Consider the following 115,343-nt stretch of genomic DNA (forward strand, 5'->3'; position numbering starts at 1 on the left):
GGCAAAGCCTTCGCCGCCCTCGTTCGGCATGCCGGTCAGGGGCACCTCAATGGACGCGTTGCCTCCGACTGACCAACCCGCCTCGCGCAACAGCACGTCAATGAAGAACCGGCGCGTGTCGGCCTCGTCGTAGTCGTGCCCATCGGGCACCTCGATGTTCGCCGCCTTTGCTTGGGCGATTTCGGCGCGAACGGCCGCTAGCTCTGCATTGACGAGAGCGAGGGTGGCCTCACGCTCGGCCAAAGTCGCTGAATGGGCCGCGATGGCGGCTTCGCGGTCTTCCAAAATGGCGTGCTGTGCGTCGATCTTTTCTTGAAACTTGGCCTCTTGCTTCTTCAGCTCGTCCTTCGTGAGGCCAATCGCCTCGTCCTCGCGCACGAGCTTCGGAACACGACGCTCTTCGAAATCGGCTGTGATGCTCTTCGGGTCGCTGGCCCGCGTGTAGGTGCGCGCCACCCAGAAGAGGACATGGAACAGTTCCCGAACCAGCTTCAGCGCATCCAAGTGCCCAATCGGCTGACTCGTGTGCACGGCTTGATTGCCGAACCGCTGGATCAACCTCATCTTTTGCAAAACTGCTGGAGGCGGTAGTGCTTCGAAATCGCGGTCTGTCAGAAGCGCATTGAGATTGCGGTCATACGGCATGCGCAGGTCGCGATCGTGCTCATAGAGCCAGTGCACGGCCTGTTCAAGCGCGTGACGCGTGCGCATGCAGCACGCACGTGGATCGGCATACACCAGTTGCTCCGCACCCTTGGCCGGGTCGAAGAGCGGCTTGAATTCGGAGTGGAGGAACTGGAAGTTGGTCATGGCCAAAGCGTTCCTGCGAAGGCTTTTGATTGCACTGCGGCGGCCATGCGATCCATACCTCTCTGGGCTGCGTACAGGTCCTGTTTCATCTCCTCCACTCGGGTCGCAAATCTCGCCCATTTATCTTGAAGCGATTTCGGTGGAATAGGAATCGGAAGGTCTCGGAGGATCGCCAGGTTAATATTCTTCTGCGCAACTTGTGGCGCAGTTTCCTCGATGATTTTTTTTAAGAAACCGAGTATGCCCTGGACAAACTCTACGTTACTTCCATCATTCGGCGTGAACCCTACTACACTGTCCGGGAAACAGGCGGGAAAAGTCAGAATCCCGGTATCCGCGATATTTGCGGCTATCGTTATACAAAGCGTCCCACGCGGCCATTTTTTGCTCTGAGATAATCCCGCGTCCGAGTACGTAGACGAGAATTGTCTGATGTAGCCGCAAGATCGGGCTACATCGCCTGTTTGAATTAGTGGGTGGTCTCCGCCAAGGAGTTCAGGCGCGCCACGAGGCCTGTGCCTTGAAATTCCCCGTTCCAGATCGCCGAGATCAGCAAGCCGCCCGATAGGCCAAGCTTTTGGGTTAGTCGCCACATCGCCGAACATTTCGAGAAACGACGAACGTAGGAGGCGGTTTAGCACGGCGACCGATTCACGACGCTTGCGTCTGAGGTCTTCGACTTTGTCGAGGATTTCGGCGACGCGACGCTGGGTTCGGAGTGATGGCAGCGATACCCTTAGCGAGGCGATGTCAGCCTTTGAGACCTGGAGGAATGTCGCACCCCGGCCCTTCGCTTTTAGTGCGGGCGACGCGTGCCCTAACCAATGCCAAAGGAAGCGTTGATCAAGCCGGCTGCTCTCAGCACGCAAGCTAGCGACGCCACGTCCTAGGCAGTATTGCTGATCCGCCCAATTTCGATCTCCTATCGTTGCACGAATGCAAAGGATGATGTCGTCTACCTTCGCTCGTTTAGTTGGAGCAGTGGTGAACTTTGAGGGCTCAGGAGTTATCACGCCAAAATCTCCGGCGCCCGCAATCAATGGAATTCCAATTTGTTCGGTGTTGTATGATTCGCCGTCGGGAGCTTGGCCCATCGTGATTTCACAAATCTCCCCGAGTGAGACTTCCTTCGTCGTCACGCGAGCAACCCCTCTAATTCCACCATTCCTTGCGCTATCTCGGCTTCTAAAGCCTTAAGCTCAGCCAGGATGACGAGAGGCGCGGCGTGATGCACTTCCTCGTGAGCTACCTGCTTGTAGCGGTTGATCGACAGGTCGTAGTTCTTATCCGCAATTTCAGCTTTTGATACGAGGAAGCTTTGCTGCATGCGGCTACGAGAGGCTTCCGTGCTGCGGGCGTTCCATCGAGCAAGGATGTCAGGCAGGTTGTTTTTAAGGTGGTTCTTTTCGTCAAGGGGATTTCGCTTGTCATCTAGCGAATAGCCGTCCGCTTGCATATCGTAAAACCAGACATGGTCTGTGCCGCCTGAGTTAGTTTTTGTAAACAACAGGATGGCTGTGGATACTCCAGCGTAAGGCCGGAATACGCCGGACGGCATCGAAACGATTCCGTCTAGCTTATGGTCCTCGACGAGGGTCCGCCGGAGCGCTTTATGCGCCTTGGATGAGCCGAACAGCACGCCATCCGGCACGATTACTGCAGCACGGCCACCGGGCTTGAGCAAGCGAAGAAATAGAGCCACAAAAAGCAACTCGGTCTTCTTGGTTTTGACGATGGCCTGAAGGTCCTTGGCCGTGCTCTCGTAGTCCAGGCTGCCGGCGAACGGTGGATTGGCCAAGATCAGGCTGAACTGCCCCTCGACACCGGCGTGGCCTTCGCTCAACGAGTCTCGATTCTCAATGGCCGGGTTTTCTACTCCGTGCAGCAGCATGTTCATCGAGCCGACACGGAGCATGGTGCTGTCAAAATCGAACCCATGGAACGTGTCGGCGTTAAAGCGCTTCGCGGAATTCTTATCGGCGTAGATCTCGTCGGCGTGATGTGTGCGGAGGTATTCGCTCGCAGCCACCAGGAAGCCGGCGGTGCCACAGGCCGGGTCGCATATCGTGTCTGATGGCTTGGGCGCCATCATATCCACCATCAGTTTGATGATGTGACGCGGTGTTCTGAACTGGCCATTTTGGCCCGCGCTCGCGATCTTTCCGAGCATGTATTCGTAGAGATCGCCCTTGGTGTCGCGATCGTCCATCGGGATCGCGTCCAGCATGTCCACGACCTTCGTGAGCAGGGCCGGGGTAGGGATGGTGAACCGGGCGTCCTTCATGTGCGCGGAATAGGTGGAGGTGCCGCCTTCGCCGCCCAGGGTCTTGATGAAGGGGAAGACCTTCTCGGACACCGTCTGGTAGAGGGCGGTTGGGTCACCCATCTGGCGGAAGACCGACCAACGGAGATTCTGTTGCTTCGGTCCGAAAATAGGCCTTTCGACCGGCTGTTTGAGCCGACTCGCCTTCTTCTCTTGCACCGTTTGCAGCTCGTCCAGCCTTTTGATAAAGAGCAGGTAGGTCATCTGCTCGATGACCTCCATCGGGTTCGAAATGCCACCGCTCCAGAAGGCGTTCCAGATTTGATCAATCTGGGACTTGAGTGTGCCGGTCATCACAGGGTAGGGCGTCCTTAATTGCTAAATGCGTCCGCCGCGGCGAGTTTCTCTCCGATGGCGGTTAGGTTAAATGCTAGATCATTCGAGGCCTGCTGGGTTGCCTCGGTCGGCTCTTGGCCCGGGTGCGCAGCGAATCGGACGCGCCGTCGCGACGGGAGCGGCCCACTCGTCGCTTCCAGCGCCTCTGGCGTGTCCCGTTGGCGCATCGAGCCCGTAAGGCGTGGAGGGTGTCGTGCCACTAGTACCCCAAGGTAGTGGCGATCACCGTGGGCCCCATGCGCGTGGCGGCCCCTTTTCCGTCATGTCGCAGTTGCCCACGCAGCTTCGAGGCGGGTTCGATCACAGATCGTGAGACCGTAGAGCGATCTTCAGCGCCGATATCGTTATAGGCGGTCTCCATCGCGAGTAGGGACTTCGCGACCGCTGAAGACCTTCTCAATGCCTTTGACGGACCGCTCTGCCTTTTCGTGGAGGAGGGCTCGACTGACCTGGCTGGCAAACGCCTCTAGGCTCAACCACACCGAGGCGTCCTCGTCGGTCACGTCGAACGTTAGGGCGCTGATGAAGTCGATGGGCCGCCCGTAGGGGCCCTTCAGCACGAACGGCCACTCATCCGCCGCCTGGGCGAGCGCGATGAACCGGCCGAAGGTGTCGGTGGGCAGCTTCTTCCGGCGCCCGCCGCGCAAGATGGGCTCATTGAAGCCCAAGGTTTCGTCGGCGGCCCGCTTGCGTTGTTCGGAGGGGGAGGTGGGCGCCTGGTCGATGGTGCGGTTGAGCCACTCGCGCAGCGGACCCACGGCGTAGCGCACCATGCGATCGCCCAGTTGCACATACGGAGGCGGCGCGCCCCGCGAGCGCTGCTCTTCCAACCAGCGAGGGGTGCACTCGAGTAGCAAGCAGACTTGAGCTTGCGTGAGCAACTTGCTTGCAGGCAAGGCCTCGATCGCCATCAACAGCGGATCGTCAAGAAACGCGGAAGTCGAAGAGGTCGGGGTCATGTGCACATGCTAGCGCGTGCCAACCGTGCGTGGGCACGTGTGGCTACACAGTGGCTACACAAAAGAAAAAGCCCGCTTGAGGGCGGGCTAAGTCACTGAATAAATGGTGGCTCGGGACGGAATCGAACCGCCGACACGGGGATTTCAATGACAAGTTTGGCGTCGCATGACGTGGGTCGCACGAGCGTGCTCCAACGACACGTTGCTATTTCTAGCCGTTTTTGAGATTCCGTTGCCTTCGGGTCTCCTTTGCCACTTCAATCTTTATCCGTCGCTGCGTAACAGCGAAGAACGGTGCAAACTGGCCGGTATGGTAAGACGCAATCGTCGGCAGCCCCTCGAATTGTACCTTCGCGATATCTGCTGCGCGCTCGGCCAAAGTGGGTGGATCAATGTAGTGCCTGCGCAGCACGGACCCGCCCGCGCTGTGGCCCGTCAGCCGACCTAGCCGGGCATCGGACAGGCCACAGCGCTCCGCGCGGCTGGCGAAGGTATGCCGGAACCCGTGGAAGACACCATCGACCTTCACCACCTTACGATAGGTTCTGTTGAACCAGTCGCCGAGTGTGTCGCCGGGCTTGTTCTTGGAAAGCCCTGGCAACAGTCGGGACGTACCAAAGGTCGCGACGACTTCGTCCCTGTACGCTAGCAGTCCGGCCTCGAGGAGTGCCGGATGCGCGGGGACAAAACGCTTTGACACCGCATTCTTGATGCGCTGGCCGCGCTCGGTCCGCGGTGCAAAATGAAAGCCCCAGATGCCGTCGATCTCTTCGAGATCGTCCGTCCATAGCTGAGCGATTTCCGTGACCCGCGCGCCGGTGAACAGCGCCAGGAGCGGGCCCCACCAGCGATGCGGTTGGTCGCACTCCGCGGCGCGCGTGGTTGGGTCGAAGATGCGCGCCAGCTCGGCGGGCGTGAAGGCCTCGCGGGTCGATGCGTCCTCCTGAGCCCGGGTCATGACGTGCAACGTCTTCGCCGGGTTCCGTGCGATGTCGCCGCGCTCGAAGGCCCAGCCAAAGAAGACCCTCAAGCGATCGAGGTGCTTTTCCTGCGTGCGATGGCTCAAGCCTGCCAAGCCTTCGGCCTTGGCTTTGATGATCACCTCGGTCACTGTCAGCTGCGGCCAGTGCTTGGTCGCGTTCGGGGGCAGGTGTCCGATGGCATCGAAAAACGCGTCCATGTCCTGGGCATCGACTTCCGCAAGCGGTTTATCCCCGACCACGCCGACCAGCACCTTCAGGGTGTGCCCGGTGTCGAGCACGTTGCTCTCCGCGCGCTGCTTTTGCCCGAATTGCTTCAAGAACAGCTCAACCGCCGCGCTCAACAGCAGCGTCGGCTTCGCCGGCGCCATGGGCGGGGCAGGGGCGACCAGCACAGACGGCGGGGCCGACGCCAAGCGCTGCATGGCCGCCAACGCCTCCATCGCTCGGGCGTGGTCCTCCGCGCCGTCGGCCGAAATGGACAGGCCGCCACCCGGTGTGTGCGCCACGATGTAATGGCGCAAGCTGCCGGCTTCGTGCGCGTCGAGCACATCCTTGATGAGTTTCTTCGTGTCCATCGGCTGCCCCCTGGCTGCAGCGAACGCTCGGCCCAAAGCATACCCGAGCTGAGCGGCCGCTAGGCGCGCTGCATCCCCGCGCTGCCGCAGGGCTCGGACGATGTATTGCGCACCCCACTGGGCTTGCAGAACGCCTGGAACCAGATAGCGTGCATAGACCCCGCTCGACCGGGTTTGCAGGAACGCCTTGGGCATACCAGTACCTCAAACAGTACCTTTGAAGGGACCGATCAGCGAGGTTTCAAGCACCCAGAAAGCAAAACGGATCAACACTTTAGCGTTGACCCGTTGCTTGATTGGTGGAGGTGGCGGGAGTCGAACCCGCGTCCGAAGGCGTTTAATCCCCGGCTCTACATGCTTAGCTCACCGTTGGATCTCGTCCGCCGACAGCACGGCGTGCTAAGCGCATCGTCGGACATGCCTGATTGATCTAGCGTCAGACCCACAGACGGAGGGTCTTTCGGCGGTCTCATGATAGTGACCCTACACCGGCGAGCATGAGCACAAGACCGGTTCGGGGGTTTGGCCTTTTTTAGGGGCCGGACAGCTTAGGCGGCGAGAGCCACCGAGTTGTCACCGTAGTAGTTGTCATTGGCAACTATGAGTTTTGCCGCTGGTTTAACGAGGAAAGCTGCCCCCTCGGCATGCACCAGTAGATCGCACTACCCCCGTCGAAACCAAAACACCCCCGGGGAAAACGTAATGTGACTACCTGTCACAGTATATGGGCCGGGGAGGGCACTCACAATGGGCGCCGCCCGGCCGTTCAGGTCAGCCCAGGCGGTTGTGCGAGCGCATGACGCGCTGTTTGTCGATGGCCCACTCGCGTTCCTTGTCGGTATTTCGCTTGTCGTGTTCCTGCTTGCCCTTGGCCACGCCGATTTCGCACTTCACCTTGTTGTTCTTCCAGTAGAGGGCGGTGGGCACCAGGGTGTAGCCCTTGCGCTCCACGGCGCCGATCAGCCGGTCGATCTCCTCGCGGTGGAGAAGCAGCTTGCGGGTGCGCCGCTCGTTGGCCACCACGTGCGTGGAGGCGCTCATGAGCGGAGGAATCTGCGCGCCGACGAGGAAGACCTCGCCATGCTCGATGATGGCATAGCAGCCCTCGCCGAAATTGATCCGGCCGGCGCGCAGCGCCTTCAGCTCCCAACCCTGCAGGGCCATGCCGGCCTCGTAGCGCTGGTCGATGTGGTATTCGTGGCGGGCGCGCTTGTTCAGCGCGATCGTGCCGCCACGTTCCTTTTCGGTGTCCTTTGCTTTCGCTTTTGCCATGTCCGTTAAAATCGGTCGATCGGATCCCTGATACAAGGCCGGCGGGTCCGTTGGCCGGCTAAGAAGACGAGGTATATCGTGATTGAAATCCGCCGCAGTGCGATCGTGCCTTTCACGCCCGCGCAGATGTTCGACCTCGTGAATGACGTTGAAGCATACCCAAAGCGCTTCGGCTGGTGTGCGGCCGCGACCGTTACCGAACGGAACGAGGATGTGCTGGTGGCCCGGCTCGATCTCAAGTTCGCCGGCATGACCCAGCACTTCACCACCCGCAACACCATGCAGCGTCCCGAACGCCTCACCATGAAGTTCGTGGAGGGGCCGCTCCGCTCGCTCGATGGGGTGTTTACCTTCCAGGCCCTGGGCGACGTCGGTTGCAAGATCGCGCTGGAACTGGATTTCGACTACGCCGGCCTTGGCGGTTCGGTGCTGAAGATGGGTTTTCAGCAGCTGGCCAATCGCATGGTCGACGACTTCTGCGACGAGGCGCGACGCCAGTATGGCTGAGTTGGGCGTCGAGGTGGCTTATGCCGGGCCGGAAGGGCAGGCGGTGGTGGCCTTGCGCGTGCCTGCCGGATGTACCGCGTGGGCCGCCGTTGAACGGGCCTTGCCCCACCTGCCTGCCGGCGTCGTGCCCGAGCCGGGGCGGTTGGGCATCTTCGCGAAGAAGGTGTCGGCCGACCGGGTGCTGGAGGAGGGCGATCGGGTTGAGGTTTACCGGAGCCTCACCCTGGATCCGATGGAGGCGCGGAGGCGACGGGCCATCGGCGGCTGACCGGAGCGGTGGGGGCGCTCGTCTCGCCGAGGCGAGCGACTCCCGCACCCTTCGGTGGCGCGGTGACTTACTTCTTGTCGTCTGGCGAATTCTTGTCGGACGAGCCGCTCACACCGATGTTGATGCCGCCGTCGTCCTTCTTGTCGTCGGCGCTGGTGTTCTTGTCGCCCTTGGAGTCGCCGTTGAGCTGGTCGGAGTCGTTCTTGTACTTCTTCGAATCCTTCAGCAGCTGCTGGGCGTCCTGCGCGAAGAAATCGCCGTCGCTGCGTACCAGCACGTCGTTGTTGAACGTGAGGGTGAGCGTGCGGGTGGTCATGGGCTTGCCACGGTGGGAGAACGTGGAGACGTAGTCCCAGCGGTCGCCGTCGAAGGGCGAGATCACCGAGGGGGTGCCCAGGAGCACGAGGACCTGACGCTTGGTCATGCCGGGCTGGAGCTGGTCGACGTTTTTCTTGTCGAGCAGGTTGCCCTGCTGCACGTCGGGGGTATAGACGATGCCGCAGCCTGCGATGGCGGTCGCCATCAGGGCCATACCCAGCGTGCGGATGAGCTTTTGCATGCGTAGTAACGTCCGGTTCGTGAAGCCTGCGATGATACACTAAGCGCCCGATGGCACCGCGATAGGGGTCTATACAGACATGGACCAGGAAACCAAAGAGCTCCGCAAGGCGGGCCTCAAAGTCACGCATCCGCGCATGCGGATCCTGCAGGTCTTCGAGGAGGCGGACGAGCGCCACCTCACGGCCGAAGACATCTACAAGCGCCTGCTTGCGCACCAGGAGGACATCGGGCTCGCCACGGTGTATCGGGTGCTCACCCAGTTCGAAGCTGCCGGCATCGTGATGAAGCACAACTTCGAGGGTGGTCAGGCCGTCTACGAGCTCGACCGCGGCAAGCACCACGACCACATGATCGACATCGACAGCGGAAAGGTCATCGAGTTCATCAGCGAGGAGATCGAGCGCCTCCAGCATGAGATCGCCGAGCGGCATGGGTATGTCATTGAGGACCACAGCCTGGTCCTTTATGTGCGACCCAAGAAGAAAGGTCGCTAATTGATTGAGATGGAAAGAGAAAAGGCCCTTCGGGGCCTTTTTTTCGTGGCGAGGGACGGGGGCGGACGCGATCGTCGGATTTTCCTTTCCCCATAAAAAAACGCCGCCGGCGGACTCCTGTCCACCAGCGGCTTGTCCGGCGAATCCGTGGTTCGTGAATCGCGAGTTGCTCGCTGGAATCACGGCGTTCCACGTCCCGTCGGCGAGGCGACATCCTGTCACCTCATCAGGTCGATCGTCCCCACGACCGACCCGGGCTCGCCGTCTCTCGACGGCGGCTCCCCCACATCGATAATGGGATCGTAACGAACCGTTCACTGTCCCGGTATTGGAAAATTTCCTATGTGGGATCCGACACTTGTGCTGCGCAGCAACACGCGCAGGTGAAGCCCCACGGGCTCCGGGCGGATTCTGAACAGGCCGCCGAGGGCGGTAATCCGGTCGCTCATGCCCTGCAGGCCGCGCCCGCCACCGTCGGTGCGCACGGGGCGGGGCGTTGACGGCAAGCCTGCGCCGTCGTCACGAATGTCTAGGATGGCCACGGGGCCGCTGTCGCGCAGTCCGATGCGCAGCCGCAATCTGAGTTCGTGAGCGCCGGAATGGCGCACCACGTTGGTAGCGCTTTCCTGCACGACACGGTAGATCGCGGTCAGGGTGTCGTCATCGAGCAGCCGGGGCTCGCCGCGCAGGTCGGTGACGTAGCGGATGCCCGCGGCCGTGAGCATGTCGCGGATGGGGCCCTCGTCCAGTGCGCGAAGCAGGCCGAATTCGTCGAGCACGGACGGACGCAGGCTGTCGAGCATGCGGTGCAGCGCCCGGCGCATGTGGCCGAGGATGCCGTTGATCGAGCGGCCGATGTCCTCCAGGCCGGCGTCGCCCAGGCGGTTCTGGGCCAGCTTCAGGTGGGTCTGGATGGCCGTGAGATTCTGGCCCAACTCGTCGTGAAGCTCGGCGGCCATGTGCCGGCGCAGGTTTTCCTCGGCTTGCAGGTTGCCTCGGGCCGCGTCGCGAAGCTGGCGGGCGAGCTGGTCCAGCCGCTGGTTGGCGGCGGCGAGGTGAGTGTTCTGCTGGGCCACGCGCTCGCTGCTGCGTCGCAAGGCGTCGGTGGCGGCGCCGAGCATCAGCGTGCCGGTGCCGGCCACGGCGAGGAACAGGTGGGCGGCCGCCGAGGCGGTACCGCGACCGATCATGTCCTCGGTCACGTTGAGGCCTACGCTGGTGATGAGCAGCACCAGCCCCGCGCCGCGCCAGCCGTGGCGAAACGCGAAGAAGAGAACGGGGGCCAGCGAAAGCACGCGGGCGAACTGCGGCTGCGGCGAGTACTCGGCCAGAGTGACGAGGATGGCGAGCGAGGGCAGCATCACCAGCAGGCCGTCGAGCATCAGCTCGGCGAGGGCGCCACGGGTGGGGCGTTCGCGGAAGACCAGGATCAGGGTCGGCACCACGAGCAGCACGCCCAGGTAGTTGCCGAGCAGGTCGCTGCCGAAGGTGGTGCCGAGCATCTCCACCGGCGCGGCGGGGTGCAGCGAGGCCATCATCGCCGCGTTGCCGGCGGTGGCCACGGTGGCGGTGACCATGGCCGACAGCAGCAGTCGGGCCACGTCCTCGGGGGTGTTGAGACTCGCGTGCAGGTGCGCTCGCCGCAGCAGCCAGAGGCAGGCGGCGACCATCAAGGGCTCGGGCGTGTCGCCCAGCACGAAGCCCGCGCCGCCGATGGGCAAGCCGCTGCGCCATTCGCAGAACGCGCTGGCCGCGATCTCGGCGCCGAGCACCCAGGTCCAGTCGCGCGTGCGCAACAGCAGCAGCGCGCCGAAGCGCAGGCCGAAGGGAAGAACCCAGTAGGGTTGTTCCGTCGGCCACAACATGATCCAGGCCAGTGCATAGCCGATGGCGATCAAGGGGCCGGCGAAGCGGGAAAGTGCGCGTAGTCGCATGCCGGGATGTTACACGCGAGGCACCCCTTTCCGGCCCCTGGCTTTTGTCCATGCGCACGCGTGCGGTTTGCCTGTTACATTCTCGTCATGCCTAGAATCGTCTTAGTAGATGACCACGCCATCGTGCGCGAAGGGTTCAAGCGACTCATCGAGTTGGAGCCCGATCTCGACGTGGTGGCCGAAGCGCGCAACGCCGACGAGGCCGTCGACGCGGTGACCCAGCAACGGCCCGACCTGGTGGCCGTGGATCTCTCGTTGCCGGACGGCAGTGGCCTGCCGCTGATCGAGCACCTGGCGAGCATCGCGCCCGACATGCGCATCGTGGTGCTGAGCATGCACGACGGCGAGCCTTACGTGTCGGAGGCCCTGCGCAGGGGCGCGCGGGGGTACGTCACCAAGGGCGTGGCGCCCGAGGAGCTGGTGGCTGCCGTGCGCGCGGTGCTTTCGGGTGAGCAATATCTGAGTTCGGACCTGCGTGAACGCCGCTCGTCGCGGCCGTCCACCGAACTCGACCCGATCAGCCGCCTGACGGCGCGGGAGCGGGAGGTGTTCCTTCTGCTGGCCGCAGGGCGTGCGCCCAAACAGGTGGCGGCCGAGCTGGGCATCGGGCAGAAGACGATCTACATCCACCGCGCGGCGGTGATGAACAAGCTCAACGCGGGGTCGGAACTCGATCTCTATCGGATGGCGCAGGAGCGCGGCCTGATTCGCGCCTGAGGTGACTGGATTCGCCGATACGATCGGCTCCCACCCCTCCGGTAGCAGCGTTACAACCGAAGGGATGGGAGCCGATCGTATCGGCGATTCAACCTTGTGCCCGGTCCAGCATCTTCTTCGCGTGCGCGCGGGTTTCCTTGGTGATCTCCACCCCGCCCAGCATGCGCGACAGCTCGTCGCGGCGGCCATGGGCATCCAGCGCCTGGATACGCGTGCGGGTCGCCTCGCCATCGCTTTCCTTGGACACGCGAAGATGGGCGTGGCCCTGGGCCGCCACCTGGGGGAGGTGGGTGACGCACATCACCTGCACCTTGTCGCCTAGAGCGCGCAACTTCTGGCCCACCACTTCGGCCACGGCGCCGCCGATGCCGGTGTCGACCTCGTCGAAGATCATGCAGCCGATGTTGTCGTTGCCCAGCGTCGCCACTTCGATGGCGAGGCTGATGCGCGCCAGTTCGCCACCGGAGGCCACCTTGCGCAGGGGGCGGGGCGGTTGGCCGGGATTGGCGCTCACCAGCAATTCGCAACGCTCGCGGCCCTGCGGATCGGGTTCGTCGCCGTCGGCCGGTTCGAGCGATACCTCCAGGCGTCCCCCGGCCATGCCGAGTTCGCCCATGAGGCCGGCCACGGTGGCACCGAGGCGCTGGGCGGCTTCGATGCGGGCTGTCGAAAGCTCGGCGGCGGCGGCGTCGTAGTCGACTCGCAGGCGGTCGCGCTCGCGCCCCAGGCGCTCCAGTGCGTCGCCTGCGCCTTCGAGTTCGGTCAGGCGCTCGCGAACCTCGTCGGCCTTGGCCGAAAGCTCCTCGATGGGCAGGCGGTAGCGTCGGGAAAGGTCGTGCAGATGAGTGAGATGGGTGTCCACCTCGGCCAGGCGCTCGGGGTCGAGCTCGACATCCTGCGCGTAGCGGCCCAGGCCGTCCACGGCCTCGCCCACCTGGATCTGCGCGCTGTCGAGCAGCTCGAGGGTGGGCGCCAGCGTGGCGTCCAGTTCGGCCAGCCGCGACAACTCGGCATGCGCGCGAAGCAGGGCGCGGCCGATGGCGAATTCGCTTTCGCCGTCGAGGAGTTCCACCACGCCGTTGGCGCCTTCGGCGAGGCGGCCGGCGTTGGCGAGGCGGCGATGCTGGGTTTCCAGTTCTTCCAGCGCCGCGGGCGCGAGCGCCCAACGATCGAGTTCGTCCAGCTCGTGGCGTAGGAGGTCGATCTGGTGGTCGCGGTCGTCGCCGCCGGACAGCGTACGGATGCGATTGACCGCCTCGCGCCAGGCGCGGGCGAGGTCGCGCACGCGGGCGACGCGGTCCTCGTTGCCGGCATAGGCGTCGAGCAGGGTCATCTGGTGCTGGCGCGAGAGCAGGGCCTGGTGCTCGTGCTGGCCGTGGATCTCGACGATGAGCGCCGCCAGCGCCGACATCTGCGCCACGCTGGCCGGCCGGCCGTTGATCCATCCGCGCGTGCCGCCCTCGGCGCGGATCACCCGGCGCAGCTGGCAGGTGTCGCCGTCGTCGAGCTCTTCCTGGCGCAACCAGCCGGCCGCCTCGGGCAGGCCGGTGAGGTCGAATTCGGCGGCCAGCTCGGCGCGGTCGCTGCCGGCGCGCACCATGCCGCTGTCGGCGCGCGCACCGGCCAGCAGCATCAGCGCATCGACCAGGAGGGACTTGCCCGCGCCGGTTTCGCCACTGACCACGGTCAGCCCTGGACCGAAGGCGATCTCGGCTTCTTCGACGACGGCGAACTGACGGACGTAGAGCGAGGTGAGCATGGGCACCGGGCGGGGGATGGAATCGCGCCGATTGTAGCCGGAGGCGCGTCGCAGAAGCCGAGACTTGCAAGCTGACGGTCGAGACCTTATTGATAGCGCGACGTTCAGACCCCTTCCGGCCCCTTCCAACGCGCATGAATCCGTTTTCCGGTCACGACATCGATGCTCGCGCGCGACGGCTGCTGCGGACCCTGATTTCCCAATACCTCTCCGACGGCGAGCCGGTCGGCTCGCGCACGCTGGCGAAGTCGTCGGGCCTGGAAGTGAGCCCGGCCACCATCCGCAATATCATGGCCGACCTCGAAGAGGCCGGCCTGGTGGCGTCGCCGCATACCTCGGCCGGCCGGATCCCCACGCCGCGGGGCCTGCGCCTCTTCGTCGACAGCCTGCTCGAGCTCAAGCCCCTGCCGCGCGACGACATGGCCCGGTTGCAGGGCGGCCTGCCGCCCCACCAGACCACCACCCGCGACCTGCTGGGCAACGTGTCGAACCTGCTCTCGGCCATGACCCGCTTCGCCGGCGTGGTCACCGTCCCGCGCCAGGGCGATTTTCCCCTGCGTCACATCGATTTCGTGAGCCTGCCCGATGCCCGTGTGCTCGTGGTGCTGGTGTTTTCCGACAACCAGGTGCAGAACCGGGTGGTCCAACTGGCCCGGCCCGTCGAGGCGGGCGAGCTGGAGCGCACCGCCAACTACCTCAATGCCCATTTCACGGGGTTTCGCCTGGCCGACATCCGCGCCCACCTGGCGGCGGAGTTGCGCGCGGCGGGCGGTGAGCTGAACCGCCAGCTCTCCGGCGTGGTGGAGTTGGCCACGGCCTCGTTCGGTGCCGACGACGCCGACGACGTGCTGGTGAGCGGGCAGACCAATCTCATGGGGTATTCGGAGCTGGCCGACATCGACCGTCTCCGCGACCTCTTCGACGCCTTCCAGCAGAAGCGAGAGCTGCTGCAACTGATGGAAATGTGCGTCAAGGCGCCCGGCGTGCGCCTGTTCATCGGCGAGGAATCGGGCTTTTCGGCCCTCGACGGTTGCAGCATCGTGACCGCCACCTACGGCACCAACGGCCGCATGCTGGGCGCCATCGGCGTCATCGGACCCACCCGGATGGCCTACGAGCGCGTGATCCCGGTGGTACAGGCCACCGCCGGACTGCTCAGCGACGCCTTGAATCGCGCCGCGGCGACCTCATAAACCGCCCCGGGAGGCGGGTTTACTATTTCCCGCGAATGTTCGGCCCTCCTCGGGAGGGCCGGTGAGCTGACATTTGGAGTAGACATGCAAAACAACGATCCCCACGCGCCGGGCCAGGCCGCTGAGAGCCCGGACGACGGCGTGAATGCCGACCTCGAGGCCTTGACCGCCCGCCTGGGCGCCCTCGAGACCGAGTTGTCCCAGGCGCGCGAGACCGTGCTGCGCGAACGGGCGGAGATCGAAAACCAGCGCCGCCGCCTTCAGCGCGACCTCGACCAGGCCCGCCGTTTCGCCAACGAAAAGCTCCTGGGCGAGTTGCTGCCGGTCTACGACGGCATCGCACTGGGCCTGGCCAACGAGAACGCCGACGCGAAGACGTTGCGCGAGGGCCTGGAGCTCACGCTCAAGCAGTTGGAGAAGGTCACCCAGGCCAACGGCCTCACCGTGGTCGATCCGCTGCACCAGCCGTTCAACCCCGATCACCACCAGGCGATCAGCGCGGTCGAGTCGAACGAGCATGCACCCAACACCGTCGTGGCCGTGGTCCAGAAGGGCTTCGTGCTGAACGACCGTCTGCTGCGTCCGGCGCTCGTCGCCGTGGTGCGCGACAACTGATCGAACGAGGCGCCCGAAGCCGCCCCAGGCGCTTCGAAGCGATCTCACAAGGCATTGAATCGATGGGGCGAAGCCCCACTTTCATCACAGCAGCGGCCGCGGGGGCCGCATTGATATTCGGAGCAACTTGAGCATGGCCAAGATCATCGGCATCGACCTCGGTACCACCAACAGCTGCGTGGCAGTGATGGAAGGTACGACCGCTCGCGTCATCGAGAACGCCGAGGGCGATCGCACCACGCCGTCCATCGTCGCGTTCACCAAGGACAACGAAGTCCTCGTCGGTGCGCCGGCCAAGCGCCAGGCCGTCACCAACGCCAAGAACACCTTCTACGCGGTGAAGCGCCTCATCGGCCGCAAGTTCACCGACGCCGAGGTGCAGAAGGACATCAAGCTCGTTCCCTACGGCATCGTCGCGCATGACAACGGCGACGCCTGGGTGCAGACGGCCGACGGCAAGAAGATGGCGCCGCAGGAGATCTCCTCCAAGGTGCTGATGAAGATGAAGAAGACCGCCGAAGACTTCCTCGGCGAGTCGGTGACCGAAGCGGTCATCACCGTGCCGGCCTACTTCAACGACAGCCAGCGCCAGGCCACCAAGGACGCCGGCAAGATCGCCGGCCTCGACGTCAAGCGCATCATCAACGAGCCCACCGCGGCCGCGCTGGCCTATGGCCTCGACAAGAGCTCCACGGCGGACCGCAAGATCGCCGTGTACGACCTCGGCGGCGGCACGTTCGACGTGTCCATCATCGAGATCGCCAACGTCGACGGCGAGAAGCAGTTCGAAGTGCTCGCCACCAACGGCAACACCTTCCTGGGTGGCGAAGACTTCGACAACCGCGTCATCGATTACCTCGTGGACGAGTTCAAGAAGGAGCAGGGCATCGACCTGCGCCAGGATCAGCTCGCCCTGCAGCGCCTGAAGGACGCCGCCGAGCGCGCGAAGATCGAGCTCTCCTCGTCGCACCAGACCGACGTCAACTTGCCATACGTCACCGCCGACGCCTCGGGCCCGAAGCACCTGAACATCAAGCTGACCCGCGCCAAGCTCGAGTCGCTGGTGGAAGACCTGGTCAAGGGCACCATCGAGCCGTGCCGTACCGCGCTCAACGACGCCGGCCTGCGCGTGTCCGACATCCACGAGGTCATCCTCGTCGGTGGTCAGACCCGCATGCCCAAAGTGCAGGAAGCGGTGAAGGACTTCTTCGGCAAGGAAGCGCGCAAGGACGTCAACCCGGATGAAGCCGTGGCCGTCGGTGCCGCCATCCAGGGCGGCGTGCTGGGCGGTTCGGTGAAGGACGTCCTCCTGCTCGACGTCACCCCGCTGTCGCTCGGCATCGAGACGATGGGCGGCGTGATGACCAAGCTCATCGAGAAGAACACCACGGTGCCGACCAAGGCGTCGCAGGTGTTCTCCACCGCCGACGACAACCAGACGGCCGTCACCGTGCACGTGCTGCAGGGCGAGCGCGAGCGCGCCAACGCCAACAAGTCGCTGGGCAAGTTCGACCTGCAGGGTATCCGCCCGGCGCCGCGCGGCACGCCGCAGATCGAGGTCACCTTCGATATCGACGCCAACGGCATCCTCCACGTCTCGGCGAAGGACAAGGACACCGGCAAGGAACAGAAGATCGAGATCAAGGCCGGTTCGGGCCTGTCCGATGAAGAAATCCAGCGCATGGTGGCCGATGCCGAAGCCAATCGCGAGGAAGACAAGAAGTTCCACGAGCTCGTGCAGGTGCGCAACAAGGCCGACCAGCTCGTCCACGGCACCCGCAGCCAGCTGAAGGAGCACGGCGGCAAGATCCCGGCCGAGCAGCTGGCCAACATCGACGCCGCGGTGTCGGAGCTGGAAAAGGTCAAGGACGGCGACGACAAGATGGCCATCGAGTCGAAGATCGCCAACCTCGAGCAGGTCGCCCAGGCGCTCTACGCGGCCGCGCAGAACGGTGGCGCTTCGGATACCGCGCAGCAGTCGGCGCCGGGCGGCGGCTCGGCGCAGCCGGACGACGTGGTCGATGCGGAGTTCACCGAAGTCAAGGACGACAAGAAGTAATCGTCCTAGCGAGTGCGGATAGCGTGGATGGATGTCCACGCTATCTGCAGCACGGTCAACCGGAGCGGACGCGCCGAGGCGAAAGCCGTCGGCGCGTTCTTCCGTCCAGGGAAGCAAGCGTGACATGAGCAGCAAACGCGACTACTACGAAATTCTCGGCGTCGAACGCACCGTGACCGAGGGCGACCTCAAGAAGACCTTTCGCCGCGTCGCGATGAAGTACCACCCCGACCGCAATCCGGACGACCCCGAGGCGATCGACAAATTCAAGGAGGCCAAGGAGGCCTACGACGTACTCTCCGACGCCCAGAAGCGCGCGGCATACGACCAGTACGGTCACGCGGCTTTCGAGGGCGGCGGGTTCGGCCGTGGTGGCGGCGCCGGTTTCGGCGACGTGGGCGACATCTTCGGCGATATTTTCGGCGACATCTTCGGCGGCGGTGGCGGGCGTCAGCGCGCGCGCCGCGGTGCCGACCTGCGCTACATGATGGACCTCGACCTCGAAGAGGCCGTCTTCGGCGTCGAGAAGAAGATCGACATCCCCACCCAGGTCAACTGCCATCACTGCAACGGTTCTGGCTCGGAAGACGGCAAGGTCTCCACCTGTTCCACCTGCGCCGGCCACGGCCGCGTGCGCATGCAGAACGGCATCTTCTCCATCCAGCAGGCCTGCCCGACCTGCCATGGCTCGGGCCAGAAGATCGACAAGCCCTGCAAGAAATGCCACGGCGAAGGCCGCATCGAAGAGGAGCGTACGCTTTCGGTGCGCATCCCGGCCGGCGTGGACAACGGCGATCGCATCCGCCTCACCGGGCAGGGCGAAGCCGGCCCGGCCGGCTCGCCGGCGGGCGATCTCTACGTGGAAGTGCGCGTGCGCGAACACGCGATCTTCCAGCGCGACGGCAGCGACCTCTATTGCGAAATGCCCATCCGATTCGCGCAAGCCGCGCTCGGAACCGACCTGATGGTGCCGACGCTCGAAGGCGAAATCGCCGTGAGCGTGCCGCCGGAAACGCAGACCGGCCATCAATTTCGCCTGCGAGGACGCGGCGTGAAGTCGGTGCGTGGCGGTCGCACGGGCGATCTCATCTGCACGGTGGTGGTCGAGACGCCGGTGCGGTTGACCAAGGAGCAGCGCGATTTGCTGCAGCAGCTGGAAGCGACCTTCGTCGGCGACGAGGCATCGAAGCACACGCCGCGTTCGAACAGCTTCATGGATGGCGTCAAGGACTTCTGGTCGCGCGTGACCTCCTGACGAAAGCATCGCCGATGAATCGGCTCCTACCGAGCAGGGCGAGGCTGGCTTGGTAGGAGCCGATTCATCGGCGATCCCGCGGTAGCGGGCACTGCTACGATAGCCATCCGTTTTCAAATGGAAGGCTCCCATGACCCGCCCCATCCGCCTCGCCATCAGCGGCGCCTCCGGCCGCATGGGCCGTGCCTTGCTCGACCTCGTGCGCGACGACGGACGCTTCGAACTCGTGGGCGCTGTCGTTTCTTCGCACTCCGCTCATCTGGGCAAGTCCGCCTACGGCGACGTCTCGCCCGTGCGCTTCAGTGAATGGAATGATGTCGAAGGCATCGACGTGCTGGTCGACTTCAGTGGTCCCGAAGGCCTCGCCCTGGCGCTCGATCGGTGCGAAGCGAGCGGCGCGGCGCTGGTCACCGGTACCACGGGGCTGTCCGCGGAACTGGAACAGCGGCTTTCGCGCGCCGCCGAGCGCATCGCCGTGCTGCGCGCCGCCAACTTCAGCCTCGGCGTGGCCGTGCTCACGCGACTGCTCCGTGAAGCCGCCGCGGCGCTGCCGGGCTGGGATCTCGACATCGTCGAAGCCCATCACAACCGGAAAGAAGATGCGCCCTCCGGTACGGCGCTGGCGCTCGGCCACGCGGCGGCCGCCGGTCGTAGCACGACCCTCGATGAACTTGCGGTCTACGCCCGCGAAGGGCGGCCGGGAGCACGCAAGGCGGGCACCATCGGCTTCGCCGTGGTGCGTGGGGGCGACATCGTCGGCGAACACCAGGCGTTGCTGATGGGGCAGGGCGAGCGAATCGAGCTGGGGCACCGGGCCACCGATCGGTCGATCTTCGCCCGCGGCGCCATCGAGGCCGCCGCATGGATCGCCGGTCGCGCCCCCGGATCGTGGACCATCGAAGACGTCATCGCCGCGAAGGTGTGAAAGCTGTTCGCCGATGCGATCGGAGCCGATCGCATCGGCGAACAGGATGGCGAAGCAATCCCGCCCGATCCTCGAAACCATGTTAGGATTCGCGCCGATGTCATTGGGGAGTAGCCATCCTCGTTCCCCCTGAGGAGTTCGCGTCAACAGACTTGGCGGCCTTGTGCCCCATGGCGCGAACGGCAGCGACGCATGGAGAGTGCGTTGCCGGCCCGGCGAGACCTTTGGCCATCGACATGCTCACCCGGCCGGGCGAGCGGTGTCGTTGCGCCATCGGTTTATCGCGCTCGCCCGGCCTATTGCGAAACCATGCTGCTGACATGCTTTCTTTTCCTGGTATCCGCCGGGGCCATCTATTTCGCCTGCGAGTATTTCGTTAACGGGGTGGAGTGGTTCGGGCGCAAGCTCAACCTCGGGGCCACCGCCACGGGTACGGTGCTGGCCGCGTTCGGCACCGCCTTGCCCGAAAGCGCGGTGACCTTCGTGGCCGTGATGTTCGGCAAGACGGCCGAGGCGCGGGACATCGGCGTCGGCGCCGCCCTGGGTGGGCCGCTGGTGCTGGCGACCATCGCCTATGCCGTGGTCGGATTCGCTTTATATGCAGGTCGCAAGCGCTTGAAACGTCCCGATTTGCGCGTTCGCGTGGACAACCAGCGCCTCGCCCGCGACCAGTCGTGGTTTCTCGCCATCTTCGTGGTGAAAGTGGGCCTGGGGCTCGTGGCCTTTGCCTTGAAGCCCTGGCTGGGCGTGCTTTTCCTCCTGGCTTACGCGCTCTACGTCTGGCGCGAGATGCGCGACGACACCAGCGCGCCGGAAGACGAGGAACTGGAGCCGCTGAGCTTTCGCCCGCGTGACGAGAATCCCCCGATGGGCTGGGTGATGCTGCAGACCGGCCTGGCCCTGCTGGTGATCGCCGTGGCCTCGCGCACCTTCGTCTGGCAGCTGGAAGCCTTCGGGGATTTCTTCCACCTCTCGCCCCATATCGTGGCGCTGGTGCTGAGCCCGGTGGCGACGGAATTGCCGGAAACGGTCAATGCGCTGATCTGGGTACGCCAGGGCAAGGAGCGATTGGCCCTGGCGAACATTTCCGGCGCCATGATGATCCAGGCCACCATTCCCAGTTCGATGGCGCTGTTCGCCACGCCGTGGTTGTTCGATACGCCGCTGATCGTGGCGGGCGTCGTCACCATGGTGGCCGTGATCGCGCTGTGGGCGATGTTCCGGCGCGGGGCGGTGGAGGCGCGCTGGCTGATGCCGATCGGGTTGCTGTACGGCGTGTTCGCCGTGTTCGTGGGGTGGTACTTCGGCTCGCGATAAGCCCTTCGCGCGCCGATTCGCCGATACGATCGGCTCCCACCCCTTCGGTAGCGACGTCGTTTCCTACCGAAGGGGTGGGAGCCGACCGTGTCGGCGAACCCTGCGGAGCGATGACTTCAATCGCGGTGCGAGGCGTTGCGATCCCGGTCCGCCCCCACCTTGCGATCCAGCTTGCCGAAGATCTTCTTGAACGCCCGGGAGAACTTGCCCCGCTTGGTCTTGCGGTTCTTCTCTTCCTCGGAGGTGAGCCACGCCACCTGGATCACCCGGCGCTCGCCCTCGTAGGGCAGGTGGCCGTGGAAGGAATTGTCGGCGCGCTTGAACACCGCGAACTCGCCATAGAGCGGCTTCAGCTCGGGGATCACCGTGTCGTCGATGTTGTCGATGGCGTTGAGGAAGCGCAGGCAGCCGTCGCTGGTGTCCGGCCACATCGGATTGAGGTAGATGAGCGCCGTGGCGATCTTCGACTTGCTGTCCGTGTGGATGGTGCCGTGGCGCCGATTGAGCAGGCGGCAGAGGGTAACCAGGGTGGGGTAGTTTTCCAGCCCGGGAATGCCCAGGTGGCGGCCGATGGCCGAGGAAAACGCCCGGGAGGTCATCTGTTCGACCAGTTCGTTCACCGATGGGCCGCAGTCGCCGGCGTCGTAGGGGAAGAACCCGGCGCTGGAATACTGGGGAAAGTCGCGGTCCAGGTCGGCCCGGGCTTCGTCGGGCAACTGGCCGTGGGCGATCATGAACGAGAACGGCTCGTGCCGGATGTCGGTGTCGGGACGATCCAGGCGGGCGGGGTCGAGCAGCATGGCGGACGGTTCTCGGCAGGTACCTCGGCCGACATTGTATCGTGTCAGGCCGGTATGACAGTGGCGATTTGTCCCCGTCCGTTCATGCTTTTTCCGGTGGACAGAAGGGGCCTTGAGGCCTATCATTCTTACCCGCCCAACGATTCCTCATCCCCAAGGCCCACGAGCCGCTTTTACGCTGGCTTGCGGGCTTTGCTGCACCTGAAGGCGGCCATCCCATGCGTACTCCTGCTCTGCTTGCTCTCGAAGACGGCAGCGTTTTTTACGGCCACGCGGTCGGTGCCCGGGGCGAAACGGTCGGCGAGGTGGTGTTCAACACCGCCATGACCGGCTATCAGGAAATCCTGACCGACCCCTCGTACAACCAGCAGATCGTCACCCTGACGTATCCGCACATCGGCAACACCGGCACCAACCAGATCGATGTCGAAGCACCGCGCGTGCATGCGGCCGGTCTGATCGTGCGCGACGTGCCGCGCCTGGCGAGCAACTGGCGCAGCCAGGAACCCCTGCCGCACTACCTCGAGCGCCATAACGTCGTCGCCATCGCCGGCATCGATACCCGCCGCCTCACCCGCATCCTGCGTGAGAAGGGCGCGCTCAACGGCTGCATCGTGGCCGGCGACGCCATCGACGCCGAGGCGGCCGTGGCCAAGGCGAAAGCCTTCCCGGGCCTCAACGGCATGGACCTGGCCAAGGTCGTGAGCACCTCCACCACCTACCAGTGGACCGAGGGCGTCTACGACCTCGACAAGCAGGCCTTCTTCAACCCGCCGAAGAAATTCCGCGTGGTGGCCTACGACTACGGCGTGAAGCAGAACATCCTGCGCCTGCTGGCCGGCCGCGGCGTCGACATCACCGTGGTGCCCGCGCAGACGCCGGCCGCCGACGTGCTGGCGATGAATCCCGACGGCATCTTCCTCGCCAACGGCCCGGGCGACCCGGCCGCGTGCGATTACGCCATCGAATCCACCAAGACCATCCTCGATACGAAGATCCCCGTCTTCGGTATCTGCCTGGGCCACCAGATCATGGCCCTGGCCATCGGCGCGAAGACGCTCAAGATGAAGTTCGGCCACCACGGTGCCAACCACCCGGTGAAAGACCACGACACCGGCCGCGTGCTGATCAGCTCGCAGAACCACGGCTTCGCCGTGGATCCGGCCACGCTGCCGGCCAACGTGCGCATCACCCACACCTCGCTGTTCGACGGCTCGCTGCAGGGCTTCGCCCTGACCGACCGCCCGGCGTTCTGCTTCCAGGGTCATCCCGAAGCGAGCCCGGGCCCGGAAGACGTCGGCTACCTGTTCGACACGTTCATTGCCGCGATGGAAGCGCACAAGGCGAAGCAGGCGTCCTGACGCCCGCACGCCACCTTCCATCCGACTTCGATTAGCGAGAGAAACCATGCCAAAGCGCACCGACCTCAAGACCATCCTCATCATCGGCGCCGGCCCGATCGTCATCGGCCAGGCCTGCGAGTTCGACTACTCCGGCGCCCAGGCCTGCAAGGCGCTGAAGGAAGAAGGTTACCGCGTCGTCCTGGTCAATTCGAACCCGGCGACGATCATGACCGATCCCGGCACGGCCGACGCCGTGTACATCGAGCCGATCAACTGGCAGACCGTCGAGCGCATCATCGCCAAGGAGCGTCCGGATGCCGTGCTGCCCACGATGGGTGGCCAGACCGGCCTCAACTGCGCGCTCGACCTCGCCGACAACGGCGTGCTCGAGAAGTACGGCGTCGAGCTGATCGGCGCCTCGCGCGAAGCCATCCGCATGGCCGAAGACCGCGACCTGTTCCGCAAGGCCATGGCCGACATCGGCCTGGAGTGCCCCAAGGCCGCGGTGGCCCGCTCGATGGAGCAGGCGCTGGAAATCCAGACCACCGTGGGCTTCCCGACGATCATCCGTCCCAGCTTCACCCTGGGCGGATCGGGCGGCGGCATCGCCTACAACAAGGAAGAATTCGTCGAGATCGTCGGCCGTGGCCTCGAACTCTCGCCCGTGCACGAAGTGCTGGTCGAGGAGTCGGTGCTGGGCTGGAAGGAATTCGAGATGGAAGTGGTCCGCGACAAGGCGGACAACTGCATCATCGTCTGCTCGATCGAAAACTTCGACCCGATGGGCGTGCACACCGGCGACTCGATCACCGTCGCCCCGGCGCAGACGCTCACCGACAAGGAATACCAGCGCCTGCGCAACGCCTCCATCGCGGTGCTGCGTAAGATCGGCGTCGACACCGGCGGTTCCAACGTGCAGTTCGGCATCAACGCCGAAGACGGCCGTGTCGTGGTCATCGAGATGAACCCGCGCGTGTCGCGTTCCTCGGCGTTGGCCTCCAAGGCCACCGGCTTCCCGATCGCCAAGGTCGCCGCCAAGCTCGCCGTGGGCTACACGCTCGACGAACTCAAGAACGACATCACCGGCGGCCTCACGCCGGCCTCGTTCGAGCCGTCGATCGACTACGTCGTCACCAAGATCCCACGCTTCGCTTTCGAGAAGTTCCCGGCGGCCGACGCGCGCCTCACCACGCAGATGAAGTCGGTGGGCGAGGTGATGGCCATGGGCCGCACGTTCCACGAGTCGATGCAGAAAGCCTTGCGCGGCCTGGAAATCGGCAAGACGGGCCTCAACCCCACCGGCCTCGACATCGGCAGCGAAGACGGCTTCCAGATGCTCAAGCGCGAGTTGCGCGAACCGCGTCCCGACCGCGTGTTCCACGTGGCCGACGCTTTCCGCGCGGGCCTTTCGCTGGAAGAAGTGCACGACCTCACCCGCATCGATCCGTGGTTCCTCGCCGCGTTCGAAGACATCGTGATGACCGAAGGCGAAGTGCAGCGCCAGGGCCTCACCGCGCTCGACGAGCCGCGCATGCGCGAGTTGAAGCGCATGGGCTTCTCCGACGCGCGCCTGGCCGAACTGGTGGGCACCGACGAAGCCGCCGTGCGCCACGTGCGTCGCACGCTGGGCGTGCGCCCGGTCTACAAGCGCGTCGACTCGTGCGCCGCCGAGTTCGCCACCACTACCGCGTACATGTATTCCACGTACGAGGAAGAGTGTGAGGCGAACCCGACGAACAAGGACAAGATCATCGTGCTGGGCGGCGGTCCGAACCGCATCGGCCAGGGCATCGAGTTCGACTACTGCTGCGTGCACGCGGCGCTCGCCCTGCGCGAGGATGGTTTCGAAACCATCATGGTCAACTGCAACCCGGAAACCGTGTCCACCGACTACGACACCTCCGACCGCCTGTATTTCGAGCCGCTCACGCTCGAAGACGTGCTGGAGATCGTCGACCTCGAGAAGCCCAAGGGCGTGATCGTGCAGTACGGCGGCCAGACGCCGCTCAAGCTCGCCCGCGCGCTCGAGGCCGCCGGCGTGCCGGTGATCGGCACCAGCGCCGACTCCATCGACCTGGCCGAAGACCGCGAGCGCTTCCAGAGGATGATCCAGAAACTGGGTCTCAAGCAGCCGCCGAACCGCACGGCGCGCAACGCCGACGAGGCGCTGGCCCTGGCCCGCGAGATCGGCTATCCGCTGGTGGTGCGCCCGAGCTACGTGCTGGGCGGCCGCGCCATGGAAATCGTCTACGCCGACGCCGACCTCTCGCGGTACATCCGCGAGGCCGTGCAGGTGTCCAACGAGTCGCCGGTGCTGCTCGACCGCTTCCTCGACCATGCGGTGGAAGTCGACGTCGACATCGTGGCCGATGCCGAGGGCAACGTGCTGGTGGGCGGCATCATGGAGCACATCGAGGAGGCCGGCGTGCACTCGGGCGATTCCTCGTGCTCGCTGCCGCCGTACTCGCTTTCTCAGGAAGTGCAGGACGAAATGCGCCGCCAGGTGAAGCTGATGGCGCAGGAACTGAAAGTGGTGGGCCTCATGAACACCCAGTTCGCCATCCAGGGCGACGAGGTGTTCATCCTCGAGGTGAACCCTCGCGCCTCGCGTACCGTGCCCTTCGTGTGCAAGGCCACCGGCATGTCGCTGGCGAAGATCGCCGCGCGCGCCATGGCCGGCCGCACGCTGGCCGAGCAGGGCGCCACGAAGGAAATCATCCCTTCGTACTACTCGGTGAAGGAAGCCATCTTCCCGTTCCTGAAGTTCCAGAACGTCGACCCGATCCTCGGCCCCGAGATGCGTTCCACCGGCGAGGTGATGGGCGTGGGCCGCACCTTCGGCGCCGCGTTCGCGCGCGGCCATGAAGCCGCCGGCATCAAGGCGCCGCCGAAGGGCAAGGTGTTCATGTCGGTGCGCGACGCCGACAAGGATCGCCTGCTGCCGATCGCGAAGGACGTGGCCGAGCGCGGCTACGTCATCGTGGCCACGTCGGGCACGGCGAAGTTCCTCCAGGACAACGGCGTCGCCTGCGAGCGCATCAACAAGGTGCTCGAGGGCCGTCCGCACATCGTCGACCTGATCAAGAACGGCGAGGTCGTCTACATCGTCAACACGACGGAAGGCAAGCAGGCCATTTCGGACTCCTTCTCGATCCGCCGCGAGGCCTTGCAACAGCGCGTCACGTATTCCACGACCGTCGCGGGCGCGCGTGCCCTGGTGCACTCGCTCGACTTCCACACCGATCCGGAAGTGAACAGCCTGCAGGACCTGCACAAGGAGCTTCACGCATGAGCAGCACACGTCCTCCCATGACCCAGAAAGGCGCCGACCGCCTGCGCGACGAGCTCGAGTACCTCAAGCGCGTCAAACGTCCGGAGATCGTTGCCGCCGTTGCCGAAGCCCGCGCGCATGGCGACCTGAAGGAAAATGCGGAATACCACGCGGCTCGCGAAATGCACGGTTTCAACGAGGGTCGTATTTCGGAACTCGAAGCCGCGTTGTCGAACGCCGAGGTGATCGACACCGAGCGACTCACCGTGGGCAAGCGCATCGTCTTCGGCGCCATCGTCGACCTGGTTGACCAGGACACCGATGCGACGGTGACCTATCAGATCGTCGGCGACCTGGAAGCGGACATCAAGCAGAACCTCATCGCCGTATCCTCGCCGATCGCGCGTGCGCTGATCGGCAAGAGCGAAGGCGACGAGTTCGACTTCACGGCGCCGAACGGAGTGAAGAGCTACGAGATCACCGGGGTTCGGTACAGCTGATCCGTCGGTTTGACGGTGTCATCGAAAACGCCCCTCGTCGAGGGGCGTTTTCGTTCGTGGGTGTCGCGACAACCGTGCTCGAGGCGCTAGGCTCCTGCCTGCGCAGGAGCGACGTGTGGTTGTTTGATACGCGGCGGCGAATCTCGTAGCTCGTCGTTCCTGCGCAGGCAGTAACCCAGCGCCTTGCGCTCAGGCAGGCGACACTTCCCCATCGGCCCTGAATCCACCCGTTCCGTGGACGAAACGCTCGAGCTTGTCCGGATTCCTCTGCACATGCACCGCGACGATCTTTTTCCCGTCGGTCTCGTACGACTGCACCGACTCCAGCACGTCGTCGAAATAGCGCAGCACGGCCCATTGCCCGTTGACCATCGCCAGCTCGGTGCGGACGTTGTCGCTTCGGCGAAGGTGCGGCGCGTAGAAGAGCTGCGCGATGCGCATGCCGCCCACCATCGGTTCGGGAAACGAATTGACCTTGCCGCCACCGTCGCTCATCAGCACCGCGTCGCTGGCGAGCATCTCGCGCATGGCGTGGATATCGCCGTCGGCCAGCGCGCTGGCGAAGCGACGCATCAGGGCAGGGTGCCGCTCGCGGGCCGTCGGTGTGGAGGGAGAGCGGCCGTCCTGCAGTTGCGCCTTGGCACGATGCACCAATTGGCGGCACGCGGCCTCGCTCTTGTCGAGCATGCCGGCGATGTCCGCGTAGTCGGTGTCGAATACTTCGCGTAGCAGGAATGCGGCGCGGGCCTCGGGCGCCAGCCGCTCGAGCAGCAGCAGGAAGGCCACGGACACGTCGCTGGCGAGTTCTTCGAGGTCTTCCGGCGTGGTGCTTTGGTCGGTGAGTACCGGTTCGGGCAGCCAGATGCCCACGTAATGCTCGCGCCGGGCGCGCGCGGACCGCAGGCGGTCGATGGCGCGGCGGGTGGTGGCGGCCACCAGCCAGGCCTCGGCGTTGTCGATCGAGGACGGGTCGGTGCCGTGCCAGCTGAGCCAGATGTCCTGGACCAGGTCTTCGGATTCGGCGACCGATCCCAGCATGCGATAGGCGATGCCATGCAAGCGGGGCCGGAGCGCGGTGAAGGTGGCGGTAGCGTCGTTCATGAGAAACCCGGACGAGGAACCCGCTCGCTTTTTGACACGAAGCGGGCGCCCCGTCGAGGTCTTTCAGTTCACCGGCATGAGAATCGGCTTCTTCGCATCCTTGAGCAGGAATACCAGAAACTTGGCCGGCTTCGTCTTGCTGGCGTTGTGGCCCACCGTGTGAACGTCGCTCGGCCCCTCGTAGAAGGTATCGCCGGGGTTGAGCGTCCGTTCGGGCTGTCCTTTCACGCCCATCACTATCGAGCCCTCCAGCACGTACACGATGGCGTGGGCATCGTGGCGGTGCACGGGGTCCACCGCACCGGGCGGGTAATCGACGGTGATCAGCGTGATGTCCTTGCCTGGGTAGTCGGCGAGGGCCTTGGTCATCAGCTCGCCGACCTTGGCGTCGGGTGCACCCTCGGCGGCGTGCGCGAGGTCGACGCCGCCCAGCGGCAGCAGGCAAAGGCAAAGCGACGCAACGAGCTTTTTCATGGCGTTCTCCAGCGGGAAGGGCCGATCAAGCCAGGTTGGCCTTGTCGAGGCCGTAGGCCTCGTCCTGGGAGCCCGGCACGACGTGGAAAGCCACGTTCACCCGGTTCCAGGCGTTGATGGTCATGATCGCGAAGGTGAGGTCGGACAGCTCCTTCTCCGAATACTCGCTACGCACACGCTCGTAGAGGTCGTCGCCCACGCCTTGCGCGGGAAGGCTCGTGAGCGCCTCGGTCCACGCCAGGGCCGCGCGCTCGCGGGACGTGAACAGGTTGGATTCCCGCCACGTCGCCACGTGATGAAGGCGCAACGGGCGCTCGCCGTGGAGGGTGGCTTCCTTCACGTGCATGTCCACGCAGAAGGCGCAGCCGTTGATCTGCGAGGCACGGAGGTCCACCAGGTCCAGGATGGACTGCTCGATGCCCGCCTTGCGGTTGGCGATGCTCAGTTCCACGAGCTTCTTCACCAGATCGGGGGATTGCCGCGTGTAGTCGAGACGCTGGGTCATGTCGGTTCCTCGGTGGGTGGAAAGGTCCCGATCAGGCTAGGCGTGCCACGGCGGGCGCGGTAGCCATGGCGACGTGACCACGGTGTTGCATCGGACACACCAATCCCGTGTCACAAACGGCAACGCCGCCTCGTCTTCGGTCTATGGGATGGAGGCTATCGACATGAACAACCCGGGCGACGCCCTTGCGTCCACTTTCTCGGCCAGCTACGCAGGCGTGGTGGCCTTCATCGCCGTGGTGGCGGAGGGCAGCTTCGCCCGGGCCGCCGACCGGTTGGGCATCGGGCGCTCGGCGGTGAGCCGGAGCGTGCAGAAGCTGGAGGGGCAGGTGGGCGCGCGCTTGTTCGCGCGCACCACGCGGAGCACCACCCTCACGCGCGAAGGCGAGTTGTTCTATGAGAACTGCCGACCGGGCGTCGACCGCATCGCGCAGGCCCTGGAAGACATGCGCGAACTGCGCGATGGGCCGCCACGCGGCCAACTGCGGGTGAGCGCCCCGGTAGGTTTCGGCCGCCACGTGGTGGCCCCGCTGCTGTATGGCTTTCGCGCGCTGTACCCGGAGATCGCGGTCGAGTTGTTGCTGGACGATCGTCCCGCCGATTTCACCGGCGATCGTGTCGATGTGGCCTTTCGCGACGGGCGCATGGAGGACAGCGACGTGGTCGCCCGCCGGATCGTGCCGATGCGCTTGTTCCTTTGCGCTTCGCCGGATTACCTCAGGCGCCACGGCACGCCGGTGTCGGTCGATGACCTTCCCCTGGGCGACTGCCTGAGTCTTCGTCTCCCCAACGGACGCGCGATGGAATGGGAATTCCGCGAGGATGGCAAGGCCAGGCGGCTTACGCCGGGCGCGATGCTGTCGTTCAACGACGCGGACCTCGTGTCGAGGGCCGCGCTCGGCGGTCAGGGATTTGCCCAATTGCCGGGTTACCAGGTGCGTGAATACCTGGATGACGGCCGCCTCGTGGCCTGCCTGCCGCAATACGCACCCGACGACCGGGGACACTATCTCTGTTACCTGAGCCGTCGCCAGATGCCTTCGCGCATCCGGGTGTTCATCGACCACATGATCGCGTCGATCCGTGCGCTCGACCTCGATGGCGGCCACGAAACGGAGATTGGTGCGCTGGCGGCAACAGCATGAGTACCGTCACGACGCTACCGGGGTGGTAAGCGGGCGCTTAGCCTCATCCGTACGTCATTCGAGGACCTGTTCATGAATATCCTGGTGATCGGCGGTACCGGCCTGATCGGCTCCAAGGTGGTGAGGCGGCTGCGCGACAAAGGCCATGGGGTCGCCGTGGGATCCCCTTCATCCGGGGTGAACACCGTGACCGGCGAGGGCCTCGATGCCGCGATGGACGGGGTGGACATCGTGGTCGATCTGGCGAATTCGCCTTCGTTCGCCGACGACGCGGTGCTGGACTTCTTCACACGGGCGTCGGCGAACATCGCCGCGGCGGAACGGCGTGCCGGTGTGAAACATCACCTGGCTTTGTCCGTGGTGAACTGCGACACGTTGACCGACAGCGGTTACATGCGAGGCAAGGCCGCGCAGGAAAAGGGCATTCGCGATGGCGGCATACCGTACACCATCGTGCGCTCCACGCAGTTTTTCGAGTTCCTCGATGGGATCGTGCGTAACGCGGGCGGCGGCGACACGATCACGATACCCACCGGTTGGATGCAGCCCATCGCATCCGACGACGTAGCCGACGCCGTGGTCCGCCATGCGTCAGGGGAGCCGCGCATGGGCGTGGTGGAGATCGGCGGTCCCGAGCGGTGGGCGATGGACGAATTGGTAAGACGTTTCCTGGGCGTCCTGGGCGATCGTCGGTCGGTCAAGGGGGATGCCATGGAACCGTACTTCGGTGCACGCCTGGAACCGGCGTCGTTATTGCCGGGAGACGACTTCGAACAGGCTCCCGTCGGCTTCGAGGCCTGGCTGGAACAACTCGACCGGTCCCGCTATGCGAGGCCCGCGTCGGCCTGACGGAACCGCTCCCTTGAGCTCGCACACACTTCCTCCGTCGTTCCTCGACCGCTACGACGGTACGTCGTTCTCCCCGTTGTACACGGCCACCGTCACCGTTACCGGAGGCGATGACCGGCACGGGCGCGTATCCGGAGAAGCACGGTCGTCGGACGGTGCGCTGGCCGTCTCCTTGCGGCTGCCATCGGAGATGGGCGGCCCCGGGGGCGGCACCAATCCGGAACAGCTCTTCGCGGCGGGGTTCGCCGCCTGCTTCCACGGTGCGTTGAGCCTGCTCGCCGTGCGCGAAGGAGTGCACATTCCCGATGCATCGGTCACGGCATCGATCCACTTCGGTCGCGATCCCGAGGATGGGCTGTTCACCCTGGCGGCCGAGGTGCGCATCGCCTTGCCCGGCATCGACAGGAACGTGGCAAAAACGTTGGTCAGGCACACCGAGCGCATCTGTCCCTACGCGAAGATGGCACGGCAAGGTATCGAGTGCGTGGTCCGGCTCGAGTGATCAACGCGGCTTGACGGGAAGGTAATCCCCATAGCGTTTATCCGAACGATCCACGCGGGCGCAGAGCCGGGTATCGCAGAGGCGAAGGTCGGCCTGGTTGTAGGCTCGCAGCAGATCGGCCTCGATCCGCTGCTGCGCGATGACCTGTGCGTAATGCCAACCTAGGTAGCTTCCGGTCGCGATGACGGGAAGGATGACGGCCAGTAAACCCACCACCAACCAGAGGGCCTTGTGCGTGAAACGGATCAGTTTGCGTTGGGTGCCGGCCATCGCGTCGGTGCTGGCCTGCATGATCCGTCGATGCTCATCCGCTCGCTTGGCGACATCCGCCAGGGGTTCGTTCAATCCGGCTCGTACGCATTGCGTGGCGTCCTCGGCTATGCCGCTCAGGGTCTGATTCGCCGCCTGGCGCAATACGTCGGGCAGGGCCCGCACTGTCCGCTCCTGCTGCTCCATGGCCTGCCGTTGCCGCTCATCCATCGACTGGCTCATGCGCGACAGTCGCTCCAACAGCATCGCCACCTGCGAGGCGAGCTTCTTGGTTCCTTCCTCGTACATCCTCGCTCCTTAGTGACGCATGACAGGCCCGCTGATCTGCTGGACCTGCGCCATCTGCTGCTGTTCGTTGAGCTGCTGGATCTGGGCTTCCAGCGCGTTCGCGCGGTCTTCCTGATCCACTTGCCGCGCCGTCTCCGCGTGGAATTCCTGTGCGAGCTGGGTTTGGCCGACCTGTCGAAGCGCTTTCATGAAGCCGTCGTCGTCGTGTTCGAGGGCCTTGCAGAGATGGTCGAAGATGTCGTCCGTACTGGCGGTCGAGGCGAGGGGTGCCATCGGAGGGCGCTCTTGTTGGCTCGGCTCCTGCACCGAAGCTGACCGATCGGGCGAAAGGCCTCGTAGCACATTGTCGAATGGGCGTTGATGCAGGTTGTGTATGTAGTTGTGCGTGAAAACCGCTCCCGGCCTGTTGTTATGGCCATCCCAAAAGTTCGATATACCGTGTGCCTTCGCAACCGACTTGAAATCACCCAAGAGCGCGAGTCCTCCTTTGTCATGCCGTCGGTAGTCTTCCTGATCCATATAGTCGATGGTGCGGCCGATCGAATCAGCGGCTTTCGATACGGGATCGTGATACATGCGATGGTTCGTCACACGTTCCTGAGCTGATGCCGGATCGACATTCATGTACGGGCCTTTTGCCATGGATAGCGAGCCGTAGGTATTGAATGTTTCGGCATGCACGCCGGCAGACTGGGGCATGGCGGCCTGCAATTGAGCAAGGGCCCCTCCCAGGGAGTGACCAGTGATACTGACGTCCTTGATTGGAATGTTGTGCTCTTTGGCATGATTCAACGCCCAAAGCATGGTATTTGCCGCTTCGGGCCACTGAGTGGGTTTGCCCATCATGCCCATTCCTAGGTCGGCCATGATGTCGTGAATGATGAGAGGATCCGTGCCTTTGTTTACGACGATTATCTGTCCCGTTGCTTTCTCACGTACCACTGCGCCGCGATAGTGAGTGACGGACGGAGGGGATGCGTAGATAACGGTATACTCTCTCGTATCGCTTTTCAGGGTCTCATTGACGGTAAGCGGCCTGTAAATCGTATGAGAAAGGAATGCGTATTGATCGGAAGGAAGTGGCATATCCGTCTCCTTGGATGATATCTTTTTCGATTGTCTGTTTGGAATGAATTGCGTAGATATCTATCTGCTATGGGTCTGTCGAGATTGCCGGAACTAAAGGAACTCCTTGGCGGCGGCGTACAGGCGCCGAGCTCTCTGCGACATGAATGGTGATCGGGACTCGGCTGTAATGGGGAAGATCTTTCAATTGCAACAAGCCATAGCATTGCTGTGAATAATCGTTTACTTGGTACTGGCAAACGGTGTGATACGTTCTGCCGGGAGTCAGGTCATTAGACCCCCAGTCAGGCACCGCTACCCTGTGGGTATAGGTGTCGATGATATGGAGATAAGGGAAATCTAGCTCCCAGTTACAAGCTTCTTTGTTGTATCGGTCAAGGTATATGTCGAATTTGGGCTGTTGTGAATATTGGCCTACATTAGGTATGTCGAAAGTTCCCTCGGGAATCACATATATGCCACCGACGGCTCTGAAATAATCCATATAGCCGCACCCCGGTTCCATCGTCCGATAGTGCGCTTTCATCACGACGCTGTAGCGCTTCGCGTCTTCCGGGTTGTCGAACGTCACCGTGACGTGCAGCGCCTCCTTGGGATGCGGATTGAGAGGCGGTGGGCTGAGATCTTTTTTGTTGCAAGCGAGCAGCGAAAGAGTCACGAGCGACACGAGCAGCATCCCTGTTCGAAGCTTCACGAGCATCCCAAGTTCCGTGGTGGGCCCAGTTGACGGGTGTTTGATATGGCATTCCAAAGTTGCCATGAAACTATCGTATAGGTTGGCAAACAGGTCAACCGTCATCGCACGTCAGGCATGCCTTTCGTCGGCACGACACACGGATGGCTCGGGACACAACCCGGTGGCGAAGCCGAGGCACCCACCCGTTATACGAAGGTAGGGTGGCACCACCCCCAAACTCGCCTAAGATGCGACGCGGGGATAACCGACAACGATGGGGTGAAGGATGGCTACTGCTGAGGTGACCGGCCGGGGTGCCGGATGGCTGGCTCGCGAGCGGACGATCGCGGGGCCGTCCTTCAACCGCTGGCTGGTGCCGACCGCGGCCCTGGCCATCCATCTGTGCATCGGCATGGCCTACGGGTTTTCCGTGTTCTGGCTGCCGATGACCAAGCTGGTGCCGGGGGCCGACGCCGCCCTGTGCGCGAACCAGGGCTTCCTCGACCAGCTCACCACCACGACCTGCAACTGGACGGTGCCGTCGGTCAACCACGTCTTCGAGACCTTCATCGCCATGCTCGGCCTCGCCGCCGCGATCTGGGGCGGGTGGCTGGAACACGCCGGCCCGCGCAAGGCCGGTTTCATCGCCGCCTGCTGCTGGGGTGGCGGCCTCATCCTGGGCGGCATCGGCGTCGCCATCCACCAGCTGTGGCTGGTGTACCTCGGCTGCGGATTGCTGGGCGGCGTGGGGCAGGGGTTGGGCTACATTACGCCGGTATCGACGCTCATCAAGTGGTTCCCCGACCGTCGCGGCCTCGCCACCGGCTTCGCGATCATGGGGTACGGCGGCGGCGCGATGATTGGCGCCCCCATCGCCGTGAAGCTCATGGATACCTTCACCAAGGGCGATGTCCCCGGTGTCGCCACGACCCTGATGGTGATGGGGGCGCTGTATTTCGTGGTGATGTCGCTGGGTGCCTTCGGTTTTCGCGTGCCTCCAGTGGGCTGGAAGCCGCTGGGCTGGCAGCCCGGCAACGTGTCGGCCAAACATGCGCCGCTCATCACCCATGGGCACGTGCACCTGAACCGCGCGTGGAAAACGCCGCAGTTCTGGCTCATCTGGGGCGTGCTCTGCATGAACGTCACGGCCGGCATCGGCGTGATCTCGATGGCCAGCCCGATGTTGCAGGACGTGTTCGGCGGCGGTCTGCTGGGCGTCGCCCCCGGCACCGAGCTGAGCGCCGCGCAAAAGGCCGCCATCGCGGCGTCCGCGGCGGGCCTGGTGGGCCTCATCAGCTTGTTCAATAGCGTGGGACGCCTGTTCTGGGCGTCCACCTCGGACTTCCTCGGCCGCAAATTCACCTACTGCATCTTCTTCATTCTCGGCATCGTGCTGTACTGCCTGCTTCCCTCGATGGGGCATCAGGCCATGGCCGGTCTGTTCGTCATCACCGTGTGCGTGATCATCTCGATGTACGGCGGCGGTTTCGCGACCGTGCCGGCTTACCTGGCCGATATCTTCGGCACGCAGATGGTCGGCGCGATCCACGGACGGCTGCTCACGGCCTGGTCGGTGGCGGGCGTGGTGGGTCCCGTGCTCATCGCCGGCATCCGCGAAGCGCAACTGGCGGCGGGCGTCGCGAAGAACCTCGTCTACGACCGGACCCTCTACATCCTCGCCGGACTGCTGCTCGTCGGACTGATCTGCAACCTCCTCGTGAGGCCGGTGGATCCGAAGCACCACATGAGCGACGAACAGCTTCGCCATGAACGCTCGCTGCAGCACGAGACGCAGGCTTCCGAGGCGAGCCTGGCCTCCGCGGCGCGGGGCTCGTTCGGTATCGTCGGCGTGCTCGCATGGCTCGCGGTCGGCATCCCGTTCCTGATCGGCGTGTGGATCGCCCTGCAAAAAGCGGCGGCCCTGCTCTGACCATCCGGTCTATGACCTCTTATCGATGCCCGTTTCCTGGGAGGCCTTTCCCAGGCCTCTGACGGGCTTCACGTTCCTTTGGCCGATGGCGCCCGGCCTACTACTCGGCCGGGCGCTCCAGGCGATATCATCCATGGCAAGGCGCCCTCGAGGGGAGGTGCGCCGTCTGAGCCGGGGTCGGGGGGCCTGGAGCTCAAGGGGTGAGGGATGGGGAACGTCATCGATTTTCTGGAACGCGCGGGGCGTGATGCGTCGCTGCGCCATGGCGACGGCTTTGGCGATGCGCTTCGCGACTACGAGCTCGACGATCCGCAACGCGCCGCGCTCGCCGGGCGCGATGCGGACGCTTTGCGCGCGTCGCTGAAGCAGGGCGTCTACCTGTCCACGCAGATGGGTGAGCCGTTCGGTCCCGACCACGAGCGTGCGCCCGAGCTGCCGCCCGACGACGACGGCGACGCCGAGCCGGACGATCCGCCGGAATCGGACGCGTGAAGCCGTGAGGCGGGCTCCGGCATATCGCCGCCTCATGGGCGCCGTCGCCGTTGCCGTCGCGATGGCGGGCTTCACCTTGCCGGTGTCCGCGGAAGACGAACCGACGTCCGCAGCGTCGGCGCTGCTTGCCGAAGCGGACAAGGCCAAGGGCGCGGACGACGGCCGCTTCGAGCGCCTGCTGCAGGATGCGGGCGACATGAAGCTCTCGCCCCACGACCGTGCGTTGTACGACTTCCTGCGTGGTTGGCAGGCGACGTGGGTGGGCGATTACGAATCGGGCAAGCGCCTGCTCGAAGGCGTGGCCGACGGATCGTCGGACGTCGTGTTGCGCTTTCGCGCCACGGCGACGCTGATCAACCTCCTCGGGGTGGGGCACCGCTACGAGGAAGCCTACCTCAGGCTGGCCCGACTCCAGGAGATGATGCCGTCGATCCGCGACAAGCGGGCCCGTTTCATGGGCCTGGGCGAGGCATCGCAACTGCTGAGTTCGGCGGGGCAGTTCGACCAGGCCGAGAGCTACGCGCGCGAGATGATCGTCGATCCTCCTCCGGGAGAAACGATCTGCAAGGGTGTGCAGCACCTGCTTCGTGCGCGCCGCGAAGGCGGCCGCCTGGATACGCTGGATCCGTTGTACGACGAGGCCATCGCCGCCTGCACGCGTCCAGGCGATGCGGTGTTCGCGCAGACCATGCGCGCCGACATCGCCGCGTTCTACCTCGCGCACGACCGCCCCTCGGAAGCGGTGAAGATACTCACGATCCATCGCGACGAATTGCGGGGGTTGAACTATCCGGTGCTGATGGCCGAGTTCGATGCGCTGCTCGGCCAGGCCTACCTGCGCCTGGGCGACATGGCGAACGCACGACGTTCGGCGTTGTCCGCCATCGCGGTAGCCATTCGCGACGAATTCACCGATTCGCGGCGCTCGGCCTACGAAGTGCTTTACAAGGTGGAACAGCGACTGGGCAACCTCGATGCCGCGCTCGGTTATCACGAGCGATTCATGGCGGCGGACAAGGCTTACCTCAACGACATCAGCGCGCGCAGCCTCGCGTTCCAGATGGTCGACCAGCAATTGCAGGCACGCAAGAACGAAGTCGAGGCGCTGAACAAGCAGAACGAGATCCTGCGCCTCACCGGCACCCTTGCGCGCAAGGAAGTGGAAACCGGCAGGCTCTACATCTTCGTGTTGTTGATATGCCTGGCCGTCATCGCCTGGATCGTGCTTTGGCTGCGCCGATCGCAATTGCGTTTCATGAAGCTCGCGCGACGCGACGGGCTCACCGGCATATGCAACCGGGAGCATTTCGTCGACCAGTCCGACCGCGTGCTGGCCTATGGCGCCCGATCGGACCGCGGCGCCTGCCTCATCCTCTTCGACCTGGATCACTTCAAGTCCGTCAACGACACCTACGGACACGCGGTGGGCGACGAGACGCTCAAGCGTGCCGTGGACGTCTGTCGTCGCGCGCTGCACGCCTGCGACGTTTTCGGTCGGCTGGGCGGCGAAGAATTCGCGGTGCTCCTGCCGGACTGCAACCCGGCGCAGGCGAGGTCGCGTGCGGAACAGCTGCGCCTGTCGATCGCCGCCACCTCGGCCACGCAATCCATGCCGCATTTGCACGTCACCGCCAGCTTCGGCGTGGCGTCGACGATGCAATGCGGATTCGAACTGCACCGCCTGCTCGTGGTAGCGGATGCCGCGCTCTATCGCGCGAAGCGCGCCGGGCGCAACTGCGTGACCCTCGGCGACACGGCCGACATTCCCGATTCGCCTTATCTCGCCAGCGAAGCCAGAGGCTAGGATCTTTCTAGCGAAACGCGCGAAACCATGCTTTCGCTTCGCGTGCCGACGGATGCGATCCACCGCACGTTTTCCCTCGATACCCGACGACATCATGAGGAATGATGCTGCTCATCCAATGGGGCCGGGCGGCATCGGCTCGCGGATCAACTTGGATTCGATCGACTAACGGATGGGGAGGGAGTCGCATGAAAGGCATGGGTGGATATCGTCGTCTCGCGGCCGCGGTCGCGTGTGTCCTGGGATGTTCGATGGCGCAAGCGTCGGAGCAGGCCATATCGGCACGCTTTCTCAGTCAGAACCGTGTGCCGATGTACGCGGCCGACGGGGATACGTTCGTTGCCACCGATACCATCGGCGATGCCGACGGCACGCAGCACGTGCGCATGAAGCGTCTGTACAAAGGGATGGAAGTGATCGGCGGCGATGTCGTCGTGCACAGCCGCCAGGGCGTGGCCGTGGGCGATCCGAGCCTCACCTTGCGCAGCACGTTTCGACCGTCGATCACGCCGTCGGTGTCCGCCGGACAGGTGACGGCCGCCGTCACCTCGGATTTCCTGAAGATCACCGATTTCACCGCGCGCCCGGGCAGGGTGGATTCGGTGGGCGTGCCGCACCTGGTGATCTATGCCCGCGGCGGGCGGCCGATGCTGGCGTATGAATCCCTCGTGGTCGGGCAACCCAACGGCGACGGCGCCTCGGTCATGCGTTACTTCACCGACGCGCGGACGGGAGAGGTATTGACCCGTTGGAACCTCATCCAGTCGCTTGCCGCCGAAGGCACGGGGAAATCGATCCTCTTCGGCGACGTGCCGCTGAACACCACGGCCGTGGACGGCTCGAACGGTGCCACCTACCAGCTCATCGATTCGGTGCGCGGCAACGGCAGCGTACTGGATGGCACGGGTCTGGACGTGATCCTGCTCGCCTTCATCCCGCACGCTTTCGATAGCGCCACCGTCTTCACCAGCCCGGACAACATCTGGGGCGACGGCACGGCCGCCAACCGTGAGAGCGCCGCGGCGGACATCGCCCATGGCGTATCGGCCGCATGGGACTACTACCACGACGTGCATCATCGCGAAGGCATCCTCGGCGACGGTACTGGCGTGAAGAGCTATGCCCACGTCAGCTTCATCGGCTCATCCCTCAATGCCGTATGGGCCGACCTGAACGATCCGGCCCTTCCCGAGGGCAACGATATCCGGGGCATGCTCTACGGCGACGGCGGACAGAACGGCGATACCACGTTCAATCCGTTCGTCGCCATGGATGTCGCCGGGCACGAGATGACCCACGGCGTGACCGGTGCGACGGCGAAGCTGGCACCCGAACAGACGGGCGAGCCTGGCGCGCTCAACGAGTCCACCTCCGACATCTTCGGAACGATGGTGGAGTTCCATGCCAACGATCCGCACGAGCCGCCGAACTACCTGATCGGCGAGAAGCTGTTCGCGTCCAATCCCGACGGCACCCTGGCGTTGCGGTACATGTTCAAGCCGAGCCTCGGCGTCGACACGGTCAATGGCGAACCGGTGGCCTCGGCCGATTGCTGGGATGCCACGGTCGGGCAGCTCAATGCCCATTACGCCTCCGGCGTGGGCAATCACTTCTTCTACCTGCTGGCGGAGGGGGACGTCGTGCCCGAAGGGTTCGGCATCGGCACGACGTGGAACCTGGGGCCGGACGACCTGGTCTGCAACGCCAGGCCGGGCCCGGGGCAGCGCCTGAACCACGGGGCGCGTCCGAGCCTGCATGGCGTAGGCCGCGACGTGGCCCAGAAGATCTGGTATCGCGCGCTCACGGTCTACATGACGTCCGACACCGATTATGCCGATGCGAGAATCGCGACGCTGAATGCCACGAGGGATCTCTATCCGGGTCTGGTCAAGGTGGTCGACGCGGCCTGGGCCGCGGTGAACGTGCACTGACGCCCTCTGGGCGGAGGCAATAAAAAAGGCCGCGTCAGCGGCCTTTTTCGTTACCCGTCGCGGCTTGGATCAGCGCTGACGAGCCTTGAAACGCGGGTTGCTCTTGCAGATCACGAACACCTTGCCGCGACGGCGCACGACTTTGCAGTCACGGTGACGCGACTTCGCGGACTTCAAAGAGGAAAGCACCTTCACGGCCAGCTCCTGAGATATTGCAGACGAGGAAAAACGGAATTGTAGCGATCTGGCGGGGTGCACGCAAGCCCCGGTAATGATTCGGCTTTCATGCCAGGCCCAGGCTTTGCCGGGCCTCGCGCACCGTACGCAGGAAACTCTCGAGCACCGGTGAGGTATTGTCCACGCGGCTGGCCACGGCCAGGAGCAGGTGCGCCTCGGGATCGTCCAGCGGAACGAAGGTGACGCCCTTCAGGTGCACGGCCCGCAGGGAGGCCGGTACCAGCGCGATGCCCAGGCCGGCGGCCACCAGTGGCAGCAGGGACGGGATCTGCTGGGCTTCCTGCCGCACGTTCGGACGAAAGCGGGCTTTGTCCGCCAGCAAGGTGAGGCGGTCGATCAGCGTGGCGGCCTCGCTGCGCGGCGGGGCCACGAAGCGCTCCTTCGCCAGTTCTTCCATGCGCACGGCCTCGCGTCCGGCCAGCCGGTGTCGGGCAGGCAGGGCGAGCACGAGCGGTTCGTGGTCGATGACCTCGACGTTGAGCTGCCGGGCGTTGGCGACGCCTTCAGGCTGGGCGCGCAGGAGGCCCAGGTCGATCTGTCCGCTGAGGATGGCGTCGTATTGGGCCTTGGTGGGCATCTCACCCAGGTGCAGGCTGACGCCTACCGCCGCATGGCTGAAGCGGAGCAGGGTTTCGGGCAGGGCGGGGTGGAACGATACCGAGGCGGCATAGGCCAGTTTCAGCTGGCCGGTGAAACCGGCGGCCGCTTCGGCCACCACCGTGCGGGCGCTTTCCGCGCGGGCCAGGATGGCCTTCGCTTCGATCAGGAAGATGCGACCCGGTTCGGTCAGGGCTACGCGGCGGCGATTGCGATCGAGCAGGCGCACGCCCAGGTCGCCCTCCAGCGCGAGGATCTGCTGGGATAGCGGCGGCTGGGAGATGTGCAGGCGCTGGGCGGCCTGGGTGAAGCTCAGGGTTTCGGCCACCTCGACGAAGTAGCGCAGTTGGCGCAGATCGAACATAGTCGAATTTTATATAAGTGGTCGCTGAAAGATATATTGGCGAACATTTCCTAGGAAATCTATGATTCACCTCGACCTACCACCAACCCCTCCCCCTGGGTCGGTAGGTCCCTCGCCCCGCGGCGACGCTATCATCCGGTGTCTTGGCCTACCTCCCCCCCGAGGCCCACACCGAGGCGTCTTCCCGCGGGGCGACTTCTTTTCCGGGCCCCGGTCGCGAATCGCTACGAAGCTCGCTCGGTAGGAGCCGATTCATCGGCGATCCTAACCGTGTCGCGGCCTTGGATCGCCGATGAATCGGCTCCTACCGAGCGGGTCTTATCAGACCTTCGAAACGAAATCGCATTCCGTGCCGGCGCGGACCTGGTCCACGGTCACCTCGGGGGCCAGCTCGATCAGTTCCAATCCCTTGGGGGTCACGTCGAACACCGCCAGGTCGGTGATGATGCGGTCGACCACGCCCTTGCCGGTCAGCGGCAGGTTGCACTGGTTCAGGATCTTGGGCGAGCCGTCCTTCGCCGTGTGCTCCATCAGCACCACGACACGTTTGACGCCGGCCACCAGGTCCATGGCACCGCCCATGCCCTTGACCATCTTGCCGGGCACCATCCAGTTGGCGATGTCGCCTTCGTGGGTGACCTGCATGGCGCCGAGGATGGAAATGTCGACGTGGCCACCGCGGATCATCGCGAAGGAGTCGGCGCTGGAGAAGTACGAAGCGCCCTGGCGGGCGGTGATCGTCTGCTTGCCGGCGTTGATCAGGTCGGCGTCGACTTCGTCTTCGGTGGGGAAGGGGCCGATGCCGAGCAGGCCGTTTTCGGATTGCAGCCAGACGTCGACGCCCTCGGGCAGGTGGTTGGCCACCAGCGTGGGCAGGCCGATGCCGAGGTTCACGTAATCGCCGTCGGAGAGTTCCTTGGCGGCGCGCTGCGCCATCTGTTCACGGGTCCAGGCCATGGAGGTCTCCTTCAGGCGCGCACGGTGCGCTGTTCGATGCGCTTGGACGGCGCGGGGTTGTGCACGATACGGTCGACGTAGATGCCCGGGGTATGGATCTGATCGGGATCCAGTTCGCCCACCTCGACCATGATCTCGACTTCGGCCACGCAGACCTTGCCCGCCGTGGCGGCCATGGGATTGAAGTTGCGCGCGGTCTTGCGATAGACGAGGTTGCCGGAGGGGTCGGCCTTCCAGGCCTTCACCAGGGCCACGTCGGCCACGATGGAGCGCTCCATCACGTACATGTTGCCGTCGAATTCGCGGGTTTCCTTGCCTTCGGCCACCTGCGTGCCGTACCCGGTACGGGTGAAGAACGCCGGGATGCCGGCGCCGCCGGCGCGCAGCTTCTCGGCGAGCGTGCCCTGCGGGGTGAACTCCACCTCGAGCTCGCCGGCCAGGAACTGGCGCTCGAATTCCTTGTTTTCGCCGACGTACGACGACACCATCTTGCGGATCTGGCGGGTCGCCAGCAGCATGCCGAGGCCCACGCCGTCGATGCCGGCGTTGTTCGAAACGGCGGTGAGGTTTTTCACCCCGGAGTCGCGAAGGGCTTCGATCAGCAGCTCGGGGATGCCACAGAGGCCGAAACCACCCACCGCGATCGTCTGCCCATCGGCCACGAGGTCGGCAAGGGCCTCCCGGGCGGTGGCGACACGCTTGTCGCGCTTGTGCGACTTCACCTGGTTCATGCGTTCTTCCAGTCCCATCCGGACGGTCGGTCCGCCGGTTCGCCCCCCATCATAGCCGACCGCCGCCGTCACGTTTCGTGGCTGTGGGATGGTGCAGATTGAATGACGGGCGGTATTCACCTGACACCGGAGACCAACTCGTGAGCAAGCAGAAGATCGGCGTGATCGGCATGGCCGTCATGGGCCGCAACCTCGCCTGGAACATCGAAAGCCGTGGCCACTCGGTATCCATCTTCAACCGCACGAAAGAGCGGACCGACGAAGTGATGGGCCAGAGCAAGGGGCGCAAGCTGGTGCCCACCGACACCCTCGAGGAGTTCGTCGAATCGCTGGAAAAGCCGCGCCGCATCCTGTTGATGGTGCAGGCGGGCAAGGGCACCGACGCGGTGATCGAGCAGCTGGTGCCGCTGCTGGACAAGGGCGACATCCTGATCGACGGCGGCAACACCTATTACAAGGACACCATCCGTCGAGCCGAGGAGTTGGCCAAGCACGGCCTGCATTTCATCGGCACCGGCGTGTCCGGCGGCGAGGAAGGGGCGCTCAAGGGCCCGTCGATCATGCCCGGCGGCCCGCGCGAGGCCTACGACCTGGTGTCGCCGATCCTTATCGAGATTGCTGCGCGCGCACCTGACGACAACGAGCCTTGCGTGACCTATATCGGCCCCGACGGCGCGGGCCACTACGTGAAAATGGTGCACAACGGCATCGAATACGGCGACATGCAGCTGATCGCCGAGAGCTACGCGGTGCTCAAGCACGTGCTGGGCCTGTCCAACGACGAGCTGGCGGCCACGTATCGTGAATGGAACGAGGGCGAGCTGGACAGCTTCCTCATCGAGATCACGGCGAAGATCCTCGAGCACAAGGACAAGGACACCGGCGAGGCCATGGTCGACGTGATCCTCGATCGCGCCGCCCAGAAAGGCACCGGCAAATGGACCAGCCAGAGCGCCCTCGACCTCGGCGTACCGCTCACGCTGATCACCGAAGCGGTGTTCGCGCGCGCGTTGTCTTCGATGAAGGACGAGCGCGTGGAGGCCAGCAAGCAGCTGGCCGGGCCGGCCGCCACCGCCTTCGACGGCGACCGCAAGGCGTTCGCGGAGGCCGTGCGCAAGGCGCTCTACATGAGCAAGATCATTTCCTATGCGCAAGGTTTTGCGCAATTGCAGGCGGCTTCCGCGGAGAACCACTGGGACCTTCGCTATGGCGATATCGCTAAGATTTTTCGTGCGGGCTGCATCATCCGGGCGCGTTTCCTTCAAAAGATCACGGATGCCTACCAGCACGACGGCCAGCTGAAGAATCTCCTGCTCGCGCCCCACTTCCGCGACATCGCCAGGGACTACCAGGGCGCCCTGCGTGAGGTGGTGGCCCAGGCCGTGCGTCAGGGCGTGCCGGTGCCGGGGTTTTCGGCCGCCATCGCCTACTACGACAGCTATCGTTCGGAGGTCCTGCCCGCCAATCTCATCCAGGCGCAACGCGACTTCTTCGGCGCCCATACCTTCGAACGGCGGGACCGGGAGGGGCACTTCCACGAGGCCTGGAGCGAAGGGGAAAGCTGACACCCCTGTCGGCGGGGGCTTCGTGCCGCCCGCCGTCTCCCTCAGGCGGACCTGCGTCGCGACTCCAGCAGCATGGTGCTAGCGCCGGTAGCGAACCTCCCTATAGAGTTGGGGGATTCGGCGCTTCGCCGGGAGGAGCGGCGTGAGCCGCATAACGAGGGAGTACGTCGTTTCATGTTCAGAAGTACGCTGATCGCCACGGCGCTCGCGGTTGCGCTTGCCGGATGCTCGACCCTGCCGCAGCCCAACGATGATGGCGCATTGCAGCGGGAAGCGCTGGCCGGCACCGAAAAGCCGGCCCCGCGTCCGAAGATCGTCAGCCCCACGGGCCTGCCGCCCGCGGCCGTCGTCGCGCCGCCGCAGGTCACCTCCGGCACCGGCGAGTTCGTCAAGCCGGTGGGCCTGGCCGAACCCAAGCCCGTCGCCGAAGGCGCGGGCACGGTCACGTTCAATTTCGAAAACCAGCCGGTCGAGTCGGTGGTCAAGGCCATCCTGGGCGACCTGCTGCACGAGAACTACTCCATCGTGCCGGGCGTGCAGGGCAACGTGTCGTTCTCCACCTCGCAGCCGGTCACGGCCGAACAGGCCCTGCCGATCCTCGAAACGCTGCTGTCGTGGACCAACAACGCCCTGGTGCGCACCAACGGCCGCTACGTGGTGATGCCGTCCAAGGAGGCCGTGCCGGGCAACGTGGTGCCGAGCATCGGCGCGAACGCGCCGGCCGGTGGCCTGCAGGCGCGGTTGTATCCGCTGCATTACATCTCGGCCACCGAGATGCAGAAGCTGATCAAGCCGTTCGCGCGGCCGGACGCCACGTTGCTGGCCGATCCCACGCGCAACGTGCTGGTGATGGCGGGCACGTCCACGGAGCTGGACAACTACGACCGCACGGTGAAGACGTTCGACGTCGACTGGCTCAAGGGCATGTCGGTGGGCGTGTTCAGCCTCCAGCGCGCGGAAGTGAAAGACCTCACGCCGATGCTCGACAAGCTGTTCGGCGACAAGGGCAATACGCCCATGGCTGGGCTGCTGCGCTTCATTCCCATCGAGCGCACGAACTCGCTGGTGGTGATCAGCCCACAGGCGGATTACCTCGACGAAGTGCGCAGCTGGATCGATCGCATCGACCGGGGCGGCGGCAACGAGCCGCAGCTCTACGTCTACGACGTGCGCAACGTGCAGGCGGCGGACCTGGCCGATTACCTTTCGGACATCTACGGCGGTGGTTCGGGCGGCGGCCGTTCGGGCGACAGCGGCGGCCGGGTTGGTCCCGGTCTCACCTCGGGGACGCTCGGCGGTGATAGCGACCTGGGCAACCGCGGCGGTTCGGGGTTGGGCAGCACCACGGGCGGCTTCGGCAACAGCTCGTCCTCGAATTCGGGCATCCTGGGCAGCACGAGCAACACCAACGGACTCGGCAGCGGCATGTCGAGCGGCGGCCTCGGCGGCGGCTCGTACAGCAGCAGCGGTGGCGGTTTCGCCGGCAGCGGCTTCAGCGACCTGGACTCCCCACGCCGCCAGCGCAGCGGCCCCATCACCACCGAAGACGGCGTGCGCATCACGTCGGTCGACAACAACAACCAGCTGATGGTGCGTTGCCGTCCGTCGCAGTGGTCGGAGATCGAGCAGGCCATCAAGCGCCTGGACGCCGTGCCGCTGCAGGTGCAGATCGAGACGCGCATCCTCGAGGTCTCGCTTACCGGCGACCTCCAGTTCGGCGTGCAGTGGTACCTCGAAGGCCTGGTCGGCGGCACCAACGGCTCGGTCGGCCAGCCGGGCAACAAGCAGCAGTGGGCGCTGGGCAACGCGGGCAACGTCTATAACCCGGCCAACGATTCCTTCTTCTATTCCTTCGTGAACAACAACCTCTCGGTCGCGCTGCACGCGATGGAGACCAACGGAAACACCAAGGTGCTGTCGGCGCCGTCGCTGGTGGTGATGAACAACCAGAAGGCGCACATCCAGGTCGGTCAGCAGCTGCCGATCACGCAGACCTTCGTCAACACCAATTCGAACACCGACAACACGTTCGGCGAGGTGGAATACAAGGACACCGGCGTGATCCTCAACGTACGCCCGCGCGTAAACCCGGGCGGCCTGGTCTACATGAACGTGAGCCAGGTGGTGAGCTCGCCGGGCAACAGGGATGCCTCGGGCAACTTCCCGATCAACCAGCGCGAGGTCGCCACGCAGGTGGCGGTGCAGAGCGGGCAGACGGTGTTGCTGGGCGGCATGATCCAGCAGAACGACGCCGTCAACGACACGGGCATTCCCGGGCTGAACCGGATTCCGATCTTCGGTCGGCTGTTCGGCTCGACGGGCCGTAGCCGCAACCGCACGGAGCTGCTGGTGCTGATCACGCCCAAGGTGATCACCGACGGCAACGACGCCAAGCAGGTCACCGACGAATACCAGCGCAAGTTCGAGTCGCTGCGTCCTTACACGGGCACGGGTGCGGCCAAGCCGACGGCGGCCACCACGACCCGGCTGGGTAACGGTGACACCACGGTGACCATTCCGGCGCATCGCTGAAGACCGTCGCCCCGGCGCAGGCCGGGGCCCACGGCGGCCACGGTAGGTTGTCGCGAAAACCGTTGCGTCGCCGGTGCCACGTTTATCGTCCCGGCAAGAGCGACGGATAGGCCGGCTTCGGTCGATAAGGCTGTACGGATATGCCCAGGTTGGGCCCCATGCGGTTGCGCAGGCCGCTGGCGTTGTAGAGGCCGAGGGAGTTCGTCGGTCGCTTCGTTACGTCCGCTCCCGGGATGACGGGAGCCCCGGATGCCTGCGTGGCCACCATCGTATTGAGGCAGGCGTAGGAGAGGGCACCCGCGCTGCTGCCGTCGCCAGGCTCGACGCATCCGCGTTCCGCCGAGGCATGCACGCCCGGCAGTTCGATCACCTGCTGGGCTGCGGCGGGGCTACCCGAAAGGGTCAGCAGGACGCCCATGCACATTTGCCGATTAAGCATGCTGCCGCTCCCTGCGCGACCGAGGGGCGGATTATGGCGCACGCCAAGGGTCGGCGACGTGACACGTGACATGTCATGTGGCGGTCACGAACGTTGTCACGAAACGTGCGCCATTGCGTCATTTGGCGACCCTAGCCTTGCCTCAAGACGAGTCCCGTTACCGCTCCCGCGCGAGGTACGACCGTGGCACGCAGCGTCATCGCGTTCGTCGCGTGCGTCGTCCTGCTCGGCGCGGCCACCTGTCGTGCACAGGACGGGGCTTCGACGGCAACGCCACGGGGGGTGGAAGTAACGCATGCGCCAACGCGTTTCGACATCGATGCACAACCGCTTGCCGGTGCCTTGCGCGCCTTCAGCGAGGCGACCGGCATCGCCGTACTCTTCGATGACGCTCTCGTGGCGCCGCGCGAGACGCCTGGCCTCCACGACACGACCGAACCTCGCGACGCGCTACGTATCCTGCTTATCGGGACCGGCCTCGAGGCGCGGTTTTCCTCGATGAACGCCTTCACCGTCACGGCCGTCGATACGCCGGATGCCGCAGGGGGCGTGCCTTCGTCCGACGACGTTCGTCCCGAACTCGACGAACGCACGGCCACCGAGGTCCAGCGCGCCATCGAACGGGCACTCTGCGCGCATCGGGCAACGCGGCCGGGACGCTACCGTCTGGCCATGCAGCTATGGACGGACGGGCAGGGCGTGGTGTCCGACGTGTCACCGCTGGGGGTTTCCGATGATCCCAGTCGCGACGGCGACGTGGTCGCCGCGCTGCGTGGCAAGCGGCTTCCGGGGGTGACATCCCGTTTCAGTCCCGTGACCGTGCTGATCCGACCGACGTCCTCGACGCCTTGCGGAGACGAAGGATGACCTCCATGGATACGACCCTTCTCGGGGTGTTCGTCGACAACTACGAGGACTTCCGTCGGCGCTTGCGCCGCCGGCTCCGCTCGGACGACCTGGCCGACGACGTGATGCAGGAGACCTTCCTTCGCGTGGAAAAGCTCGATCGCTCCGAAGAGCGCGCCGAGCATCCCACGGGCTACCTGTTCCGCATGGCGCTGAACATGGCCGTGGACCACCATCGCTCGCAGGGGCGCCTGCTTACCGGGCAAGAGGTCGACGATCTGATCCATGGCATCGACGACACGCTCGATCCGCCGACCGTGCTCGCTTCGCGCCAGGACCTCGTCGCCCTCGCCGATGCGATGGATTCGCTCACCCGTCGCCAGCGTGACATTCTCATGGCGGCGCGCGTCGACGAGCAGCCGCAGGCCGCTATCGCCGATCGCTTCGGCATCTCCGTACGCATGGTCGGCAAGGAGCTGAAGAAGGCGCTGGACATCTGTGCCGAAAAAGTGGGACGTAAGTCCGTTCAACGGTTCGGTCCGGGCGCCGGTGAATCGTCATGACCGATATGGACACCACGACGACCCACGAGAGCGAGCGCCAGGCACGGGCATGGCTCGTGCACCTGACTTCCGGCACGGCTACGCGCGAGGATGGCGAGGCCTTCCGCCGCTGGTGCCTGGCCAGCCCACAGCATGCGCAGGCGTTCGCGCGCACACGGCAGCTGTGGGACGACATCGGGCCCGCCCTCGAACACCGGCGGAGCGTTCGTGAGCGCGGCGAGCGTGCGCCACCGCGCCACGAGGTACGCATGGGGCGCCGTACTTTTCTCGCCACGGCGGTCGCGGCGTCGGTCGCTGCCGTCGTTCTCGCGCGCCACGGCTTCCCGCTGGGCGATGCGTCCGGCGACCAGGGATTGCACACGGCGATCGGTGAGCAGAAGCACGTGGAAGTCAGCCGGGGCGTGGCCCTGGAGATGAATACGGATACCGACATCGGCCTGCGTTCGAGCGCGGGCGAGATCACCGGCATGCGCCTGCGCGAGGGCGAGGCGGTGGTGCGGATCGATGCGTCGCGCATCGATCCCTTCATGGTCGAGCTGGACGACGCGCGCGTGGTGTCCGCGCCGGGTGCATCGTTCGCCGTGCGCTGCGTGGACGGCCGTTCGACGGTCACCTGCCTCGATGGGCAGGCCGTACTCGTGCGTGGCGGGGAAAAGACGTTGGTAAAGCCTTCACAGCAGGTCGCATTCGACGAGGCCGGCATCGCCGCGCCCGTGGCGGTCAACGCCGGGACGGCGCTGGCGTGGCGTAGCCGCGTGCTCATCTACGACAACCTGCCCCTGTCCGACGTGGTCGCCGACATCAACCGGTATCGTCCGGGTCGCATCCTGATCACCGACCCCAGACTCGGCGAGCGGCGCGTGCATGCGCGTTTCACCCTCGACCAGATGGCCGACGTCGCCACCCTCATCAAGGACGCCTACGGCGCGCATCTCACGCGTCTTCCGGGCGGCTGGGTCCTGCTGAGCTAGTCCTCGTGCCGGCAAGGCCCGCCGGCACGATGAATTTTTCGTGACAACGGTTCAGTGCCACCCGGGCCCGCGCGTCTTGTGGGCAACGGTTCGACAGGGGAAGGTCTCAAGTGGCTACACGAGCAGTACGGGTGCACGCATGATGCGTGTCACGACCTCGCGGCGCGTGCGCGCTCTCGCGCTAGCCGTCGCATTCGCCCTCGGATCGGAGGTGTCGGCCCAGGACGCGCCGCCGTCGTTCGACGTGAACGAATACGTCGTCGACGGCAACACCACGCTGCAGGCGCTCGACATCGAAACGGCCGTCTACCCGTTCCTCGGGCCGGGCAAGTCGATGAGCGACGTGAGCGGCGCGCGGGATGCGCTGCAGAAGGCGTACCAGGCGAAGGGCTACCAGAGCGTGGTGGTCGACATTCCCCAGCAGCAGGTGAAGGGCGGGGTGATTCGCCTCCAGGTGACGGAAAACGTCGTGGGCCACGTGAAGGTCGAAGGCGCCACGTACCGTTCTCCCAAGGCCATCCGGGACGCGGTGCCCGCGCTCGCCGAAGGCCAGGTGCCCAACTTCGGGAAGGCCCAGCAGCAGCTTACCGAGGTGAACAGGCGGGGTGGCGCGCAGGTGATTCCGGTGCTCGCACCGGGCAGCCTGCCGCAGACGATGGACGTGACGCTGAAAGTCACCGATAGCTCGCCCTGGCATGCCAGCCTCGAAGCGAACAACGACCACAGCGTGAACACGCCGGAATTGCGCACGGTGGCCAGCGTGCGCAACGACAACCTCTTCCAGAAGGGGCAGGCCGCCTCGCTCACCTACATCGTCGCACCGCAGGATCGCGATGCGGCCGAAGTCTGGGCCGGGTCGTACCTGATCCCACTCGACGACGACTGGAGCGTGCTCGCTTCGGCGTATACGTCCAACAGCAACGCCAACGCGGTCGGCGGCACCACGGTGCTGGGCAAGGGCAACGCCTTCGGCTTCAGTTTCCTCCGCAACCTGCCGGCGCACGGCGAGTATTCGCAGTCGCTGTCGCTGGGGCTTACGCGCAAGCACTTCGACCAGAACATCAGCCTCGGCGGCCAGACCTCCAAGGCACCCATCACCTACATCCCGCTGTCGGTCACGTACACGGGCCAGTCGATCGGCGAGACCTCGGCGAGCACGGTGTCGGTGGCCGCCGTGGCCGGTTTCCGCGCGGGAGGAAGCACCTCGGCTGAATTCGACAATCAACGCTACAAGGCGCGGCAGAACTTTTTCTACGTGAAGTTCGACGGCGGGCACACGCATACCTTCGACGGCGGCTTCAGCCTGGCCGGTCGGCTCGGCCTTCAATTGTCCACGTCCTCGCTCGTGTCGAGCGAGCAGTACGCGGCCGGTGGCGACAGCACGGTGCGCGGTTACCTCGAAGCGGAAGAAACCGCCGACCACGGCGTGATCGGTTCGGTGGAATTCCGGTCGCCGTCGATCGCCTCGCGCATCGGCGGTTGGGTGAACGATTGGCGATTCCATGCCTTCGTCGACGCGGCGCACCTGGCGCTCATGAACGCGCTGCCCCAGCTGATCGATCCGAAGAATCCCGACGCGGGCAGCACGCGCGTCACCCGTTACGACCTTTCCAGCGTGGGTCTCGGCACGCGCTTCCAGATCTTCAACATCGCGACCGGCGCGTTCGAGGTGGCCTATCCGTTCAACGACGGCCAGGCCACCAAGGCGCACGACACCCGCATCCATTTTTCACTCAAGGCCGATTTCTGACCGGCAGGTCGGACCACCGATATCCAGGGGTTAACACCGTGAAACGACTCTTGTTCCTGACCTGCTTGCTGCTCATCGGTGTCGTGCCGGTGGCGCATGCCGCCGACGCGTCCTGGTGGAACCAGGATTTCGCCTTCCGCAAGGCCATCACCCTCGATACCACCGCGAAGGGCGCGAACGTGAATGCGGCCGTAGGCCGTACGCCGGTGCTGATTCGCCTGCATTCGGGCAACTTCAGCTTCGACGGCGTGTCCGAAACCGGCGCCGACGTGCGCTTCGTCGCCTCGGACGACAAGACGCCGCTCAACTACCAGATCGAGAGCTTCGATCCCGTGCTGGGCGTCGCCCTGATCTGGGTGGACGTGCCGCGACTGGGTGCCGATGCGCAACAACAGATATGGATGTATTACGGCAACCCGAAGGCACAGGGCGGGGACACGGGGGCCGCGGTGTTCGATGCCGACTACGCCGCCGTCTACCACTTCGAGGATGCCGCCGGCACGCCGCCGCACGATGCGACGGCCTATGGCAATAACGCGGTGGGCAACGACATCGCCACCGTCGATGGCGTGATCGGCAAGGTCGCCCGCTTCGACGGCACCAAGGTCGTGAACCTGCCGGGCAGCGTCGCCATGAACGTCGCCGAGGGCGGCCCCTTCACCTTCAGCGCCTGGGTGAAGCTCGACGCACTTCCAGCAGGCTCTGCGATCGTCTATTCGCGCCGCCAGGCCGATGCGAAGTTCCTGGTCGGCTTCAACGGCGGCGTGCCCTTCGTACAGGTGGGTGGCGCGATCAGCGCCCCCGCGGAGCCGGTCGCCGCCGCTACATGGGTACACCTCGCGGTGACCGCGACGGCGACCGAAGTGCAGCTCTACGTCAACGGCCGTCCCTACGCCAAGCTCGAGAACACCCGGCTCCCCGCGCTGACCACCCAGGCCACGCTGGGCGGCGACGCGCCGGGCCAGGCCGATGCCTTCGTGCCGTTCCGGGGCCAGATCGACGAAGTACGCCTGTCGCGCATCGCCCGCCCGGCCGCCCTGGTCGCGCTCGACGCCCAGTCGCAGGGCGCCGAGTCGAAGCTGCTCGCCTACGGTACCGACGAGAAGCAATCGGGCGTGGGCTTCGGTTACTTCGGCATCATCGTCAAGTCGGTCACCATGGATGCCTGGGTGGTGATCGGCATCCTGCTGATCATGGCGGCGATCTCCTGGATCGTGATGTGGCAGCGCGCCTCGTACGTGAACCGGGTGAGCGACGCCAACGACGATTTCCTCGAGGCCTTCCGCCAGCAGGGCCGCAATATCCTCGCGCTGTCGAAGGACCCGACCGCCTCGCGCCTGACGGATTCGTCGCTCTACCGTCTCTATAAAGTGGGCGCCGCCGAGGTGTGGAGCCGTCGCGACGGCGACGGCCACGATCACATCGCGTCGGAGTCGATCGAAGCCATCCGCGCCACGATGGATGCCACCCTGGTGCGCGAGAACCAGAGCCTCGCCAAGTCGATGGTGATGCTGACCATCGCGATCTCCGGCGGCCCCTTCCTCGGCCTGCTCGGTACGGTGGTCGGCGTGATGATCACCTTCGCGGCCATCGCCGCCGCGGGCGACGTCAACGTCAACGCCATCGCCCCGGGCATCGCGGCCGCGTTGCTGGCCACCGTCGCCGGCCTGTTCGTCGCGATCCCCGCGCTGTTCGGCTACAACTACCTGCTGATCCGCAACAAGAACGTCACCGCGAACATGCAGGTGTTCGTCGATGAGTTCGTGACCCGCCTGGCGGAACAGCAGCGCGTCACCGCCCACCCGTCGGCCGTCGCGGCCTGAGGTCCGGATCATGCGCGCCCAGGACGACGACAAGCCGTACGACGACATCAACATCACGCCGATGCTCGACCTGGCGTACGTGTTGCTCGTGATCTTCATCATCATGACCACCGCGTCGGTGCAAGGCATCAAGGTCAACCTGCCCAAGGCATCGGCCGCGGTAAGCATGGCCAAGCCGCAGACCAAGGCCATCACCGTATCGGACACCGGACAGATCTTCCTCGATGCCTATCCGGTGACGTTGTCGGAACTGGAAAACCGCCTGCGCTCGCTGAAGGCGCTCAACCCGGATTTTCCGGTGGTGGTGAAGGGCGATTCGACGGTCCAGTACCAGAAGGTGATGGACATCCTCGACCTGCTGCGCCGCGTCGACCTGCCGCAGGTCGGCCTGGTGACCGGCAAGGCGCCGAAGGAATAAGCGCGTGAGGCCCAAACACTCCCGTCGCTGGCTCGGCAAGGCGATCGGCGTCGCGGTGCTCGTCGCGATCGCCGCGCTGGTCTGGAACCTCGCGACCCACCGCGTCGGCGTGCGCCGAGAGGCACCGCGCGTGGCGACGATCACGCCGTTGCCGCCGCCCCCGCCGCCGCCGAAGGAAAAGCCGCCGGAACCGAAGAAGAGCGAAGAGCCCAAGCCGGTCGACGAAAAGCCCATGGATCAGCCCCAGAAGCCGGTCGATGCGCCCAAGCCCACGAACGACGTGGCCAGGCAGGTCACGATGAACGCCGACGCCCAGGCGGGCGGCGACGCATTCAACATCGGCGCCGGTTCCGGTGGCGGCATGGTCGGCTCTGGCGGCGGCACCGGCACGGGCACGGGCAGCTACGGCCAGTACCTCGGTTATGCGATCCAGCAGGCGTTGCAGCGCGACGACCGCACCAGCCACCTGGTGTTCGACGTGCATGCCGATATCTGGCTCGACACCGACGGCAAGCTCAGCCGTGCCGAACTCACCGAATCCAGCGGCAATCCCCGAACCGACGAAGCCGTGCTCGACGTGCTGCGCGCGATGCCCCGCATCGACGTGACGCCGCCGCCGTCGCTCGGCTTCCCCGTGCGCGTCTCCATCCGTGGCAAGCGCCCCGCATGACGACCGCCATGACACATCTTTCGCATACCCGGAGAGCTTGCATGACCCTCGGAAAGGCCCGCCCTCGTCCCGCGCGCGCCCTGCTGGCCCTGACCATCGGCCTCGCGCTCTGCGCCGGCACGGCGAGCGCGCAGTCCGCGCCGTCGGACAACGCCACCATCAACCTCGTGCGCCTGCTGGTCAAACGCGGCGTGCTCACCCAGGCCGATGCCGACGGGCTCATCGCCCAGGCCAATGCCGAGGCGGCACAGGCCCGGAAATTGGCGGGCACCGCCAACGCCGCCCCGGCCAAGCCGGGTGAAGTGCGCGTTACCTACGTGCCCGAGGTGGTACGCAACCAGATCAAGGACGAGCTGCGCCAGGAAGTGGTGGCCCAGGCCAAGGAAGAGCACTGGGCCGAGCCGGGCAAATTGCCCGAGTGGCTCGACCGCATCCAGTGGACCGGCGACATGCGCTTCCGCGACGAATTCCACTACTACGACAAGGGCAACCTGCCGGCCATCAACTTCGCGCAGCTCAACCGCACGGGGCCGTACGACATCAGCGGCAACAACGTCAACCTGCCGCCGTTGCTCAACACGAACGAAAACCGGACCAACTCGCTGCGCATTCGCGCGCGCCTGGGCGTGAACGTCAATCTCGGCGACACGGTGACGGCGGGCATCCGCATCGGCACGGGCGACGACAACAACCCGGTTTCCACCACGCAGACGCTCGGCGGCGGCCTGGTGAAGAAAAACGTCTGGCTCGACCAGGCGTGGTTGGCATGGAAGCCGACCGACTGGGTGGAAGTCATCGGCGGCCGCATGCCGAACCCGTTCATGAGTACCGACCTCCTTTATGCCAACGAGCTGAATTTCGATGGCCTCGCCGGCAAGTTCAACGTGCCGGTGAACGACTCGGTGGGCACCTTCGCCACGGTCGGCATGTTCCCGATCGAATACCAGGCCGACGACTTTCCGTCGAACATCCCTACCAAGCAGGCCAGCCGCGACAAGTGGATGACCGGCGCCCAGGTCGGCGGAAGCTGGAAGTTCGACGAGGACATCGTCTGGAGACTGGCCTTGGCGTACTACCGGTTCGACCACATGCAGGGCAAGCTTTCTTCGCCGTGCTCGATCTACCTGGGCCAGACCCTCTGCGATACCGATGCCACGCGCTCGGCGTACATGCAGAAGGGCAATACGGTGTTCCTGCTCCGCGACATCGTGCCGGACCCGAACAATCCCACCAACTATGCGCAGCCGCAATTCGTGGGCCTGGTGTACGACTACCACGTGGCCAACGCGACCACCCAGCTCGACATGAAGGTGGCCGATACGCCGCTTCGCCTGGAAGGCGACTACGTCCGCAACATGGCCTATCACAGCCGTGACGTGTATTCGCCCGAACACCTGGGGCGGGTGGCGAACAATTTCGATGCGGGCGACGCCGCCACTGCGCCGTACAAGAGCGGACCGGTGGGCTGGATGTTCCGCGCCACGCTGGGTGACGTGAACCCCCATGCCTCCGGCGACTGGAACGTGATGCTGGCCTACAAGTACCTCCAGCCGGACGCCACGCTCGACGGTCTGGCCGATCCCGACTTCCACCTTGGGGGCACCAACGCCAAGGGTTTCATCCTCGGCGGCAGCTACGGCATCACGAAGTACGCGTGGCTGAGCGCGCGTTACTTCAACGCCCGGGAAGTGTTCGGTCCGCCGCTGTCGATCGACGTGTTCCAGCTCGAAATGAATGCCCGGTTCTAAGGAGGCGCCATGAAACGCACCGTCATCGTTCTCGCGCTGCTATCCATCGCCCCGGCCGCGCTCGCACAGACCGCCAGCCTCGAGAGCCGTCTGCGCGACCAGTTGCGCGATACCCGCCAGCAGTTGCAGGACCTGCAGTCGCAACAGGCGCAATGGGCGGCCGAAAAGGCGGCCCTGGAGAAGGATCGGGACGCGGCCAGGCAGGCGGCGGAAGCGGCGCAGGCGTCGGCGAGAAAAGCGTCCGGCCTATCCCCCGAGACGAGCCGGGCCCTGGCGGCGGAACGCCAACGCCGCGAAGCGGCGGAAGCCAGCCTGCAGCGCGACAGGTCGGATGCCGAATCGTCGGCGACGGCGTTGCGTACGGCGCAGGCCGAGCGGGACCGCCTCGCCAAGGCGCTGGACACCGCGAAAGGGCAGGTCGATGCCTGTACCGCGCGCAACGTGCGGATGTATCGGGTGGGCCAGGAGGTGATCGCCGCCTACGAAACCATCGACGCCGGCGATGTCTTCGCGTCGCGCCAGCCCTTCGCCGCCAAGGCGAGGGTGAAGCTGGAGAACGCGGCGCAGTCGTTCGGCGATCGACTCTATGAACAGCGTTTCGACCCCCGTTCGGGCCAGGCGTCCGCTTCGCCATGAGCGCGGATCTTTCAGCCCAGTGGTTGGGCGCAACGGACTGTAGAGGAAACCGCCTTGGACAGGGATGTCTTTGTCCGTCGTCAGCGTGGAGCAACGGGACCTGTCGTGTTTTCGGACCATGACATCGACTGCACGCCCGAAGGCCGCGCGCAGAAGCCGCGTCGGCCCCGGGCTCGCGCGGACACCGATGCGAAGGGGCGCGGCATGACCTGCCTGCATGCCTTGGCCGAGATGCTGCGGCAGTTGTACGCCGCGCGGCAGGGCAGGCAGGCCGACCTGTTGATGGACCGCTGCTCGAGGGCGGCACTGGAAACGCTGCTCGGCGAGTCCTCTGCCTTCCTCGGCTCGCGCGTGAATTACGCGGTGAGGGAACGACTGCGCTACCGCAAACCTGCACTGGATGAAACGGCGCTGCCCACGATCCGCGCGATCGCGAGCGTGCTCAACGCGTGGCTCCACGACGGACGCCGATCGGCGATTCGCGCGGTGTTGCGTGAACTGCGCGACGACGAGCTCAGGGAACTCGCTTCGCTCCCCGAATTGAACGATGAAGTGGCGACGATGACGGGTGACTTCGCGGGCGGGAACGCCCCGTGATCGCCGCCACACGACATAGCGGCGCGTGAAGCCGCATCCTGTTTTTCGAGGCCTGTCATGATCGCACCTATCCACGCTTCCGCTTCCCGCCGCTTCGACGCCGCCAGGTCGCGTCCCACGCTTCGTCGGCGCGCCATGTGCCAGTTCATCGCGCTGGCCCTCTTCGGCGGTGTCGCGCATGCGGGCACGCCACCGACATTCAGCCAGGCATGGATCGCCGGCAAGCAGGCCGGCGTCGCGCAGACGCCACCGGCACCGGGCACGGGGCAGGGCGGTAACGGCGGTAATGTCTTCACGCCCGCCAACGTGATGATGCAGCAGCGCGTGCAGCAGTCCATCGCCAACCTCAATGCCGCGGCTCAGGCGGTGGCTGCGCAGATGAGCGCGCAGAAGGCGGCACAGGCCTCCGCGCAGCAGCTGCCGTCGAACATACCCGACGGCCTGGGCGATGGCGGCCTCAAGGTCGCCGGAGGCGTGGGCGCCGATCCCTCGCTATGGCAGAACGCCAGTGCACCGACCCAGTCGGTGGCGGGTGGCCGTACCGACGTCGAGATCAAACAGACGGCGCCCAAGGCGATCCTGACCTGGGAGTCGTTCAACGTGGGGCGGCATACCACGGTGCATTTCGACCAGACGGCCGGTACGCAGAGCGACGGCGGCAACCAGTGGGTGGCGTTGAACCGCATCAACGATCCGTCGGGCGATCCGAGCCGCATACTCGGCCAGATAAAGGCCGAGGGCACCGTCTACCTGCTGAACCGCAACGGCATGGTGTTCGGTGGCGGGGCACAGGTGAATACGCACTCGCTGATCGCGAGTTCCCTCGATCTCTTCACCAACGACGTGTCAAAAAGCAACGCGTTCTTCCTGAAATACGGTATCGGAAGCACCACCGATCCCGAGCAGATCCTGGGCAACGGCGGAACCGTCACCGGGTTTCTCACCGATAACGGCGATTCGCGCAGCGCGGTCACCGCCCGAGGCGCCGTGACCGTTGAACAGGGTGCCTCCATCACCACGTCGAAGGATGGGTTCGCCTTGATCGCGGCGCCTTCCATCACGCAGGCCGGCCAGATCGTCGCCGACGACGGCCAGGCGATCATGGCGGCGGCACAGATCGTGGCGATGGCGCCGACTTCCACGGGTAGCCAGCTGAACGTGCAGGCGGTCAGGGGTGCCGGGACGACCGATGGGATCATCGAAAACACCGGCCTCGTCCAGGCTCGCCGCGGCAGGATCCAATGGCTGGGCGAAGGGATGCACCAGGACGGCGTACTCGTGTCGTCCACCAGCCTCAGCCATCCGGGCAGCATTGCCATGGATGCAGGCAGCAGCGGCAGCCTGAAACCGTCGGTCACGTTCGGCGGCGGCTCGGTCACGACGATCCTGCCTGAGAAGGACGGCGAAACCACCACCTCGACGCCGGAAGCCGACGCGGCCTTCGTGACCAGCCGGGTCGACGTGAACGTCTATGCCCGGTTGAACCCGGGCTCGTTGATGGAAGTGCCGGCGGGCAACGTGACGTTCGCCCACGATACGTACGTCGACGGCGGTGCCACGATCGACGTGTCCGGCCTGGCGAACGTCACGCTGCCCCTGTCCGCCCTGTTGGTGACCATCCCGCGTATCGGCCTCAACGAGTTGGCGAACTCGCCGTTGCTGCGCGACAGTTTCCTGTTCTCGGCCAAGGACGTGGTCATCGATAGCACCGTGTCGGGCACCCGGGCGGACGGACTGGATTGGGTCGGCAGCCCGATCCTCAACGCGGCGGGTTACGTGAACAACGTGCCGCGAACGGTCGACGAGCTGATGATACGGTCGGGCAACATCGCGTTCAGGAACGGCGCGATCATCCGGACCGGCGCGCAACTGCGCCTGGAGGGTGGCTTCCTCGATTATCTGCCCGGCTATATCTCCACGCCGCGGCTGCAGGCGGCCAACGGCCTGATATACGACATCGCTTCGGCGGATCCCGACGTCCCGTACGCCGGCTTCGCCGGTGTCTACAGCCAGGACCACGCGCGGTGGGGCGTCACCGAAACCTACGCGAGTCCGTTGCTCGCCAACATGAAACGCTGGGACCCCGGATTCATCCGCGGGGGCGACGCGGGCACGCTGTCGTTCGGCCAGGACGGCAACGTCGACCGGACGTTCGACCTGATCCTGGATGGCGATGTCAGCGCCCATGCTTATGCCGGGCGCGAGCAGGTGCGTGGAGGCACCGAACCGCTGGCCGGTTCCCTGGATATCGACGTCATCGATGTCGCATCGTTCAACACGTTCCAGGGCGTGAGCCGGGCCAACTCCGTCCACGTCGTGATCCAGTCCGAGAGGGTGCCGCTGGAGAGTTACAAGCCCGATTTCGACGCCGACGATCCCTTGCCGGAGCGGGGAGGTGACCCTTCCGATCCGGACAATCCCCTGTGGTGGCGTAGCCTGTCGACCGCGATGATCGACAACGCGGGCTTCCGCAAGGTTCGCGTATCCACGGCGGGAACGGTGCTGGTGAAGGACGGCGCGGATCTCCACGTCGCCGATGGCGGCGAGGTCGATATCACGGCGACCTCGGTGGAAGTGGACGGCACCATTACCTCGCATGGTGGTGCCATCAACCTCTCGGCACGCGCGAGCAACGCGAACCAGCAGGAATCCGTTCCGTCCTTCCTGTCGGTGGGCGAAAACGGTCGGCTGGACGCCAGCGGTCTGTGGGTGAACGACGCTGGACGCGCGGCCGACGCGCTGCAGGGAGACCATTGGATCGACGGCGGTAGCGTGTCGCTTACCGGCCTGACGAGCCGGGGTAGCGAATCGGTCGACATCACGCCGGACATCACCCTGGCGCCGGGCTCGATCATCGACGTATCGGGTGGCGGTTACGTCGGGGCGGATGGATCGCTGTCGATGGACGGCAACCTGCCGCGGGGACGTGGCGGCGACGTGGCCATCCAGACCCATGTCGACGGCCCGATCCTGTCGTATCGAAGCGCGGGCATGCCCGACGATCTCCTGGGCGGGCGAATCGACCTCGGCGGGACGCTGATCGCCGAAGGATTCGACGGTGGCGGCACGCTCACCTTGCACGCACCGCGGATCCAGATCGGTGGCACGGCCGAGGCGACTCCCGACGTGGCGCTGCTCTATCTCGATCCGTCGATGTTCTCCTCACTGGGTTTCGCCAGGTACAACCTCATCGCCGACACCGACGCCACGGTCGCACCGGGTGCGCAAGTCGTCGTGAAGCCGCGGGCGATGCTCGCGGACCTCTCGGCCTTGCGCGGCGTGGGCAGTCGCGAACACCTGCTTGGCACGGAAGGGACGGGGGATGCGGCGACGACAGGCTACGTGGACGCGTACTTCCGCTACGTGCACCGAGGCGCCGACGACGGCCTGTCCTTACAGGCGGGCACGTACCTGGACTGGATCGGCCAGGGACTGAAGGGCGTCACCGGCAGCGTGACCGTCGGCGACGGTGCCCGCATCGGCGTGGATGCGGGCGACACGATCGCCCTGACGGGAAGCGGCAACGTGGTCGTCGACGGTGCCCTCGTCGCGCCCGGCGGCAAGATAGCCCTGCATAACCTCGATGCGTTGGCCCGATTCAATCTTCCGGTCAACAGCAGCGTCTGGCTGGGTGCCCACAGCGAACTGGATGCCGGCGGGATATCCCTGCGCAATCCCGCGGCGGGCGCGATTCCCCGCAGCGGAACCGCCGATGTCCCGGCACGCAACGGCACCGTGCTGGACGGTGGCACCGTCGAACTCTATTCCCGGCAGGATGTCGTCGCGGAGCGCGGGGCACGGGTGGCGTTGTCCGGTGCGAGCGACACCTACGACCTTCCCGCCGATGCGGATGGCCACGCCGTGGCCGACACGTCGCTGGTGGCGACACCGGTGTGGAGCGACGCGGGCTCGCTGGACATCCAGTCCGGCACGGGACTCTACTTCGACGGGAGCATCGATGCGCACGGCGGTGCGGCCCAGGCCCGTGGCGGAAGCCTGGCGATTTCGTCCCAGGTGGATCCGTTGCGACCGGTTCGCGACGGGGAATTGATCCTCGCCCAGAGCGGGTGGCGCTTGCCGCAGGACAGCGATCCCTTCGCCGTCGACAGCCTCGACGAGCGCGATGGCGGCGACCTGCGTTTCGCGGTCGATCGTCTCGCCGGCTCCGGCATCGACGACCTTTATCTGGGCCAGGCGCTTCCCGGTAGCGATGCGCCCGAAGCTGGCTACCGCAACCTGCTCGTGACCTTCGCCGGTGACGTGTCGATCGACACGGCGAGAAGCATCCAGCTACGTACGACGGGATTGGCCTCGATCGACGCCGGTTCGCGCACGTCGTCGGCCGACGGCACGGCGTCGCAAGGGGGTGCGGTCCGCCTTGAGGCACCTTACGTCGCGCTGTTGGGTGCGCCGGCCGATACGCGGCCTGGGGCGACGGCAGGCCAGGCCATGCTCGAGGTCGATGCCGACTTCATCGATATCGGCGGCCGACTCAACCTGCTCGGGTTCGAGCAGGCCTCGTTCGACTCGCGAGGCGACGTGCGCTTCACGTTGCCCACGGACGATCCCGGCGTGAACCAGACGGGCTGGCTGAACGGCGCGGGCGACCTGGCGTTCACCGCCAGCCGCCTGTACCCGATGACGCATTACGCCTTCCTCATCAACGCGGCCGGTCCGTCGTCCGACACCACGGTCACGTTCCACCAGGCCGATAGGCACGACGCCTCCACGCCCCTGTCCGCCGGCGGCACGTTGGCAGTGGTGGCCGATCATATCGATCAGGAAGGCACGCTCTGGGTGCCGTCGGGGTCCATCGTTCTCGGTACCGACGATCCGGAGGCGACGAGAACGTCGCTGGGCCTGGATGCCTCGATGCCGCTCGCCACCACCAAGGAGGTCCATCTCGCGCCGGGGAGCCTGACCTCGGTGTCGCTGGCCGGCGCGGTATTGCCTTACGGCACGACGCAGGACGGCAAGGACTGGCACTACGAGAACCAGGACGGACAACGGCAGCCGCTCGTCGATCGTCCGCCCGAGAAGTCGGTGTCGATCGTGGGCGATGCCGTGGCCGTCGACGCGGGAGCCACCGTCGACCTTTCCGGCAGCGGCGACCTCCAGGCCGTGGAATGGATTCCGGGAACGGGAGGCACCCGCGACGTGCTGGCGCAGACCTATACGGACTATTCGACATCGCAGCAGGGTGAGCCGACATCCCTGTATGCGGACGGCAGGCCGGTCTACGCGATCCTGCCGGGCTACGACGCTCCGGTGTCCGCCCACGACGTGGCCCTGGAACTCGGTGCGGGAGCCGGTCCGCAGATAGGGCAGGCGGTGTACCTGGCCGGCCTGCCGGGGCTGCCCGACGGTGTTTATACGTTGCTTCCGGCGCGTTACGCCACGCTTCCGGGCGCGTACCGCGTGGTACAGAACACGGCGGTGAGCGATCCGGTCATGGGCACGTCCGTCACGGCCCCGGATGGAAGCCACATCGTCAGCGGTTATTTCACCGACACCCTGACCGGCGCGCGCGATGCGCGGAACCGCTCCTTCATCGTGCAGTCGGCCCCGACATGGAATCAGTACTCGGAGTATTCGCTGACGTCCGCGGCGACCTTCTTCACGGCCAAGGCCGGCAAGGACGGCAGCACCACGCCCCGACTCGGTGCGGACGCCGGCCGGCTCACCATCGCCGCCACGGCGGCGCTGTCGCTCGGCGCGACGCTCGACGCGGCGCCGGCGAAGGGCGGGCGCGCTTCGCAGGTGGACATCTCGGGTGACGCGATCCAGGTCACGGGCGGCGATGCGTCCGGGCTCGACGGATACCTGCATGTATCGGCGGACGAACTGTCGTCGCTGGGCGCCGGCAGCCTGCTTATCGGCGGCAAGCGTGGGAGCACCGACGAGGGCGACCGGATCGACGTGCTGGCCAGCGACGTCGTGCTTTCCAACGACGCGTCCCATCCGCTCCAGGGCAGCGAAATCATCCTCGTCGCGAACGGCGATGGCGGGGTGACGCTGGGGGACGGCAGTGTCGTCAAGGCGACCATGGCGGACGATGCGCCTTCGGCGCCCTTGCTCATCGGGCGCAAGCCCGGCGACGCGTCGGCCGGCGTGGGCGGCGATGGTGCGCTGTTGCGCGTCTCCGGCCAGGCCGCGACGCCGATCGTCCGCGCCGACGTGACCGGTCTGGACGGCCCCGCCGGCACGCCGGGTGGGCATCTCTGGATCGGATCGGGAGCGCGGATCGAATCCTCCGGGGGAATCACGCTCGACGCGACCGGAACGACCTCGCTATCGGCGGACGCCGTGTTCGATGCGCACGCCATCGACGTCACCGCCGGTCGCATCGGCCTGACCGCCACGGACCCGTCGCTGCAGGATCAGGCGGGTAGCCTCCTGATCGGTCCCCGTATCCTCGCGCAGCTTTCCCATAGCGACGAAACGACCTTGCGTGGGCGCCAGGGAATCGACTTCATCGGCGATGTCGCGCTTTCGGCGTCGAACGCCATCACCCTCAGCGCACCCACGATCGGCAGCGAGGGAGGGCACGCCACGCTCTCCGCCGACTCGTTGACGATCTCGAACGACACCGGGGCCACGCGCTCCACCGCCCAGTCGGGCGATGGCGTGCTGCAGATCGACGCAAGACAGGTGCACCTGGGGTCGGGAGACAGCACGTTCTCGGGCTTCTCCGGTTTCTCGGCCCATGCCTCCGATGGCGTCTATGCCTCGGGCGTCGGCTCGATCGACCTGGGGACGGCCGCGATCGACATCGCCACGCCTCGCATCGTGGCCGAATCCGGATCCGATAACGCGCTCGACACGACGGGCGCGATGCATCTGCTCACCGACGGCGGCACGGCGGCACCGTCCGCGGACGTCGCCGGCAAGATCGCCCTGCAAGGCGGATCGATCGACGTCTCCACTGCGCTCATGGCCCCCGGGGGCAGGATTGCGTTGCATGCGACGCGGGGCGACGTTCGCCTCGACGGGGGAGCGAACGTCGACGTCGGCGGTGCATCGTTGCCCTTCCATGACGTGAACGTGTCCGTGCCGGGCGGCACGATCGCATTGGAGGCCGATGCGGGAAGCGTCATCGCTTCGGCGGGATCGGTGCTCGATGTCAGCGGCTCGATGGGCGGCGGCAGGGCCGGCACGCTGGACGTGCTTGCGCAACACGGCAACGTCACGTTGGACGGCACGCTCATCGGCCGCGCCGCGGAAGGTTACCTGGGTGGGGTGCTCTCGGTGGATGCGATGGGAGCCGTCGACCTGGGCTCCGTCGCGGCACTCGCCGGAGACGGCGGCCTGAACGGATCGGTGTCCATCCACACCGGTACGGGCGATCTCGCCCTGGCGGAAGGGCAGACCTTGCGTTCGCACCTGGTGCGCCTCACGGCGGATGGCGGCGACGTCGATATCGCGGGCGATATCGACGCGTCCGGTACGTTCGGCGGCAAGATCACGCTGTTCGGCGCCACGGGCGTCGACATCGACGGTGGACTGAACACCCGCGCGTCCGATCCGAACCACGACGGCGGCGATATCGCCATCGGAACGAGCGGCATCGGCGATGGCCGTGTCGTGGCGTCCTACGGTTATCAGGAAGTCCGGCGAGCCGACGCCGGACACATCCGCATCGGAAGCGGCGCGCGCATCCGGCAGGACGGAACCGCCGCCGACGGAAAGCTGTACCTGCGCGCACCGTTGCTCGTCGACGGCGACGTGCCCGTGGATATCGCCGCCGGCACCGACCTGTCGCATTCGCGCGAACCGTCGCTCGAAGCGTATGCGGTGTGGGATACGCGCGATGCGTCGAGCGATTCCGCGAAGCATTTCGACGGCCTGGTCGATGCCGCGGGATGGTTTACGTCCGATCCGGTGACGGGCCGGCCCGTGCTCGTGGCGGGCACGTTCAAGGACGACGCAGGTAACGCCGTCGCCGGGCCGGACCCGGCGGACCCGGCACAGGTCGCCGACTATCTCGCCCGATATCGTTTCACGCCGGACGGCCTCGATCAGGCGCACGCGTCGTTCTACGGTTACGCCGCCGGCGATGCGGGTAACGGTCCCGGCACGTTGATGGGCTACATCGAGCATCCGGGTTTCGCGTTCGAATCCCGCCTGCATGGCGTGGCACCCACGCTCGACGTGCAGCCGGGCATCGAACTGCGCAACGGCGATCCCGGCACGAACGGCGGCGATATCACCGTGCTCACTCCCTGGAACCTGGGCGCGGGAACGCGGGATGCCGAGGGGGCACTCCATCTCGCCTATCGTTACGGCGACCAGGCTCCGGTTCTTAGCCTTCGGGCGGAAGGCAACCTGGATATCCGGGCGAGCATCACCGACGGTTTCTATCAGGACGCCAGCGCGGGCGGCGTGGGAGGTCTTCCGCCGCTGGCGAGCTTGATCGAGGCGCAGGCGAGTTTCCAGGCGGCGATGGATGCGGGTGGGAATATCGCGCCGGAACTCTTCAGCGAGCCGGTCGTCCTCACTGGCGGTGATCCGCTCGCCGTTGCCGAGTACTACGGGCAGTACGTCATGTATGGTGATTATCTGGCTGAGGTCATTCCTGAGATTAGCAACAACATCAATCCGGTAACGCCCGCCAACGTGATCGCCTTCGGCCTGGGATTTTCGCTTGTCGAGCACGTGGACGGTGCGCCGGTGCCTCTGACGAAACCCACCACATTGGCCGACTATCCGGCGTACTTGGCCGCATATAAGCCATACTTGATCGAGTCGGCGTCCCTGACGGACTTTGCAGATACACTTTTTGTGCCCGATATCTTCGAGGCGCTGATCGCACCGCCCGCGTCACTGGATATTATCCCTGCGACGCCCGCGCCCATCGACAACAGTCCGTCGCCGCGTGCGGTGACGAACAACCCTCTGCCGATCCTGAGCGCCAACGTGTCCGGTGGACGTAGCGCCTCGTATCGCCTCGTCGCCGGTGCGGACGTGACCTCGTCGGATCCCACGGCGACCGTAAACGGTGCGGCCGGTTCCGTCCTGCTCGGTGGCCATACGGACTACGCCGACCCCGACAGCCGTCGCGTGCTCGCGGCGCCCACGGTGATCCGCACCGGCACCGGTGACATCGACATCGTGGCGGCGGCGGATGTCCGCTGGTCGGACGATCGCGCGCCCGCCGCCGTCTACACGGCGGGTGCGCCAGCGGCGGGAACGACGGCCGACGGTACGGCCTCGATCCTCAAGCCCTCCGAGGTCGACGGCTTGAGCGCGTCGGCGGCGACCGAGCTGGTGGTGACCGGCGCCGTCAACCCGGACGGTGCCGGCCATCTCGACGTATCCGCCGGTCGCGACATCGTGGGACGGCAGGACATGCTCGACACGACGGGCGACCTGACGGGCACGCCGGGTACGCCCACGGCGCAGTACTGGTGGCAGTGGATGCAGACGAACAACAGCGAAACGCGTTCGTCCATCGACTTTGGCGCGTTCGACCAGGGATTGATGAGCGCGGGCGGCGACGTCAGCGTGCAGGCCGGTGGCGATATCCGTCAGTTGTCCGTGTCGCTGCCGACCACCTGGGCGATCTCCACCGACGCCAGCGGCGCGCGGAACCTCCAGACCTACGGTGGCGGCGACCTCGACGTAAAGGCCGGTGGCGACATCCTCAGCGGCAGCTACTTCGTGGCCCGCGGCCAGGGCCATGTCCAGGCCGGCGGCCGGATCGGAAGCGATTTTTCGGTGAGCTACACGACGCCGTCCGGCCAACCCGCGACGATGCCCGTATCCACCCTGATCGCCATGCAGGACAGTCAGTTCTCCATCGAAGCGGGGGAATCGGTGTCACTGGGCGGGATATTCGATCCGTCGTGGCTGGATTCCCGTGGCGTATCGGAATTGCTTCCCGCGCACCACGCGGACGGCCAGGGGTATTCGGCGAATTCGCGCATCGACGTGAGCGCGCTATCCGGCGACTTGACCTACGGCGACCTCACGGCGCCCATCGCCCTGTTCGCCCCGGGGCTCGTCCCCAGTTCGGGAAACGCCGCCACCGATACGGCGGGCGACATCCTTCCGGCCACGGTCCACTTCGTCGCCGCGCAGGGCGATCTGTCCCTGCTGACCAGCGGCGAGCTGTTTCCCTCGGACCACGGCAATCTCAGCCTCCTCGCCCAGGGCAACGTCACGTTCGACATCGCCGGCCGAGGGCAGGCCACGCGGCGTTCATGGGGCATCATCGATGCCCCGCTGGGTTCCATGGCGTCGCCGCTGAGCCTGTCGCCGTTGATCGACGATTCCAACGGCGTGGCGACACAGGCACGCATCGGCGGCTATCTGTTCGGCAACGCGACGTCGGTCGATCCCGCGTTCCAGGCGTATTTCCACGCGGCCGAGCCGTGGCATGCCGACGATACCGACCCGGTGCGCGTCTATGCGTTGCAAGGGGACATCACCAACGGCACGGGCGGCGGCGTCGCGGCGGGATACCTCATGCCCAACAAGGCCGCTCGCATCGAAGCGGGGCGCGACATCGTCGACCTCGCCTACGTCGGTCAGCAGATCCGGGGTTCGGACATGTCCGTGATCAAGGCCGGGCGCGACATCGTCGACACGCCCCTCGGTGCGCTCGTGGCGGCCGACCAGCCGAACAACGTTCTGCCCCTGATCGTCCAGGCGGGGCCGGGCTATCTCTCCGTGCAAGCGGGCCGCGACCTGGGCCGATTGGCGTCGCAGACCGACTTCTACGGCAACCAGGGACAGATCCCTTTCAGCGTGCTTCTCGCGCCGGCCGGCGCGGGTGTCTACACGGGTATCGATACGGTCGGAAATATCTTCAATCCGCATCTTTCGGGGCAGGGCGCATCCATCGTGGCGTCGTACGGCGTGGCACCGGGCATCGACAGCGCCGCGTTCATCGCGCGCTACATCGACCCGGCGGCCCGGAAACCCGCGGGCCTCGACGACGGTTCGACGGGCCTGGTGACCTTCGTCGAAAACTACGACGCCGGCCTCGGGGTGGATACCGGACTGCTCGCCGATCGTCACGTACCGGACTACACCGTCGACGAGGCATGGACGCGATTCCAGTCGTTGCCCGACGAGGCGAAGGCCGTGTTCGTCCAGCAAACGCTGTTCCGCGTGCTGTCCCAGGTGGGCCAGGACTATGGCGACGCGAGCAGCCCGTTCGCGGGGCAGTACCTGCGCGGTTACGACGCGTTGAACACCCTGTTTCCCGCGTCGCTCGGGTATACCGCCAATGGGCTCGACGGCGGCAGCAACGGCGCCCGGCAGCTCGTGCACACGGGCGATCTCGATATCCGCGGCAGCACGATCCAGACCCAGAGAGGCGGCGACGTCTCCGTCCTCGCTCCGGGAGGCGAGGCCTTGTTGGGCAGCAGTTCGGCGCCACCGGTCATCGTCGATCCGCGGGGCAACATGCTTGCCGGGCCGAATACGCAGGGCATCCTGACGCTGCAGCGAGGCAACGTATCGATGTTCGGCGACGGCAGCACGCTGCTGGCGCAGAGCCGCATCTTCACCGAGCAGGGCGGTGACGTGACGATCTGGAGTTCCAACGGCGACATCAATGCGGGCAAGGGGGCCAAGACCAGCAGCGAGATACCGCCCGTGCGCTATCTTTGCACGATCGATGCCTGGTGCCTGCAGGATGCGGCGGGACAGGTGTCCGGCGCGGGTATCGCGACGTTGCAGACGGTCGCCGGCGCACCGGAAGGCTCGGTGTACCTGATGGCGCCTCGCGGTACCGTGGACGCCGGCGATGCGGGCATTCGCGTCTCCGGCAACCTCGTGGTGGCGGCAGCGCACGTCGCCAACGCGGACAACGTGCAGGTCAAGGGTGAATCGGTCGGCCTGCCCGTGGTGCAATCGGTCAACGTCGGCGCGCTCAATGCCGCCAGCTCGGCGGCGAGCGCGGCGACGAAAGCCGCCGAGGACGTCGCGCGCCAGCAGCAGAGCGACGCACGCGACCGCATGCCGTCGATCATCTCCGTACAGGTGCTGGGCGGCGATCCGAACGCGAGCATCGATGGAGCTGGGCGGAACACGAGTTACAGCGTGAACGGTCCCGTACAAGTGGTGCGCCGCAAAGCGGTTGACGCACTGACATCCGAAGAACGCTCGCACATGAGGTAGCCGATCGTCAGAAATAAGAGTACGCCGATGTAGTTCGCAATGTCGGCGTGCCCTTGTGCGAAAAGGTTGCTTGGCAATGCTGCACCAGATGGTTTGCGGCTGTCATCGTCATGGCATCTTCGGCGAAACGTTTGTGTCGTCACGATGAAAATACGCCGTCGCACGATCCCTAAGTCTCCAGTTTGGAGGCTATTGAATAAGGAATCGTTCGATGTGCAAATGCCATGCTATTCGCGCCAAGCTCGTTGCTGGTGCCGTCCTGCTGAGCCTCGGCCTGTCGGCCATCGGTGCCGCGATGGCCACCAACGTGTACGGCGGCGGCGCCACGCTGCCGGCCGGTGGCTACGTGGGTTGGAGCTTCGTATCTTCTAGGCCGGTAAGATTTTTCTCGAGCAACGTGTCCTCGACGTCTTCCGGTGCCGCGACGGTCGCTACCGATTCGCTGATCGGTCATTGGGCCTCCACCACCGGCAACAGCGTGTCGTATTGCCAGACCGGCAGCGGCAACGGCAAGAAGATCTTCGACCACTTCGACGGCTCCGTGGTGCTCATCGGTGCCACCGGTGCGTGCACGGGCACCACGAGCGGCTTCGGCGCCGCGTCGGGCGCTCCGGTCGACCCGCACTTCGCCGGCAGCGACGCGCCGATGTCGCAGCAGGAATTCAACTGGTTTACCAGCGGCGGCAAGAACACCGCCAACACCCAGCCGGTGCAGTTCCCGGCCATCGTGGGCTCAGTCGCCATCGCCTACAACAACCCGGATGCCAGCAGCCTGAACCTGACCGATGCCGCCGTGTGCCGCATCTTCGCCGGCCAGGTGACGAACTGGAACCAGCTTACCGCCGCCGACCGCAACCTGCCGTCGGGTTCCGCCGCGCTGCCGTCGCGTGCCCTCAAGCTCGCCTTCCGTAGCGACGGCAGCGGCACGACGTTCTCGCTCGCCAACCACCTCAGCACCGTGTGCGGCAGCGCCGTCACCACCGGCCACTTCGTGACCGACCAGTCGTTCGCCGTGGTCGCCGCCGCGTTTACGCAGCCGACCGGTTCGATCGGCGCTAGTGGCGATACTGGGGTGGTGTTGGCGATTGACGAGAGCCTGGGTGCGATTGGCTACGCCGAAGCGGGCAACCTGAAGAACACGTCGGGCCTGACCGCCACGAAGGTTGCGCAGGTGAATGGCTTCGACCCGTACGCCGATTTGCCTGCGATCATTCCCTTTATCACCTCCGTAATGCAAGATCACGTAATCTCAGGTGTGAGAGCAGACGGGGCACCGATTGTCACCTCTCTCACCGGAGGAAGCCCCACAGCAGGGGGCTGCATGCTGATTGTTGATCCAGCGCTTTATGCAAATCCTTCGTCTACTTACCCAATCCTCGCAGTTTCGTATTTAATGGCCAACAACACTGGCAACGGCGCGGATGCCAGTGCCATGCAAAGCCTATTCTCGTCGCTTTACGGCTCTAGTCCGCATCCTGGCGTTAATACTGTAGGGTCAGGCGTGGACGGAAAGGGAACGGGCTATGCATTTATCAACGCACCCGTCGCGGCGAACAGGGTAACTAGCTGCATCCGAGCGTGAACACAATACGCGTTTATCCTATTGAAGCCAGAGGAATGGAGCACCGATTTGGATTCTCATTTTGCGCCGACATGACTTGTCATGTCGGCATCATCTTTCATGTCATCGCCGCATCACCCGGGGTTAACGCGAAACGGTCGATCCCACGTTAACGCTGTCATCGTTCTGGCATGTCGAGAGACACGCCTGCGTCACTGCCGGGACAACTGCCCCACGAATAATCGACAGGCCTCCAGATGGAGGTCTATCGACTAGGGGTAATACCATGTTCAAGCGTAACGCTACCCGCGCCAAGCTCGTTGCTGGTGCAGTCCTGCTGAGCCTCGGCCTGTCGGCCACCGGTGCCGCGATGGCCACCAACGTGTACGGCGGCGGTGCCACGCTGCCGGCCGGTGGTTACATGGGTTGGAACTTCGTCGCTTCTTCGCCGGCGAAGATCTTCTCCAGCAACGTGTCCTCGACGTCTTCCGGTGCCGCGACGGTCGCTACCGATTCGCTGATCGGTCATTGGGCCTCCACCACCGGCAACAGCGTGTCGTATTGCCAGACCGGCAGCGGCAACGGCAAGAAGATCTTCGACCACTTCGACGGCTCCGTGGTGCTCATCGGTGCCACCGGTGCGTGCACGGGCACCACGAGCGGCTTCGGCGCCGCGTCGGGCGCTCCGGTCGACCCGCACTTCGCCGGCAGCGACGCGCCGATGTCGCAGCAGGAATTCAACTGGTTTACCAGCGGCGGCAAGAACACCGCCAACACCCAGCCGGTGCAGTTCCCGGCCATCGTGGGCTCAGTCGCCATCGCCTACAACAACCCGGATGCCAGCAGCCTGAACCTGACCGATGCCGCCGTGTGCCGCATCTTCGCCGGCCAGGTGACGAACTGGAACCAGCTTACCGCCGCCGACCGCAACCTGCCGTCGGGTTCCGCCGCGCTGCCGTCGCGTGCCCTCAAGCTCGCCTTCCGTAGCGACGGCAGCGGCACGACGTTCTCGCTCGCCAACCACCTCAGCACCGTGTGCGGCAGCGCCGTCACCACCGGCCACTTCGTGACCGACCAGTCGTTCGCCGTGGTCGCCGCCGCGTTCACGCAGCCGACCGGTTCGATCGGCGCCAGCGGCAACACGGGCGTCGTGTCGGCCATCGAAGCCAACGCCGGTGCGATCGGCTACGCCGAAGCGGGCAACCTGAAGAACACGTCGGGCCTGACCGCCACGAAGGTCGCGCAGGTGAATGGCTTCGACCCGTACGCGAACCTGCCGGCCGTCGTCAGCTTTACCACCACCGTGCTGCCGGATCGCGTCATCTCCGGCGTGAACGCCAACGGTACGCCGGCCCTGGCCACGCTGACCGGCGGTGCGTCGTCGGCCGCCGGTTGCATGCTGATCGTCAACCCGGCGTCGTACGCGAACATCGCGAACCAGTACCCGATCATCGCCGTGTCGAACCTCATCGCCAACAACACGGGCAACGGTGCCGACGTCGGCGCCGTGCAGAGCCTGTTCTCCTCGCTCTACGGTTCCACGGCGCACGCCGGCGTCAACACCGTGGGCGCGGGTGCCGATGGCAAGGGCACGGGTTACGCCTTCGTCAATGCGCCGACCGCCGCCGCCAAGGTCACGTCCTGCATCAAGGCCTGATCGCCGCGTGTGCTCTCAAGGATGAGGAAGAAGGGCCCCACGGGGCCCTTCCTTTTTCGCCGACGGTGCTCCGTCATGGGATCGACATCCCTGCCGCCGTATGCTGCGCTGGAAGGAGGGCGACGCGATGCGACCAGGCCGGGCGAAGGGGTTCAGTCTGCTGGAAACGCTGGCGGCGATGTTCCTGCTGGCCTTGTGCTTTGGCGCCTTGATGCAGGCGGCGGGCGCGTCCATGGCGCTCAACGCCCGGGCGGCCGATTACACGCAAGCCTCGCTGTGGGCGAGCGGTCTCCTCGATAGGGTGTACGTCACGGAGTTTCCCGCGGTGGGTGTGCACCAGGGGCGGTTCAACGAGACGTACCGATGGACGATGGTTGTGTCGGAGTCTGCGGCGGAAAAGAACATCGAAACGACGATGCCGATACGACTCTACCGGATCGAACTCGTCGTCGAATGGAACGAGAAGGGAAAGCCCGCATCGGCGCGATTCTCGACGGAACGCACGGTGTCCGGAATCCCTGCGCGAAACGGCGGGGCGACATCGCCGGGAGACGGTTGATGAAGCGATACGCGGGCTTCAGCCTGATCGAGACACTGGCCGCCCTGGCCTTGCTCGCGCTTCTTTTGCTGGGTGTCATGGCATCCCTCGATACCATCGCCCGGACCACGCGAACGAGCCTCGCGGCGACACAACGACTCGACGAAGTGCGTGCCGCGCAGAACTACCTCAGGACGGCGCTGTCCGGTGCGCTCGCCTATCCATGGGCGCTGGATGCCGACAAGCGGCCCCTGGTCTTCAGCGGCGATGTCCATTCGGCGATCTTCGTGTCGCCTGGCCCCGGCTACCTGGCGAGCGAGGGCCTGCAACTGCAGAAACTATCGATCGTGGGAAAGCCCGGAGACCAGCGTCTTGAAGTCGCCTTTGCGCCCATGGCCACGCGGCAGTCGGCCCAGGTGGTTCCCTCGGCGCCTGAAACGCTCGTCGATCACCTGGCATCGGGCCGTTTCACCTATAGCGGTGTCGACGACCAGGGGCAGCAGGTGACCTGGAGCACGACGTGGCCGTACCGGCGGCGCATGCCCACGGCGATCGGCGTGGAACTCCAACTGCGTGGCGGCGTTCGCTGGCCCACGTTTACCGTGCCGTTGCGGATGGACCCGGTGGCGACGAACGTGCGTGAAGCGCTTGCGCGCCTCATGGCACCGGAGAAGCCACCGTGAACAGGTCTTTCCCGGTGGGAAGAGACAAGGGCGTGGCCCTGCTTATCGTGCTTTGGGGGTGCACCCTGGCGGCGATCACGCTGGGTGCGCTATCGACCAGTGCGCATGTCGAAGGTGTGCAGGCGCTGGGGCAGTACAAGCGAACGAAAGCCTTCTATGCGGCGCAATCCGGCATCGAGCGGGCGATATACCGACTTCGGGCGAGGCAGCCTGCGCAGCGATGGATGATCGATGGCAGGACATACCGCTTTCGCGAAGATTCCGTCGGGGTCGCCGTCAGCGTCGCGGACGAGGACGGAAAGATCGACCTGAATCGGTCGTCACCCGAAAGGATGGCAGCCCTGCTGAAAGCGGCGGGCGTGGCGGAGGGCGACGTGATGCGGTTCCGCGATGCGATCGTGGGTTGGGGAAAGCGCGGCAAGGCCTTCTCCGATTCGCTGCTCGCCGAAGGGGGCTTCACCAGCCTGGAAGAACTCAGGCGCGTGCCGGGACTGCCCGCCGATGTCGTCGATCGGCTGGATCCGGCGTTGACGTTGTGGTCTTCGTCCGAGCCGAACCTCGCGCACGCGCCACCCATGGTCGTCGCCGCGGTGACGGGCGCCGGCATGGAGGCTTCGACGGCTTACGTCGACAGCGTTCGCGACATGCGGCCGGGTAGTGACGTGTTGCCTCCGACGCCGGGGAACGAAGGTGCCTATAGCGCCTCCGCATCGTCGTCCAGTGGCACCGTGACCATCGTTTCGACGGCGACGGTACAGGACGACCTGGCGGTGAGCATCCAGGCCACCGTCATGCTCAAGGGCGATCCGGGCGATCCGCGCGCCTACCGTGTGGTTCGGTGGCGGGAATCGGGCTCGTCATATCGGTCGGACTCGCCGGCGAGCGCAGCCATCGGGCATTGAGATACCGGTCGGACACCGCGTGAACTCGGCCCCGCCGCGACGGTCCCTTGTTCCTGTCATCTACCGCTGCGACACTCCGGCGTATGCGCCCATCCCGCCTGTCCGCTTCGATTGCCCTGGCCGTCTTCCTCGCCGGATGTTCCACGTTGCCGCAGCCGAGCGACGATGGTGCGTTGCAGCGGGAGGCGCTCGCGGGTACGGAAAAGCCCGCTCCCAGGCCCATGGCCGTCGGAAGCGACCATGCGCCGCCGCCGGCCGTGGTGGCCCGGCCGGAGATCGACAAGGGCACCGGCCAGTTCGTCAAGCCGGTGGGTCTGGCCAAGCCGCGACCGGTGGCCGAAGGCGCGGGCACGGTCACGTTCAATTTCGAGAACCAGCCGGTCGAGTCGGTGGTCAAGGCCATCCTGGGCGACCTGCTGCACGAGAACTACTCCATCGTGCCGGGCGTGCAGGGCAACGTGTCGTTCTCCACCTCGCAGCCGGTCACGGCCGAACAGGCCCTGCCGATCCTCGAAACGCTGCTGTCGTGGACCAACAACGCCCTGGTGCGCACCAACGGCCGCTACGTGGTGATGCCGTCCAAGGAGGCCGTGCCGGGCAACGTGGTGCCGAGCATCGGCGCGAACGCGCCGGCCGGTGGCCTGCAGGCGCGGTTGTATCCGCTGCATTACATCTCGGCCACCGAGATGCAGAAGCTGATCAAGCCGTTCGCGCGGCCGGACGCCACGTTGCTGGCCGATCCCACGCGCAACGTGCTGGTGATGGCGGGCACGCCCACGGAACTGGACAACTACGACCGCACGGTGAAGACGTTCGACGTCGACTGGCTCAAGGGCATGTCGGTGGGCGTGTTCAGTCTCCAGCGCGCGGAAGTGAAAGACCTCACGCCCAAGCTCGACTCCCTCTTCGGCGACAAGGGCAATACGCCCATGGCGGGCATGCTGCGTTTCATTCCCATCGAGCGCACGAACTCGCTGGTGGTGATCAGCCCGCAGGCGGACTACCTCGACGAAGTGCGTAGCTGGATCGACCGCATCGACCGGGGCGGCGGCAACGAGCCGCAACTCTACGTCTACGACGTGCGCAACGTGCAGGCGGCGGACCTGGCCGATTACCTTTCGGACATCTACGGCGGTGGCTCGGGCGGCGGCCGTTCGGGCGACAGCGGCGGCCGGGTCGGTCCCGGTCTCACCTCGGGGACGCTCGGCGGCGATAGCGACCTGGGCAACCGCGGCGGTTCGGGGTTGGGCAGCACCACCGGGGCATTCGGCAATACGCCGTCGTCGACGTCGTCGGGCCTGTCGTCCGGGTCGTCCACATCGACGGGGTTCAACGGCGCCAGTGGCACGGGCACGTCCGGCGGCATGCTCACCGGGGGACTCGGCGACGGCGGCTCCGGCGACACGGGCGGCACCGGCAACCGGCACGCCAGCGTCACCACGGATGAAGGCGTGCGCATCACGTCGGTCGACAACAACAACCAGCTGATGGTGCGTTGCCGTCCGTCGCAATGGTCGGAGATCGAGCAGGCCATCAAGCGCCTGGACGCCGTGCCGCTGCAGGTGCAGATCGAGACGCGCATCCTCGAGGTCTCGCTTACCGGCGACCTCCAGTTCGGCGTGCAGTGGTACCTCGAAGGCCTGGTCGGCGGCACCAACGGCTCGGTCGGCCAGCCGGGCAACAAGCAGCAGTGGGCATTGGGCAACGCGGGCAACGTCTACAACCCGGCCAACGATGCCTTCTTCTATTCCTTCGTCAACAACAACATCGCCGTCGCGCTTCACGCGATGGAAACCAACGGAAACACCAAGGTGCTGTCGGCACCGTCGCTGGTGGTGATGAACAACCAGAAGGCGCACATACAGGTCGGCCAGCAGTTGCCGATCACGCAGACCTTCGTCAACACCAATGCGAACACCGACAACACCTTCGGCCAGGTCGAATACAAGGACACCGGCGTGATCCTCAACGTGCGTCCGCGCGTGAACCCGGGCGGCCTGGTGTACATGAACGTGAGCCAGGTGGTGAGCTCGCCGGGCAACAGGGATGCCTCGGGCAATTTCCCCATCACCCAGCGCGAGGTCGCCACCCAGGTGGCGGTGCAGAGCGGGCAGACGGTGCTGCTGGGCGGAATGATCCAACAGAACGACGTGCTTTCGGATACGGGCATCCCGGGCCTCAACCGCATACCCATTTTCGGCAGGTTGTTCGGTTCCACCTCCCGCAGCCGCGACCGCACGGAGCTGCTGGTGCTGATCACGCCCAAGGTGATCACCGACGGCAGCGACGCCAAGCAGGTCACCGACGAATACCAGCGCAAGTTCGAGTCCCTGCGGCCGCTGCTCCACCCGCCGGCGGGCTGATCACGCATACACTGGCGTCACGGGGACCGCCGCAGATTGGTCCGGTCCGTTCGTGGGGGGCAATACGTGATCCAAGATCTGGCCGGCTGGTCGAAACTGCTGGAGTTGATGCCGACGGCGATGTTCGTCCGCGATGCGGACCATCGCTGGGTATTCGTCAATCGCATCGGATGCGAATACCTGGGGCTTTCGCCGACCGACGTGCTGGGCAGGCGCGACGAAGAGGTGTTTCCCATCGACCAGGCCGAGCGCTTCAGTCGGGGCGACGACGCCGCGTTGCGGGGCCACGAGGTGGTGGAAAGCGAGGAGGTGGTGGCCGACGCCCAGGGCCGCTTGCGCACCCTGCTTACCCGCAAGACCTGCATCGAACTCGAGGGCGCGCCGCACGTGCTGGCCTCCATCACCGACATCACCGAGTTGCGTGAGTCCGAGGCGCACGTGCGCTGGCTGGCATGCCACGACGCCCTGACGGGCCTGGCGAATCGCACGGCGCTCTTCGGCAAGCTCGATGCCGCGGTGGCGCGGGCGGCCTCCGGCGGTGGCCATTCGGTGCTGTTCTACCTCGACCTGGATGGCTTCAAGAAGGTCAACGATACCTACGGCCACCACGCCGGCGACGAGTTGCTGGTGGCTTTCGGCACCCGGTTGCGCGGGGCCGTTCGCTCGAGTGACACGGTGGCCCGGATCGGCGGCGACGAATTCGCCATGCTCATGGAAGACGACGGTACGCTCGATGTCGACGAACTGGCCCGCCGGGTGCTCACGTTGGCGGCCAGGCCGTTCGAGGTGCTGTCGTCCACGACGTCGGTCGGCGCATCCCTGGGCGTGGTCCACCTCGGTGCCGACGCGGTGGCTGCGGGCGAGATGATCCGCAAGGCGGGCAGCGCGCTCCATGAGGCGAAGAAGCGCCCCCATCGCCATGTCGTCTATACCGACCAGCTCGACGAGGCATTGAAGCGTCGCCATGAGATCGAACGCGCCTTGAGCGCGGCGTTGTCCACCGGCGAGGGCCTGGGCTGCCACTACCAGCCGATGGTGCGCGCCAGCGACGGCAAGGTGGTGGGCATGGAAGCCCTGGCACGCTGGTGGCATCCGCAGCTCGGCGTGGTGCCGCCGGCGCAGTTCGTTCCCCTGGCCGAGGAAACCGGCCTCATCGTCCGCCTCGGCGACTGGGTGCTCCGCACCGCGTGCGCGCGGCTGGCCAGGGTGCCCGATCTGTTTTTGGCGGTGAACGTCAGCGCCGTGCAGCTTCGCGACGAGCGGTTCGGCGCACGCGTGTTGGAGGTACTCGAACAGACGGGCTTGCCGCCGGACCGTCTCGAACTCGAAATCACGGAGACCGCCATCGTCAACGCCGATGGAGCCGCCGCGCAGGCCTTGCGCGGCCTGCGCGCGAAGGGTGTACGCATTTCGCTGGACGACTTCGGCACCGGCTATTCCAGTCTCGCCCTGCTGAAGGATCTGGAGGTCGATAAGGTGAAGATCGACCGCTCCTTCGTGCAACAGGCCACGCTGGCCGACGACTCGGCGGCGATCGTCCGGGCCGTGTCCAACCTGGGCGCGGCGCTCGGCCTGTCCGTGGTGGCCGAAGGCGTGGAAGACGAAGCGCAGCACCGCTTCGTGCGCGAAGCGGGTTGCGACGAATTGCAGGGTTTCCTGTTCTCCCGGCCGGTGCCGGAAGACCGCATCGAGTGCGTGAGCCGCGGCTACTCGTCGGAGTAGCCGCCCGAGGGCATGGGCCAGGTGCGGCGCAGGTCCGGCATGCCCGGCATCGACGTGGGTTGCGGCAGGGGCAGCGGCAAGCGGGTGCCCTGGTCGCCGGTGGCGTCACCGACGATGGCGATCACGCAGCCGCCGCTCTCCTGCGAGGTGCCGAAGGACAATCGTCCCCATGGCATCTGCATCACCGTGTAGCGATTGGGCAGCATCGAGGGGGCCCGGGGCAGGTTGGTTTCCGAGGCGCCCATCGGATGGAACAGGTCGGCGAGCTCGGCCCGCGAGAAGCAGGGGCGCTGCTCGAGCTGGATGGAGGTGAAGCGCACGATGGGCACGTCGCCGCCTTCGTCGAACCCGCGCGCTTCGAAGGCGCTCACGCGGTAGCCGTCGCGGGTGACGAACGGTTGGCTGCGCACGATCTGCGGCGGGGCGTCCGCCGTGGGGTGCAACCCGCCGGGCAGCTTGTTCGAGAGCAGGTCCATGGCGTTGGGCAGGGTGCCCATGGTGCCGTTGATCAGCTCCACCAGCGTCTTGCCGCTGCGCGGCACGCCGGCCACGGGCTCGGCACCGGAGACCGGGGCGAGCAGGGCGAGCAGGGCGGCGAGGGCGTGCGGGCGCATGCGTAACAGGCTGGTCGAGGGTGCGCTAGTTTGCACGAGTTATCGCGGTTCGGGAGGGAAAGATGTCCTGGAGGCCTTGCATGGCGAGCCGCCGCCCGGATATTCCCCGTAACGTTCCAGCGTGCCGCCCGATGACCGACCTCCGCTTCGACAACGCCTTCGTCCGGGATCTTCCCGCCGATCCCGACACGGGCAACGCGCCCCGCCAGGTGGTCGGTGCGGCGTTTTCCTGGGTGGAACCCACGCCCGTGGCGGCGCCCCGGCTCATCGCCGTGTCCGAGGAGGTCGCGGGCATGCTCGGGCTGGATGCGTCGCGAAGCGATTTCGCGAGCGTCTTCGCGGGCAATGCCTCGTGGCCGGGCATGAGCGGCTACGCCATGGCCTACGGCGGCCACCAGTTCGGGCATTGGGCCGGGCAGCTCGGCGATGGCCGGGCGATCGGCCTGGGCGAGGTGCTCACCGCCGGCCACGGCCGGCAGGAGATCCAGTTGAAGGGCGCCGGCCGCACGCCGTATTCGCGCGGGGGCGACGGCCGGGCGGTGCTGCGCTCGTCGATCCGCGAATTCCTGTGCAGCGAGGCCATGCACCACCTGGGCGTGCCGACCACCCGCGCGTTGTCGCTGGTGGCCACCGGCGACGAGGTGATCCGCGACGTGCTCTACGACGGCCACCCGGCGCCCGAGCCGGGCGCCATCGTCTGTCGCGTGGCGCCGAGCTTCCTGCGTTTCGGCTCCTACGAGCTGCCGTCGGTGCGTAACGACATCGGCCTGTTGCGCCGCTTGGTGGATTTCACCATCGCCACGCATTTCCCGCAGGTCCACGCGCTGTCCGAGGATGAACGTCTTGCGGCGTTCTTCATGGAGGTCTCCGAGCGCACCGCGCGGCTCATCGCCCACTGGATGCGCGTGGGTTTCGTGCATGGCGTGATGAACACCGACAACATGTCCATCCTCGGCCTTACCATCGACTACGGCCCCTATGGCTGGGTCGACGATGTCGATCCGGACTGGACACCCAACACCACCGATCGTGCGCATCGCCGCTACCGCTTCGGCCACCAGCCGGCGGTGGGCTGGTGGAACCTGCAACGGCTGGCCCAGGCGTTGTCGCCACTGTTCGCCGATGCCACGCCGTTGCAGACGGGGCTGGATCGCTACGTGGCCGTGTTCGAGGCGTGCGACCTCGCGTTCTCGGCGGCCAAGCTCGGCCTGCTGCGCTCGCGCGAGGGCGACCAGGCCCTGGTGGACGACCTGCGCGGGCTGCTCGCCGAGGGGGGCGTGGACATGACGCTGTTCTACCGAAACCTGGCGGCGCTGGATCTCTCCGCGCCCAGGCTGGATACCTTTGCGGAGGCCTTCTACGAAGCAAACCGCCGCGCGGCGGTGGAAGACGGCTTCCGTGGGTGGTTGTCCCGCTATGCGACGCGCGTGCACGAGGACGAGGCGACCGGGGCCGAGCGCCTTGCGCTCATGCACTCGGCCAATCCGCGCTTCGTGCTGCGCAATTACCTGGCCCAGCAGGCCATCGATCGCGCGGAACGGGGCGACGAGGAGGGCATCCACGAGCTGCTCGACACCCTGCGGCGCCCCTACGACGAGCAGCCGGGCCGCGAGCACCTGGCCGCGCGCCGACCGGAGTGGGCGCGCGACCGCGTGGGCTGCTCCACGCTTTCGTGCAGCAGTTGATTACTTCGCGATCTTCTTCGCGAAGGCGAGCAGGTCGTCGTTGAAGCGATCCTGGTGGGTCACCACCAGTCCGTGCGGGGCGCCCTCGTATTCCTTCAGTTCCTTGTCGCCGCTCTTGACCATGTGGATGCCGGTGCGCGCGGCGGCGTCGATCGGCACGATCTGGTCGTCGGTACCGTGGATCCACAGGAACGGCACGTCGATCTTCTCGAGGTCCGGACCGTAATCCACCTCGGAGAACTCGTGGATGCAGTCGAGCTGGCCCTTCAGGCCGCCGAGCATGCCCTGGCGCCAGAAATCCTTGCGGGCGCCCACGGAGACCTTCGCGCCTTCGCGGTTGTAACCGAAGAAGGGCAGGGAGAGGTCTTCATAGAACTGCGCGCGGTCGTCGAACACCCCCTTGCGGATGCCATCCATCGCCGAGAGGTCCAGTCCCTTCGGGTACTTCTCGCTCTTGACCATGCGCGGCGGCACGGCGCCCACCAGCACGACACCGGCCACGCGCCCGCTGCCGTGGCGGCCGACATAGTGCGCCGCTTCGCCGCCGCCGGTGGAGTGGCCGACGAGGATGATGTCCCGCAGATCGAGGTGCTCGATCAGCGTGTTGAGGTCATCGGCGTAGGTGTCCATGTCGTTGCCGTCCCAGGTCTGCGACGAGCGGCCATGGCTGCGGCGGTCGTGGGCGACGGCGCGGAAGCCATGCCTGGCCATGTGCACGATCGACGGCTCCCACGCGTCGCCGCTCAGCGGCCAGCCGTGGCAGAACAGCACGGGCTGGCCCTTGCCCTGATCCTTGTAGAAAATCTCGGCACCGTCTTTGACTTTGACGAAGGGCATGGCGGGTCTCCAGTGAAGGTGGTTTGAGTCGCAATGATTGCGCGAGGCACGATCGGGCTTCTTGCATGAAAGTCGCCAGGCGTCCGGTAGAAGCTAGAATGGCGATTCGCCTTTCGCCGCCATGAGCCTTCGCTTCCGTGTCAGCCGGTTCCGCCTCCGATGCCGCCCTCGACGCCCTGTTCGTCCCGTTCGCCACGGGCGAACTCGCCTTGCCCGTCGAGGGTGGCGTGTCGATGTTGCGCGCGCGAGACGGTTTCGCCCTGCGTGAGAACCGGCGGGCGGGATGGCTGTTGCAGCAATCGTTCAAGCCGGCGGCCGATGCCCTCGCGCGCTCCGGATTCGAGGTGGCGCCCGTACCGCCCGACGGCCGCTACCCGTTGGTGATGGTGTTGCCCACGCGCCAGCGCGAAGAGACCCGGGCCCTGTTCGCGCAGGCCATGGCGCTCAGGGCCGAAGGCGGCATCGTGGTGGCCAGCGTGGCGAACGCGGAGGGCGCGAAGACGGCCGAGGCCGATCTCGCGCAGTTGGCCGGTGGCGTGGCGATGCTTTCCAAGCATAAGTGCCGGGTTTTCTGGACGCGTCCGGATGCCGAGGCCGATCCCGCGCTCGCCCAGGCGTGGCTGGCGCTCGACGCGCCGCTGGTCGTCGCCGACGGCCGTTACGTGAGCCGTCGCGGCCTGTTCGCCTGGGATCGCGTCGACGTCGCGTCGGCCTTGCTGGCGAGCGTGTTGCCGGACGATCTCTCCGGAAAGCTCGCCGACCTCGGCGCGGGCTTCGGTTACCTGGCGTGCGAAGCCTTGGTGCGTTGCCCGGGCGTGATCTCCGTCGATCTGTACGAAGCGGAAGCCCGCGCGCTCGAACCGGCACGCCGCAACGTGGCCTCCGCCATCGAACGCAGCGGGCGCGACGTGGTCGCCGCCGTCCATTGGCACGACGTGACGCACGGCGTGGCGCGGGATTTCGACGTCGTGGTCTCCAATCCGCCGTTCCACCAGGGCAGGGCCGGCGAGCCCGACCTCGGCCGCGCGTTCATCGCCGCGGCCGCCGGGGCGCTCCGTCCCGGTGGCCGTTTCTGGATGGTGGCCAATCGCCACCTGGCCTATGAGGCGACGCTGGAGGCCCATTTCGGCGCGGTGCGTACCGTCGTCGAACGGGATGGATTCAAGGTGATCGAAGCGAAGGAGCCCCGTCGATGAAACTCGTGCGCCTGTTGGCGAACCTCGGCTACGGCAGCCGCAAGCAGGTGGCCATGATGTTTCGCGAGGGTCTGGTCACCGATGCGTCCGGCGAGGTGCTCTATGCCGACGACAAGGTCGAGCACGCCGACGTGCGCTTCGACGGCGAGCCGCTCGATCCGCCGCAGGGCCTGGTGCTGATGCTGCACAAGCCCACGGGCTACACCTGCTCACGGAAAGACGTCGGCCGGCTCGTCTACGAGCTGCTGCCGCCGCGCTTCGCGCTGCGCAACCCCGTGCTGTCCACCGTGGGACGCCTGGACCGCGAGACCTCGGGCCTGTTGCTGTTCACCGACGACGGCGGCCTGCTGCACCGGATCATCTCGCCGCGCGCGTCGGTGGCGAAGGTCTACGAGGCCGAGCTGGCAGAGGACCTGCGCGGCGACGAAGGCGGCATCTTCGCTTCCGGCACGTTGATGCTCGACGGCGAGGACGATCCGCTGGAGCCCGCGACGCTCGAGGTCCTGGGCCCGCGCCATGCGCGGCTCACCCTCACCGAAGGTCGCTACCACCAGGTGCGACGCATGTTCGCCGCCGTGGGCAATCACGTGGAGGCCTTGCGGCGCACGGCGCTGGGCGACCTGTCGCTCGACGGACTGCCGCCCGGCGAGTGGCGGCCGCTGTCCCCGGACGACATCGAGAGCATCTTTCGCCAAGGCGCGTGACGGGTGGCGTGGACGCGACGTCCACACGGGGTGCAGTATCCCCCGACGACCTGAACCATTTGAGGAGTGCACGATGAAGAAGATCGCGATCGTCGCGGCGGGCCTGTTCGCCTGCGCGGCGGCCCAGGCGGCCGAAAAGAGCGTGGTGGTGCCGATGACCATGGTGTCGGCCGACGGCAGCGGCGCGTCGGTGGGCAAGATCACCATCACCGAGAGCGCGGGCGGCCTGGTGTTCACTCCCGACCTCAAGGGCCTGCCGGCAGGCGAGCATGGGTTCCATCTGCACGAGAAGGCCAGTTGCGCCCCGGGCGAGAAGGACGGCAAGAAGGGCGCCGCCCTGGCGGCCGGCGGCCACTACGATCCCCAGCATACGGGCAAGCACGAGGGGCCCGAGGCGATGGGCCACGAGGGTGACCTTCCCAAGCTCACCATCGGTGCCGACGGCACCGATACCACGGCCGTCACCGCGCCTCGCCTGAAGACGCTGGCGACGGTGAAGGGGCATTCGCTGATGATCCACGCCGGTGGCGACAACTACTCCGACCAGCCCGAAGCGCTCGGCGGTGGCGGGGCCCGGATCGCGTGCGGTGTCGTGAAGTAACCGGCACCCTCGATTCGCCGATGCGATCGGCTCCCACCCCTTCGGTAGGCGGGTAGGGATGGGAGCCGGTCGTGTTAGAAGAGGTCGATGCTGCCCAGCGCCACCGGCGCCAGTTCGCCGGTACGCGACAGGTTCTCGTAGCCGTGCACGCTGTCGCGGCCGGTCTGCTTGGCGTAGTACAGCGCCTTGTCCGCCCGATCCAGCACGATCTCGGAGTAATCGTTCTCGGTGATGCGGGCATAGCCGATGCTCACCGTGACGTGGCCCACCTGCGGATACGCGTGCTCGGCCACGTAACGGCGGAAGCGGTCGAGCGCGCTGTGCGCCGTTTGCTCGTCCTGCGCGGCCAGAAGCATCACGAACTCCTCGCCGCCGAAGCGGAAAAGCACGTCGCCCTGGCGAAAATTCGTGCGCATCTGCTGGGCGAGCATCAGGATCACCTCGTCGCCGTAGACGTGGCCGTAGGTGTCGTTGATTCGCTTGAAATGATCGATGTCGAGGATGGCGAGGTACACCTGGGGGCCGTCGCCGGATATCTGGCGACGCTCTTCCCGGCCGTCGGCGAGCGCGCGGGCCCGCTGGCGGCGCTGCTTGAGCATGCGCTGCAGTCGGCGGTCGAAGCTGCGCCGGTTATAGAGGCCGGTGAGCTTGTCGCGTTCGCTTTCGTTGAGCAGGGCGATGTAGTTGCAATAGATGCGCGCAAAGCCCTCGACGAGCGCGCGGACACCGTTGAGGCCTTCGTCCGATTCGAGCGTCAGCGCGCCGATGGCGGTCTGTTCGCGCTTGATGGGGATCACCAGCCGGTGCAACCCGGCCGGGGTCACGTCGCTGACGGTCTTGAGGGTTTCCATCGCGCGCGCGATCGTCTGCACCGATTCGTCGTCGTGCGAGGGATCCACGGCCTCCACCACGAACGCACCGTCGGCACCGTGGGTGCAGGCGACGACGGCATCCACGGGAAACTGCACGCTCTCGCCACGCTTGCACAGCATGACCGTCCTGACCTTCACCAGTTCGGCCAGCGACAGCACGAGGCTGTGATCCAGCGCATCGATGTCGCGATGGTGGGTGAACTCGGCCACGGAGGCGAGCAATCGGGAGTCGGGTACGTGACCCGGCGGAACGGGCCTGGATGACCTCATGGACGCGGCTTCCCTGCGACGTGGAACAGGCTAGAAACGGACACCGAGCACTTCCTCCCAGAATGGGCCCGCACCAAGGCCCGAACCTCGCGTCAATGGATAGCCCGCCTGGCGGGGCTTGCAGGGGCTAGCGGCCGGGGGAGCGCGAACTTTAGGGCAAAAGGGGTTGGATTGTAAAAAATGTGATGCACTTGGGGTTTACAGGTCTTCACGGAATGGGTCCGAATGGGGTAGGCGATCAGTCGCCCGACCACCAACCCCGCCATTTGAAGAAGAGCACCGGCAGGATCATGCTGATGACGATCACGCCCAGGGCCATGGGATAGCCCATCGGCCAGTCCAGCTCGGGCATGTGCTTGAAATTCATGCCCCAAATGCCCGCGAGGATCACCGGCGGAATGGTCGCCACCGAGGTGACGGTGAGCACCTTCATCACGTGGTTCTGGTCGGTGCTGATGAAGCCGAGGGTGGCGTCCAGCACGAACTGGAGCTTGTTGGTGAGCTGGTCGTCGAACTCGTCGAGGGTCTTCAGGTCGTGGTCGACCACGCGCAGGCGCACCTCCACCGGGTCGGACATCCAGGTGGGCTTCTTGGTCTTCACGAAGGAGACCACCCGCTGCACGCCGAGCATGGATGAGCGGTTGCGTGCCTGTATGCCTTCGAGCCGGCCGACCTCGAGCATGCATTCGCGCAACACCGGCGTGCCCAGGCGAGTCGGCGTGAACACGCGGTCGGAGAGTTTCTTCAGCTCGGCCGAAACGTCTTCCATGTTCTGCGCGGCCAGGTTCACGATCGCTTCCACGAGGGTGGCAAAGACGTCGCCGCTGGTTTCCCAGTGATGCTCATGGCAACCCTCCGCGGCCAGCTCGAAGGCGCGCGAATCGGAGAAGCGCAGCGTCATCATGACGTGGGCGGTGATCACCAGCCCGATCGGCCCGGGCTTGTGCCCATTGCTGGTATCCGCGAAATACGGGATCGACAGGTACATCGTGTCGTCGTCGTCGGTGCGGATGCGACTGGACAGGGCGAGTGTGGTGACATCGGAGCGCTCGGGCACGCGAAGGCCGCTCACCTCCGCGGCCCAGCGCCGTTCCTCCTCGGTGGGGTCGAACAGGTCGATCCATGCCGGGGTGGCGGGCTTGTCCATGCCGGCTTTCCATGCGATCGCGCGCTGGCCGTAAGCGTGAATGGTTAGCACGTGCGGTGTCGTCCTCGAATGAGCCGCGCCAGTCTACGCTTCCAGGGTGGCATCCATGCTGATGTCGGCATTCAGTACCTTGGACACGGGGCAGCCTTCCTTTGCCTGCCTGGCGATCTTCTCGAAACCGGCCTGGTCGGTGCCGGGAACCTGCGCCGTCACGCTCAGGTGCACCTTGGTGATCGAAAAGCCGTCGCCATCCTTTTCGAGGGTGACGTGGGCCTTGGTTTCGATCTTGTCCGCGGTGAAGCCCGCGTCGCCCAGCATCAACGAGAGGGCCATGGTGAAGCAGGCGGCATGCGCGGCGCCGAGCAGTTCCTCGGGATTGCTGCCCGGGCCGTCCTCGAAGCGGGAAGCGAACCCGTAGGGCGCCTCCTTGAGCACGCCGGTCTGCGTCGAGATCACGCCCTGGCCGTCCTTGATGCCGCCTTTCCAGATCGCCGAACCCCATTTCTTCATGGCACCCGCTCCCGTCGTCGAAAGATTCGCTTGACGCTACCCCCCGATACATCCAGAGAATGCGAAGACACCCACGGAGACTTCCCATGAACGACTCGCCCAAGCCCCTGGAAATCGTCCACGACGAAAAGCAGCACACCTTCTCGACGGTGGTCGACGGATATACCTGCGAAATCGATTACCAACTCGACGGCACCACGATGGTGATCACCCACACCGGCGTACCCGATCCGGTGGGCGGCAGGGGTATCGCCAACCTGCTGACGCGTTTCGCGGTACAGGTGGCGGAGGCGAAGGGCTGGAAGATCCGGCCGGCGTGCTCGTACGCGGCCACCTGGTTCAAGCGCAATGCGGAATACGGTCACTTGCTGGCCTGAGCGCGCGGGGATTCGCCGATACGATCGGCTCCCACCCCTTCGGTAGCCAGATTTCCTCGAACGCCCGACGGAGGGGTGAGCGCGGGTCGTACCGGCAAGTGTCGGCTTCGGTAGCAGGTTTCCTCGAACGCCCTACCGAAGGGGTGGGAGCCGATCGTATCGGCGAATGTCGGAGCGAGCGGGCCGGGTAAGCTATCGCGTCAGAACTTACACACGTGTTAGGTTTCACGCATCCTACACACCCCGAGGGGCTCGAACGATGCGTACCACGTGGATAGCCGCCGCCATGGCCCTCGCCCTCGCGGGCACCGCGCAAGCCGGGAAGGCACCCGCCGCGGACAAGACGGACCCGGCTCCCACCGACCCGCGCATCGCCGCCATCCTCGAATCGCTCGGCAAGGTGCGCATGGTGCAGTCGGTGGCGCTCTCACCCGACGGCAACCACCTCGCCTGGGCCGTGAAGACCGGCAAGGGCACCGCCATCGAGATCGCCGACGCGGACGGCCAGAAGGCCCATCGCCTCACCGCCACCAAGGATTGCCGCGAGGGCTCGGTGGCCTGGGCGGCCGACTCCCGTCACCTGGCCTTCCTCTCCGACTGCGCCGGCAAGAAGCCGGGCATCGAGGAAGGCAAGCAAAACGACATCTACGTGGCCGACACGGCCGGCAAGGCGGCGCCCAAGCGGCTCACCCAGTTGAAGGGTTGCGTTTCCGGTCTGTCCTGGCGTCCCGACGGCAAGGCCCTCGGCATCCTCTACGTACCCAACGCCACCCGCCGCGCCAGCGCCACGGCCGCGGCCGGTCCCCAGGTGGGCGAGATAGGCGTGGACAACATGGAGGTGCAGCAGGTGGCCATGGTCGACGCCAACGGTGGCGCGACGCGGGCGATCACGCCCGAGGGCATGCACGTCTACGAATACAGCTTCTCCGCCGACGGCGGCCGCATCGCCTACGTGGCCGCGCCGCCGCCGGGCGACAACAACTGGTGGGTGGCCAAGCTCTACGCCACGTCGGTGAACGGCGGCGGCAAGCCCGTCACCCTGGTGGACACCCACGCCGTGTCCGGCCCGCTGAAGGATCTGCAGATCGCCGTGCCGCGCTTTTCGCCCGACGGTTCGCGCATCGCCTTCATCGGCGGCCTGATGAGTGACCAGGGCTCCACCGGCGGTGACATCTGGACGGTGCCCAGCACCGGCGGCGCCGAACCGGTCGACGTGACCCCTGGCATCCAGACCACTCCGGCGTGGTTCGCCTGGACCGGCCCGCAGAACCTCGTCGTGTCCGAGGCGGTGGCGGGCACCAGTCGCGTCTCGAACTACGAACTGGCCGCCCAAGGGGCGGCCAAGGCCACCACGCTTTTCGACCTCCCCATGTCGCTGGGCGATGGCCGCCTCTCGATGTCGATCTCGCTCGACGACAAGGCCGACAAGGCCGCCTTCGCCGCGAGTTCGTTCGAGCAGGGCTATGAAGTGCACGTGGCCGACCTGGGCGCGCATGCCGCGCCCAAGGCCGTCACCCGCTTCAACGCCGGGCTGAAGCCGATGTGGGGCAAGGCCGAGTCGATCACCTGGACCAACGAGGGCCACGAGGTGCAGGGCTGGTTGCTGTATCCGGCCGATTACGACGCCAAGAAGCGCTACGGCATGATCGTGTCGATCCACGGCGGTCCGGCGGCTTCCGTGCTGCCGCGCTGGCCCGGCGTGGGCTACGGCGCGGCACCGCTGTCGGCGCTGGGTTATTTCGTGTTCATGCCCAACCCGCGGGGCAGCTTCGGCCAGGGCGAGGCCTTCGTGCAGGCCAATCGCAAGGACTTCGGCTACGGCGACCTGCGCGACGTACTCGCCGGCGTCGACGCGATCGAGAAGAACCATCCGGTGGACGACAACCGCCTGGGCCTCACCGGGTGGAGCTACGGCGGCTTCATGACCATGTTCGGCGTGACCCAGACCCAGCGGTTCCACGCGGCGGTGGCGGGCGCGGGCATCTCCAACTGGCAGAGCTACTACGGCCAGAACCTCATCGACCAGTGGATGAAGCCCTTCTTCGGCGCCTCGGTCTATGACGACCCCAACGTGTACGCCAAGAGCTCGGCCATCAACTTCATCAAGGACGTGAAGACGCCGACCCTGGTCGTCGTGGGCGAGCGTGACGCCGAATGCCCGGCACCGCAGTCCTTCGAGTTCTGGCATGCGCTGCGCGCCCAGGGCGTGCCCACCTCGCTGGTCGTCTATCCCGGCGAAGGGCATGGCTTCGCCCAGGAAGCCCACCGGCGCGACGTGCTGGCGCGCGCCCTGGCCTGGTTCGACCGCTACCTGCCCGCTGGCGAAGGGCACTGAAACGGCGTCGTGCCGGACGTGAAGCTCGGCACGATTGCGTTTTTTCGCCGACCCATCATCATTCGAGGGTGGGTCGGTCGCGCCATCCAAGGAAAGCGTTCCGGCAGGGCTGGTCAGGAAAAGCTAAAGTCGGAGGCGGGGATGGCCGATACTCCCAGGGAATCCGTGTTCCGCGACCGGCCTGCCGCCGGGTATCGCGGCGCGGTCGTTTTGACATCGGGTGATTTGGGGGACCGGGCCGACGTGCCTCGGTCCCGTGACGTGTCCCCCAGGCAGGGCCGGAGCGTGGCGTGCTGACACAACTTAGCGTCGAACCGGCCTGGTTGATCGCCCTGGCCGTGGTTTGCGCCGCGGCCGCGGTGACGATCTTCTGGCTCATCGGGCAGCATCGCCATCTTTCCCGGCGGCTGAAAGATCCCCGTCAGCATGCGGGGCACGCGCTGGCCTTCCACGCCTACCACGACACCCTCACCGGGTTGCCGAACCGCGCCTACGTCATGGAGGCGCTCGAACAGGCGCTGGCCGGCCCCGGGGCCGAATCGCTGGCGGTGATGTTCATCGACCTCGACGGCTTCAAGTCCATCAACGACACCCTCGGCCACGAAGCCGGCGACGCCTTCCTGCGCGCCGTGGCCAGTTCGTTGCGAAGCAGCGTGCGCGATCGCGACACCGTCTCGCGTTTCGGCGGTGACGAGTTCGTGGTGGTGGTGCAGTCGTACGGCGGCATGGAAAACCTCGTCCGCGTCTGCCGCAAGGTGCTCGACCTCGTCTCCCAGCCGGTGAACGTATCGGGCCAGTTCGTGGCCGTGAGCCCGAGCATCGGCGTGGCCGTGGCACCGAAGGACGGCACCGTCGCGCAGACCCTCATCCGCAACGCCGACGCGGCCATGTACGCCGTGAAGGAAACCGGCAAGGCCGACTTCCGCTTCTACGAGGAAGGCATGCTTGAGCAGGCGCGGGAGCGGCTGGCGCTCACCGTCGAATTGCGCGAGGCGTTGCAGCGCGGCCTGCTCGACGTCGAATACCAGCCCAAGCGGAACCTCCAGGACGGCAGCCTCGCCGGCGTGGAAGCGCTGGCCCGCTGGCACCATCCCACGCGCGGCGACGTGCCGCCCACCGTCTTCGTGGCGATCGCCGAGCGCTCGGGCCTGATCCACGCGCTGGGCGAGTACGTGCTGCGCTCGGTGCTCAACCAGATCCTGGCCTGGGACGCGGCCGGGCAGCGCATCGACTACATCGCCATCAACCTGTCCATGCACGAGCTCAGCCGGCCGGCCTTCGTCGAAACGCTGCATCGCGCGGTGCGCTCGTATGGCATCGATCCCACGCGCATCCGCTTCGAGCTGACCGAATCCACCGCCATGCGGCAGCCGGAGGAAACCCTGCGCCAGCTGGTGAAGCTTCGCTCGCACGGCTTCGACCTTCTCATCGACGACTTCGGCGCGGGTTACTGGAACCTCGGCCACCTGCGCGAACTGCCGGTAGGCACGATCAAGATCGACCAGTCCTTCGTGCGCGGCAGCGATTCCAACCTGGCCGACCGCGAGATCACCGAGGCCATCGTCGGCCTGGCGAAGAAACTCAACATGCGCACCATCGCCGAAGGCGTGGAAACCGAGGCCCAGGCCGACTGGCTGCGCAGCCTGGGGTGCGATGTCGGACAGGGGTATTTCTTCGCCCGCCCCATGACCGCCGCCGCGTTCAGCCGTTATCTCGATCCGACGGTCGCCTATGCCGGTTGACCGCGTGCAGAGGCGCGCCCGCTTACCCCGTTTTCGCGCACCGCTGTCGTTCGCGGTCGCGCTGCTGTGCGTGCTGCTGGCCCGAGCCGCGTCGGCGCAGGTGGCGGCGCACGTCGACCCCTGGGCCGTGTTCGAAACCGCCTGGTTCGACACCGTGGGCGTGGCCGACGGATTGCCGCATTCCACGACCACGGCGATCGTGCAGGACCGCCGCGGCTTGATCTGGATCGGCACCTTCGGCGGCCTGGCGCGGTTCGACGGCTACCGCATGCAGGTGTTCGGACAGGAGCCCGATTCCTACGGCGGTGCGGTACTGCCCGATTCCTACGTGCGTGCCCTGATGCCGCTGGACGACGGCGGCCTGCTGATCGGTACCAACGCCGGCGGACTGGTCCGTTTCGATCCCTCCACCACGCGCTTCCACGTGTATCCCATCGGCAAGGGCGGCACGTCGAACGGCAAGATCTTCTCCATCGCCAGGTCGCGCGAGCCCAACGTCTATTGGGTGGCCACCGAAAGCGGCATCGACCGCATCGACGTCGCCAGCGGCGAGATCGCCCGGGTATCCGGCAAGCCGGGCGACGCCCACGACATGCTGGCGCGCACCTTCGTGGTGGCGGAAAGCAAGGACGGCAGCCTCTGGGCAGGCGCCGACAATGGCCTGTTCGTGCGCAGGCCCGGTGGACGTTTCACGCGCGTCACGTCGGCCGACCCCGTGCTCGACGGCATCCTTCACGACCAGGTCTGGGCGCTGCGCGAGGATGATCGCGGCCGGATGTGGGTGGGCACGGGGCAATCCGGCGCCATCTATCTCGACGGCCAGGGGCAGGCCCACGCCATCAACGGTTTGTCGGGCAAGGCCAGCCTCGCCAAGCGGCGCACCGTCCGCGCCTTCTACGAGACGCCGCAAGGCGTGCTCTGGGCGGCGACCGACGGTGCCGGCGTCATCACCTACGACTTCAACACCGGGCGGCTGCGCACCCTGAGCCACGATGCGGCGATGCCTTCGTCGTTGCCGGGCGACATCACGCGCGACATCTACCAGGACACCACGGGCAACGTCTGGGTGGCGACGGAGCTTGGCGCCGCGCGTTACGACCCCAATGGACGCAAGGTGTTTTCGGTGCTGCCCTCGCCGCTGGAGACCCACACGCTATCCAACGCCAACGTGCACGGCGTGTTCGTCGACCCGCGAGGACGCGTGTGGCTGGGCCTGGGCATGGGCCGCATCGATGTGCTGGACCTCGGCACCGGCAGCATGCGCCACCTGCAACTGGGCGGCGAACAGGCCGAGCGCGACGTGCAGGCCTTCGTGGTGGCCCCCGACGGCTCGATCTGGGCCGGCGCGCAGGGCATATCGCGCATCGATCCGGACACGTTCTCGATGCGCAGTTCGCTGATCCCCGCGCTCGACGGCCGCCTCATCCTCTCGATGCAACGCGACGGCGACAGCATCCTCATCGGCACCTACGACGGCCTGTTCAGGTACGACACGGTCACCGGCGTGCTCACCCAGATGCGCCACGACGATGCCGACCCGAAGAGCCTCGTGGGCGACCAGGTGCGGCACATCGTGCGCATGCCCGATGCGTGGTGGTTCGCCACCATCAGCGGCATCAGCATCGCCTACGACGGCGAGCAAGGCTTCGTGAACCTCCGTCACGACCTCGCGGATCCGACCAGCCTGCCGCAGGACTACACCGGCTCGATGGCCTTCGATTCCAAGCACAGGCTGTGGCTGGGCACCTTCGGCGGCATCGCCTACCTGGACCGGTTCAACCCGCGCGGCCCGTTCCGCTTCGGCCTGATCGGCGCGCGCGAAGGCCTGGCCAACACCAAGATCAACGCGTTGCTGATCGACCACGACGATCGCATCTGGGCTTCGATGGCCAACGGCGTGGCGATGGTGGAGGCCGACAGCCACCGCGTGTTCAACCTCGGCGTGCGCGACGGCCTGCGTATTCCCAGCTATATCCATCGCTCGGCGGCCGAGGCGCCCGGCGGCGAACTGATGTTCGGCGGCCTCGGCGGCCTGACCGTCGTGCGTCCCTACTGGCAGGCGCCGAAGGTGGCGCCGGCGCGGCTGGCCGTCACCCATGTCGCCATCAACGACAAGCCGGTGACGCTCAGCGGGGTGCCGGACGGCGGCGGCCGCATCAAGCTCGACGGCGACGGGCGCAATATCCGGGTCGACTTCGCGTTGCTGGACTATCGTGCACCGTACGAAACGCGGTACGCCTATCGCCTGGACGGTGCCGACGACAACTGGAACGAGGTCGCCCATGGCATTCCGCCCAGTGCCATCTACACCAACCTCCCCAGCGGCACCTACACGTTGCACCTGCGTGCGGTCACCCGTGGCCTCGATGCGCGCACCGTGGAGTCCGAGGTGCGCCTCGTGGTCACGCCGCGCTGGTACGAGAGCGTGTGGACGCTGCTCGCCGCCGTACTGGTCGGCGTGGGTGCGTTCTTCGGGCTGGTTTACCTGCGCACCCTTTACCTGCGCCGTCGCGCCGAACTGCTGCAGGCCCAGGTCGACGCGCGCACGCGCGACCTCAAGGCGGCCAACGAGCGCCTCGCGCACCTGGCGGGCACCGACGAACTCACCGGGTCGCTCAATCGTCGCCGCTTCCTCGAGCAGGCCGAGCGCGTGCGCCAGGGCGCGGCGAGCGATGGCATTCCGTTCAGCCTCGTGCTGCTGGACATCGACGACTTCAAGGCGGTCAACGACACGTTCGGCCACTTGGCCGGCGATACGGTGATCCGCGAGACGATGCGGGTGATTTCCTCGATGTGCCGGGCCGACGACCTGGCCGGCCGCTTCGGCGGCGAGGAATTCATCCTCTGCCTGCCGGGTGCGCTCGGCGAGCATGCGATGGACATCACCGAGCGGGTGCGCCATGCGTTGGGCGCGCTGCTGATCGTGCACGGCGACTACCGCATCCGCATCACGGTGAGCGCGGGCGTGGCCGTGTGGCGCTCGCCCGAATCGCTCAATTCGCTGCTGGGGCGCGCGGACGAGGCGCTTTACCAGGCGAAGAACGACGGACGCAATTGCAGCCGGTTCGCGGGGCTGTGAACGTAGGTGGCGTCGTGCCGAAAACCGGCCTCGCCGCGCTGGGCTCCTGCGTGCGCAGGAGCGACGAGCCGAAATCGTGAAGCAAGTCGTTCCTGCGCACGCAGGAACCCAGGGCGATGAATCCGGTTTTCGCCTCAGTCCCTGAAGTTCTCGAACTGCAACGGCACCTCGACGTCCGCCTTGCGCAGCAGCGCGATGGCGTCCTGGAGATCGTCGCGCTTCTTGCCCGTCACGCGCACCTTCTCACCGTTGATCTGCGCCTCGACCTTCAGCTTGGCTTCCTTGATCTTCGCGATGATCTTCTTCGCCGCGGGCTGGTCGAGGCCCTGCTTGACCGTGATCTTCTGCCGCGCCTCGGCCAGGTTGGTTTCGATCTTGCCCTCGTCGAGCGCGCGCAGGTCGATCTGGCGGGCCGCCAGGCGGGCGCGCAGGATCGGCAGCATCTGGGTGAGGTGGAATTCGGTTTCGCCCTTGAGGGTGATGACGCTGTCTTCCAGCTCGAACTTCGCCCCGGTGCCCTTGAGGTCGAAGCGGTTGGAGACCTCGCGATTGGCCTGGTCCACCGCGTTGGTCAGTTCGTGCTTGTCGACTTCCGAAACGATGTCGAAGGAGGGCATGGCAAGGGTTCCTCGTAGAACGGTACGGCCGACAAGTCTACGCGACGGCGGTACCATGTGCGTTTGCAAGGCGAATGGCACCCCATGGAATACGACGTCCTGGTCATCGGCGCGGGCGCGGCGGGCCTGATGACGGCCATCGTCGCGGGCAGGCGCGGGCGTCGGGTGCTGGTGGTCGACCACGCCAACAAGGCCGGCAAGAAGATCCTGATGTCCGGCGGCGGCCGCTGCAACTTCACGAACACGAACACCACCCCGGCCAACTTTCTGTCCGCCAACCCGCACTTCTGCAAGTCGGCGCTGGCGCGGTACACGCCATGGGATTTCATCGCCATGGTCGACCGCCACCGCATCGCCTGGCACGAGAAATCGCCGGGGCAGCTCTTCTGCGACGAATCCTCCAAGCTCATCGTGCGCATGCTGCTGGCCGAGTGCGCCGAGGCCGGGGTGAGGGTGGAAACGGGCTGCGCGGTGACCCGGCTGAAGGCCACCGAGGGCGGTTTCGGCGTCGACACGCCGCTGGGCCATGTCCGCGTCGCATCACTGGTGGTGGCCACCGGCGGTCTGTCGATTCCCAGCCTCGGCGCCACCGGGTTCGGTTACGAGATCGCCCGGCAGTTCGGCCACGGCGTGCTGCCGTTACGCGCCGGCCTGGTGCCGTTGACCTTGAGCGGCAAGCATCAGGAGCGGTTCGAGGGCCTGTCGGGCGTGGCGTTGCCCGTGGAGGCACGGGCCAACGGGGCGGCGTTCCGCGACGCCATGCTGTTCACCCATCGCGGGCTGAGCGGGCCGGCCATCCTGCAGGTCTCGTCGTACTGGGAGCCCGGTGCCGACCTTCGCGTCGACCTGCTGCCGGGCATCGACGCCGCCGAGGCCTTGCGCCAGGGGCGCGCCGAACGGCCCGCCGCGGAATTGAAGACGGTGCTTTCCGGCCTGCTGCCGCGCCGCCTGGCCGAGCGGATGTGCGAGGTGTGGCTACCCAATCGCCCCATGCGCCAGTACCGTGACGCCGAATTGAACGACATCGGCGCACAGTTGGCCGACTGGCCGGTGACGGCGAGCGGTACCGAGGGCTATCGCACGGCCGAGGTGACCCTCGGCGGCGTGGACACCGACGAGGTGTCATCCTCGACCATGATGTCCCGGCGCCAGCCGGGACTGTATTTCGTCGGTGAGGTGCTCGATGTCACCGGGCACCTCGGCGGCTACAACTTCCAATGGGCCTGGGCATCCGGCAACGCCGCCGGCCTGGCCGTCTGACTTCGGAGCAGAACATGCGTATCGGTTTCATCGGTCTGGGCAGCATGGGCGCGGGCATGGCCGCGAATCTCGTCAAGGCGGGGCACGAGGTGACGGTGTGGAACCGCTCGCCGGAGGCCGCCGCGCCGCTGGCCGGGCAGGGCGCCACGGTGGCGGCGAAGGCGGCCGACGCGGCGAACGGCGTCCAGGTGCTGCACAGCATGCTCGCCAACGACGCGGCGGTGCGCGAGGTGCTGGTCGATAGCGGCGTGCTCGACGCGTTGCCGAAAGGTGCCGTCCACGTCAACCACGCCACGATCTCCGTGGCCCTGGCGCAGGAGCTCGTCCAGGCGCACGAGGCACGCGGCATCGGCTATGTGGCCGCACCGGTCTTCGGGCGCCCCGACGTGGCCGCGGCGGGCAACCTGCAAATGGTGGCCGCCGGCAAGCCGGACGCGGTCGACACGGTGCAGCCGTTGCTCGAATGCCTCGCGGCCAAGGTCTGGCCCATGGGCGACGACCCGGTCCGCGCGTCCATCGTGAAGATCGCCGGCAATTTCATGATCGGCGCCGCCATCGAGGCCATGGCCGAGGCCACCACGCTCACGCGCGCCCATGGCGTGTCGGCGAAGGAGTTCCTCGACGTGATGTCCAACACCTTGTTCGCGGCGCCGGTCTACAAGACCTACGGCGGCATGATCGCCGAGGAGCGCTATACCCCGGTGGGCTTCAAGCTGGCCCTGGGATTCAAGGACGTCGGCCTGGCCCGTGCCGCCGCGGAAGCACGGCGGGTGCCCATGCCCTTCGCCAGCGTGCTGCACGACACGCTGCTGGAATCCCTGTCACGCGGCGACGCCGACATCGACTGGTCGGGCATGGCCCGTGTGGCGGCGGCACGGGCCAACCTCGAGGACTGAAGATGTCTTCACGGGGATGGGTTCACAATGCGAACCGCACGATGTCGTGCGGCTTTGACGGGTGAAACCATGTCGGTGAGCTGGAAGACGGTTTACGAGGGCGACCACGACGGCCGTTCGGTGAAAGTGGAAGAATCCAACGACGGTACGTTCAAGGTGCTGACGACGCAGAACTTCTACGAAGACGGCGGCGCCTACCAGGACGGCAAGACCTTCGTGCACGTATCGCCGAGCAGCGTCGGCGAGCAGGTGGAAAGCGAGGCGACCTCGAAGGCATCGCTGGAGGAAGCGCTGAGGAAGCTGCATTTTTCCGCCGACTCGGTCTCCACGATCGTCGCTGGCCTGCACTGATCCGTCGCTCCTGCGCACGCAGGAGCCCAGTGCGGTGCGATCGGTGGTCGCGAGGCATCGGTTCAGCTCGTGAGGCCTGAACGCGAAAACCCAACTCCCGGCCCTGGGCTCCTGCGTGCGCAGGAGCGGCGGTGAGGGCTCAGGCGTCGCGCCAATCCACCGTGCCGTCGACGATGGTGTTGGTACGTCCACCCACCCACACGTCGTCGCCATCGATCCGGATGATGATCCGCGCGTCGTGACCGACCTCGCGCCCCTGGCTCACCACGTAACCGCGCGACAGCGTGCCGCTGGTGTCGTGCGTGGCCACGTAAGCCGCGATGAGGCCGTTGGCCGCGCCCGAGGCGGGGTCTTCGACGATGCCCACGCCCGCCGGGAACGCACGCACGGCCAGGCCTTCCGGAGAACGGGCGAAGACGCACAGGCCGAGCGTATCGGTGGCCAGGGCGAGGGCCCGGATGGCCGCATGGTCCGGATGCCAGGCACGCAATTCGGCCTCGTCGGCGAACTCGGCCACCCACCAGCGGCGACCGCCTTCCACGCAGACCGGGGGCAGGGCACCCGGGCGGATACCGTAGAGCACCGACGACAGCGTTTCGCCGCCGCAGCCGGCATCGCGTACCACCCGCGCCTTCGGCGCCTGCACGAAGAGCTCGCGTGCCGTGCCTTCCCCTTCGACGAGGATCGGCAGCACGCCCGCACCGCATTCCTGCCACACGATGCCGTCGGCACCGGGTCGGACCAGCCCGGCGTCCAGCGCGGCGTGCGCGCTACCGATGGTGGGATGTCCGGCGAAGGGGATTTCCTTGCTGGGCGTGAAAATGCGTGCGCGGTAATCGGCCTTGTCGGCCGTGGGAGGAAGCAGGAACGTGGTTTCGACCAGGTTGGTCCAGTGGGCGAAGCGCTGCATTCGCGCATCGGACCAGCCATCGGCGTCGATCACGACGCCCAGGGGGTTGCCACCGCCGTGACGGGCGGCGAAAACGTCGAGCTGCTTGTAACGGATGGACATCGTAGGGACATGCCGGGGACGGGGAATGGCCCGTCATGATACCCCCTGGCGTCGCCGCGAGACTTGTCCGGAAGGGTTCCAACCCCCAAGATGCCTGCTGGCTCGACCCGCAAAGGACGCCGTTTCAGCGCATGACCACCTTGCTCATCATCCTCGTGACCTGCGTGGTCTCGATCGTCGCCTTCCGCAACCAGCGCCTGCTGGACGACCTCATCCTCTGGCCCCCCGCGCTCTCCCGCAGCCGCGAGTACTACCGCCTCGTGAGCTACGGCCTCGTGCACGCCGACGGCGGCCACCTGTTCTTCAACATGTTCTCGCTGTATTTCGCCGGGCGCATCATGGAGGGTTTCTTCACCGAAGCCATGGGGCCGCTGGGTTTCGTCACCTTCTACATCGGCGCCCTGGTGTTCTCGATCCTGCCCTCGTACATGGCCAATCGCCGCAACGCGGGGTATCGCAGCCTGGGCGCCTCGGGCGCGGTGTCGGCGATCCTGTTTTCCTTCATTCTCATCGCGCCCTGGGCGAAGATCTACCTCATCATCCTGCCCATGCCGGCGATCCTCTACGCGATCTTGTTCGTGGTGTATTCGATATACATGGACAAGCGCGGCGGCGACAACGTCAATCACAGCGCGCATCTGTGGGGCGCCGCCTACGGCGTGATCTTCACCATCGCGGTGCACCCGGGACTGCTTCCCCGTTTCCTCGCGCAGATTTCCCAGCCGCGGCTTTTCTGAATCTTTCCGACAGTTTTATGTGACTTCGGGCGGCGGCTGTTACATGATTGCGTCGACCGGCATGTGTCCGGATGCACGCGGGTTTCCCCGGTGGGGTAGTTCGCGTCGGCAACTACCGCAGGAGGTAAGAGCGCATGGCAACCACCCGAAAGTCCGCCGCGAAGAAGACGTCCGCGGCTCGCAAGGCGGCATCGAAGAAGACCGCCGCGAAGAAAGCTTCAGCGAAGAAAGCGCCGGCCAAGAAAGTCACCGCCAAAAAGGCGGCCGCGAAAAAGGCTCCCGCGCGAAAGTCGGCCGCCAAGGCCGTGAAGAAGACCGCGGCCCGCAAGGCGGTGAAGAAGACCACCGCACGCAAGGCCGCCGCGAAAAAGGCCCCGGCGCGCAAGGTCGCCACCAAGAAGGCGGCGACGAAGGCCGCTGTGCGCAAGGTCGCGAAGAAGGCTTCGGCACGCAAGGCCGTCGCGAAGAAAACCGTGGCGCGCAGCGCGCCGGCGGCGAAGAAGGCCCCGGCGAAGAAAACCGTGACCAAGGCGTCTCCCGTCCGCAAGACCGCGGCGACGAAGGCCGCGCCGCGCAAGGCTCCGGCCAAGGCCGCGCGCAAACCCGCGCCGCGCCCGCGCACGAAGACGCCGCCGGTCGCCCAGCCCGAGCCGGTGCAGCACATCACCCAGGAAGAAGCCGTCGCGCATATCCAGGCCTTGCTCGACGCCAAGCGCGATCGCGATCGCCAGCAGCCGAATTGGCCCGGTAGCGAGCCGCATGGCAACCCGGGTACGCCGCCGGTCAACGACAACGGCTCGAAGGTTCCGTCGCCGGAAGCAACGTTCGCGAACATGGCGCACGAGCGCGGCGACCAGCAGAAAAACAAGGGCTGAACCGACGTGCCGACGTGAAGGCGGAGGCGCGTGAGCGCCTCCGCTTTTTTAGCGTAGGTTCAATCTGACGGGTGCAGCGTAGTATCCACCCCCTCTTCGCGGTATCGCCCATGCAACGGATGCGTACCCTGCTGCTGGCCCTCGGCGTGACCCTTCCGCTCGCGGGCTGCTACTACGATCCCGACTACGGCTACGTCCGCAACGGTTCGGGCGGTGATGCGTATTACGGCACGGAAACCACGACCACCGTCGTGGAACCCGGCTACTACGATCCGGGCTTCGGTTACTACGGCGGTTATGGCTACGGCTTCGGTCCGGGGTGCTGTTATTCCACGATCGGCGTCGGAGGGGTGTGGTATCGCGACCGGTACTATCGCCGCGATCGCGACTGGCACGGCCATCCGCCGCCGGGCGGTTGGCGCGGCGATCGTGACCACCGGCCGCCGCCGGGCGGATGGCGGGGTGGCGATCACCGTCCACCGCCGGGTGGATGGAGCCGAGGCGAAGGCGATCATCGACCGCCGGGCGGATGGAACCGCGGCGGCGGCGACCATCGTCCGCCGTCAGGCGGCTGGCGTGGTGGTGGCGATCGGCCTTCCAGCCGACCGACGGGCGGTCGTCCGTCCGGTGGTTGGCACGGTGGGGGGCATCGGGACGGTCACTGATACCGCACCCTCGAGCACCTCGCCGTAGGTACGGCCTGCGCGGATCTTTCCTACCGCCGAAGGCGGGCACGACCCGATCCGGACAGCGATAGCCTGGACGGCCGTGTTCCGTCTTCCTTCGCTTCCTTTCTCGCTCCCGTCCGCCGCCGTGGCTGCCGTACTCGGCTGCGTCGCCGTGCAACGTCTCAGCGTCTTGCCGCCGTGGCCGCTGTCGTTCCTGCTGGCCGCGTGCGCGTTGCCGGTGGTGATCGTCGCCCGGCGCCCCTGGCTTCGCCATGCGGCAATTGTCGGGCTTTTCGCCGCCTGGGCCGCGGGTCACGGCGATCGGGGGATGCAGGCACGCCTCCCCGCCGATCTGGAAGGCAAGGACCTCATCCTCGTTGGCCGCATCGTCGAGCTACCGCGCCGCCGCGACGCCGATGCGCTGTTCGTCTTCCTGCCCGACGCGGTGCAGGCGTCGGGCGTGCGGTTGCGCGGCAAGGTGAGGGTCACGTGGTACCGCACCCACGAATCGCCCGGCCCGTGCGAACGATGGACGCTGTCGCTGCGCATGCGACGCCCGCGAGGCACCGTGAACCCCGGCGGCGGCGACACCGAGCGCACGGCGCTGCTGCGCGACGTGATCGCCACGGGCCATGTGCGCGAATCCCCGGCGAACCGGCGCGTGGAATCCCTCCGTTGCGCCGACGGTTGGCGCGACGCCATCGCGCGCACGTTCGACGACGTGCTGGGAGCCCGTGATGCGCGCGTCCTGAAAGCGCTGACCGTGGGCGACACGCGAGGACTGGATGCGAAAGACTGGGACACCGCCCGCGCCACGGGCACGTCGCACCTCATCGCGATTTCGGGGTTCCACGTCGGTGTCGCCGCGGGCGGCGGCGTGCTGGCGCTGCGGTTGCTCTATCTGGCGTGTCCGTGGCTCGCGGTGCGCGTGCCGCGGCAGCTCGCGCAGTCGGTGGCGGGGCTTGCCGTCGCTACGGCTTACGGCGTGCTCGCGGGCCTGGGGCTGCCCACGGTGCGCAGCCTGCTGATGGCCGCGGCGCTCGTGCTCGCCGGCATGGCGCGTCGCCGGGGGCGTGGTGCGCATCTGCTCGCGTTGGCGGCCATGGCGATGCTTGCCGCCGATCCGCTGGCCGTGCTGTCGGCGGGCTTCTGGCTTTCGTTCGCCGGGGTGGGCTTCCTGATGCTCTGCGTGTCGGGAGGTGCGGTGGGATGGCGCGCGCGCGTGGTGATCGCCCTGCGCGCGCAGGCGGCAATGAGTGTCGCCCTGCTGCCGCTGTCGTTCTATCTCTTCGGCAGCGCGTCCCTGGTGGCGTTCGCGGCGAACCTCATGGCCGCGCCGTGGGTGAGCGTGGCCGTGGTGCCGCTGGCGCTGCTCGGTTGCCTGTGCGTCGCCTGGCCATCGCTGGCGGCCGTGCCGTGGAAGGTCGCCGCCTGGGCGATGGACTGGCAGTGGCGGTGGCTGGACATCATGGCGGAGTGGCCTGGCTCGCGCGTGTCCCCGCCCGTGTCGTCGGCGTGGCCCGTCGTGGCCGCCACGCTGGGCGCGGCGTGGCTGTTCGTGCCTCGTGGCGTCCCCTTGCGGGCGTATGGCGCCTTGCTTTTCCTGCCCTTGGTCTGGCCGTCGCGCGATGACCCGCGACCGGGCGGCTTTCGCGCATGGGTGCTCGACGTGGGGCAGGGGCTGGCCGTGCTGGTCCGCACGCAATCGCACACGCTCATTTACGACGCGGGTCCGGGTTACGCGGGAGGCGATGCCGGGACGGGCATCGTGTTGCCGTCACTGAACGCGCTGGGCTTGGGGCCGGTCGACGCGCTCGTGGTGAGCCACGGCGACAACGACCACGCCGGCGGCGCGGCCGCCGTGGTCGCGCGGTATCCGAAGGCCCAGCGTTGGGCCGGCGAACCGGAGCGGATGCCGTTTCCTTCGCAGGCCTGCGGTCGCGGGCGGGAGTGGCATTGGGACGGCGTGGTCTTCCGTTTCGAGACGGTGGAGGCCAGGCGCGGGCGCAAAGCCAACGAACGCTCGTGCGTGTTGGTCGTCGAAGGATCGGGTGGTCGGCTCGTGCTGACGGGCGACATCGGTCAGGCGAGCGAGCGGCGCATGGCGGTCGATTCGCTGGCGTCCGTGCTTCCGACGGTGACCACGATGGCTCATCACGGCAGCCGTTATTCGTCCGATTCGCGGTGGCTCGAGGCCGTGCGGCCCTCGCTGTCCATCGCCTCGGCGGGATGGCGCAACCGTTTCGGCCATCCGCATCCCGACGTACTCGCGCGGCATCGAAGGGCGGGTGCCGACGTGCGGATCACCGCGGACAGCGGCGCGATCGCGGTGGATTTTCCGGCCGAAGGCGGGCCCTCGGTGATGCGCGAATGGCGTCGGCCACGGGACCGATATTGGCGCGAATGAGGCTTTCGTGTTGCGGCGCGGTTTGACAATCCAAATTTAGAACGATTTAAATCCCCCTTCCATCCATCGAAGGGGCATCGCGTGACGGCATCGAAGCAGGGTTGGGGAAGGACGGCGCTCGTCCTGGCGGTGATGTCCGCGCTGGCGCCGGGAGCCGCGTTCGCGGCCGGCCAGCGCTTTGCCTCCTCGTTCGAGACCAACGATCCGAAGCCGTTGGCGGCCAAGGTCGACGGGCTCGAACTGGGCGTGGTGGGCGGGCCGCCAGCGAATGTCGTGCTGACGGCCAAGGCGGACGTCGGTTTCACCGGTATGCATTCGCTGCGCTATGCCGGCACCTCATCGGGCAACGCGGTTCAGGCGAAAGTCTTCGATGTCGACGTCAAGGTGGCCGACGGCATGCAGCTCTCGTGGCTGGTCTTCCCCCGCTCCAACAAGGATGACCTGAGCAATCCCGCCAACTACGTGACCGTCGATCTCGTCTTCGACGACGGTTCGCGCCTGTCGTCGCTGGGCGTACGCGACCAGCACGGCGTACCCGTCACCGCAAAGGGGCAGGGCGAGGGCCGGGTGCTGTATCCCGACCAGTGGAACTACGTGAGCGTGGATCTTTCCGCCGCCAAGGGCCGCCGCGTGCGCGCCATCGAGGTGAGCGCGGCCGCGCCCGCGGGCAAGGCCTTCGAAGGCTGGCTCGACGACGTGCGCATCGACAAGGCCCCCGCGTCGCCCGGTAATCGACCCACCGACCACGTGGACACACGCCGCGGTTCGAATGCCAACGCGTCGTACTCGCGCGGCAACAACTTCCCCGCCGTGGCGATGCCGCACGGCTTCAACTTCTGGACGCCGACCACCAACGCCGGCTCGAACTGGATCTACCAGTACCAGGCCCGCAACGGCGACGACAACCGTCCGCGCATCGAGGCGTTCGCGCTGTCGCACGAGCCCAGCCCGTGGATGGGCGATCGCCAGACCTTCCAGGTGATGCCTGCCCAGGTCGACGCCGGCGCACCGCCGCTCAAGCGTGAGACGCGGGCGTTGTCGTTCATCCATGACAACGAGATCGCGCACCCGGATTACTACCGCGTGCGTTTCGACAACGGCATCGTCACCGAGATGACGCCGACCGACCATGCGGCGATGTTCCGCTTCACCTTCACCGGCAAGCGCGCGCAGCTGGTGTTCGACAACCTCAACGGGAACGCCTCGGTGACGCTCGATCCGCAGGGGCGCAGCATCCAGGGCTGGTCCGACGTGAAGAGCGGCCTTTCCACCGGCGCCACGCGGATGTTCTTCTACGCCACCTTCGACCGTCCGGTGGCGGAGAGCGGCCGCCTCACCGGCGAAAAGCGCGACGCGGCCTCGGCCTGGTTCGGCTTCGACACGAAGGGCGGCCACGACAAGGTGGTGACCATGCGCATCGCCACGTCGCTGATCGGCATCGACCAGGCCAAGGCCAACCTCGGCCAGGAAATCGCCGATACCGACACCTTCGACAGCGTGCGCGAGCGTGCACGCAAGGCCTGGGACGACCGCCTGGGCATCGCCAAGGTCGAGGGAGCGACGCCCGACGAGCTGACCATCCTTTATTCCAACCTGTATCGCCTTTTCCTGTATCCCAACGAGGCCTACGAGAACACGGGAACGAAGGATGCACCGCGATACCAGTACGCCAGCCCGTTCTCCGCGCCGGTCGGCAAGGACACGGACACGCACACGGGGGCGCGCATCGTCGACGGCAAGCCCTACGTGAACAACGGCTTCTGGGACACCTACCGCACCGCCTGGCCGGCCTATGCGCTGCTTACGGCCAACGAAGCGGGCCGGATGATCGACGGTTTCGTGCAGCAGTACCGCGACGCCGGTTGGGTCGCGCGCTGGTCGTCGCCGGGTTACGCCGACCTGATGGTGGGCACCAGCTCCGACGTGGCCTTCGCCGATGCCTGGCTCAAGGGCGTGCGCAACTTCGACGTCTCGTCGTTCTACCTGTCGGCCATCCGCAACGCGGCGACGGTGAGCGACATCAAGGGCACCGGCCGCAAGGGCATCGAGCGCTCGATCTTCAACGGCTACACCGACGACAAGGTCGAAGAGGGCCTGTCGTGGTCGATGGACGGCTACATCAACGACTTCGCCATCGGCAACCTCGCCCAGGCGCTCGCGAAGGACAAGCCGGCCGGTGACGGCTACGCGAACTACGCCGACGACGCGCAGTGGTACCGCTCGCGGGCCGTGGGTTACGTCAATCTGTTCGACCCGGAAGTGAAGTTCTTCGTGGCTCGCGACCCGGCGGGCAAGTGGCGCTGGACCGCGAAGGAATTCAGCCCCTTCCGTTGGGGCGGCGACTACACCGAAAACGCCGGCTGGAGCATGGCGTTCCACGCGCCGCAGGACGGCGCGGGCCTGGCCTCGCTCTACGGCGGACGCGCCGGACTGGCGAAGAAACTCGACGAGTATTTCAACGCGCCCGGCAAGTTCGAGGTGGGCGATTACGGCGGCGTGATCCACGAAATGCTCGAGGCGCGCGACGTGCGCATGGGCCAGTACAGCCACTCCAACCAGCCGGCGCACCACATCATCTGGATGTACGACCAGGCCGGCCAGCCGTGGAAGACGCAGGACAAGCTGCGCGACGCGGTCTCCCGTCTCTACGTGGGCAGCGAGATCGGCCAGGGCTACCCGGGCGACGAAGACAACGGCGAGATGTCGGCGTGGTGGATCTTCGGTGCGGCGGGTTTCTATCCCCTGCGCATGGGCACGCCGGAATACGTGATCGGCGCGCCGCACTTCCCGCACATGACGCTGACGCTCGACAACGGCAAGGTCATCGACATCCGCGCGCCGGGCGTCAGCGACACCAACCGTTACGTGCAGTCGCTCAAGGTCAACGGCCAGCCGTGGAACCGCCTGGTGCTGCCGCACGAACTGCTGGCCCAGGGCGCGACGCTGGAGTTCACCATGGGCCCGTCACCGTCGACGTGGGGTACTGGCGTCGACGCCATGCCCGCGTCGATTACCGCCGAAGGCGCGATGCCGTCGCCGCTGCGCGACGTGCTGCGCGAGGCCGACCTGCGCGCGGCGGGTGGCAAGAAGGCGTCGCTGGCCGCGGCCGTCGACAACGACTCGTCCACGGAACTGACCCTGCCGGCCGTGGTCGTCGATCGCCTCAAGACGCCCGCCACGGTGGCGATGTACACCATCACCTCGCCGGCGAAGGCCGACGAGGCACCGAAGGGCTGGAAGCTGGAAGGCTCGGCCGACGGCAAGACGTGGACGGTGCTGGACGAGCGCCACGGCGAGTCGTTCCCGTGGAACCGGCAGACCCGGGCGTTCGCCGTGAAGACGCCCGCGGCTTACGGCCACTACCGCCTGACCTTCGAAGGCCCGGCCAAGGTCGCCGAACTGGAGCTGCTGGCGCGCTGACGCGCGCCTTCGCCGATACGATCGGCTCCCACCCCTCCGGTAGGCCGGATCTCCGAATCCTGCCTACCGGAGGGGTGGGAGCCGATCGCATCGGCGAATCCTGCGGAGCCCCAATGTGAAGCCCGCCCCAGTCCCCGCGCCGCGCCCTGCTATCATGCGCGCCTGAATTCGGTCATTCCGGGGTTCCCCGTGCTCGAGATCCTCATGGCTGGCGGCTGGGCATTGCTGCCGATCCTGATTTGCTCCCTCGTTGCGCTCGCCATCGTGTTCGAGCGTTTCTGGGCGTTGCGCCGCGCCGCCGTGCTTCCGCCGGGCCTCGGCACCGAGGTGCGCGAATGGGCGCGCTCGTCCAAGCTCGACGCCGCCCACCTGGAGGCCCTGCGCAACGGCTCGCCCCTGGGCGAACTGTTCGCCGGCGCCCTGGCCGTGCGCGATCGTCCCCGCGACATCATCAAGGAGCGCATCGAGGACACCGGCCGCCACGTGGTGCACCGCATGGAGCGCTACCTCAACACGCTGGGCACCATCGCGCTCATCGGCCCGCTGCTCGGCCTTCTCGGTACCGTGGTCGGTCTCATCCGCATGTTCCTCAGCGTCATGGCCGGCGGCATCGGCGATCCCACCCGGATGGCCGGCGGCATCGGCGAGGCGCTGATCTGCACCGCGTTCGGCCTGGTCGTGTCCATCCCGGCCTACGTGCTGCACCGCTACTTCCGCTCGAAGGTCGGCGGCTACGTGGTGGAGATGGAAAAAGAGGCCACCGCGCTGCTCGACGACCTCTCGGCTCCGCGCGCCGCCGCACCGCGTCGCCGTGCCGCCGGCGCGCCGGAAGCCGCTGCCTCGCAGGCCGGTTGATCCATGCGCATCGGTTCCCGTCGTGAAGACGATTTCGAGATCAACGTGATCTCGCTGATCGACGTGCTGCTCACGCTGCTGATGTTCTTCGTGTTGAGCACCACGTTCATCGAGCATTCGCGCCTGAAGGTCGACCTGCCCAAGGCCGACGCCGAAGCGCGCGACGTCACCGACAACGCACTTACCGTCATGATCGACCGCGACGGGCATTACGCCGTGGGCAGCGACGAAGTGCCGGGCGAGGGCATCGATCCGCTCAAGGCCACGATCGAGCGCGTGGCCGGCACCGACCGCAATCGCGTGGTGGTGATTCGCGCCGATGCCAACACCGCGCACCAGAACGTCGTGCGCGCGATGGACGCCGTCGGCCAGCTCGGCTTCACCCACCTGTCGATCGCCACGACGCCGAGCGAGGCCGCGGGCCGGTGAGCGACTCGAAGAAAGTGTCGGTCTGGGACGCCCAGACCTGGGCGACGTACAAGCGCCTGCTCGGCTATACCCGGCGCTTCCGGATGGCGGGCTACGTCGCCATCATCGGCATGATCGTCGACCCGATCTGCCTGTCGGTATTCACCGGCTCGCTCAAGCCGATGATCGACAACCTGTTCGTCGACAAGAACCCGCACACGATCTTCTGGATGCCGATCTGGATCGTGGGCATCTTCCTCGTGCGTGGCGTGGCGTCGTACATCACCGATTACGGCATCGCCTACGTGGGCCGCAACGTGGTGCAGGCCATGCGCATCGACGTGTTCGCGGCCTACCTGCGCCTGCCGTCGGCCTTCTTCGCCCGCGAGCCCTCGGGCCAGCAGATCTCCCGCATCACCTACACCAGCGAACAGGTGGCCTCGGCCTCCGCCGATTCGCTGAAGGTGGCGATCACCGAAGGGTTCACCGTGATCGGCATGCTCGCGGTGATGCTCTATTACAGCCCCTATCTCACCATGGCGCTGCTGGTGCTGGTGCCGTGCGTGGTGGCCATCGTCACCGTCATCAGCCGCCGCTACCGCAAGATCAGCAAGCGCATCCAGGGCAACATGGGCACGGTCACCAGCGCGGTGGAGGAAGCCGTGGCGGCGAATCGCGAGGTGCGCATCTATGGCGGCCAGACGCGCGAGGCCGAGCGCTTCGGCCAGGTCGCCGAACGCCAGCGCCACCTCAACCTCAAGGTATCCGCCACCAGCGCAGCGTCCAGCGCCACCATCCAGACGGTGGGCGCCATGGCGCTGGCCATGCTGGTGTTCCTGGCCACGCGGCCGGACATCCTCGACACGATCTCCCCGGGCATCTTCACCGCCGTGCTCACCGCCATGGGCGCGATGATGCCGTCGCTGAAGCGGTTGGCCGGCATCCAGGCCAGCCTGCAGAAGGGCGTCACGGCTGCCGAAGACCTCTTCGAGATCATGGACCAGCCGCCGGAAATCGATACCGGCACGGAAGTGCTCGATCGCACGAAGGGCGGCATCCGCTTCGAGGACATCCACCTCACCTACGAGCGCAACCGTCATGTCGCGTTGCGTGGCGTCACGCTTGATTGCGCACCGGGCACCGTCACCGCGCTGGTCGGTCGCTCGGGTAGCGGCAAGTCGAGCCTCGTGAGCCTGCTGCCGCGTTTCTACGAGCCCAGCGACGGCCGCATCCTCATCGACGGGCGCGACTACACCCAGTACACGCTGGCTTCGCTGCGCAAGCAGATCGCCTGGGTAGGCCAGCACGTGGTGCTGTTCGACGACACCGTGGCCGCGAACATCGCCTACGGTGAGATGGCGGGCGCCAGCGAGGCCGACATCGTGGCGGCGGCAAAGGCCGCCAACGCCATGGAATTCATCGAGCGCCTGCCGCAAGGGCTGCAAACGCCGATCGGGCAGGGCGGCAATTCGTTGTCCGGGGGACAGCGCCAGCGCATCGCCATCGCGCGCGCCATCCTCAAGAACGCGCCCATCCTCGTGCTCGACGAAGCCACGAGCGCGCTGGATACCGAATCCGAGCGCCTCATCCAGGATGCACTCACGCGCCTGATGCGCGACCGCACCACCCTGGTCATCGCGCATCGCCTGTCCACCATCGAGCACGCCGACCAGATCGCCGTGATGGAGCAGGGCAGGGTCATCGAATTGGGCACGCACCGCGAACTGCTCGACAAGGGCGGGCAGTACGCGGCGCTGCACCGCATGCAGTTCCACGAGCAAGACACGGGCGCCTGACCGGTGGCCCTCGGCGCCTCCCTGCAGAAGCGCTGGTACGGCGGCGGCTCGCCGCCCCTTTGGACCCGTCCGCTGGAAGCGCTCTACGGCCGCGTGGTCGAGCGCCGCGCGAAGGCGTTTCGCGACGATCCTTCGCAGGTGGTGCGCTTGCCGGTGCCCGTCGTGGTGGTCGGCAACCTCACCGTCGGCGGTACCGGCAAGACGCCACTGATCGTGGCCTTGGCGCGTGCCATGGCCGTGCGGGGATTTCGGCCCGGCGTGGTGAGCCGTGGCTACGGCGGCACGGAGCGCGGGCCTCATCTGCTCACCGACGAAGACGATCCCGCCCGCGTGGGCGATGAGCCGTCCCTGATCCGGCAGGGCGGCGTGCCCGTTGCCGTCGGAAGGGATCGTCCCGAAGCGGCACGCCTGCTCATCGATGCCGGCTGCGACCTCGTGCTGGCCGATGATGGCCTGCAACACCACCGTCTCGGCCGCGACGTGGAGATCTGCGTGCTCGACGGCGAACGACGCCTCGGCAACGGTCGCCTGCTGCCGGCCGGACCGTTGCGCGAACCGGCCTCACGCCTGGCCGCCGTCGATTTCGTCGTGGTCAACGGCGGCATGCCCAAGCCCGGTGAAATCCCGATGACCCTGGAAGGCGGGATGGCGGTGAACATGGACGATCCGACGCTCATCGCGCCGCTGTCCGATTTCGCCGGTCGCCCCGCGCATGCGGTGGCGGGTATCGGCAATCCGGCGCGCTTCTTCACCAGCCTGGCTGCCCACGGCATCGCCGTCGACGGCCATCCCTTCGCCGACCATCATGCGTTTACCCGCGACGATTTCACCTTCGCCGACGGTTGTCCCGTGCTGATGACCGACAAGGATGCGGTGAAGTGCCGGGCGTTCGCGCGGGCGAACTGGTGGCGTGTGCCGGTGAGGGCCAATCTGCCGGATGCGTTCTACGAAGCCGTGGCGGCGAAAGTGCGAGCTGCCACTCCGTAGGGTTCGGTAGCAGGTCTGCCTATCCTGACGACGGGCTTCCTACCGAAGGGGTGGGAGCCGATCGTATCGGCGAATCATTCTTGCATCGCGCATGCAAGAACGCCCCTTTCGGGGCGTTCTCGATACGACGGAAAGGCTGCGTTACTGCACGCGGCTCACGTTGCCTTGCTCATCCACGATCACGATGTCGCCTTCGCGGATCGCCGAAGCATCCTTCACTTCGACGTTGGTATAACCGCCGGTGCCCATCTTCAGGCGCAGGGTGTAGCTGTCGCTGCCGCCGCCCTTGCCGACCGCGTTGCCGGCGAAGCCGCCGCCGACCGCACCGGCCACCGTCGCGAGCTTGCGGCCGTTGCCGCGGCCCACCTGGTTGCCGAGCACACCGCCCGCGATGGCGCCGATCACCGCGCCGGCGGTGCCGTGGTCGCGGCCCTGCACCACGTTGTGTTCGATGCTCTGCACCGTGCCGCACTGGTCACAGCGCACATAGATGCCGTCGGGCTGCTTGAGCACCTTGGCCGACGCGGGCGCGACGACGGCGGTGGCGAGCAGGGCGGCCATGGGGATGCCGAGGACGGTCTTGATGTTCATGCGGTCTCCTTGTTTCAGCGGCCGATAGGAAGGTGGGCCGTAGCCCATGCAGTCTAAGGGGTACGACTGAACGGAAGGCTAGTACGATTCCCCCTTCTCGCCCTATTTCGATCCCAGGCAAATGACGACAGCCATCCATTGGTTCCGCCGCGATCTCCGCCTCGCCGACAACCCCGCGCTGGCCGCCGCCGCTTCCGCGCATGAGCGCGTCGTGCCGCTCTACATCCATGCGCCGGACGAGGAGGGCGAATGGAAGCCCGGCGCGGCGAGTCGCTGGTGGCTGCATCATTCGCTCCTCGCGCTCGATGCTTCGCTCCGTAGGCACCACGGCGCCCTGCAGGTGCTGCACGGCGGAAGCCTGGACGCGCTGCGCGCCGCCATCCAGGCGACGGGCGCCACGACGGTCTACGCCAATCGTCTCTACGAACCCGCCGTGCTTCGCCGTGACAAGGCGGTATTCCGTGCGCTCGAGGACGACGGCATCGACGTGCTGACGTATAACGCGGCCCTCTGGTGCGAGCCCTGGGAGATCGCCACCAAGCAGGACGAGCCCTACCGTGTGTTCACGCCGTTCTGGCGCAACCTGCGACCGCGCATCGACACGGCGCCGGTCGAAGAACCGTCCCCCCTGAAACTGGCCGGGCTGCCGCGCTCGGCGACGGTGGCCGACCTCGGCCTCCTGCCCGCACTGGACTGGGCAAAGGGGTTCGACGAATGGACACCGGGCGAAACCGGTGCCCGCGAGATGCTCGACCTGTTCGCGGACGATGCCGTGGCGCACTACGTGGAAGGCCGCGATCTTCCCGCGCGGCACGGCACTTCGCGCATGTCGCCCCATCTGCACTGGGGCGAGATCTCGCCGCGCCAGATCGCGGCGGGCCTGCTCGAAAGGCTCGGGCGCCGTCGCAACGCGGCCGATATCGAGCCCTACCTGCGCCAGCTCGGCTGGCGCGAATTCGGCCACCACCTGCTGTACCACTTTCCGAAAACGCCGAAAGAGAACTTCAACCCGCGCTTCGACGGTTTCCGCTGGGCGAAGCGCGACACGCATGCGCTCCGCCGCTGGAAGCGCGGCCTCACCGGCATCCCGATCGTGGATGCGGGCATGCGCGAACTCTGGGCCACCGGGTGGATGCACAACCGGGTACGCATGCTGGTGGCGAGTTTCCTCACGAAGAACCTGCGCCAGCACTGGCTGTTGGGCGAACGCTGGTTCCACGACACGCTGGTGGACGCCGACCTCGCCAACAACGCCATGGGCTGGCAGTGGGTGGCGGGCAGCGGCGCCGATGCGGCGCCTTACTTCCGCATCTTCAATCCGGTGACCCAGTCGGAGAAGTTCGATCCGGACGGCGCCTACATCCGCCGCTGGGTGCCCGAGCTGGCGAAGGCGCCGGGGCGCCTCGTCCACGCGCCGTGGGAAGACGAGGCGTTCCTGAAGCGCTCCGGTTATCCGGCACCGCTGGTGGACCTGAAGGAAAGCCGCGAGGCCGCGCTCACGGCGTACCAGGGCCTGCGTTCCGCTCCCTGAGCAGCAGCGACAGCACGGGCGGCGTGATCATGGCGGTGAGCAGCGACATCGCCACGATCACCGCGTAGATCCGTTCGTCGAACACCCCCGCGGCGAGACCCAGGCTGGCGATCACCACGCCCACCTCGCCGCGCGGCACCATGCCGAAGCCCACGATCGTCGCGCCGCGTCGGCCGATGGACAAAGCGCCGAGGAAGCCGCCCGCCAGTTTCGACACCACGGCGATGAGGGTGACCACCGCGAGCATCGTCAGCGCCTCCGCGCTGCCCAGCTCGGCGAGGTTCACCTTGGCGCCGGTCACCACGAAGAAGAAGGGCGTAAGGAAGGCGAGCAGCGGCGCGGTCTGTTCCTCGAGCTGGTGCCGCTGGCTCGTTTCCGAGGCGATCATGCCGGCGAGGAAGGCGCCGATGATCGCCGCGAGGTGAAACTTCATCGAGAGGAAGGCCAGGCCCAGGCAGAGCGCCAGCACGATCGCCAGCGGCGACATCGGATGGCGTGGCTTGTCCAGCCATCCCGAGCCGCGACGCATCACGCGCGTGCCGCCCCAGCCGATCACGGCCACGAAGCCGACCGCGCTCAGCAGGGTGATGGCGAGGCTGCCGACATCCACCGCGCCGCCGCCCTGCAGCGACGACACCACGCCGAGCAGCAGCATGGCGAGGATGTCGTCGATGACGGCCGCGCCGAGGATGATCCGGGCCTCCTTCCGTTGCAGCACGCCCAGCTCCTGCAGCACGCGCGCGGTGATGCCGGCCGAGGTGGCGACGAAGGCCGCGGCGACGAACATGGAGCGGATCCAGTCGAAACCCGAGCCATGGGCCCAGAGCGCGCCGAGGCCAAAAGGCACGAGCACGCCGAGCACGCCGACCAGAAAAGCGCTCACGCCCACGCGCTTGAGATCGTCGAGGCGGGTTTCGAGCCCTACTGAGAAAAGGAGCAAAATCACGCCGATCTCGGCAAGCACGTCGAGCGGTGTGCCGGTGGCGATGTCAGGCACCGCGACCCAGCCGAGCGCGGACGGACCGATGGCGCAGCCGGCGGCGATTTCGCCCACCACGGCGGGCAGGCGCAGGCGTTGCGCGATTTCGCCGCCGATCTGCGCGGCGACGAAGATGACGAAAAGGGTGAGCAGGATGCCCGCGGAGTCGTGCATGGAAGGTTCCTTTCGAACGGCGCGTCCTGGTGCGCCCCGTTCGAGGGTACCGTTTCAGACCGGTCGCGTCTCGCGCAGGCGGCTGAAGACCCAGCTACCGGCCAGCGTGACCATGCCCAGCACGACCACCGACCAGCGGAACGCCCGCACGTAGGCGCCCGGTTCGTGCGATGTCAGGAAGCCTTCCATCAGCAGCGACGCCAGCGCGATGCCGAAGCTCATGGACAGGTACTGCGCGGTGGAGGCCATCGACGAGGCCATCGAGGCCTGGCGCACGTCGATGTCGACGTAGGCCAGCGTGTTCATCGAGGTGTACTGCAAGGACATGAACGCGCCGTAGACGTACACCCAGCCCGCGATGACCCAGGTGGGTGTCGACGGACTCAGCAGCGCGAACACGCACAGCACCCCGGCCACGGCGATGGTGTTGCCCAGCAGCAGGCGGCGGTAGCCGAAGCGGGTGAGCAGGCGGTCGATGAAGGGCTTGACCGTGATCGAGCCGATCGCCTGCGGCACCATCATCATGCCCGCCGCCAGCGGCGACCAGCCGCAGCCGATCTGCAGGAACAGCACCAGCAGCAGGTACATGCCCGATACGCCCAGTCGCGTGAACAGGTTGCCCGCGAGGGACACCCATACGCTGCGCACCTTCAGCAGGGAGAGGTCGCTTACCGGATGCGCCACCCGGCGGCTGTGCCGCACGTAAAGCGAGGCCAGCGCCACGGCGGCCATCGCATAACCGCCCACGCGCAACCATTGACCGTGGCCGCCCGCGGTTTCCGCGGCCATCAGCATCAGCGCCGAGGCGCCGGCGAACAGCATGAAGCCGAACGTATCGAAACGGTTGGCGCGGTCGAGCCGGTAATCGGGCATTTCGCGGCGGTTGAGCCACAGCCCCATCAGGCCCACGGGCACGTTGATGAGAAAGATGAGCCGCCAGTTGGTGAATTCCACCAGCGTGCCGCCCAGCAGCGGACCGAATA

The 115,343-nt window shown here is 66.2% G+C and carries 92 protein-coding genes, 1 other RNA gene and 1 riboswitch (2 of these 94 only partly in view); of the genes, 61 read left to right on the forward strand and 32 right to left on the reverse strand.

Going from position 1 to position 115,343, the window contains the following annotated elements:
* From JNG39_RS04430 to smpB, 7 genes are all read right to left on the reverse strand, one after another.
* Positions 1–810 carry the 5' portion of a DEAD/DEAH box helicase family protein gene (locus JNG39_RS04430; protein ID WP_368309934.1) on the reverse strand. It extends 2,676 nt beyond the left edge of the window, so the window shows 810 of its 3,486 coding nt (coding positions 1–810); the start codon lies at positions 808–810; its stop codon lies beyond the left edge, outside the window.
* Complete coding sequence (locus tag JNG39_RS04435; RefSeq protein WP_368309936.1) at positions 807–1,949, reverse strand: restriction endonuclease subunit S; 1,143 nt, start codon at positions 1,947–1,949, stop codon at positions 807–809. The genes JNG39_RS04430 and JNG39_RS04435 overlap by 4 nt, the downstream gene beginning before the upstream one ends.
* Entirely contained in the window at positions 1,946–3,427 is a 1,482-nt protein-coding gene (locus tag JNG39_RS04440; protein ID WP_368309937.1) for an N-6 DNA methylase, read from the reverse strand. Before JNG39_RS04440 ends, JNG39_RS04435 begins: the two co-directional genes overlap by 4 nt.
* A gap of 386 nt (positions 3,428–3,813) precedes the next feature.
* Complete coding sequence (locus JNG39_RS04445) at positions 3,814–4,428, reverse strand: helix-turn-helix transcriptional regulator (protein ID WP_368309938.1); 615 nt, start codon at positions 4,426–4,428, stop codon at positions 3,814–3,816.
* A 211-nt stretch (positions 4,429–4,639) separates the two neighbouring features.
* On the reverse strand, positions 4,640–5,986 hold the full coding sequence (locus JNG39_RS04450; RefSeq protein WP_368309939.1) for a hypothetical protein: 1,347 nt from the start codon (positions 5,984–5,986) through the stop codon (positions 4,640–4,642).
* 297 nt (positions 5,987–6,283) lie between these two features.
* Positions 6,284–6,676: a transfer-messenger RNA gene (gene ssrA / locus JNG39_RS04455) on the reverse strand.
* A gap of 81 nt (positions 6,677–6,757) precedes the next feature.
* Entirely contained in the window at positions 6,758–7,258 is a 501-nt protein-coding gene (smpB, locus tag JNG39_RS04460) for an SsrA-binding protein SmpB (RefSeq protein ID WP_247374463.1), read from the reverse strand.
* Between the two features lie 78 nt (positions 7,259–7,336).
* Here smpB and JNG39_RS04465 point away from each other — a divergent pair, with 78 nt between their 5' ends.
* Together JNG39_RS04465 and JNG39_RS04470 are read left to right on the forward strand one after the other, a co-directional pair.
* Positions 7,337–7,765: a type II toxin-antitoxin system RatA family toxin gene (locus tag JNG39_RS04465; protein WP_368309941.1), complete on the forward strand. Its 429-nt coding sequence runs from the start codon at positions 7,337–7,339 to the stop codon at positions 7,763–7,765.
* Positions 7,758–8,033: an RnfH family protein gene (locus tag JNG39_RS04470; RefSeq protein WP_368309943.1), complete on the forward strand. Its 276-nt coding sequence runs from the start codon at positions 7,758–7,760 to the stop codon at positions 8,031–8,033. Before JNG39_RS04465 ends, JNG39_RS04470 begins: the two co-directional genes overlap by 8 nt.
* A 67-nt stretch (positions 8,034–8,100) precedes the next feature.
* On the opposite strand, the gene JNG39_RS04475 is transcribed toward JNG39_RS04470, so the two are convergent.
* A complete protein-coding gene (locus tag JNG39_RS04475) occupies positions 8,101–8,592 on the reverse strand; it encodes an outer membrane protein assembly factor BamE (protein ID WP_247374469.1) in 492 nt (163 codons plus the stop codon).
* A 79-nt stretch (positions 8,593–8,671) separates the two neighbouring features.
* Between JNG39_RS04475 and fur the strand changes: the two genes are divergently transcribed.
* Entirely contained in the window at positions 8,672–9,088 is a 417-nt protein-coding gene (gene fur, locus JNG39_RS04480; protein WP_144913716.1) for a ferric iron uptake transcriptional regulator, read from the forward strand.
* Between the two features lie 314 nt (positions 9,089–9,402).
* Here fur and JNG39_RS04485 read toward each other — a convergent pair whose 3' ends face one another.
* Entirely contained in the window at positions 9,403–11,022 is a 1,620-nt protein-coding gene (locus JNG39_RS04485; protein ID WP_368309945.1) for an MASE1 domain-containing protein, read from the reverse strand.
* 87 nt (positions 11,023–11,109) lie between these two features.
* Between JNG39_RS04485 and JNG39_RS04490 the strand changes: the two genes are divergently transcribed.
* On the forward strand, positions 11,110–11,739 hold the full coding sequence (locus tag JNG39_RS04490; protein ID WP_247374472.1) for a response regulator transcription factor: 630 nt from the start codon (positions 11,110–11,112) through the stop codon (positions 11,737–11,739).
* 88 nt (positions 11,740–11,827) lie between these two features.
* Here the strand turns inward: JNG39_RS04490 and recN are convergent, their stop codons facing one another.
* The gene (recN, locus tag JNG39_RS04495; protein ID WP_368309946.1) at positions 11,828–13,498 is read right to left on the reverse strand and encodes a DNA repair protein RecN; all 1,671 of its coding nucleotides are present in this window, start codon (positions 13,496–13,498) and stop codon (positions 11,828–11,830) included.
* 134 nt (positions 13,499–13,632) lie between these two features.
* Between recN and hrcA the strand changes: the two genes are divergently transcribed.
* The 6 genes from hrcA (at position 13,633) to JNG39_RS04525 (ending at position 20,862) form a co-directional block, all read left to right on the forward strand.
* Positions 13,633–14,691: a heat-inducible transcriptional repressor HrcA gene (gene hrcA / locus JNG39_RS04500; RefSeq protein ID WP_368309947.1), complete on the forward strand. Its 1,059-nt coding sequence runs from the start codon at positions 13,633–13,635 to the stop codon at positions 14,689–14,691.
* Positions 14,692–14,775: 84 nt separating this feature from the next.
* Positions 14,776–15,306 carry a nucleotide exchange factor GrpE gene (gene grpE / locus JNG39_RS04505; protein WP_144913728.1) on the forward strand — a complete coding sequence of 177 codons (531 nt, stop codon included), beginning with the start codon at positions 14,776–14,778 and terminating at the stop codon, positions 15,304–15,306.
* Between the two features lie 133 nt (positions 15,307–15,439).
* Positions 15,440–17,365 (forward strand): molecular chaperone DnaK, encoded by a 1,926-nt coding sequence (gene dnaK / locus JNG39_RS04510; protein WP_368309948.1) that lies wholly within the window; start codon positions 15,440–15,442, stop codon positions 17,363–17,365.
* A 124-nt stretch (positions 17,366–17,489) separates the two neighbouring features.
* On the forward strand, positions 17,490–18,620 hold the full coding sequence (dnaJ, locus tag JNG39_RS04515) for a molecular chaperone DnaJ (protein ID WP_368309949.1): 1,131 nt from the start codon (positions 17,490–17,492) through the stop codon (positions 18,618–18,620).
* A gap of 130 nt (positions 18,621–18,750) precedes the next feature.
* Positions 18,751–19,545, forward strand: a complete 795-nt coding sequence (gene dapB / locus JNG39_RS04520; protein ID WP_368309950.1) for a 4-hydroxy-tetrahydrodipicolinate reductase — start codon at positions 18,751–18,753, stop codon at positions 19,543–19,545.
* Positions 19,546–19,638: 93 nt separating this feature from the next.
* A riboswitch (yybP-ykoY riboswitch) is annotated at positions 19,639–19,837 on the forward strand.
* A 17-nt stretch (positions 19,838–19,854) separates the two neighbouring features.
* A complete protein-coding gene (locus JNG39_RS04525; RefSeq protein ID WP_368309951.1) occupies positions 19,855–20,862 on the forward strand; it encodes a sodium:calcium antiporter in 1,008 nt (335 codons plus the stop codon).
* Positions 20,863–20,978: 116 nt separating this feature from the next.
* Here the strand turns inward: JNG39_RS04525 and JNG39_RS04530 are convergent, their stop codons facing one another.
* Entirely contained in the window at positions 20,979–21,662 is a 684-nt protein-coding gene (locus JNG39_RS04530) for a 2OG-Fe(II) oxygenase (RefSeq protein WP_247374492.1), read from the reverse strand.
* Positions 21,663–21,880: 218 nt separating this feature from the next.
* Here JNG39_RS04530 and carA point away from each other — a divergent pair, with 218 nt between their 5' ends.
* From carA to greA, 3 genes are read left to right on the forward strand one after another with little or no spacing between them, the layout of a single operon-like run.
* Positions 21,881–23,023, forward strand: coding sequence for a glutamine-hydrolyzing carbamoyl-phosphate synthase small subunit (gene carA, locus JNG39_RS04535; RefSeq protein ID WP_368309952.1), 1,143 nt, complete (start codon positions 21,881–21,883; stop codon positions 23,021–23,023).
* Between the two features lie 46 nt (positions 23,024–23,069).
* Entirely contained in the window at positions 23,070–26,297 is a 3,228-nt protein-coding gene (carB, locus tag JNG39_RS04540) for a carbamoyl-phosphate synthase large subunit (protein WP_368309953.1), read from the forward strand.
* Positions 26,294–26,776 (forward strand): transcription elongation factor GreA, encoded by a 483-nt coding sequence (greA, locus tag JNG39_RS04545; RefSeq protein WP_368309954.1) that lies wholly within the window; start codon positions 26,294–26,296, stop codon positions 26,774–26,776. The genes carB and greA overlap by 4 nt, the downstream gene beginning before the upstream one ends.
* Positions 26,777–26,965: 189 nt before the next feature.
* Here greA and JNG39_RS04550 read toward each other — a convergent pair whose 3' ends face one another.
* From JNG39_RS04550 to JNG39_RS04560, 3 genes are all read right to left on the reverse strand, one after another.
* A complete protein-coding gene (locus JNG39_RS04550; protein ID WP_368309955.1) occupies positions 26,966–27,877 on the reverse strand; it encodes an RNA polymerase sigma-70 factor in 912 nt (303 codons plus the stop codon).
* A gap of 63 nt (positions 27,878–27,940) precedes the next feature.
* On the reverse strand, positions 27,941–28,351 hold the full coding sequence (locus JNG39_RS04555) for a cupin domain-containing protein (protein WP_368309956.1): 411 nt from the start codon (positions 28,349–28,351) through the stop codon (positions 27,941–27,943).
* Positions 28,352–28,376: 25 nt separating this feature from the next.
* The gene (locus JNG39_RS04560; protein ID WP_368309957.1) at positions 28,377–28,856 is read right to left on the reverse strand and encodes a carboxymuconolactone decarboxylase family protein; all 480 of its coding nucleotides are present in this window, start codon (positions 28,854–28,856) and stop codon (positions 28,377–28,379) included.
* A gap of 163 nt (positions 28,857–29,019) precedes the next feature.
* On the opposite strand from JNG39_RS04560, the gene JNG39_RS04565 reads away from it, so the two are divergent.
* The 3 genes from JNG39_RS04565 (at position 29,020) to JNG39_RS04575 (ending at position 31,351) form a co-directional block, all read left to right on the forward strand.
* Entirely contained in the window at positions 29,020–30,000 is a 981-nt protein-coding gene (locus JNG39_RS04565) for a LysR family transcriptional regulator (RefSeq protein WP_368309959.1), read from the forward strand.
* 72 nt (positions 30,001–30,072) lie between these two features.
* Positions 30,073–30,849 carry an SDR family oxidoreductase gene (locus tag JNG39_RS04570; RefSeq protein ID WP_368309960.1) on the forward strand — a complete coding sequence of 259 codons (777 nt, stop codon included), beginning with the start codon at positions 30,073–30,075 and terminating at the stop codon, positions 30,847–30,849.
* 13 nt (positions 30,850–30,862) lie between these two features.
* A complete protein-coding gene (locus JNG39_RS04575; protein WP_368309962.1) occupies positions 30,863–31,351 on the forward strand; it encodes an Ohr family peroxiredoxin in 489 nt (162 codons plus the stop codon).
* Here the strand turns inward: JNG39_RS04575 and JNG39_RS04580 are convergent, their stop codons facing one another.
* The 3 genes from JNG39_RS04580 to JNG39_RS04590 form a co-directional block, all read right to left on the reverse strand.
* The gene (locus JNG39_RS04580; RefSeq protein ID WP_368309964.1) at positions 31,352–31,909 is read right to left on the reverse strand and encodes a hypothetical protein; all 558 of its coding nucleotides are present in this window, start codon (positions 31,907–31,909) and stop codon (positions 31,352–31,354) included.
* A 9-nt stretch (positions 31,910–31,918) separates the two neighbouring features.
* Complete coding sequence (locus JNG39_RS04585; RefSeq protein ID WP_368309965.1) at positions 31,919–32,995, reverse strand: hypothetical protein; 1,077 nt, start codon at positions 32,993–32,995, stop codon at positions 31,919–31,921.
* A 67-nt stretch (positions 32,996–33,062) separates the two neighbouring features.
* Positions 33,063–33,695: a hypothetical protein gene (locus JNG39_RS04590; RefSeq protein WP_368309967.1), complete on the reverse strand. Its 633-nt coding sequence runs from the start codon at positions 33,693–33,695 to the stop codon at positions 33,063–33,065.
* 262 nt (positions 33,696–33,957) lie between these two features.
* Here JNG39_RS04590 and JNG39_RS04595 point away from each other — a divergent pair, with 262 nt between their 5' ends.
* From JNG39_RS04595 to JNG39_RS04610, 4 genes are all read left to right on the forward strand, one after another.
* Entirely contained in the window at positions 33,958–35,601 is a 1,644-nt protein-coding gene (locus JNG39_RS04595) for an OFA family MFS transporter (protein WP_368309969.1), read from the forward strand.
* Positions 35,602–35,808: 207 nt separating this feature from the next.
* Entirely contained in the window at positions 35,809–36,093 is a 285-nt protein-coding gene (locus tag JNG39_RS04600) for a hypothetical protein (RefSeq protein ID WP_368309970.1), read from the forward strand.
* A 34-nt stretch (positions 36,094–36,127) separates the two neighbouring features.
* Positions 36,128–37,897 (forward strand): GGDEF domain-containing protein, encoded by a 1,770-nt coding sequence (locus tag JNG39_RS04605; protein ID WP_368309971.1) that lies wholly within the window; start codon positions 36,128–36,130, stop codon positions 37,895–37,897.
* 251 nt (positions 37,898–38,148) lie between these two features.
* Positions 38,149–39,828 carry a M4 family metallopeptidase gene (locus JNG39_RS04610; protein ID WP_368309972.1) on the forward strand — a complete coding sequence of 560 codons (1,680 nt, stop codon included), beginning with the start codon at positions 38,149–38,151 and terminating at the stop codon, positions 39,826–39,828.
* A gap of 69 nt (positions 39,829–39,897) precedes the next feature.
* On the opposite strand, the gene ykgO is transcribed toward JNG39_RS04610, so the two are convergent.
* The 4 genes from ykgO to JNG39_RS04630 all read right to left on the reverse strand — a co-directional run bounded on the left by ykgO (position 39,898) and on the right by JNG39_RS04630 (position 42,714).
* Positions 39,898–40,023 carry a type B 50S ribosomal protein L36 gene (gene ykgO, locus JNG39_RS04615; RefSeq protein WP_029213509.1) on the reverse strand — a complete coding sequence of 42 codons (126 nt, stop codon included), beginning with the start codon at positions 40,021–40,023 and terminating at the stop codon, positions 39,898–39,900.
* Between the two features lie 88 nt (positions 40,024–40,111).
* On the reverse strand, positions 40,112–41,026 hold the full coding sequence (locus tag JNG39_RS04620; RefSeq protein WP_368309974.1) for a LysR family transcriptional regulator: 915 nt from the start codon (positions 41,024–41,026) through the stop codon (positions 40,112–40,114).
* 321 nt (positions 41,027–41,347) lie between these two features.
* The gene (locus JNG39_RS04625) at positions 41,348–41,983 is read right to left on the reverse strand and encodes a CoA transferase subunit B (protein WP_368309976.1); all 636 of its coding nucleotides are present in this window, start codon (positions 41,981–41,983) and stop codon (positions 41,348–41,350) included.
* Between the two features lie 11 nt (positions 41,984–41,994).
* Entirely contained in the window at positions 41,995–42,714 is a 720-nt protein-coding gene (locus JNG39_RS04630; protein ID WP_368309977.1) for a CoA transferase subunit A, read from the reverse strand.
* Between the two features lie 140 nt (positions 42,715–42,854).
* On the opposite strand from JNG39_RS04630, the gene gndA reads away from it, so the two are divergent.
* Both gndA and gspD (JNG39_RS04640) read left to right on the forward strand, forming a co-directional pair.
* Complete coding sequence (gene gndA / locus JNG39_RS04635; RefSeq protein WP_368309978.1) at positions 42,855–44,279, forward strand: NADP-dependent phosphogluconate dehydrogenase; 1,425 nt, start codon at positions 42,855–42,857, stop codon at positions 44,277–44,279.
* A gap of 174 nt (positions 44,280–44,453) precedes the next feature.
* Complete coding sequence (gspD, locus tag JNG39_RS04640) at positions 44,454–46,811, forward strand: type II secretion system secretin GspD (RefSeq protein WP_368309979.1); 2,358 nt, start codon at positions 44,454–44,456, stop codon at positions 46,809–46,811.
* 82 nt (positions 46,812–46,893) lie between these two features.
* Here gspD (JNG39_RS04640) and JNG39_RS04645 read toward each other — a convergent pair whose 3' ends face one another.
* On the reverse strand, positions 46,894–47,250 hold the full coding sequence (locus JNG39_RS04645; RefSeq protein WP_368309980.1) for a hypothetical protein: 357 nt from the start codon (positions 47,248–47,250) through the stop codon (positions 46,894–46,896).
* 183 nt (positions 47,251–47,433) lie between these two features.
* On the opposite strand from JNG39_RS04645, the gene JNG39_RS04650 reads away from it, so the two are divergent.
* The 18 genes from JNG39_RS04650 (at position 47,434) to JNG39_RS04735 (ending at position 78,827) form a co-directional block, all read left to right on the forward strand.
* On the forward strand, positions 47,434–48,117 hold the full coding sequence (locus JNG39_RS04650; protein WP_368309982.1) for an STN domain-containing protein: 684 nt from the start codon (positions 47,434–47,436) through the stop codon (positions 48,115–48,117).
* 5 nt (positions 48,118–48,122) lie between these two features.
* The gene (locus JNG39_RS04655; RefSeq protein ID WP_368309984.1) at positions 48,123–48,659 is read left to right on the forward strand and encodes an RNA polymerase sigma factor; all 537 of its coding nucleotides are present in this window, start codon (positions 48,123–48,125) and stop codon (positions 48,657–48,659) included.
* Complete coding sequence (locus tag JNG39_RS04660; protein WP_368309986.1) at positions 48,656–49,630, forward strand: DUF4880 domain-containing protein; 975 nt, start codon at positions 48,656–48,658, stop codon at positions 49,628–49,630. Before JNG39_RS04655 ends, JNG39_RS04660 begins: the two co-directional genes overlap by 4 nt.
* Before the next feature lie 139 nt (positions 49,631–49,769).
* Positions 49,770–51,380, forward strand: coding sequence for a ShlB/FhaC/HecB family hemolysin secretion/activation protein (locus JNG39_RS04665; RefSeq protein ID WP_368309987.1), 1,611 nt, complete (start codon positions 49,770–49,772; stop codon positions 51,378–51,380).
* 38 nt (positions 51,381–51,418) lie between these two features.
* A complete protein-coding gene (locus JNG39_RS04670) occupies positions 51,419–53,203 on the forward strand; it encodes a DUF2341 domain-containing protein (protein ID WP_368309988.1) in 1,785 nt (594 codons plus the stop codon).
* Positions 53,204–53,213: 10 nt separating this feature from the next.
* Positions 53,214–53,621: an ExbD/TolR family protein gene (locus tag JNG39_RS04675; RefSeq protein WP_368309989.1), complete on the forward strand. Its 408-nt coding sequence runs from the start codon at positions 53,214–53,216 to the stop codon at positions 53,619–53,621.
* 4 nt (positions 53,622–53,625) lie between these two features.
* Complete coding sequence (locus JNG39_RS04680) at positions 53,626–54,291, forward strand: energy transducer TonB (protein WP_368309991.1); 666 nt, start codon at positions 53,626–53,628, stop codon at positions 54,289–54,291.
* A gap of 41 nt (positions 54,292–54,332) precedes the next feature.
* A complete protein-coding gene (locus JNG39_RS04685; protein ID WP_368309992.1) occupies positions 54,333–56,039 on the forward strand; it encodes a putative porin in 1,707 nt (568 codons plus the stop codon).
* 9 nt (positions 56,040–56,048) lie between these two features.
* A complete protein-coding gene (locus JNG39_RS04690) occupies positions 56,049–56,675 on the forward strand; it encodes a hypothetical protein (protein ID WP_368309993.1) in 627 nt (208 codons plus the stop codon).
* A 105-nt stretch (positions 56,676–56,780) separates the two neighbouring features.
* On the forward strand, positions 56,781–57,272 hold the full coding sequence (locus JNG39_RS04695; protein ID WP_368309995.1) for a hypothetical protein: 492 nt from the start codon (positions 56,781–56,783) through the stop codon (positions 57,270–57,272).
* A gap of 57 nt (positions 57,273–57,329) precedes the next feature.
* A complete protein-coding gene (locus JNG39_RS04700; protein ID WP_368309996.1) occupies positions 57,330–69,401 on the forward strand; it encodes a filamentous haemagglutinin family protein in 12,072 nt (4,023 codons plus the stop codon).
* A gap of 211 nt (positions 69,402–69,612) precedes the next feature.
* Entirely contained in the window at positions 69,613–70,983 is a 1,371-nt protein-coding gene (locus JNG39_RS04705; RefSeq protein WP_368309998.1) for a substrate-binding domain-containing protein, read from the forward strand.
* Between the two features lie 265 nt (positions 70,984–71,248).
* Positions 71,249–72,619 (forward strand): substrate-binding domain-containing protein, encoded by a 1,371-nt coding sequence (locus JNG39_RS04710; RefSeq protein WP_368310000.1) that lies wholly within the window; start codon positions 71,249–71,251, stop codon positions 72,617–72,619.
* Between the two features lie 100 nt (positions 72,620–72,719).
* A complete protein-coding gene (locus tag JNG39_RS04715; RefSeq protein ID WP_368310001.1) occupies positions 72,720–73,178 on the forward strand; it encodes a prepilin-type N-terminal cleavage/methylation domain-containing protein in 459 nt (152 codons plus the stop codon).
* A complete protein-coding gene (locus JNG39_RS04720) occupies positions 73,178–73,840 on the forward strand; it encodes a prepilin-type N-terminal cleavage/methylation domain-containing protein (RefSeq protein ID WP_368310003.1) in 663 nt (220 codons plus the stop codon). The genes JNG39_RS04715 and JNG39_RS04720 overlap by 1 nt, the downstream gene beginning before the upstream one ends.
* Positions 73,837–74,742, forward strand: coding sequence for a general secretion pathway protein GspK (locus tag JNG39_RS04725; RefSeq protein ID WP_368310004.1), 906 nt, complete (start codon positions 73,837–73,839; stop codon positions 74,740–74,742). The genes JNG39_RS04720 and JNG39_RS04725 overlap by 4 nt, the downstream gene beginning before the upstream one ends.
* Before the next feature lie 83 nt (positions 74,743–74,825).
* Positions 74,826–77,105, forward strand: a complete 2,280-nt coding sequence (gspD, locus tag JNG39_RS04730) for a type II secretion system secretin GspD (protein ID WP_368310005.1) — start codon at positions 74,826–74,828, stop codon at positions 77,103–77,105.
* 66 nt (positions 77,106–77,171) lie between these two features.
* Positions 77,172–78,827, forward strand: a complete 1,656-nt coding sequence (locus JNG39_RS04735; protein ID WP_368310007.1) for a putative bifunctional diguanylate cyclase/phosphodiesterase — start codon at positions 77,172–77,174, stop codon at positions 78,825–78,827.
* On the opposite strand, the gene JNG39_RS04740 is transcribed toward JNG39_RS04735, so the two are convergent.
* Positions 78,812–79,441 carry a hypothetical protein gene (locus tag JNG39_RS04740; protein ID WP_368310009.1) on the reverse strand — a complete coding sequence of 210 codons (630 nt, stop codon included), beginning with the start codon at positions 79,439–79,441 and terminating at the stop codon, positions 78,812–78,814. The two genes, JNG39_RS04735 and JNG39_RS04740, sit on opposite strands and share 16 nt — an antisense overlap.
* Before the next feature lie 131 nt (positions 79,442–79,572).
* On the opposite strand from JNG39_RS04740, the gene JNG39_RS04745 reads away from it, so the two are divergent.
* Positions 79,573–81,126: a YdiU family protein gene (locus JNG39_RS04745; protein WP_368310010.1), complete on the forward strand. Its 1,554-nt coding sequence runs from the start codon at positions 79,573–79,575 to the stop codon at positions 81,124–81,126.
* Here the strand turns inward: JNG39_RS04745 and JNG39_RS04750 are convergent, their stop codons facing one another.
* Positions 81,127–81,963 (reverse strand): alpha/beta fold hydrolase, encoded by an 837-nt coding sequence (locus JNG39_RS04750; protein ID WP_368310012.1) that lies wholly within the window; start codon positions 81,961–81,963, stop codon positions 81,127–81,129.
* 137 nt (positions 81,964–82,100) lie between these two features.
* Between JNG39_RS04750 and JNG39_RS04755 the strand changes: the two genes are divergently transcribed.
* The 3 genes from JNG39_RS04755 to sodC all read left to right on the forward strand — a co-directional run bounded on the left by JNG39_RS04755 (position 82,101) and on the right by sodC (position 84,464).
* Positions 82,101–83,159 carry a class I SAM-dependent methyltransferase gene (locus JNG39_RS04755; protein ID WP_368310013.1) on the forward strand — a complete coding sequence of 353 codons (1,059 nt, stop codon included), beginning with the start codon at positions 82,101–82,103 and terminating at the stop codon, positions 83,157–83,159.
* A complete protein-coding gene (locus JNG39_RS04760) occupies positions 83,156–83,863 on the forward strand; it encodes a pseudouridine synthase (RefSeq protein ID WP_368310014.1) in 708 nt (235 codons plus the stop codon). Before JNG39_RS04755 ends, JNG39_RS04760 begins: the two co-directional genes overlap by 4 nt.
* Positions 83,864–83,936: 73 nt before the next feature.
* Complete coding sequence (sodC, locus tag JNG39_RS04765; protein ID WP_368310015.1) at positions 83,937–84,464, forward strand: superoxide dismutase [Cu-Zn] SodC; 528 nt, start codon at positions 83,937–83,939, stop codon at positions 84,462–84,464.
* Between the two features lie 74 nt (positions 84,465–84,538).
* Here the strand turns inward: sodC and JNG39_RS04770 are convergent, their stop codons facing one another.
* The 3 genes from JNG39_RS04770 to JNG39_RS04780 all read right to left on the reverse strand — a co-directional run bounded on the left by JNG39_RS04770 (position 84,539) and on the right by JNG39_RS04780 (position 87,263).
* On the reverse strand, positions 84,539–85,606 hold the full coding sequence (locus tag JNG39_RS04770) for a GGDEF domain-containing protein (RefSeq protein ID WP_368310016.1): 1,068 nt from the start codon (positions 85,604–85,606) through the stop codon (positions 84,539–84,541).
* Between the two features lie 238 nt (positions 85,607–85,844).
* On the reverse strand, positions 85,845–86,753 hold the full coding sequence (locus JNG39_RS04775; protein WP_368310017.1) for a CorA family divalent cation transporter: 909 nt from the start codon (positions 86,751–86,753) through the stop codon (positions 85,845–85,847).
* A gap of 84 nt (positions 86,754–86,837) precedes the next feature.
* On the reverse strand, positions 86,838–87,263 hold the full coding sequence (locus JNG39_RS04780; RefSeq protein ID WP_368310018.1) for an OsmC family protein: 426 nt from the start codon (positions 87,261–87,263) through the stop codon (positions 86,838–86,840).
* Positions 87,264–87,349: 86 nt separating this feature from the next.
* On the opposite strand from JNG39_RS04780, the gene JNG39_RS04785 reads away from it, so the two are divergent.
* The 4 genes from JNG39_RS04785 (at position 87,350) to JNG39_RS04800 (ending at position 94,796) form a co-directional block, all read left to right on the forward strand.
* Positions 87,350–87,640: a GNAT family N-acetyltransferase gene (locus tag JNG39_RS04785; protein WP_368310019.1), complete on the forward strand. Its 291-nt coding sequence runs from the start codon at positions 87,350–87,352 to the stop codon at positions 87,638–87,640.
* Between the two features lie 286 nt (positions 87,641–87,926).
* The gene (locus tag JNG39_RS04790; protein ID WP_368310020.1) at positions 87,927–89,975 is read left to right on the forward strand and encodes a prolyl oligopeptidase family serine peptidase; all 2,049 of its coding nucleotides are present in this window, start codon (positions 87,927–87,929) and stop codon (positions 89,973–89,975) included.
* A 290-nt stretch (positions 89,976–90,265) separates the two neighbouring features.
* Positions 90,266–91,717: a putative bifunctional diguanylate cyclase/phosphodiesterase gene (locus JNG39_RS04795; RefSeq protein WP_368310021.1), complete on the forward strand. Its 1,452-nt coding sequence runs from the start codon at positions 90,266–90,268 to the stop codon at positions 91,715–91,717.
* A 4-nt stretch (positions 91,718–91,721) separates the two neighbouring features.
* Positions 91,722–94,796: a diguanylate cyclase gene (locus JNG39_RS04800; protein ID WP_368310022.1), complete on the forward strand. Its 3,075-nt coding sequence runs from the start codon at positions 91,722–91,724 to the stop codon at positions 94,794–94,796.
* 134 nt (positions 94,797–94,930) lie between these two features.
* Here the strand turns inward: JNG39_RS04800 and JNG39_RS04805 are convergent, their stop codons facing one another.
* Positions 94,931–95,413, reverse strand: a complete 483-nt coding sequence (locus JNG39_RS04805) for a YajQ family cyclic di-GMP-binding protein (protein ID WP_247374598.1) — start codon at positions 95,411–95,413, stop codon at positions 94,931–94,933.
* Between the two features lie 84 nt (positions 95,414–95,497).
* Here JNG39_RS04805 and JNG39_RS04810 point away from each other — a divergent pair, with 84 nt between their 5' ends.
* The 3 genes from JNG39_RS04810 (at position 95,498) to JNG39_RS04820 (ending at position 97,920) form a co-directional block, all read left to right on the forward strand.
* A complete protein-coding gene (locus JNG39_RS04810) occupies positions 95,498–96,673 on the forward strand; it encodes an NAD(P)/FAD-dependent oxidoreductase (protein WP_368310023.1) in 1,176 nt (391 codons plus the stop codon).
* 14 nt (positions 96,674–96,687) lie between these two features.
* Entirely contained in the window at positions 96,688–97,569 is an 882-nt protein-coding gene (locus JNG39_RS04815) for an NAD(P)-dependent oxidoreductase (RefSeq protein WP_368310024.1), read from the forward strand.
* Positions 97,570–97,638: 69 nt separating this feature from the next.
* Entirely contained in the window at positions 97,639–97,920 is a 282-nt protein-coding gene (locus JNG39_RS04820) for a hypothetical protein (RefSeq protein ID WP_368310025.1), read from the forward strand.
* Positions 97,921–98,059: 139 nt separating this feature from the next.
* Here JNG39_RS04820 and JNG39_RS04825 read toward each other — a convergent pair whose 3' ends face one another.
* Positions 98,060–98,932: a PhzF family phenazine biosynthesis protein gene (locus JNG39_RS04825; protein ID WP_368310026.1), complete on the reverse strand. Its 873-nt coding sequence runs from the start codon at positions 98,930–98,932 to the stop codon at positions 98,060–98,062.
* A gap of 131 nt (positions 98,933–99,063) precedes the next feature.
* Here JNG39_RS04825 and JNG39_RS04830 point away from each other — a divergent pair, with 131 nt between their 5' ends.
* From JNG39_RS04830 to lpxK, 9 genes are all read left to right on the forward strand, one after another.
* Positions 99,064–99,669, forward strand: coding sequence for a rhomboid family intramembrane serine protease (locus JNG39_RS04830; protein ID WP_144913876.1), 606 nt, complete (start codon positions 99,064–99,066; stop codon positions 99,667–99,669).
* A gap of 134 nt (positions 99,670–99,803) precedes the next feature.
* Positions 99,804–100,544: a hypothetical protein gene (locus JNG39_RS04835; RefSeq protein ID WP_368310027.1), complete on the forward strand. Its 741-nt coding sequence runs from the start codon at positions 99,804–99,806 to the stop codon at positions 100,542–100,544.
* Positions 100,545–100,654: 110 nt separating this feature from the next.
* Entirely contained in the window at positions 100,655–101,209 is a 555-nt protein-coding gene (locus JNG39_RS04840; protein WP_368310028.1) for a hypothetical protein, read from the forward strand.
* A 103-nt stretch (positions 101,210–101,312) separates the two neighbouring features.
* The gene (locus JNG39_RS04845; protein WP_368310029.1) at positions 101,313–103,619 is read left to right on the forward strand and encodes a DNA internalization-related competence protein ComEC/Rec2; all 2,307 of its coding nucleotides are present in this window, start codon (positions 101,313–101,315) and stop codon (positions 103,617–103,619) included.
* Positions 103,620–103,700: 81 nt separating this feature from the next.
* Complete coding sequence (locus JNG39_RS04850) at positions 103,701–107,039, forward strand: GH92 family glycosyl hydrolase (RefSeq protein ID WP_368310030.1); 3,339 nt, start codon at positions 103,701–103,703, stop codon at positions 107,037–107,039.
* Positions 107,040–107,243: 204 nt separating this feature from the next.
* Positions 107,244–107,894: a MotA/TolQ/ExbB proton channel family protein gene (locus JNG39_RS04855; protein ID WP_368310808.1), complete on the forward strand. Its 651-nt coding sequence runs from the start codon at positions 107,244–107,246 to the stop codon at positions 107,892–107,894.
* 3 nt (positions 107,895–107,897) lie between these two features.
* Positions 107,898–108,323 (forward strand): ExbD/TolR family protein, encoded by a 426-nt coding sequence (locus tag JNG39_RS04860; RefSeq protein ID WP_368310031.1) that lies wholly within the window; start codon positions 107,898–107,900, stop codon positions 108,321–108,323.
* On the forward strand, positions 108,320–110,098 hold the full coding sequence (msbA, locus tag JNG39_RS04865; protein ID WP_368310032.1) for a lipid A export permease/ATP-binding protein MsbA: 1,779 nt from the start codon (positions 108,320–108,322) through the stop codon (positions 110,096–110,098). The genes JNG39_RS04860 and msbA overlap by 4 nt, the downstream gene beginning before the upstream one ends.
* Before the next feature lie 3 nt (positions 110,099–110,101).
* Complete coding sequence (gene lpxK / locus JNG39_RS04870) at positions 110,102–111,085, forward strand: tetraacyldisaccharide 4'-kinase (RefSeq protein WP_368310033.1); 984 nt, start codon at positions 110,102–110,104, stop codon at positions 111,083–111,085.
* A 141-nt stretch (positions 111,086–111,226) separates the two neighbouring features.
* On the opposite strand, the gene JNG39_RS04875 is transcribed toward lpxK, so the two are convergent.
* On the reverse strand, positions 111,227–111,676 hold the full coding sequence (locus JNG39_RS04875) for a glycine zipper 2TM domain-containing protein (protein WP_368310034.1): 450 nt from the start codon (positions 111,674–111,676) through the stop codon (positions 111,227–111,229).
* 121 nt (positions 111,677–111,797) lie between these two features.
* On the opposite strand from JNG39_RS04875, the gene JNG39_RS04880 reads away from it, so the two are divergent.
* Positions 111,798–113,207 carry a deoxyribodipyrimidine photo-lyase gene (locus JNG39_RS04880; RefSeq protein WP_368310035.1) on the forward strand — a complete coding sequence of 470 codons (1,410 nt, stop codon included), beginning with the start codon at positions 111,798–111,800 and terminating at the stop codon, positions 113,205–113,207.
* On the opposite strand, the gene JNG39_RS04885 is transcribed toward JNG39_RS04880, so the two are convergent.
* Positions 113,173–114,360 (reverse strand): cation:proton antiporter, encoded by a 1,188-nt coding sequence (locus JNG39_RS04885; RefSeq protein WP_368310036.1) that lies wholly within the window; start codon positions 114,358–114,360, stop codon positions 113,173–113,175. The genes JNG39_RS04880 and JNG39_RS04885 overlap by 35 nt on opposite strands.
* A gap of 54 nt (positions 114,361–114,414) precedes the next feature.
* A protein-coding gene (locus tag JNG39_RS04890; RefSeq protein WP_368310037.1) for an MFS transporter crosses the window boundary here: on the reverse strand, positions 114,415–115,343 show its 3' portion. The gene runs 523 nt beyond the window's last position; 929 of the gene's 1,452 nt are visible here — the last part of the coding sequence; the start codon falls outside the window, past its right edge; its stop codon occupies positions 114,415–114,417.

This window comes from Luteibacter sp. CQ10, from assembly GCF_040900725.1.
GTDB lineage: Bacteria > Pseudomonadota > Gammaproteobacteria > Xanthomonadales > Rhodanobacteraceae > Luteibacter.

Coding starts and splice junctions, on each gene's coding strand:
- JNG39_RS04675 (WP_368309989.1), top strand. CDS start 53,214: ATGCGCGCCCAGGACGACGACAAGCCGTACGACGACATCAACATCACG.
- JNG39_RS04860 (WP_368310031.1), top strand. CDS start 107,898: ATGCGCATCGGTTCCCGTCGTGAAGACGATTTCGAGATCAACGTGATC.
- JNG39_RS04880 (WP_368310035.1), top strand. CDS start 111,798: ATGACGACAGCCATCCATTGGTTCCGCCGCGATCTCCGCCTCGCCGAC.
- smpB (WP_247374463.1), bottom strand. CDS start 7,258: ATGGCAAAAGCGAAAGCAAAGGACACCGAAAAGGAACGTGGCGGCACG.
- JNG39_RS04785 (WP_368310019.1), top strand. CDS start 87,350: ATGAACGACTCGCCCAAGCCCCTGGAAATCGTCCACGACGAAAAGCAG.
- JNG39_RS04820 (WP_368310025.1), top strand. CDS start 97,639: ATGTCGGTGAGCTGGAAGACGGTTTACGAGGGCGACCACGACGGCCGT.
- gspD (WP_368310005.1), top strand. CDS start 74,826: ATGCGCCCATCCCGCCTGTCCGCTTCGATTGCCCTGGCCGTCTTCCTC.
- sodC (WP_368310015.1), top strand. CDS start 83,937: ATGAAGAAGATCGCGATCGTCGCGGCGGGCCTGTTCGCCTGCGCGGCG.
- JNG39_RS04855 (WP_368310808.1), top strand. CDS start 107,244: ATGGCTGGCGGCTGGGCATTGCTGCCGATCCTGATTTGCTCCCTCGTT.
- JNG39_RS04550 (WP_368309955.1), bottom strand. CDS start 27,877: ATGAACGACGCTACCGCCACCTTCACCGCGCTCCGGCCCCGCTTGCAT.
- JNG39_RS04475 (WP_247374469.1), bottom strand. CDS start 8,592: ATGCAAAAGCTCATCCGCACGCTGGGTATGGCCCTGATGGCGACCGCC.
- JNG39_RS04595 (WP_368309969.1), top strand. CDS start 33,958: ATGGCTACTGCTGAGGTGACCGGCCGGGGTGCCGGATGGCTGGCTCGC.
- JNG39_RS04825 (WP_368310026.1), bottom strand. CDS start 98,932: ATGTCCATCCGTTACAAGCAGCTCGACGTTTTCGCCGCCCGTCACGGC.
- recN (WP_368309946.1), bottom strand. CDS start 13,498: ATGCTCACCTCGCTCTACGTCCGTCAGTTCGCCGTCGTCGAAGAAGCC.
- JNG39_RS04660 (WP_368309986.1), top strand. CDS start 48,656: ATGACCGATATGGACACCACGACGACCCACGAGAGCGAGCGCCAGGCA.
- gspD (WP_368309979.1), top strand. CDS start 44,454: ATGTTCAGAAGTACGCTGATCGCCACGGCGCTCGCGGTTGCGCTTGCC.
- JNG39_RS04710 (WP_368310000.1), top strand. CDS start 71,249: ATGTTCAAGCGTAACGCTACCCGCGCCAAGCTCGTTGCTGGTGCAGTC.
- JNG39_RS04685 (WP_368309992.1), top strand. CDS start 54,333: ATGACCCTCGGAAAGGCCCGCCCTCGTCCCGCGCGCGCCCTGCTGGCC.
- JNG39_RS04805 (WP_247374598.1), bottom strand. CDS start 95,413: ATGCCCTCCTTCGACATCGTTTCGGAAGTCGACAAGCACGAACTGACC.
- JNG39_RS04875 (WP_368310034.1), bottom strand. CDS start 111,676: ATGAACATCAAGACCGTCCTCGGCATCCCCATGGCCGCCCTGCTCGCC.
- JNG39_RS04770 (WP_368310016.1), bottom strand. CDS start 85,606: ATGAGGTCATCCAGGCCCGTTCCGCCGGGTCACGTACCCGACTCCCGA.
- JNG39_RS04690 (WP_368309993.1), top strand. CDS start 56,049: ATGAAACGCACCGTCATCGTTCTCGCGCTGCTATCCATCGCCCCGGCC.
- fur (WP_144913716.1), top strand. CDS start 8,672: ATGGACCAGGAAACCAAAGAGCTCCGCAAGGCGGGCCTCAAAGTCACG.
- JNG39_RS04570 (WP_368309960.1), top strand. CDS start 30,073: ATGAATATCCTGGTGATCGGCGGTACCGGCCTGATCGGCTCCAAGGTG.
- JNG39_RS04565 (WP_368309959.1), top strand. CDS start 29,020: ATGAACAACCCGGGCGACGCCCTTGCGTCCACTTTCTCGGCCAGCTAC.
- dapB (WP_368309950.1), top strand. CDS start 18,751: ATGACCCGCCCCATCCGCCTCGCCATCAGCGGCGCCTCCGGCCGCATG.
- JNG39_RS04625 (WP_368309976.1), bottom strand. CDS start 41,983: ATGGCCTGGACCCGTGAACAGATGGCGCAGCGCGCCGCCAAGGAACTC.
- JNG39_RS04780 (WP_368310018.1), bottom strand. CDS start 87,263: ATGAAGAAATGGGGTTCGGCGATCTGGAAAGGCGGCATCAAGGACGGC.
- grpE (WP_144913728.1), top strand. CDS start 14,776: ATGCAAAACAACGATCCCCACGCGCCGGGCCAGGCCGCTGAGAGCCCG.
- JNG39_RS04440 (WP_368309937.1), bottom strand. CDS start 3,427: ATGACCGGCACACTCAAGTCCCAGATTGATCAAATCTGGAACGCCTTC.
- JNG39_RS04760 (WP_368310014.1), top strand. CDS start 83,156: ATGAAACTCGTGCGCCTGTTGGCGAACCTCGGCTACGGCAGCCGCAAG.
- JNG39_RS04750 (WP_368310012.1), bottom strand. CDS start 81,963: ATGCCCTTCGTCAAAGTCAAAGACGGTGCCGAGATTTTCTACAAGGAT.
- JNG39_RS04560 (WP_368309957.1), bottom strand. CDS start 28,856: ATGACCCAGCGTCTCGACTACACGCGGCAATCCCCCGATCTGGTGAAG.
- JNG39_RS04490 (WP_247374472.1), top strand. CDS start 11,110: ATGCCTAGAATCGTCTTAGTAGATGACCACGCCATCGTGCGCGAAGGG.
- JNG39_RS04600 (WP_368309970.1), top strand. CDS start 35,809: ATGGGGAACGTCATCGATTTTCTGGAACGCGCGGGGCGTGATGCGTCG.
- JNG39_RS04745 (WP_368310010.1), top strand. CDS start 79,573: ATGACCGACCTCCGCTTCGACAACGCCTTCGTCCGGGATCTTCCCGCC.
- carB (WP_368309953.1), top strand. CDS start 23,070: ATGCCAAAGCGCACCGACCTCAAGACCATCCTCATCATCGGCGCCGGC.
- JNG39_RS04835 (WP_368310027.1), top strand. CDS start 99,804: ATGGCAACCACCCGAAAGTCCGCCGCGAAGAAGACGTCCGCGGCTCGC.
- JNG39_RS04605 (WP_368309971.1), top strand. CDS start 36,128: ATGGGCGCCGTCGCCGTTGCCGTCGCGATGGCGGGCTTCACCTTGCCG.
- JNG39_RS04530 (WP_247374492.1), bottom strand. CDS start 21,662: ATGCTGCTCGACCCCGCCCGCCTGGATCGTCCCGACACCGACATCCGG.
- carA (WP_368309952.1), top strand. CDS start 21,881: ATGCGTACTCCTGCTCTGCTTGCTCTCGAAGACGGCAGCGTTTTTTAC.
- JNG39_RS04720 (WP_368310003.1), top strand. CDS start 73,178: ATGAAGCGATACGCGGGCTTCAGCCTGATCGAGACACTGGCCGCCCTG.
- JNG39_RS04790 (WP_368310020.1), top strand. CDS start 87,927: ATGGCCCTCGCCCTCGCGGGCACCGCGCAAGCCGGGAAGGCACCCGCC.
- JNG39_RS04555 (WP_368309956.1), bottom strand. CDS start 28,351: ATGAAAAAGCTCGTTGCGTCGCTTTGCCTTTGCCTGCTGCCGCTGGGC.
- JNG39_RS04705 (WP_368309998.1), top strand. CDS start 69,613: ATGTGCAAATGCCATGCTATTCGCGCCAAGCTCGTTGCTGGTGCCGTC.
- JNG39_RS04645 (WP_368309980.1), bottom strand. CDS start 47,250: ATGCTTAATCGGCAAATGTGCATGGGCGTCCTGCTGACCCTTTCGGGT.
- JNG39_RS04580 (WP_368309964.1), bottom strand. CDS start 31,909: ATGTACGAGGAAGGAACCAAGAAGCTCGCCTCGCAGGTGGCGATGCTG.
- greA (WP_368309954.1), top strand. CDS start 26,294: ATGAGCAGCACACGTCCTCCCATGACCCAGAAAGGCGCCGACCGCCTG.
- JNG39_RS04610 (WP_368309972.1), top strand. CDS start 38,149: ATGGCGCAAGCGTCGGAGCAGGCCATATCGGCACGCTTTCTCAGTCAG.
- JNG39_RS04630 (WP_368309977.1), bottom strand. CDS start 42,714: ATGAACCAGGTGAAGTCGCACAAGCGCGACAAGCGTGTCGCCACCGCC.
- dnaJ (WP_368309949.1), top strand. CDS start 17,490: ATGAGCAGCAAACGCGACTACTACGAAATTCTCGGCGTCGAACGCACC.
- JNG39_RS04585 (WP_368309965.1), bottom strand. CDS start 32,995: ATGCCACTTCCTTCCGATCAATACGCATTCCTTTCTCATACGATTTAC.
- JNG39_RS04830 (WP_144913876.1), top strand. CDS start 99,064: ATGACCACCTTGCTCATCATCCTCGTGACCTGCGTGGTCTCGATCGTC.
- JNG39_RS04740 (WP_368310009.1), bottom strand. CDS start 79,441: ATGCGCCCGCACGCCCTCGCCGCCCTGCTCGCCCTGCTCGCCCCGGTC.
- JNG39_RS04470 (WP_368309943.1), top strand. CDS start 7,758: ATGGCTGAGTTGGGCGTCGAGGTGGCTTATGCCGGGCCGGAAGGGCAG.
- JNG39_RS04775 (WP_368310017.1), bottom strand. CDS start 86,753: ATGGACAAGCCCGCCACCCCGGCATGGATCGACCTGTTCGACCCCACC.
- JNG39_RS04590 (WP_368309967.1), bottom strand. CDS start 33,695: ATGCTCGTGAAGCTTCGAACAGGGATGCTGCTCGTGTCGCTCGTGACT.
- JNG39_RS04665 (WP_368309987.1), top strand. CDS start 49,770: ATGATGCGTGTCACGACCTCGCGGCGCGTGCGCGCTCTCGCGCTAGCC.
- hrcA (WP_368309947.1), top strand. CDS start 13,633: ATGAATCCGTTTTCCGGTCACGACATCGATGCTCGCGCGCGACGGCTG.
- JNG39_RS04700 (WP_368309996.1), top strand. CDS start 57,330: ATGATCGCACCTATCCACGCTTCCGCTTCCCGCCGCTTCGACGCCGCC.
- JNG39_RS04885 (WP_368310036.1), bottom strand. CDS start 114,360: ATGCACGACTCCGCGGGCATCCTGCTCACCCTTTTCGTCATCTTCGTC.
- JNG39_RS04620 (WP_368309974.1), bottom strand. CDS start 41,026: ATGTTCGATCTGCGCCAACTGCGCTACTTCGTCGAGGTGGCCGAAACC.
- JNG39_RS04450 (WP_368309939.1), bottom strand. CDS start 5,986: ATGGACACGAAGAAACTCATCAAGGATGTGCTCGACGCGCACGAAGCC.
- JNG39_RS04525 (WP_368309951.1), top strand. CDS start 19,855: ATGCTGCTGACATGCTTTCTTTTCCTGGTATCCGCCGGGGCCATCTAT.
- JNG39_RS04810 (WP_368310023.1), top strand. CDS start 95,498: ATGGAATACGACGTCCTGGTCATCGGCGCGGGCGCGGCGGGCCTGATG.
- JNG39_RS04655 (WP_368309984.1), top strand. CDS start 48,123: ATGGATACGACCCTTCTCGGGGTGTTCGTCGACAACTACGAGGACTTC.
- JNG39_RS04815 (WP_368310024.1), top strand. CDS start 96,688: ATGCGTATCGGTTTCATCGGTCTGGGCAGCATGGGCGCGGGCATGGCC.
- JNG39_RS04485 (WP_368309945.1), bottom strand. CDS start 11,022: ATGCGACTACGCGCACTTTCCCGCTTCGCCGGCCCCTTGATCGCCATC.
- JNG39_RS04715 (WP_368310001.1), top strand. CDS start 72,720: ATGCTGCGCTGGAAGGAGGGCGACGCGATGCGACCAGGCCGGGCGAAG.
- JNG39_RS04840 (WP_368310028.1), top strand. CDS start 100,655: ATGCAACGGATGCGTACCCTGCTGCTGGCCCTCGGCGTGACCCTTCCG.
- dnaK (WP_368309948.1), top strand. CDS start 15,440: ATGGCCAAGATCATCGGCATCGACCTCGGTACCACCAACAGCTGCGTG.
- JNG39_RS04445 (WP_368309938.1), bottom strand. CDS start 4,428: ATGACCCCGACCTCTTCGACTTCCGCGTTTCTTGACGATCCGCTGTTG.